Genomic DNA, 115009 nt, shown 5'->3' with positions numbered 1-115009 from the left:
TACTCCTCGCTATTTGCGTCATTATTAATGTCTTGGGAATCGAGAGCCTTTTAAGCCCTGTTTTATTCTTGCAAGCTTTTCGCGAACTTCCGAGCCGCGCTTTAAGGTGTAGCCAGCGATAATCGCATCAATAAGTACCAGATGTGCGATACGTGATGCCATGGGCATATATTGATCGGTATCCTCAGGGACATTGGAGCTAACCACGTCGTTGCAGAATTCGGCCAAAGGACTATTGACTGTGGTTATGCCGATCACCGTTGCACCATTTTGCTGAGCAATCTCGGCGATTTCGCACAGAGCTTTAGTACGACCGGTATGGCTGATCGCAAACAATACGTCGTCCGGCTTACTATTAATCGCCCACATTCGCTGCATCAAAAGGTCGTCGGAAAACACGGAAGGGGTGTCAAAGCGGGCAAATTTGTTTTGAGCATCGTGTGCTACGGAGGCTGACGCGCCAAACCCAAAAAACGCAATCTTAGGTGCCTTGAGCAATGCGTCAATTGCCGCTTCTATTGGCTTACTGTCTAACTGCTGGCGGGCAATATTTAGTGCCGCCAGCGTCGAATCAAATATCTTATTAGTCAGTTCATCAACACTGTCATTTTCTTCCACGTGGCGGTTTAAAAAAGGCGTGCCTTTAGCCAGACTCTGTGCCAGCTTTAATTTAAAATCCGGGAATCCTTTGCAGTCTAACCTGCGACAAAAGCGATTGACTGTGGGTTCGCTAACATCTGCAATAGCTGCCATATTAGCAATACTGGTGTGGATTACAGACTCAGGGTTGCCGGTGGCAATGTCAGCCACTTTGCGTTCTGATTTGCTAAACTGACTTAGGTTTTCGGTGATGCGCTGTAGCAGGTCCATAGGTTTCGTTACTTTTGTAGTTTTATTACGTAAATGTTGGAATTTTTGCTAAACTATTGCTAGCATCCTAACTTAAATGTTGTAAAGTTACATAATCTTTTATCAATTACATTTATGAAATGTCAATGAGGACACCATGGAAAACCGCCAGCAAAGCTGTGATTTAATCTTATTTGGTGTAAAAGGCGACTTGGCTAGACGCAAATTGCTGCCTGCTATTTATCAACTTGATAAAGCGGGGCTGTTAGCTGCCGGCACGCGCGTTATTGGGGTGGCTCGTGAGTCTGCAAGCGACAGTGAATTCTGCGCTTCGGTAGAACAGACACTAAAGCAGTTTGTAGCTGTTGAGGAAATTGACAAAACAACATTTGAGCGTTTTTGTAAGCGCTTACAATATGTTTCTTTAGACTTCTCTAGTGATCAGTATCAGGCGTTGGCTGATAAGTTATCGGGATTTGACAATACGCCAGTTTATTACTTAGCAACACCGCCTTCGCTATACGCAGCAATCTGTAAGGGGCTAGAGCAAAGAGCGCTAAATTTAGAACCTGCAAGGGTTATTCTGGAAAAGCCAATTGGCCACGACTTAGCGTCATCAAAAGAAATTAACCAACAGGTTGGTCAGTATTTTAAAGAATCTCAGATTTACAGGATCGATCATTACTTAGGTAAAGAGACCGTTCTAAATCTGTTGGCGCTGCGCTTTGCAAATTCGTTGTTTTCATCGAACTGGGATCATAATGCGATTGACCATATTCAAATAACTGCAGCTGAACAGGTCGGTGTTGAAGGTCGCTGGAGCTACTATGATGATGCCGGTCAGCTGCGTGACATGGTGCAAAACCATCTGTTGCAAGTACTGGCGTTGATTGCCATGGAACCCCCGTCACGGCTAGATGCTGATAGTATCCGAGAAGAAAAGCTAAAAGTGCTTAAAGCGCTGCGGCCTATTGATGAAAGCAACAGTCACATTACCACGGTGCGCGGACAATACAGTGCTGGTTTTGTCGGCAGCAAACAAGTGCCTGCTTATTTGGGCGAGGAAGGGGCGCAAGCTGATAGTGACACAGAAACCTTTGTTGCTTTGAAAGCTCAACTGGATAACTGGCGTTGGTCCGGAGTGCCTTTCTATTTGCGCACTGGTAAAAGAATGCCGGAAAAACGCAGTGAGGTGGTGATCACCTTTAAAGAGCAGCCACACAATATTTTTCATGAAACCACCAGTAAATTGCCCGCCAATAAATTAATTATTCGACTGCAACCCGACGAGGGCGTGGAAGTGCAAATGCTCAATAAAATTCCAGGGTTGGGGAAGAATATGCAATTAAAGGCGACAACGCTCGACCTTAGCTTCGACGAAACCTTCGAGAAAAAGCGGATTGCAGACGCCTATGAGCGCCTATTATTAGAAGCAATTAACGGCAATCAATACTTATTTGTGCACCGTGATGAAGTCGAACATGCCTGGCGCTGGGTGGACGGCATCCTGGACGCATGGCAAACCACCGAAGAGAAGCCGAAGAGCTATCAAGCTGGCACCTGGGGGCCAGTAGCCGCTATATCTTTGTTAGCTCATGATGGTCGCCAGTGGGACGAATAAACGATTTAGAACAAGAAATAAAAAAGGAACAGAAGTTGGATACTTTTACCAATAATGAACAACTTAGTGAAACATTAAGCGTCGAAATTGCCGCCATTCTTGCGCAGGCGATTGAACAGCGAGGTCATGCTTATCTTGCGGTATCCGGTGGACGCACACCGCGAGCTCTGTTTGAAAAATTGTCGCGGCAAGATATTGACTGGCATAGGGTAACTATTACCTTAGCTGATGAGCGCTGGGTTTGGCCAGACTCTGACGATAGTAATGATAAGTTAGTCAAGACAACCTTGCTGAAAAACAAAGCTGCTCAGGCACAATTTATCAGCCTGTTGACTAACCATACAACAGCTCGAAGCGCCGAGGCTGCTGTTGCTGAAAAGTTGGCAGGGTTACCGACTTTTGATGCGGTGATTTTAGGAATGGGTGATGACGGTCACACTGCTTCATTGTTTCCTTGTAGCCAGCAATTTAGCGAGGGGCTAGATACCAGTGCGGCGGCCATAGCTGTAATGCCTGAGACAGCACCTTACGAACGCATCAGCCTAACAGCTTCCAGGTTGCTTAATAGCAGTAAGATTTTCTTTCATATAAACGGTGAAAGTAAGCTGCCAGTTCTACAGTCAGCGCTGGCTCAGGCACAACCTGGTAAACTTCCGATTAGTGCTTTTTTACACCAAACCGAAGTGCCGGTTAGCGTTTATTACGCGGCCGCCTAAGAGGTCATTATGAATCCTGTAATACAAAGAGTCACCGACCGTATAGAGCAACGCAGCCAAGCTACGCGCAAAGACTATCTTGCACGTATTGCACAGGCCCGTAAAAACGGTCCTCATAGAGGCGCGCTATCGTGCGGTAATTTGGCACACGGCTTTGCTGCCTGCGACAAGGGTGATAAAGGTGAATTGCGAAGCCTTACTAAAGCCAATATTGGTATCGTTACTGCTTACAATGACATGCTCTCTGCGCATCAGCCGTATCATGACTATCCAGAAAAGTTAAAGCAAGCAATTCGAGAAGTCGGTAGTGTTGCCCAAGTAGCTGGCGGCGTGCCTGCTATGTGTGATGGTGTCACCCAGGGACAGCCTGGTATGGAACTGAGTTTATTGAGCCGTGACGTGATTGCTATGGCAACAGCAGTGAGTCTCTCGCATAACATGTTTGACGGTGGCTTAATGCTTGGTATTTGCGACAAGATCGTACCAGGTTTGTTGATTGCTGCGTTGAGTTTTGGCCACTTGCCATTTGTGTTTGTACCTGCGGGACCCATGCCATCAGGTATCTCCAACAAAGAAAAAGCTCGGGTGCGAGAGCTGTATGCTGAGGGCAAAGTTGATAAAGAACAATTATTAGAAGCGGAGGCGGCCTCCTATCATACCGCAGGCACTTGTACCTTTTATGGCACCGCTAATTCCAATCAGTTAGTGGTTGAAATTATGGGGCTGCATTTGCCGGGAGCATCCTTCGTTAATCCGGGTAGCGAACTGCGCGAGCAGTTGACTCGAGTCGCCGCTCAACAAGCTACCCGAATAACCGATCTAGGTACCGACTATCGGCCGATAAGCCAGATAGTCACAGCAAAAAGTATCGTCAACGGTATTGTCGGTCTACTAGCGACTGGCGGCTCGACCAACCACACTATGCATCTGGTTGCTGTTGCGCGGGCTGCCGGTTACCACATCGACTGGGATGATTTTGCTGAGCTGTCCAGCGTAACGCCATTGCTTACCCGTATTTATCCGAATGGACAAGCAGATATTAATCACTTTCAGCGCGCAGGTGGTATGGCATTTCTGATTCGTGAGTTACTGAGCGCCGGCTTATTACACGAAGATGTGGAGACCATTGCAGGGCAAGGGTTAAGCCGTTATACCAAACGTCCGACGCTAGATGACAATGGCAAATTAACCTGGGTTGATATTGTTGATGAGTCTTTGGATACCGATGTATTGCGTAAGGCCACAAATCCTTTCAGTGATCACGGCGGCTTAGAGGTGTTATCAGGCAATCTTGGGCGTGCTGTCATCAAAACGTCGTCTTTACCCGAAGGTGCAAAATCGGTATCAGCACCGGCCGTGGTCTTTACCAGTCAGCATGAGTTAGATGCCGCTTTTAAGGCCGGTGACCTTAACAAAGATTGTGTTGTGGTTGTCCGTTTTCAGGGGCCCAAGGCAATCGGAATGCCCGAACTACACAAATTAACGCCGCCGCTTGGGGTACTACAAAAGCGTGGCTATAAGGTGGCATTGGTCACCGATGGGCGAATGTCTGGCGCATCGGGTAAGGTTCCTGCCGCTATTCACCTGACACCTGAGGCTGTTGACGGTGGGCTGATCGCCAAAATCAATGACGGGGACCTCGTCAATGTTGACTTCGAAAAAGGCAAGCTGGAATTGTTGGTGGATGAAGCCGAGCTAGCGCAACGTTCAGCTGCCCAAGTCGATTTAACGGACAGTCATTTCGGCATGGGGCGTGAGTTATTTGCGGGGATGCGTAATAACTTTAGCGGTGCCGAGTCAGGTGCTTGTGTGTTGTTCAAGGACGACGATAACCATGGTTAATGATGCAACAATAAAAACCGATGCGGATTATGCAGTAGTAGCCGACATTGGCGGAACTAATGCCCGCTTTGGCCGGATTAATCTCAAAACGTTTGAACTGGATAGAATTCAGGTTTTCCCCTGTGCCGACTATTTAAACTTGACGGATGCGATGATTGCTTATCGCGAGCAACAGCAGGTCGAGTTGATTCATGTGGCTATCGCAATTGCTTGTCCGGCTGAGAGCGATTCTATTCAAATGACCAATCATCACTGGCAGTTTTCAGTTAAAGGTACCCGAGAAGCGCTTAAGTTACAGAGTTTTATTGTGTTGAATGACTTTGCTGCAGCGGCAATGAGCCTGGTTACTCTGAATAAAAAAGAAGTGACTAAAATTGGCGGTGGTGCAGCTATTGATAGTGCTCCTAGAGCTGTTCTGGGCGCTGGCACAGGGCTAGGAGTAGGGCATCTAATCAAGTTGCCGAATGGTGATGCTATGCCGCTACCTGGAGAGGGTGGTCATGCGGACTGGGCCCCAATAAATGAAAAAGAATGGGCGATCCACGAATTTATGGCGCAACGCTTTGATGGCCGTGTATCAGCAGAGCGATTGTTGTCAGGCCCGGGACTAGAAACCCTCTATCAGGCGATAGCGCATTATCATGATCAGCCGGCTCCGCCAATGAGAGCAGCCACTATAGGTGCCCGCGCATTGAGTAATTGCGACGCGCTGGCTACTGAGACTGTTAACCAATTTTTTGCCAGTTTAGGGAGCTTTGCCGGTAATCTGGCGCTTACTCTAAATACCCGCGGAGGGGTTTACATAGCGGGTGGTGTGGTACCTAAGTTGTTGCCACTGATGGCCGCTTCAGAGTTTCGCACACGATTTGAACATAAAGGCCGTTTCTGCAACCTAGCGGAGGCGATTCCCTGCTACGTGATAACCGCAGAACACGCTGGTATGCGTGGGGTGGCCCAATATTTAAAACAGACATTAAAAAAGGACTAAAGCGATGGCCCTCTCGGCAAACGACATTTTTAACTCAGCGACGGTTATTCCGGTTATGGTGATTAACGACATTGAACAAGCCATGCCGTTAGCAGAGGTTCTGTACGAACAGGGGATGCGCGTACTTGAGATTACCCTGCGCACCGAATATGGGCTAGAAGCGATCAGCCTGTTACGCGAAAAAATGCCAGCCGACGCTATTATCGGGGCTGGTACAGTGACGACTGAGTCTCAGCTTCAGCAAGTGTCAGCAGCGGGGGCTCAATTTGCTATTAGCCCGGGTGCGACGCCGGGCTTGTTGCGTACCGCTTTACAATATGACCTACCATTAATTCCAGGTGTTGCTACCGTGTCAGAGGTTATGCAGGGGGTTGAACTGGGTTATCAAAACTTTAAACTGTTTCCGGCCGCGGCAGTTGGTGGTATTGCTTTACTAAAGGCAATTGCTGGTCCATTTCCGGATGTTCGATTTTGTCCGACAGGCGGTATCAACAGTAGTAACTATCAAGACTACCTGGCACTTGATAACGTAGCTTGTGTCGGTGGCTCGTGGGTTATTCCAGACTAAGTTGCGTTAGCTTGTGAGACATATTGGTAACCGTTACGTAGTCATAGATATTAACTGTCTGTTTATAGGTTTCTTATGTCGCAACCACAACTTATTATTTTTTACGATGGTGGCTGCCCATTGTGCATCAAGGAAATGCGTCATTTAAAAAAGCTCGATGCCGGTCAAAAAATCCAGTTTGAGAATATCAATGAGGATGATTTCAACCGACGTTTCCCCGAAGTTAATATTGAGAAAGCAAATGCGTATTTGCACGGGCGTTTAGATAGCGGGGAAATGGTCTACGGCCTGGACGTGACGCATGCAGCCTGGTCCCAGGTCGGCAAGGGTTGGTGTATTGCTCCGTTAAGGTGGCCGGTCATTGGTTGGTTTGCGGACAAGGCTTACTTGTTTTTTGCCAGGCACAGGAACCGTATTTCCAAGCTCCTTACCGGTGAGGCACGCTGCTCGCAATGCTCGATTGACTGACGTCACAGCGACTACAACTTAGCTTTTGTAGCGCTGTGAATAGATCCCTAACCCGGTAACGGTAATCAAAATAATAACCATCCCCAGTATTTGAGAGGAGACTAGTGTCTCACTTAAAATAGCGACCCCAAATACGGCTGCCGTCACGGGTTCCAGAGTTCCGGCGATTGAGGCTAGCGCTGGTGGTGTCTGCCGTAAGCCAATGATATAAAGAATAAAAGAGGCGCCAGCACCAAGTACCCCAAGAATCAGGAATAAAGGCCAGTCGACCGAACCGGGTACTCTTTTAATCTCCGTAAGATCAATAGTTGAGCCTAGTACAATGACCAGAGTGGTAAAGGCAATGGACAGGATGGCCTGAGGGCTGCCCTGCATGGCTGCGTATTTAAATGCAAAAATGAACAACGCCAGTGATAAACCGGACAGTAAACCAGTAATGACCGCAAACAGGCTTAGCGCACTGCCGTCAACCTGATAAATGCGGGTTAGCATGACCACGCCAACTAACACTAAAAAAATTGATGCCCACTTAACGGCACTAGGTCTCTCTAATCTCAACGCAAAAGAAATCAAATAAACAAATACTGGGGCGCAATACATTAGTGTCGCAGCAACGGCGACACTGCCTTTTTCGATGCTTAAGAAATAGAATGCGAAGTTACCTGCGACGCCTAGTCCGGCGAGGATGGACCAAAACCATAAGCGCAGGTAGACAAGACCACTGTTGCGTGACCTAACTGCTAACCATAACAACACAAATAGCAAACCGATTGCGCCTCGAATAAAGGACACAAGCAGAGGATCCCAACCGTTGTTTATTAAAACTCCGGCGATGCCGCCCGCCAGCCCCCAAAAAAGTGCCGCAAACGTCACCAGTATTACGCCTGAATTAGACATTCTAGGGTCAACTTCTAAGTGGAAAATTTAGTGCGGTTAATACTTTAAAGTTAGAAGACATGATGGGGATAATCAAATGGTGCGTCCGAGTAGACTCGAACTACCGACCTCTGCCATGTCAAGGCAGCGCTCTAACCAACTGAGCTACGGACGCACTTTATAGAGGATGTCGTTGAAGACGGGCGCTATATTATTCATTTAGGCGGGGTGACGCAAGTGTTTTTTGCTGACTATTGCACGACTGATTAGTTTTCGGACAATTCGCTAAAGCAGGAATAAAACTCCAATTCCACTCAGTGACAGCAGCGCCCCAAGAAGTGAGCGACGGGTCAGTTTTTGACGCTTTAGCAAAGCAATGGGAATTAAGAATAAAGGCGCCGTTGAGAGTAATGTTTGGGTTAAGCCCGGGTTGATATGAGCGATGGAAACTTGCTGTAACCAAATCGCTAAAAAAGTGCCAAATAGGATAGCTCCCAGCAAAGGCATTGGGTTAACGGCAGTAAGTTGACGGGCGATAGTTCGATAAGCGCCGCGTCGCGATAGACCAACTATAATAACCAGTAGTAACGAGCCTGCGGCCAACCTTACTAAAGCTGCGTCCACGGCGCTCATGTCCGAACTCATCAGTACCGCGAACGCCATGGTTAACCCGGTCGCCTGGCATAACGCAGCAGCGCAGCCAAACAACACACCGGACATCGATAAGCTAGGTGTGTGGTCGGGAGCCCGCTCGGTAACGACAAATAGTACACCACTGAGTGTTATTAAAGCGCCAGTAACTTCAATGACTGATAACCGGTCATTTAAAAATATCCACGCCATAAAAGCAGCAAGGGGAGGTGCCAGATACTCAAGCAGCATTGCATGCCATGGGCCTAAACGTCGTAGTGCGGAAAAATGGCAACTGTCGCCAATAGTTATACCGATAATACCGCTTAATGCTAATAGCCAGCCCCCTGAACTTGAAAGCAAAGAATTGCCAAATAATAGACTAACTATCAGCAACAACGGTGTTGCAACGACACCTTTCAGCAGGTTCATTTGTAGGGGTGAGAAATGGCTTCCGGCACGGTGGTATAAAAGCGTCGCCACAGCCCAAAAGCTGGCGGCTAGTAACGCGGCTAATTGACCGATAACTTCTGGTGACAAGAGGAATCCTACAGCGACGGTGTTGCGCGATTGATAATACCTGAGACATTCACGTTTTTGGGCAAGCCGCCATAATTCATAGGGTTACGCGCTTCTAGCCGTCCGGCAGAAAAAGCCTCAGCAACATAATCAGGAGCATGTTGCAGTAATAACGCTGCTTGGAGTGCTAATGCCATTCGATCCGCGAATTGGCGCGCATGATATTGCCACTGATCTTGGGGAGTCTGTTTAAAGTCACGCTGTAGCGCCTGGCAAAAGCTATCAAAGCGTTTATCCCTGCCTCGTGCTTTGCCAAGTTCAGCAAAAAAAACTTCAAGTACCTTAGGCTCTTTTTGTATTGCTCGCAGAATATCCAGACACTGTACGTTACCGCTGCCTTCCCAAATTGCGTTAATGGGCGATTCCCTTAATAAGCGGGGCATGATGGTGGTTTCCATAACGCCCATACCGCCAATGACTTCCATTGCTTCATAGGCATGATTCGGCGTGCGTTTACAGATCCAGTATTTGCCAATTGGTGTGGCAATGCGGGTTAGTAGCCGTTCGTGCTCATCATCCTGGTTATCGAAAGCCCTTGCCATACGAAATGCAAGCGTCATGGCAGCTTCGCTTTCCAGCGCTAAATCCGCCAGCAAGTTTTGCATTAGCGGTTGCTCGCTGAGCCGAGCTCCAAAGGCTGATCGGTAATGACAGTGATGTAGCGCTTGCACGGTTGCCTGGCGGATACCTGACGAAGAGCCAATCATGCAGTCATAGCGAGTCATTGCAACCATCTCAATAATAGTGCGAACACCGCGGCCCTCTTCACCAACCATCCAGCCCAGCGCTCCGCGCAGTTCGCATTCACTTGACGCATTAGCAACGTTGCCCATTTTGTCTTTTAACTGCTGTATCTGAAGTGGGTTTTTAGTACCGTCGGGCTGCCAGCGGGGCATTAAGAAGCAAGATAATCCGCCCGGTGCTTGCGCTAATACTAAAAATAAGTCACACATCGGTGCAGATACGAACCATTTGTGACCGACTAATTCGTAAGCCTCACCTGGCCCGTGTTGGCTGACGGGGTACGCTTTCGTTGTGTTGGTGCGAACGTCTGACCCTCCTTGTTTTTCGGTCATCGCCATGCCGACCGTTAATCCATGCTTTTGGCTATCGGGTACGTTTCGCGGGTCATAATGCGGTGCTAAAATCTTTTCACCGTATTGTTTAAATAGCTGGGGCTGATGTTTTAGTGCCGGGATGGCGGCAAAGCTCATTGTAATTGGACAACCGTGGGCCGCTTCTACCTGCGTGTGCAGATAATATTTGGCAGCACGGGCGACTTGAGCTCCGGCTTTCGGAGCAGACCAGGGACTACCGTGTAACCCTTCTGTCTTGGCAATATCCATCAATTGGTGATAACTAGGATGAAAGTCGATTTCGTCGATACGATGGCCAAAACGGTCGTGCGTTCTTAGCTGCGGTTTGTTGGCGTTGGCATCAAAACCCAATTTGATTCGTTCACTGAGTCCGCATTCAGCACCAAAACGGACCACATCTTGCTCGGCCCAGCTACCACCTTCGCGATTGAGTGCCTCTTGCAGGGCCTGATCTTCAGCGTATAGGTTATAGTTTTCCAGCACCGGCGGTTGATTTTCCACGTCGTGAGTAGAGGCGAGATAGCGATTGTCGTCCGTCATCGTATGGCTCCTGCGACAGAGTGCCGCTGTCTAGTTTCACGGATGTAGCACTTTCTTCATTCTATTGGCCAGGGGTAAATTCGCAAGCCTTAAATAGTTGTTGCCAGGGTTGTACAAAGCTTTTACTGCTGTCAGTCAGGAAATCTCCCTGTTTCGATAGCTGTTGTAGATATTGTCGCAGTTCAGGCTGTGGTAATCGCTGTTGCAGCTGCTCAAACACTGGCTGCAGTCGCTGATACTGTTGGGTGAGCTGGGCCAACGTAGGCTGCAGTTGTTCAATAAAAAAACTTAAAAACACATTTCTTAATACCGTAGCACGTTCCGGTACACCTTTCGTAGTGCAGCCAGCGGCTGCTGGTAAAGAGGGAAAGTGTTGTTCTAACTGAGTCAGGTAAAGGCGCATTTGCACCACGGAACGGTAGAGTTGTCCAAGATAATCGGACTGAGCTAATTGCTCACGCCAAACCGATAGCTCAGACGTTTCACTAGGTTGTGTTAGCCAATTCGCTAGCTGCTTTAATGCATTTAAATCGGTCGTAAATTGTTGTTCATTAACGTGTCGCAACGCATTGTTGCCATACGAGAGGGCATTACGTAAGGCATCGTCCGTAGCTACAGCAACGGCGAGATCGTAATCTTCCTGCCCAGCTTTAGCGTCGACCGCGGCTATTAACTCCTGTTTAATTTGAAGTGATTGTGGGTGTTCGGCACATTGATTAAGCGCAGCCAATAACCGAATGTCTTGTTGGTATCGCATTAAACCATCTTCTAGCCGTCCGAGTGAACTATTACGCTCAGCAATTAGTTGGCCAGCCTTACAGTGGCCTAGCCGCAGGCTGGTTAAAAAGTTCATACTGCTGACGTTGCCGCTCGGTTTAAGGGATCTAACCGGTGGCATTTGCTCAGGCCGTGGTTGATAGTCGAGTGAAGCTGGTTGGATACCGAGTGTATTCGAGATGCGCTCATTCAGTGAGTGTAATGGCGATAAAACCGAAGGCGCAGGAGAACAGCCCAATAGGGTCAGGCATAATAATGTAGCCGCTACGGTGTACTGGTAACTGCCGCGGATTCTCAGTAAACTGCTTTGCAACTTAATTACTCCCTTATTGTTCAGGTGCTGTTATGTTCACTGGTATTGTTCAAACACAAGCTCAGGTTCTCAATATTAAAGACTCTGGCGAATTTCGCCATTTGATCGTCCAGGTGTCGCCAGAATTTCTTAAGAAACTGGATATTGGCGCCAGTGTAGCGATAAACGGCTGTTGTTTGACAGTGGTTCACTATACCGAAAATACAGTAGAGTTTGATGTTATCGACGAGACCTTGCGGCTCACTAATCTCGGCGAGTTAAACAAGGGCAGCTCAGTAAATTTAGAGCGTTCATTGAAAGTCGGTGATGAAATTGGTGGTCACCATGTTTCAGGGCATATTCACTGCCAGGGCACTTTAGTGGAAGTGCAACAGAGCGATAACAACTGGGCCGGCTGGGTAGAAGTCCCTGAACAATACAGTGATTACTTATTTGCCAAGGGGTTTATCGCTGTTAACGGCGCCAGCTTAACCATCGGAGAGGTAACTGGTAATCGGTTTAGTTTACATTTAATACCGGAAACCCTTCGATTAACGAACTTGTCACACGCACAACCGGGCACTCAACTCAATATTGAGCTTGACCAACAGACCATTACTATCGTGGAAACGGTTGAACGCGTATTAAAGCAGCGCGGAACAACTTAGTAAAACTGCTCGTCGTTGCCGTCAATCTTTACTCGTGTTTTCTGTTGCAGTTCATCAACGGTGAGCTGCACGTGAAATAGTTCTCCGCAAGCGGAACACTCTTCCTGATAATCTTGATCCCCTTCAGATTGGTCGATTTCCAACGAGGTATTGTGGCCACAATGTGGGCAGCGCACCAGAATGCTTTTCAGGTCTTCTTCATGCATGTATAGACTCCTCCTATTTCTGCTTTAATTATAGAAACAAAAACGCAAGTTAGCCGACTATTTTTTGTCGCTAGAATCGCCGTATTAGGGTTGCTCAAAGAAAGGCCGTCGATTATAGTAACCGCTCGCGTTCGACTGTAACGAACGCAACAAATTTCGTATGGTTCTGAAGAATCAAATTAAGCGCATGTGGCACTTGGTAGGTGTCACCACTGTACAGAAAGGACGTTTCATGCCTGTAATCACTCTCCCTGACGGAAGTCAACGCGAATTTGCCCAACCCGTTTCTATTCTTGATGTCGCTGCAGATATCGGACCTGGCCTTGCTAAAGCGACCGTGGCCGGTCGTATTGACGGTGAACTGGTCGATGCTTGTGAAGTAATAGAACACGATGCTCGGGTCGAAATGGTCACTGCAAAGGACGATGACGGCGTTGATATCATTCGCCACTCTTGTGCTCATTTGTTGGGACACGCTGTTAAACAGTTATGGCCAGATGCAAAAATGGCCATTGGCCCAGTTATCGATAATGGCTTTTATTACGACATCGACGTTGATCACACCTTTACTCAAGATGATCTTGATAAACTCGAACAACGAATGAAAGAGTTGGCTAAAACTGAATATCGGGTAGAGAAAAACAAAGTGAGCTGGCAACAAGCTCGGGAAACTTTTGTTGATCGGCACGAACCCTATAAGGTGGAGATCCTCGACGAAAATATTCCGACGGATGCTCATCCTGCGTTATACCACCACCAAGAATATATTGATATGTGCCGGGGCCCGCATGTACCTAATATGAAGTTTTGCCAGCACTTTAAAGTCATGAAAATGGCCGGCGCCTATTGGCGTGGCGACTCTGACAACAAGATGTTGCAACGTATTTATGGTACTGCCTGGGCTGATAAAAAACAGCTAAAAGCATATTTGAAGCGCTTAGAAGAAGCGGAAAAACGCGATCATCGTAAAATTGGTAAAAATCAAGACTTATTCCACTGGCAGGAAGAAGCTCCGGGCATGGTGTTTTGGCACCATAATGGCTGGACTATTTTCCGTGAACTAGAAGAATATATTCGTGAAAAATTGCGCGAATATAACTACCAGGAAGTGAAGGGTCCGATGATGATGGACCGTGTACTTTGGGAAAAATCAGGTCATTGGGAGAAATTCTCTGAGTTGATGTTCACTACAGCCTCGGAAAACCGCGAGTATGCGGTAAAACCGATGAATTGCCCGGGTCATGTACAGATTTTTAATCAAGGCTTAAAGTCATACCGCGATTTGCCACTGCGTATGGCCGAATTTGGAAGCTGTCATCGGAATGAGCCATCCGGTGCATTACATGGCTTGATGCGAGTACGGGGTTTTACGCAGGATGACGCACACGTTTTCTGTACGGAAGATCAAGTACAGTCCGAAGTGGCCAGCTGTATTAAAATGGTTTACGAAACTTATCAAACATTCGGTTTTGATAAGGTCGATGTGAAATTATCGACTCGCCCGGAAAAACGTTTGGGTGATGATGCAACTTGGGATCGTAGCGAAAAAGCGCTGGCTGATGCGCTAAAAGCCCATGACATCGATTTTGAGTATTTACCAGGCGAGGGCGCTTTTTACGGTCCTAAAATTGAATTTACACTATTTGATTGCCTGGGCCGGGCATGGCAGTGCGGTACTATCCAGCTCGACTTTGCCTTGCCGGAACGATTGAATGCGACTTATGTCGGTGAGGATAACGAACGGCACACGCCAGTGATGATTCACCGTGCGATCTTAGGTTCGCTGGAACGTTTTATGGGAATTTTAATCGAAGAATATGCAGGTCATTTCCCAATTTGGTTAGCACCAACGCAGGTGGTATTAATGAATATCACTGATAATCAAAGCGATTATGTCAAAAATGTGGTAAAATCCCTGAATAAAAAGGGAATTCGTGCCACTGCCGACTTGAGAAATGAGAAGATTGGCTTTAAAATCCGTGAGCATACTCTTAAAAGAGTTCCCTATTTACTTGTAGTCGGCGATAAAGAAGTCGAAGCAGGTGAGGTTGCGGTTCGTACTCGTAGTGGTGAAGACTTGGGCAAATTCCCCTTGGAAGACTTCATTTCACGTATTGAAGACGAAGTACAGACACGCAAGATTTAATAAATTAAGTGGAGGAATAAACCATTAAAGGCGGAAAAAGAACTCAAAAAGCTGCAGATAAAAATCGTATCAACGAAGACATTACGGTTGATGAGGTTCGCTTAATCGGAACCGAAGGCGAACAGATTGGTGTTGTCAGTATAAAAGAAGCTCTTGACGCAGCAGCGGAAGCTGGCGTTGACTTGGTGGAAATGAGTCCGAACGCGGAACCACCGGTCTGCCGCTTAATGGATTACGGTAAATTCCTCTTCGAAAAGAGTAAAGAGCAGAAAGAACAGAAGAAGAAGCAAAAACAGATTCAGGTTAAGGAAGTTAAGTTCCGACCTGGAACTGACGAGGGCGATTACCAGGTAAAACTGCGCAACCTGCGTCGATTCCTCGAGGGAGGTGACAAAACTAAAGTCACTATTCGTTTCCGTGGCCGGGAAATGGCACACCAAGAGTTGGGTATTGAGTTATTAAATCGTATTAAAGACGATTTGGACGAAATCTCAACACTTGAGTCGTTCCCAAGACGTGCCGAAGGGCGCCAGATGATTATGGTCTTGGCACCCATCAAGAAGTGATCGTGGTCTACAAGTAGTCTGATTGTCAGGCTCACCCTTTCACACTTTTATCAACAATGCGGAGTTTTATTTCATGCCGAAAATGAAATCAAACAAAGGCGCTTCCAAGCGCTTTAAGAAGACTGCTTCTGGTGGTTTTAAGTGCAAGCAATCTCACTTGCGTCATATTCTGACAAAGAAGAGCCCTAAGCGTAAGCGTCAGCTTCGCGCGAAGAACATGGTCCATGAGGCCGACGTTCAATTAGTCGCTCGCATGTTACCGTACGCATAAGGGGAGATAGCAAATGGCACGAGTAAAACGTGGTGTAATCGCGAGAGCGCGTCACAAAAAAGTCCTGAAGCAGGCGAAAGGTTATTATGGTGCCCGTAGTCGCGTTTATCGCGTTGCGGTCCAGGCAGTCACTAAAGCAGGTCAATATGCATACCGTGACCGTCGCAACAAGAAACGTCAATTCCGTCAACTATGGATTGTTCGTATCAATGCTGCGGCTCGTCAAAACGGTTTGTCTTACAGCCGCTTTATCAATGGTCTGAAAAAAGCATCAATTGAAATCGATCGTAAAATCCTGGCCGACATCGCTGTTCACGATCAAAACGGCTTTGCCGCTTTGGTAGAGAAAGCGAAAGGTGCACTGTAACTGGTTAGATCATTCTGACGAATGAAATAATCTGAACAGATTTCAAAGGGAGCCAATAGGCTCCCTTTTTTGATCAAATTTCTGCTAGAATGAGCGCTTTCTAATTTCGCGTTTAAGCATTTGTGGGTGTTGAGGAAAACATGCAATTACAGGAAATCGTGGAACAAGCCGAAGCTGCTATTGCCAATGCGGACTCTCCGCAGGCATTGGACGAAGTTCGGGTCGAATATATGGGCAAGAAGGGCAAGCTAACCGAGCTTTTAAAGGGGTTAGGTAAGCTCGACCCCTCGGAACGCCGGGAAGCTGGCCAAAAGATAAATGAAGCTAAACAGCAGGTGCAGGCAAGTATTAACGCCCGTAAGGAACTGTTAAAAGCAGAAGAGTTAAAGGCCCAATTAGACGCGGAACGACTGGATGTAACACTACCCGGTCGAGCAACAACCGTAGGTGGTGTTCATCCGGTAACGCAAACGATTCGTCGAATTGAGCAATTCTTTGGTGACTTGGGCTTTAGTGTCAAAGAAGGCCCTGAAGTAGAAGACGGTTTCCATAACTTTGACGCTTTGAATATTCCTGCCAACCATCCGGCCAGGGCAGATCACGATACATTCTACTTTACGCCTTCAACAATGCTTAGAACTCAGACCTCCGGTGTGCAAATCCGTACGATGGAAGTTGAAGAGCCACCACTGCGTATTATATCGCCAGGTCGTGTCTACCGAAACGATTACGATCAGACACACACGCCGATGTTTCATCAGGTAGAAGGTCTGATGGTTGATACCGACGTATCATTTACTCAGCTAAAAGGTATTCTGGAAGATTTTCTTACGCATTTCTTTGAAGAGTCGTTGCAAGTTCGTTTTCGTCCTTCGTACTTTCCTTTTACAGAACCATCAGCTGAGGTTGATGTTATGGGCAAAGACGGCAAGTGGTTGGAAGTTTTAGGCTGCGGCATGGTACACCCAAATGTGCTTAAAGCGGTTGGAATTGACCCGGAGAAATATACCGGATTCGCCTTTGGTATGGGGGTAGAGCGTCTAACTATGCTGCGCTATGGCGTAACCGATCTGAGGGCGTTTTTTGAAAACGACCTGCGTTTCTTAAAGCAATTCAACTAATCAATGAAAGGGCAGTTGCAACGATGAAATTTAGTGAACAGTGGTTAAGAGAATGGGTTAACCCGTCGATTGACAGCAACGAATTGAGTGAACAGCTAAGTATGGCTGGCCTGGAAGTTGATGGTGTAGAGCCGGTAGCCGCCGATTTTCATACGGTGGTAGTTGGTGAAGTGGTTGAATGCGGTCCTCACCCAGATGCCGACAAGCTGCAAGTTACTAAGGTAAATACTAATGATGGTGAGCTGCTGGATATCGTTTGTGGCGCGCCAAACTGTCGTCAGGGGATAAAGGTTGTTGTGGCAAAAGTCGGAGCGGTATTACCGGGTGACTTTAAGATTAAGAAAGCCAAGCTACGCGGCCATCCGTCACACGGTATGCTCTGCTCATTTAAAGAGCTGGGATTGATTGACGATCATGACGGCATTATCGAGCTACCTACTGACGCGCCAATTGGCGAAGATTATCGCGCGTACCTGGGGCTGGATGATAGTAGTATCGATATCGATTTAACGCCTAACCGGGGGGACTGCTTAAGCATCCGTGGTATCGCTCGTGAAGTCGGCGTATTAAACGGGCTAGATGTCAAAGAGCCTGAGATCGTTGATACAGCATCGACCATTGAACAACAAAAAACGATACATTTAGACGCGCCAGAGTTATGCCCACGTTATTTAGGTCGGGTTATTGAGGGTATTGACGTTACTAAGCCAACGCCTATCTGGATGAGTGAAAAATTACGCCGCAGTGGTATTAGAAGCATTGATCCGGTGGTCGATATTACCAACTATGTGCTACTTGAACTGGGTCACCCAATGCACGCGTTTGATCTGGACAAAGTGAGTGGTGATATTCATGTGCGTCAGGCAGCTCACAAAGAGTCACTAACGTTGTTAGACGGCGAGTCGATTGAACTCGATGACGATGTGTTGGTTATTGCGGATGAACAAAAGGCGTTAGCAATTGCTGGAGTCTATGGCGGCAAAGAAAGTGGCGTCACTCTGCAAAGCAAAAATATCTTCTTAGAAAGTGCGTTCTTCTCGCCGGATGCTATTTTAGGTAAAGCGCGTCGCTATGGCCTACATACCGACGCATCGCATCGATACGAGCGAGGTGTTGATCCAGAGCTTCAGCGGACTGCTATTGAGCGGGCAACGCAGTTAATTATCGATATTTGCGGTGGCCAGGCTGGACCGGTTACCGAGGCTGTTGCTTCCGAGTATTTACCAAAACGCGGAACGGTCAACTTACGTGCGGCGCGGCTTGAGAAAATTTTAGGTGTGCATATCAAAGACGAGCAAGTGACAGAAATACTTAATCGTCTCGGTTTAAATGCCGCCTTTAATGATGGGGTATGGTCTGTAACGATCCCATCCCATCGATTTGATCTCGATATCGAAGAAGACTTAATCGAAGAGGTCGCCCGAATTTATGGCTATAATTCGATAACAGCGGCGGCGCCTGCCGCACAGCTTCGAATGACAGCGCATAAAGAGGCAGACGTTAGTAGACATCAATTGGTTAATGCACTGGTCGAGCGCGGTTATCAGGAAGCCATTACCTACAGCTTTGTTGATCCCAAACATCAGGCTCAGTTGTTTAACGAAGCAGCAGCGTTAACGCTGCCACATCCAATTTCTATCGATATGTCTTCGATGCGCGTTAGTTTATGGCCGGGACTTGCGGGAGCTGTTGCTCATAACCAGAAGCGGCAACAATCAGTATTAGCATTTGTTGAAACCGGTCTCCGCTTTATTCCGGATGAAACTGCCGAAAATGGTGTTCGTCAAGAAGCGATGCTGGCCGGTATTCGTGCGGGTAAAGCACAGTTGGAACATTGGTCAGACGGTGAGCGTGCTGTCGATTTTTATGACATTAAAGGCGATGTCGAGGCGTTGTTAGCAAAAACAGGTGAAGCACATTTATTCCGGTTTGTTGCGGATAGACATGACGCCTTACATCCGGGCCAGTCAGCAGCTATTTACAAGGGTGAGCAAAAAGTTGGCTTTGTCGGAGCGCTCCATCCACAACATCAGAAGGCGTTGGGGCTAAATCAGCGAGCGTTTGTTTTTGAAGTCGAACTTTCTGCAGTTGCTCAACGGCGATTGCCTCTGGCTCGACCGGTTTCACGTTTCCCCAGTATTCGACGCGACCTTGCGATTGTTTTAGATCAACATATTGCGGCCGGTGAGGTGCTGGCTGAGATGGAAAATGTTGGCGTAAAACAATTAGTTGGCCTAAACTTGTTTGATGTTTATGAAGGTGAAGGTGTACCGGAAGGAAAACGCAGTCTGGCACTAACATTAACGCTGCAAGACACCGACAAGACCTTGGAAGAAGCGGAAGTGAATGCTCTGATAGAGCAATTTGTCGAAAAGCTGAAAACCGAGTTTAATGCAACCTTGAGGGATTAAACCATGGCGCTGACGAAAGCAGAACTAGCCGAAGTACTCTTTGAAAAACACGGCATCAACAGGCAGGACGCGAAAACCTTAGTTGAAGATTTTTTTGAAGAAATTCGTTCTGCTTTGGAAAGCGGCGAGCAGGTTAAATTATCAGGTTTTGGTAACTTTGAACTGCGTAGTAAAAGTGAACGTCCAGGAAGAAATCCCAAAACTGGAGAGGACATCCCTATTTCGGCGCGGCGAGTGGTTACCTTTAAGCCAGGTCAGAAGTTTAAAAGTCGCGTAGAAAACACAAAACCCGAGGAGTAATTCCTCGGGTTTTATATTTTTTACAATGACACCGCGCTACTAAGTTCGAAAGAACAAGCTGCTAAACGGATTTAACAAACGGCTTATACCGGATGTGAAATGCAGTGGCGCATCTAGCGTCGCCAGAGTTAAGCAGTCATGATCCGTTGTTTGCGGTGTATGAGTGCGTTCACCATCCAACAAGATAAAATCACCGTTGTAATAAATATCTTTTTCATCATTGAACACACCATCAACCACTAATGTTGCTTCCTGGCCTTTATGGGTATGTTCCGGAACCTGAGTTCCAGGAGCCATATAAATAAGGTTGGTATGACCTTTAGGACCTACGTTAACCGGCGCTCGCCATAATTTACCGACCATGTTGGTCCAGTCACCAATACGGCTGCGGTTGTGTGCCAAGGTACGCGGCAAAATAAAGCGGCGTCCTTCCAGGCATATCAACTCTTCTGCTTTAACTGGAGGCTTCGCCTCGGAAGAAAATATTTCTTCCAGCATTTTGTCGCAGTGAGCTTTACTGATCCCCTCATGGTCAGAACTAGGGACGGTGAGAGTCTCGACGACAGTATCTAAGTGCTGACGGCACAAGTCCTCTTCTATCTCTCCTACAGTTTGCTGACAAACCGGGCACATATCTATGTGGGTGCCTACCACCAGGGTCATTGATGCACCTAAGTCGCCGGCGGCGTATTGATACAATATGGCTTCGCTAGGATGTGATTTAATCATGTTCTACTATTAACTCTTTCAGCTTCTTTAATGCCAGTCGGGTACGAGACTTCACAGTACCTAACGGGATCCCCAACGAATCCGATACTTCTTGCTGTGATTTGCCTTCGATATAAATTTTTTCTACGACAACGCGCTGAGCGTTAGGAAGTTGGCCATAGTAGTGGGCAATTTCTTGCATCAGGACATCGTTATCTAACGCGTAACCATCGTCAAGGCTATCATTTTTTTCAGCCAGGATAGGCCAAAGTTCATCGGCACTTATATCGTCTTTGCGTTTTTTATTCTTACGCAACAGATCAAAGCGGATATTCCGAGCAATGGTAAAAATCCAGGTGGATGGTGAGCCTCGATCGGGTTTAAATAGATGGGCTTTGTGCCAAACATTGGTCATCGTTTCCTGAACCAAGTCCATGGCGGTTTGTTCGTTACCAAACTGGCGAGTCCCATAGGCCTGCAGTTTGGGAGCGAAATGACTAAACAACTCACTAAACGCAGCTCTACTACGAGACTCTGCGACTTTCGCGAGAAGCTCAGCTGCCTTGTCGGCAGTGTCTTGCTGGGATGCTTTCATAACTCCCCGTTGCGAAGTTCTCTCTGACATCACTTGCATAATTAGACCTGCTTTTATTGCTTATTGTCTTACTATGAACGTGGTCCCGTAGTCAGTGGATCACCGAAATCAGAAAAAATGTTTAACTACGCAACCAATTGTAGCAGATATTCAGAAACTTTAAGCGAATTATCTTGCTTGATTAAATTTTGTTTTACGTGAACATCCAACGGCAAAATCTCTAACCAGCGCTGGCACAGCCAGCTGAGCTCATCAAACGCCTCTGCTTTATAGAGTGAGCCTAATTCTGGATATACCTGATAAATTTCTTTGAGTCTGTCTTTTAAAACGGTTTTATCGTCACTAACTGTGGCTGTCGGCCAGTCGTCTAAACGTTCGACGGAACCGATATGAAGTCCGTCGGCCTCTCGATGACGCTGCTTGATGCAAATCCGGCTCACTCCCTCTACGGTTATTCCAAGAAAACCATCATCAAGCATTTCAAAATCAATAATTTTTACGGCTGTTCCATAAGGCAAAATATAATTTTCTGAATCCTTGCCTTCGTTAGGGTCGAACATACATATTACGAAGTCAGATTGTTCTGACATGCAGCGTTTGACCAGACGGGTATAGCGCGGTTCAAAAATCCGCAAGCACAACTTGCCTTGCGGTAACACATGCGCTGTCAGTGGAAATAGCGGTAGTTCTTCGTACTGCGTCATAACACTTAACTGCCGTTTTAAAAGAAAGTTGCAGATGATTACGCAAGTAAATGGGTGTTGGATCTAAATAGTTTGGCTCGGATCAATCTTTTCTGACGCTATATACGTTATTAAAAAACAAAAGTTAATAGTAGTAGGAATTATGCAGCAACAAGCAAAATTAAAAGTAGGTATCAGCTCCTGTTTACTCGGCGATCAGGTGAGATTTGACGGCGGCCATAAGCGTTCCGCATTTTGTGATGATGAGCTGTCGCGACATGTCGAGTTTGTGCGGTTTTGCCCTGAAGTTGGTATCGGTTTGCCGATACCTCGTCCAACCATAAGGCTGGAAAAGCACGCCGAGCAGGTTCGAGCTGTGATTCCGAAAACCGGTGAAGATGTCAGCTTAAAATTGCGAGAGTTTGCTGATCGGATACAAATAAAGGCAGAACAACTTAGTGGTTATGTGCTGTGCGCAAAATCGCCGAGTTGTGGTATGGAAAGGGTAAAGCTTTACGACCCGGAAACTGGCCACGCTCGAAAAGAGGCGATGGGGTTATTTGCCGAACGTCTGCAGCAATTAAACCCAGCATTACCGCTCGAGGAAGACGGCCGGCTGAATGACCCTTATCTTCGCGAAAATTTTATCCTTCGTGTTTGGGTTTATGGTCATTGGCAAGCGCTGGAGCGGCCGCTTAAAAAGTCGACCCTGTTAGATTTTCACACGCGTTGTAAACTTTTGCTTTTGGCGCACAACCAAGCGCAGTACCGAGAACTCGGACGGCGGCTGGGTGAGCAGCAGCAAATAACAGAAAAGTTTGCAAAGGAGTATATCGAAAGCTTGATGAATGCTATTGGAGAGCCCGCCTCCAGACGAAATCACACCAACGTAATGCAACATATTCAAGGGTATTTCAAAGCAAAACTTAGTGCCGAGCAAAAAGCCGAGCTGAGTGACACTATTTTGCAGTATCACGATGGGGTATTGCCGTTGATAGCGCCATTGACGTTGATTCGCCACTACCTGCGCGAATTTCCTAATAGTTATTTGCAAAGCCAATGGTATATCCAGCCTTACCCAGATGATTTAAAACTGCGTTACGGACTTTAACATGACTGCAATTGTATGGTTTCGCCATGACTTAAGAGTACGAGATAACCCGGCTTTAGAAGCCGCGTGTGCCAACCACGATAACGTCGTCGGTGTCTATTTGGTGCCAAAGCACACCTTTGAAAAACATCTGTGGTCACCGCATAAAATGGATCTGCTGTGGCGCCATCTACAACAATTTAGGACTGAACTAGAGCAACTTGGTATATTACTAAAAGTTAAGGTGCATGACTCTTTTTCGCAATCAGGCTCTATTTTATCAAGTATTGCCGAGGAGTTTTTAGCAACTAACTTATACGCTAATGCTGAATATCCGTTGGATGAAGTGCGACGTGATCGGGCGGTTGCGGCGGCTTTAAAACAGCAGTCGATCGGCTGCTATTTCTCGCATGGTATGGTGCTAATACCACCAGCCCAAGTCAAAAATAAACAGGGTGAGTATTACAAGGTATTCACCCCCTTTAATAAAGCTTGGCGAAGTCGCGTCGCTGAGCTCAATGACTGGGCGCCATCACCCCCACCTTCAGTCGCTAAAAGCCTTGAAGGGCAGTCCGATGTGTTACCAGAATGTCCTTTACCCAGAGCCGATACATCGCATTGGCCGGTCGGCGAGCAGGCAGTGCTGAGTAAGTTTGGACAGTTTGTCGGCCATCAGGTCGAGGACTACCAGCAAAACAGGGATATTCCAGCCATTGATGGAACGTCAAAGTTGTCTGCTTACCTGGAGTTAGGTGTTATATCGCCGAAAACGGTAGCTCGCAGCCTACAGGCATTGTCCCCATCTTTCCCATATGGGCTTGAACCTGGCCCTGATACCTGGTTAACCGAGTTGGCCTGGCGAGAGTTTTATCAGCACTTGATGTATCACGAACCTCGTTTAAGTCGTGGCGAGAACTATCAACAGCAGACACAGAATATACCCTGGCGGGACGATAAGCAGCAGTTTAAGCGCTGGTGTGATGGGCAAACGGGATACCCGATTGTCGACGCAGGTATGCGTCAGCTCAATGCCACAGGCTGGATGCACAATCGGCTACGCATGATTACCGCTAATTTTCTGGTAAAAGATTTGCTTATCGACTGGCGTTGGGGTGAGCGCTATTTCATGAAAAAGCTAATAGACGGTAGTTTCCCCGCGAATAACGGTGGCTGGCAGTGGAGTGCATCGGTAGGAACCGATGCAGTGCCGTACTTTAGAGTATTCAATCCGATAAGGCAGAGCGAAAGATTTGATCCCGACGGTAGCTACATTCGTAATTGGGTTAAGGAACTGGAGGCTGTGCCTACAAAACACATTCATTGGCCGCATAGCTGGTTGAAACAGCAAGCTGAAAACTCATACCCACAGCCGATTGTTGATCATGGTGTGGCGCGAGAACGTTTTCTAACAACTTTCAAGCAGGTGAAAAATGGATAAACAAGAATTGGTCGATTCGCTCAAGTCGTTTTATGACGAGTTCAAAACAGAGAACCTGGACCAGCTCGATGAGATGTACCATGAAGAAGTAAGCTTCACGGATCCAATTCATCAACTGGTCGGTCTTGAAGACTTAAAGAAATACTTCGAACACTCGACGGAAAACGTTGATTATTGCCATTTTGCTTTTGATGATGAATTAGTCGGAGAGGATAAAGCCTTTTTAGCGTGGCAGATGCGATTTGCTCACCCCAAATTAGGTGATGGCATGGAGATTGTATTACCGGGAGTAAGCTACCTCAAATTCGAAGATGGCAAGATACGCGAACAACAGGATCATTATGACCTTGGAGCCATGCTCTACGAGCATGTCCCGCTGGTTGGTTATGTTATCGATAAAATTAAACAACGGTTGGTGGCAGAGTGAGAATATTAATTACCGGAGCAACGTCAGGTATCGGCTTTCAACTGGCAAAAGATTATGCGAAGCAAGGGCATCAAGTGATTGCTTGTGGTCGTCGGCAGCAGGCCTTGAACGAATTACAGCAACAGTTCCCGGAGCAAATACAAACACTTGCGTTCGATATTAGTGACCGTGCCCAGGCTGTCGATGTATTAAGTCAGCAAGCTGAAATTGATATTGCCATCCTCAGCGCAGGCGTCTGCGAGTACTTGGATGTCAGTAAATTTGACGCAGCAATGTTTGAACGTGTGTTTGGGGTCAACGTATTTGGCACCATGAATACCGTAGAAGGTTTACTGCCCGTGCTTAAGAAGGGGAGTAAGCTGGCTATTGTGGGCAGCTTAGCCCGCCTGTTACCGTTTACCAAAGCCGAGGCGTACGGTGGTTCCAAAGCAGCCATGCACTATATAACACGTGCCTTAGACGTTGATCTGGGTGAGCAATATGGCATTCAGGTTCTGGCCATCTCTCCGGGCTTTGTAAAAACGCCGATGACTGATGCCAATGACTTTGAAATGCCAATGCGTGTCTCCGTCGAATTTGCCTCCGAAACGATACGAAAAGGCATTGATAAAGGCAAAAGAGATATCTGCTTCCCACGTACTTTTAGTGCACTGTTAAAGTTAATGTCGCTGTTACCTCAAGGAGCTCAGGTAGCGTTATCTCGACGTATGGCAAGGAATCAGCAAGGATGAAAATAGCGGTAATCGGTAGTGGCATTTCCGGCTTAACAGCGGCCTACTATTTAAGCAAGAAACACACGGTGAGTGTGTTTGAAAAAAATGATTATATCGGCGGTCATACCAACACATCGGATGTAACCGTTAATAATAAGAGCTTTAGAGTAGATACTGGATTCATCGTCTTCAACGATCGCACCTACCCGAGGTTCAAACGGTTATTACGAGAGCTACAGGTTAACTGGCGTGACACAGAAATGAGTTTTAGCGTGACTGACCCAGTATCCGGACTTGAATACAACGGTCATACGCTAAATACCTTATTCGCGCAGAGAACGAACTTATTTAAGCCTTCGTTTTATAAATTATTGAACGGTATTTTATCGTTTAATAAAGCAGCAAAAAAAGCCATAGCCGACGGTGAGGATGTCGACCAGAAAACGTTAGGTGAGTTTCTTGGAGAACTGCAGATAAGTGATGATGTTGCAAAGCTGTATTTGTTGCCAATGATCTCGGCTATTTGGTCGTCCAGTATCGCCGAAGCCGAGCAATTTCCGCTGGGTTTTTTCTTGCGCTTTTTCGAACATCATGGGTTGCTCAATGTTGCGGATCGACCGCAGTGGCACACCATTAATGGGGGCTCAAAGTCTTATATTCCAGCCTTAATTAGACCGTTTCAGGAACGCGTAAGGCTTAATACAGAAATTACTCGCATTAATCGGCAGCAGGAACAAATTCAATTGCTATTTAGTAATGGCGAGAGTGAATATTTTGACGAGCTGATCATAGCAACGCATAGCGACCAGGCCTTGCACTTGCTAGGCGATGCGTCCGAGCAGGAACAGCAAGTTTTAGGCGCTATAGAGTACCAACCGAATGACGTTGTGTTGCATACCGACAAAAGCTTATTGCCGAACAATAAACGTGCCTGGGCTAGTTGGAATTACTTGCTGAGAACCGACGGTGATGCAGAATCTAAACCCAGTTCTGTCACCTATAACATGAACATTTTGCAAGGCATCGAGTGTGAAGAAACACTGTGTGTAACACTGAATAATACCGCGGCTATCGATCCAGCAAAGGTTCTACGCCGGTTTCGTTATGATCATCCGCAGTACTCTATTGCTTCTTTGCGCGCTCGTGAGCAGCGGCATACGATATGTGGACACAAGCATACTCACTACTGCGGTGCTTATTGGTATAACGGCTTCCATGAGGATGGTGTGCGTAGTGCAATCGATATCGTAAACCGTATTGATCCATTATTGGATATTGATAATGGCTCTGACAATGGATAGCGCGCTCTACTGGGGAAAAGTGTTTCACCGGCGCTTTCGACCCCGACAGCATGACTTTGATTATCAGTTTATGCAGTGGTTTTTGGCCCTGGATGAACTTGACCAGGCTAATAAGGTAAGCCGTTGGTTTTCAACCAAAGGTTTTGCCCCCCTATGGTTCAGGCGCAAAGATTACTTAAAGGGCGAAACGGGCGATTTACAGCACGCGGCCTTAACAAAGATGTCAGCATTAGCGGCGAAACCCTTGTCCGGTCGGGTTTTCTTTCTGGGTAATATCCGCACCTTCGGTATCTATTTTAGCCCAGTTAACTTTTACTATTTGCAGCAAGGTGGAGAATTTACCCACCTGCTGGCAGAGGTCAGCAATACACCATGGCTAGAACGCCATTATTATTTGATCGATTTGTCCGAGCAAAATCCCACCTCAAAAAAGGCGTTTCACGTATCGCCATTTAACCCACTGGAAATGACCTACCACTGGAAGTTAACTGATCCCGGCGAAAACCTTTTTATACAACTATCCGCAGCGACGGAAGAAAAGGATTTTGTGGCAGGAATGAATTTATCCCGTCACTCATTAAACCGTAGTGCGGTGAATCGCGTATTAAAGACATCACCAGTGATGGCTCTAAAAATTATTGGCGGCATTTATTGGCAAGCTTTGAAGCTGTTTATTAAACGCACGCCGTTTTACGGGCATCCTTAAAAAGTAGTTATACAAGAGGGTAAAAACCATGGCGAACGGTGAAAGCGCGCTAACCGCTCCATTTGAATTTAAGGGTTTAGATAAGGCGTTCCGGGTCGTTGCCTTGCGCTTGTTAAGTCATTTGAAACATGGCTGTTTAGTGGTCACCGAACAGGGTCATTTAGTTGGCCAGTTTGGTGATAAATACAGTGAGCTGCGGGCCGAGATTGACGTTAGAAAACCTAATTTCTATCGTACCCTGTTAATTGGTGGCAGCATCGGTGCTGCCGAGCTGTACATTGATAAGAGCTGGGAGACCAATGACTTAACCTCGGTGATTCAGGTGTTTGCACGTAACTTACCTGCTTTAGACCGATTGGAATCGAGGGTGGGTTGGCTAAGCTTTCCTTTTAATAAGGTGACTCACTGGGCAAACCGCAATCATAAGCAGCAGGCGCAGAAAAATATATCTGCACATTACGACTTAGGTAATGAGCTTTATTCGCGCTTTCTTGACCCTAATATGCAGTATTCTAGTGCTTTATTTGAGAGTTCTGACGACTCTCTAGAGCAAGCGCAGCTTAATAAAATGAACCGCCTATGTCAGCAATTGCAACTGCAACCGTCTGACCGGCTATTAGAGATAGGTACCGGCTGGGGCGGCCTGGCTATACATGCGGCAAAACATTTTGGTTGTCATGTTACTACTACCACTATTTCTGAAGAGCAGTATCGCTATACGCAACAACGAATAAAAGAAGAAGGTCTTGAGGATAGAATCGAATTACTGAAAGAGGACTATCGCGACCTGCGAGGGCAATACGATAAGTTAGTGTCGGTGGAAATGATTGAGGCTGTCGGTAAACAGTACCTACCAATCTTTTTCCGAACTTGTAATGAGCGGTTAAAGCCGGGCGGTAAGATGGCACTACAAGCCATAACGATTGCCGACCAGCGTTATAATAGCTACGCGCGGTCAGTCGACTTTATTCAAAAACACATATTCCCCGGTGGCTTTTTACCTTCACTGACACAAATGTCGAAGCTGTTTAAAGATCAGACCCAGATGGTGGTACGCGACGTGCATGATATGGGTAAAAGCTACGCCGAGACATTAAAGCGCTGGCAGTTAGATTTTAACGCCCGACGGGACGAATTAGAGCCGTTGGGTTATGACGAGCGCTTTACCCGACTCTGGAATTATTACTTTAGTTATTGTCAGGGTGGTTTTTTAGAGGAAACAGTGTCAGTCGTGCAGTTAACGGCAACTAAGGCGTGTTATGACTAATTCTATAAAGCATAAATTAATCAGTTTTGTTCTATTTAATATCCTTTGGTTGAGTGCTGTTGCAGGTCGGGACAGTTATATTCTGCTGACCGGTGCGCTGGTGTTAGCTCAGGTTGTATACAGCGTTTGGGTGGCAAGAGTTCGTCTGCGCTTGATTTTACAGCTATTTGCAGTTGGTTTGTTGTTAGAAGCGATAGCAACGGCTACGGGCGCTATTGACTTCAGTGGTGGATTATTCCCACTGTGGTTAGCTGTTTTATGGCTCGGATTCGCTTCGATGGCGCCCGTTGCTTTGGATTGGTTAGCGAAAACGCCATGGTTAGCGGCTTTATTGGGGGCGATTTCCGGGCCGTTCAGTTATTGGGTAGGACTGAATCTGGAAGCAGGGAATAGTGAATCGTTGCTACAAATGGTGATTACCTACGCATTAGTATGGTCGCTGTTTATGTTGTTCTTTTGTCGCGCGCTTAAGGCAAAAGCGGGAGAGAGGTTGGTTCTATGATCGGACGTATTAGCACGGTATTGGTGTCAGCGCTGGTTGCGACGAGTGCATGGGCGTCAACTTGTCAGCAGTCATTACCGGACAGTTTAAAAAAAGTAGGTGAAACGCGCTTGAGTGTCGTGTTTTGGGATGTATACGACGCACACCTCTATACAGACACCGGCAACTATGACTGGGAGCAACGAGATAAGCAGCAAAAAGCGTTATTGCTTAACTACCTGCGAGACATTAAAGCAGCAGATTTGGTTGAAACCACCGGAGAAGAATGGCAAGACCTGGGGTTAAAGCATGAGCAGCAGCAACAATGGTTAGAGCAACTGAATACTATCTGGCCAGACATTAAGGAAGGCGACTGTTTGTTGCTGCGCGAAAACGACCAGGGATATGCCGAATTTTATCAAGCCGATAAATTGCTGGGCACCATCGAAAACAAAACGTTCACGGACCAGTTTTTGGCAATCTGGCTGTCACCGGACTCACGTTTTAAGAGTGAACGCCAGGAATTGGTAGGAGAGAAACAATGAATATTTTATCTCGTTGGGCAGTTGTCGCCGTCACTAGCTTATTAGCATTAACGGCATGTTCCACTAGTATTGAGGAATATAAAGGACGCACTCCAGAGTTGAAGCTGGAAGAGTTCTTTAGCGGTGAATTGGTCGCTTACGGAACGGTGCAAGACTATTCCGATAATGTGATTCAGCGGTTTCGGGTGGAAATGGTCGGTACCTGGGAAGGCAATAAAGGTAAACTGGAAGAGCAGTTTTACTATGCTGACGGGAGCACTCAAGAGAGAATCTGGCATTTGACCAAAACCGGTCCTAATACCTATGAAGGCAGAGCCAGCGATGTAGATGGTGTAGCTGTTGGTACAACGGCGGGTAATGCACTTAACTGGCAGTATACACTGCAAGTCGAAATGGACGGTGACACGCTGGCACTAGCGCTTGACGACTGGATGTATCTGATCGATGAAAACAACATGATTAATCGAACTGAAATGTCTAAGTTTGGAGTGCCGGTCGGTGATATAACGCTATATATCGGTCGGCAATAATCCGACTTCGGGTTGTTAAGTAATCCTGTTAACTGCCGATAAAGTGCGTATAATTCCGCACTCTGCGTTCTGAGGATTAAGCAGTAATTATGAATGGACCGACGTTTGCTTATAACAACCCGAGAATTAACGGCCAGACTATCTTCGTTAAGCGCGGAGAGCATGCTGGCAAGTTAGGTATTGTTAAACAAGTATTAGAGAATGAAAAATTTCTCGTGTCGCAGGCAGATTTCGGCACCGAGCAGGTGGTATTAAAACGCGCGGAATTCTTGGTTTACCGCTATCGCAAAATTAGAGTTCCGATAGATAGAGTCGCTGGTAAAAATCCAGATGTACTTTAATAAAAAAGGCCGTCACGAATATCGTGACGGCCTTTTTAACGAATTGCCTAAGAACTCTAATTAGGAGCCTCTCGGTAGACGGCAGTCTGCGGCATCTTTTTCCAGTTTTTGTTTCCACAGCTCTTTTGCTGTTAGGCCTTTGCCCGAAGATACCGTCTTGGTTTTAGCTGCTTTAGCTTTACTGGCTGCAGGCTTTTTAGTGGCTGACTTCTTGGCCGGCGCTTTTTTCGGTGCCGCCTGTTTTGCTGCTGGTTTATCAGCTTTGCCAGAAGTCAGTTGTTCTGCTTCTTCCGCTAGCTGAGCTAAACGAACATTTTTGCCACCATCAACGCTGTACCAGCCGCTGCTGCTCTCAATTTTTGGCTCTTTACCGTGTGCTTTTTTATAAGCTTCGGTGAATTCCGCCAGTACTTTTTCTTTGTCCAGTTTGCTCATTCAATGATTCCTATTCGGTATCAGATTAAATAACATATTCGTACAAAAACTACGCTAACCCTGTGTTTATACCGTTTTTTCGGATTATTGTCTAATTTACGGTAGAATCTCGGGTATACACCGTAAAAATAGAGGAAAAAGCAATGGCAATCGCACGTAGCGAACTGGTTGACTACCTCAATAAACAGTTAAATGTTTCAGCAATTCGAGATTTCTGTCCTAACGGCTTACAAGTCGAAGGTGCTGATACCATACAACGGGTTATAACCGGCGTTACCGCCAGTCAGGCCTTGCTCGATAAAGCTGCGGAAAAAGGTGTTGATACGGTGCTGGTGCATCATGGTTATTTTTGGAAAAATGAGCCCGCCAATATCGTCGGTATGAAGCAGCGGCGAATAAAAACGTTACTGCAAAACAATATTAATCTATTGGCTTATCACTTGCCGTTGGACGTTCACCCAATCTGGGGCAACAACGCCCAGCTGGCGAACTTGATGGGCTGGCGTATTCAAGGTCCAGCTGATAGCAATGATGCTGGCTGTGCTTTAGTCATTGGTGATTGCGATGAAACTAATAGTGACGACTTGGCTGCTCAGCTCGAACACAAGCTGGAACGCCCGTTAACTTGCTACGTTAGCGCGAACAGAGCCATTAAAAAGCTTTCCTGGTGCACAGGGGGTGGACAGGGTTTTATCGATCAGGCAGCGGCATTAGGAGTTGATGCGTTTATTACCGGTGAAGTGTCTGAACAAACAGTACACAGCGCGCGTGAACAAGGCATGGCATTTTATGCGGCTGGGCATCATGCCACAGAACGGTATGGCGCAAAGGCACTTGGTGAACACCTGCAACAGCAGTTTCAACTCGACGTTGAATTTATTGATATCGACAATCCTGCATGAATAATCGGAACAAAACATCGCGCGGCGACTTTTCCGGAATCAGCAAAAAGTTTGCTGAAAACATCTATGGTAGCACCAAAGGGCGTCTCCGCATGGCCGTTTTAAAGCGCGATTTAGAGCCTTTTATTAACGGTGCTAAATGTTCGCTGTTAGATGTGGGAGCCGGACTCGGACAAGTTAACGAATGGTTTTTAGAGCGTGAACACCGGGTGGTACATACCGACATTTCAGAGCAGATGGTCGTGGAAGCGCAACAGCGTCATCAGCAGCTTGGGTTGGCACGTCATGCCCAATACTTGGTTGCCCCGCTGGATAAACTGACTGAACAACTTCCTGCACAGCAATTTTCTTTGGTGCTATGCCACGCTATGTTGGAATGGGTTGAAGATGGTGCTGCTGCAATAAGCCAGCTTAGTCAGTTGTTAAAGCCCGGTGCCACGCTGTCGTTAATGTTTTTTAACCGTAACGCCCAACTGATGGCCAACGCTGTTTATGGGAACTTTGATTATATTGCCCGGGACTTAAAGGTTAAAAAGACGGTCCGACTAAGCCCGCAAACGCCCCGTGATCCAGCACAGGTCGAAGATTGGTTGTTAGCTGAAGGGTTAACAATAAAGAGTAAGACAGGTGTCCGCTGTTTCCACGATTATCTGCGTGATATTGAGCATCAACGTCGGTTCGATGAGTTGCTGGAGTTAGAACTTCAATACAATCAGGTGTCTCCTTTTCGCGACCTTGGTCGTTATCAACATTGGTTAATCGAGAAGCCTAATGAATAGGGTGTGGCTGCAATGACAATATTGTTAATTGAACACACAGCAAGTCGTCGCTCTAAATACTGGAGCAGACGTTATTGTAAATGGTTTGAACAATGTCGCCAGCCGGTTCTTCGGTTGATTATAAGTCCAGAGAAAGACATTGATATTTTACAGTTGCACAGATATTTGGAACGGGCGAACGAAGTTGTGTTACTGGCGGGGGACGGCAGTTTACATTGGTTGGTTAATCAGCTGACTGAGGAACAAGCGCAGCGGTTAATCATTTCAGTGATTCCTTGTGGAACGGGTAATGATTTCGCGCGCGATTGCGGGTTAAATAAGCTTGACTGGCGTATGCGTGACGAGACCGAGCTTAGTCATCGACAGCTTGATATTGGCGAGGTTAACGGCATTCGGTTTGTTAACGCTGTTAGTGTTGGTTTGCCGGCTGACTTGGTGCAGAGCCAGTCGTTGCAGCAAAAAAAGTGGTTTGGTCGGTTGAGTTACTTAGTCGGTGTGCTCGGTTGGTGGTGTCGTTATCGGCCGGTTAAAAGCAACGCGCCAGTATTGCAATCAGTACTAGTGGGGCGATACTTAGGCGGTGGCATAAAGTTAGCGCCAATGGCTGCCCGTCAGGATGGTAATTTGACCCGTGTCAGCGTTGCGCCTGCTCCTAAATTAAAACTCTTAGGGGTGCTGTGGGCGGTACTTAGCGGTAAACACGAGAAACATCCGTTAGTGACCATAGAGCAAGCTGATAACTTCATTATAAAACCGGCGGCCTTAGAGATTGACGGTGAACTCTATCAGGATGTCGGTACTGAGGCAGTCGCTTGTGTATCCAGAGTGCGCTGTCGTGTTAGGACACAAAAATCAGAATAAAGGAGAAAAACACCATGAAATGTACATTTATTGGTTTGGGCGTTATGGGCTACCCCATGGCCCGTCATTTGCAACATGCTGGATTTGATGTGTGTGTTTATAACCGCACAGAAACCAAAGCAGAACAGTGGGTGAGTGAATATCAGGGACGCTCTGCAGAAACACCCGCAGCGGCTGCTAAAGACAGTGATTTTGTGATGGTCTGCGTTGGTAACGATGACGATGTACGAAGTGTCTTTTATGGTAATGACGGGCTGTTAAACAATCTTAAGCAAGGCGCGATTGTTATCGACCACACCACCGCGTCAGCGGAACTTGCCAAAGAGCTGGACCTGGCAGTGCGAGAAAAGGGTGGCGAGTTTTTGGATGCTCCGGTTTCTGGTGGCCAGGCTGGCGCCGAAAATGGTGTTATGACGACTATGGTCGGTGGTGAGCAAGAGACCTTTGATAAAGCGGAAAAGGTGCTTAAATGCTATGCTAAGACTCGTGTTTTAATGGGCCCTGCAGGTAGCGGACAACTGGCTAAAATGGTTAATCAGATTTGTATCGCTAATGTGGTGCAAGGGGTTTCTGAGGGGTTACACCTTGCACGCAAGGTTGGACTCGACCCGGATAGATTAGTTGAAGCAGTGAACGCAGGTTCTGCTGGCTCATGGCAATTGGCTAACCGCTATCGGACCATGTGGGATCAGGAATACGAGCATGGTTTTGCTGTTAACTGGATGCGCAAGGATTTAGGCATTGCATTAAAAGAAGCAGAAAGGCGCGGGGCAGCGTTACCAGTCACTGCACTGCTGGATCAATTTTATGGCGAAGTGCAGGCCATGGGAGGAGGTCGCTGGGATACTTCAAGCTTACTCGCACGGTTAGACAAGTTGGCTGGCGACTGGAAAGACTAACACCATATTGTCCTTCCCTGGACAGAAAAAAGGCCTCGAATGAGGCCTTTTTTGGTTTGTTTAACAGGGTATCAACCGAATCTTAACGGATACCAGCGCGACGTAATGCGTTGGTGCTGAAGTCTTCGCGCTCAGGCTCGATATCCCAAATCATGTATTCACTCTCTTCGTTGGCTAAGCCTAACGAGATGTAACGACCTGAACTTAAGTCATACAACGCTTCGGCAGCCATCCACGGCACGTTTACATTGTAAAACTGGGTGTTAATCGCCTCACCTACGCGCCATAGTTCGCCACGACCGTCGTAGTGGTCAACAATAGATGCGGTCCAGGTGTCTTCATCAAGATACATCGTGCGTTTTGAATAGATGTGACGCTCGCCGTCTTTCAGCGTACCTTCAACTTCCCAAACACGGTGCTTCTCATAACGGATAAGATCCTGATTCATGTGGCCTTCCTGGATAATATCGTCATAATCCAGCTCAGGGTTCATGATCTCGTAGTTGTTGTAAGGGATATAGACTTCTTTTTTACCCTTTAACTCCCAGTTGTACTTATCCGGCGCGCCATTGTACATATCCAGGTTATCAGATGTACGTAAGCCGTCAGAGGCAGTACCTGGTCCATCATAGGCTACGTTAGGTGCGCGGCGAACACGACGCTGACCGGCGTTATAAATCCACGCGCGACGGCCTTCTTTAACCTGGTTGATGGTTTCGTGTACTAATAGTACTGTTCCTGTCAGACGTGCAGGGGCTTCTACTTCCTGCAAGAAGTAAAACAGTACGTTGTCGTCAGCTTCTTCGCGACCCGTTGCCAGGTACTCAGGAAATACCAGAGTTTCTTTCAGTTCAACTGGCACGAAGTCGCCGTTAGACAACACTGGGAACTGCGCAACGTGACGTGTCACAGCACCGCCGCGGAAGCGAGTAATATGGTTCCATACAGCTTCTACGCCAGATTCTGGAATTGGGAAGGGGATAGTGGTTGTCTCGTAGTCTTGAATACCATTACCGCCAGCAACCAGCTCTGCGTTTTCAGCATTTTTTTGAATTTTTGGCCATAACTCGTCAGGGTAAGTCGCAGTACGACGAGTCTGATAAACATTCATTTTATAGTCAGGATACTTCTCGAACATAGCGATTTGGCCTGGTGTCAGGTTATCGCGATATTCGTTTAAGTTTGAGCTAGTGATGGTAAACAGAATTTTATCATCGGCAAATGGGTTAGTCCCACGTACCTGATCAACACTACTGTCTGAATATCCGCCACTCCATGCCGGGATAGAGCCGTCTGCGTTAGCTGCCTTTTCTGCACCAATTGGCGTTAGGTCTTGGCCTAAGCGTGCTGCTTCATCGGGACTCACTTTTGCGGCAACGCTAGCGGAAATGACCGATAGGGCAAAAACACCAGCTTTGAGCATCAGTTTGTTCATTGTATTTTTTCCTTGTTGTTCTACTTTCGTTCTCCACTTTGCCAGAGGTTTGACCTGTCAGGCAATAGTTTAATGAAAAAAAGCGAGAAATTGGACAAAAAAGGTTTTCAAATATTCTTAACCTTATACAATCCTATGACATCTTAGGTAAGCAGGAGGTTCCATGCGTTTGTCCCCAACCCATGTCGGGTTGTTGCTCACAGGACTGCTGAGCATGAATGCAATCGCACAGGAAGGCAGTACTGATACAGGTTCTGCCGCCGAGTACGACGTGATTGAAGCACCGGCAATTACAGCAAAAGTAGAAAAAATAAAACAATCAGCACTTATTGAAATTGCAGCTGCAGGCGACAAACTTGTCGCTGTTGGCGCCCACGGTAATATTATCCATCGTGAAAGTGATGGTAACACATGGCAACAGGCGTCTGTTCCGACCAGTGTTCTCCTAACCAGTGTTCAGTTTTTCAATGAGCAAATCGGTTGGGCAACGGGTCATCACGGGGTGCTGCTAAAAACCAAAGACGGCGGTAAAAGTTGGCAGCGGGTACTCGACGGGTTTCGGCTATTGGATTTAGAAATCGCTTTTTATAAGCAGCAAGTTTCTGAACTGGAGCAGCAACTAGAAACAGCAGAAGATGCCGAAGTCGGCGATTTAGAGTGGGATCTGGATACCGCTAAGTTTCAGTTAGAGACAGTACAACAAGCCAAGCAAGAAAGCGGGCCAACTAAGCCATTTTTGGATATCGTCGCCATTAATAAACAAACCGCGATTGCCGTTGGTGCTTACAACACGATTGTCAGAACCGATGACGGCGGGCAAAACTGGCAGTTGCTGAATGACCGACTGGATAATCCCAATGGCTTTCACCTTAACGCTATTACCGCTAGTCAGCAGCAGCTGTATATCGCCGGAGAAGCCGGAACGGCTTATCGCAGTAAAGACTCAGGTAATAGTTGGGAAGCAGTGGCGCCACCTTATCAGGGCTCGTTTTTTGGTGCTCACTTTGATAATCAGGACCGGCTCTGGGTCTATGGCTTGAGAGGAAACTTATTTTACTCCAACGACTTAGGCGACAGCTACCAACAAGTAGACTCTGCAGTTGACGTTAATTTATCAGCTGGTTTCAGTGATAGAGATGGACATCAGTGGCTGGTAGGGAACTCAGGTGTGATTGTAGAATTGGATACTGAGCTAAATGCAACTGAGCACAGGCACCCAAGTAGCTCAGTGTTAACCGATATTATTCCGTTACAAAATGAGAAAATTGTCATTGGCCGCAGTGGTTTAATGTATTGGCCCGCACGAATGAGCAAAGAAGAAGCAGTGATTACTGCTCAGGGAGCGCAATAACGTGGATAATAAAATAATAGAAAAAAAGCCCTCTTTGGTAGAAAGGGTTCTGTTTAAATTTCGTTTGCCCTGGCTACTTGTTTTTGCACTAATTACAGCTGTTTTGGGCTATAACGCGGCGCAGGTGCGTCCCGATGCGTCCTTTACCAAAATGATCCCTACGGAACATCCTTTCATTCAAAACTACTTTGAATATCAACGTGATTTATCCAGCCTGGGTAATGTGGTGCGGGTCGCTGTGGAACATACCGAAGGCGATATTTTCGATGCGGAGTTTCAGGAAACCGTTAAAAATATTACCGACGAAATCTTTTTCATCCCAGGCGTTAACCGTTCGGGGTTACGCAGCTTGTGGACACCTAACGTGCGTTGGATGGAGGTCACCGAGGAAGGTTTTGTCGGCGGACCGGTAATACCTGACTCCTATGATGGCTCTGAAGAGTCCATTGACAAGCTAAGAACTAACGTTTTGCGTTCCGGTGAAGTCGGTAACTTAGTCGCCAATAATTTTGAATCGACGATTATTTACGTGCCGCTCGATGAAGTAAATCCGGAAACGGGTGAAAAACTCGATTATGCAGATTTTTCACAAAAGCTGGAGAATCTGGTTCGGGATAAATATCAGTCGGACTCCGTAAAAATTCACATCACGGGTTTTGCTAAGTTAATCGGTGATCTTATTGATGGTGCTTACCAGGTTGGCTTGTTCTTTTTACTGGCCATCGCTATTACCTTGGTGATGCTGTTTATCTACAGTCGCTGCTGGCGTAGCACCTTCACCGTACTTAGCTGTTCGATAATTGCAGTGATTTGGCAACTGGGAATTATTCACTTAATTGGCAGCGGCATTAATCCTTATTCAATGCTGGTTCCGTTTTTGGTGTTTGCGATTGGGGTCTCGCACGGCGTTCAGATCATAAATGCGATCAGTTTTAACCGAACCCAGGGGCACGACAAACTTAAGTCTTCACGACTGGCGTTCCGCAGCTTGTATATAGCGGGTCTAACGGCTCTGGTCAGTGATGCGATTGGCTTTACCACCTTAATGGTCATTGATATCGAGGTGATAAAAGAGCTGGCCATCGCTGCCAGTATCGGTGTTGCGGTTGTCGTTCTAACCAATCTTGGTTTGTTGCCCATCTTGATGTCCTACTTCGGTGTCTCGGAGAAAGGTGTCAGCTATCAAAAAGCCGCACAGCAACAAAAGCATCCGATTGTTCACTTCTTCGAACAGTTTGCACGTCCTAAGTGGGCTTATACCGCTTTAGTAGTGGCGTTGGTGATGTTGAGTTGGGGCTTATATCAAAGCCAGAATCTGCAAATTGGCGATCTGGATAAGGGCGCTCCTGAATTACGACCTGACAGTCGCTACAATCAGGATAATGCGTTTATCGTCGATAATTACAGCTCCAGTACGGATATTTTTGTGGTAATGGCCGCTACCGAGCCACAGCAGTGTATTGCGTACCAGAATCTTGAGCTGATGGAGCGTTTTAGCTGGCATATGGAAAATACCGCCGGCGTACAGGACGTGAAATCAATCGTTTACGTGTCGAAAATGGGCATGTTTGCAATCAACGAGGGTAACCTTAAGTGGTTTAGTTTAAACCGCAATCAATACGTTACTAATGCGTCGTTAAGCCGAATTCCGGATGGACTGATTAATAACGATTGCTCAATGGCACCCATTATTATTTATCTGGATGACCATAAAGCAGAAACACTTAAAAACGTGGTAGCGTCCGTTGAACAGTTTAATGGTAAGCATCAGCAACCTGGTATTGAACTGTTAATGGCTGCTGGTAACTCAGGTATCGAGGCCGCGACTAACTCGGTTATTGAGGGTGCACAAATTAAGATGCTGTTATGGGTTTACGGCGTAGTGATAGCGCTTTGTCTGTTGACCTTCCGCAGTCTTCGCACCGTTGCCTGCATCGTACTGCCATTAATGCTGACCACAGTGATGAGTCAGGGGCTTATGGCGGTATTGGGAATAGGTATCAAAGTAGCAACATTACCGGTTATCGCACTGGGCGTCGGTATTGGTGTTGATTACGGTATTTATATTTACAGCAAGGTTAAAGAAGGCCTTGAGCAGGGTATGGACTTGCAGAATACTTACCATTACGCATTGGAAAACACCGGTAAAGCAGTTGCTTTCACAGGTATTACTTTAGCGATTGGTGTTGCCACCTGGATTTTCTCTCCGATTAAATTCCAGGCTGATATGGGTATTTTGCTGACCTTTATGTTCATCTGGAACATGCTCGGCGCACTTATCTTGATACCAGCACTGGCTCGCTTATTGCGAGTCGGCAATAAGGCGTAATTAGAAAAGTAATGAGACTAGGCGTCGGCTTTTATTAAGTCGGCGCCTTTTTCCGCAATCGCAATGGTCGGTGCATTGGTATTGCCGCTAATGACAGTCGGCATAATTGACGCATCAATCACTCGCAAGTTAGCTACACCATTAACCCTTAACGAGTCATCAACCACCGCAGCAGGGTCTGAGCCCATACGACAAGTTCCGACCGGGTGATAAATTAACCCGCATTGCTCACTGATCTGTTCAAGTAATTGCTGATCGGTGGCGTTTTTATCTGGAAACACAATACCGCCATTATGACCTGCTAAGCTGGGTTGGCCGAGTATGGCAATCGCTTTACGCAGTCCATTAATTAAGTCTTGTCGGTCATTAGCGTTGCTTAAAAAACCATAGCGAATATTCGGCGCCAACATGGGATCAACATGATTCAGGGAAACCTGACCGCGCGAGCGGGGACGGAGTAGGCAGACATGACAGGTAAAGCCATGTTTGAGGGTTGGCCACCAGCTATAACCGCTGTCATTGAACATTACGGGCAGTAAGTGACACTGAATATCGGGTTCAGCCACCGCCTCAGATGAACGATAAAAAGCCCCAACCTCGGCTAATGAGCGCGCTAATTGGCCTTTCTTAGTGGTGATATACTGCACCAACGCAGGAGCCAGTTTTAAAAGTCCCCAAGGGGTTAAGGTCATACCGTCTTTTTTGCGATTGCGGACGTGTATCGAAATATCGACATGCTCCTGCAAATTCTTACCGACTTCTGGATTATCAACCAGACACTCGATATTGTGCTTAGCTAAGTGCTGTCTATCGCCAATGCCGGAGCGCATCAATATCTGCGGCGAATTAAACGCGCCAGCCGCCACAATCACCTGCTTAGAAGCGCTTGCCACGTAACGATGACCGGCTCGACGGTAACAAACCCCCGTGGCCTTGTTGTTGGAAAATAGGACGCGTTCGGTTAAACACTCACTTAGCACCACTAAGTTTGTTCGCGTTAAGGCGGGCTTTAAGTAAGCATCGTAAGCACCAAAACGGCGTCCATTATGGATAGTAAATTGGTAAGCGCCATAACCTTCTAGCTTTGAACCATTAAAATCGGAATTATGCGGCAGGCCATAATCTTCGCAGGCGCTGAGGAATTGTCGTGAAACATTGTACCAAGGGGGAACATCGGAAACTTTAAGTGGACCACTGTCATTGTGGTGTTGGTCAGCACCGCGTCCGTTGCCTTCTGCCCGTCTAAAGTACGGTAATATGTCACTATAGCTCCAGCCGTGACAACCAAGAGCCGCCCAGTGGTCATAATCGGATGGTAGGCCGCGAGTGTAGATCATGGCATTGATGCCGCTGCTACCACCAAGCATCTTGCCTCTCGGTGTGTAGAGTCCTTGTCCCTGTCTCAGTTTAGGTTCGGGTTGACTGCGATAAAGCCAATTAAACTTGCGACTGTGCATAAAGCGGGCAAAGCCTGACGGCATTGATGAGAAGAATCCGCCGGTTCCGGGGCCTGCTTCAAGTAAAAGAACACGTTTACTGCTGTCTTCGGTTAGACGGTTGGCCAGCACACAGCCGGCAGAGCCAGCGCCGACAATAATATAATCATAGTGGTGCTGACTATAGGTTTTGGGCATAGTCGTACAACGATTTCAGCAAACTCATCTTGTGGGTTTTGTCGTGATGTTGTTCAGCTAGTTGCTCTAACCTCAGCATAAATGTCTCTGCTGATAACATGCCCGCTGGAGGTGACAGCATGCGTTGCTGACAAAAATGCCGCCAGCGATTTAATTCGCTATCGGACAAAGTAGCTGGAAAATTACGGGCACGATAGCGAAATAATAGCTCTGGCAACCTGGGATCAGCAGTGTTCAATTCGAGACCCGCTAATTGTTCTGGCCGGGCATCGCGTATTATTTCCATGTTGTTGCGATCCTGATCGCTAAAAAAACCTTGATAGAGCTGTTGATCGACATCGTCGGCTGCGACAAATTCCTTGGGCTGCTCGTAAACGGCGACTAGTTTATCTCGACTGGCTGCCTGCTGCTGTAATGCTTGTACATATTGATTCACTTGTTCGAGATTAAGAGCTGCTGCAGTTGCCGCCGCTGGTGAAACCGTACTAATAGGAGCCAGGAAAGGGCAGCGGCTAAGGTTAATAAGTTGCAACCCCAGCTCGGGGATATCTTGTTGTTGGCGCTGCTGTTTGCTGGCAAAGGCATATTCAGCTATTTGTTCAACCGTCAGTTCAGCCAGTATTGCCGGATCGTAACGCAGATCCCAGGCGACGATGGCATTGTTTTGGTGGGGGTGAAAACCAATCGGCAAAATAGCGCTTAGGTAGCGTTTATCGCTGCCGTAAAAGCCGCTGACATGCGCCAGTGGTTGCTGCTGCTGCCAGTTAAATAAATCCATGAGTGCAGCTTTGCGCCTAATCTTATAAGCCCATTGCCATAATTTTGGCTGTTTCTCTGCAATAAGCTTGGCCAAACCAATAGTCGCGTAGACATCTGACATCGCATCGTGAGCTTGTCCGTGCTCGATATTATTAGCGACGGTTAAGTGCTCCAGGCGCAAACTAACACGGCCATCTTCGTTATTGGGCCATTCGATACCATCAGGCCGAAGCGCGTAACAGGCACGAGTTACATCAATCAGATCCCAACGTGAATTGCCGTTCTGCCAAGCATACTGATAGGGGTCATAGAAGTTGCGATAGAATAGAGTACGGGTGACTTCATCGTCAAAACGAATATTGTTATACCCGATCACCGTTGTATTGGGCTGCGCAAACTCGGCATGAATCGCGCGCGCAAAGTCAGCTTCGTTAACCCCCTGATTAAGTGCTAATTGTGGCGTGATTCCCGTCACCAGAACAGCCTCGGGATTGGGCAAAAAGTCGGGAGTAGGCTGGGCATAGAGCTTTAGTGGCCGGCCAATAACATTAAACTGATTATCCGTGCGAACACCGGCAAATTGCGCGGCGCGATCAATATGTGGGTTGACCCCCCATGTCTCATAATCGTGAAAGTAGAAAGTTGGCTGATCATTTTGTTGTTTTGGGTAAGAAGAGCCCTGCATCCGTTATCCTACGCTCAGTTGTTATTAAATTATTATGACGACGGTAAAATAATCGACAATTGTTCACTATACCATGAGCCCGGATTATTACACCCGTTGATAGTCAGTGATAATCAAGTCGTAGGCTTTCTCTAGTTTTTCGGCAACATTACGACCATCGTCGTGGCGAATAGCCAACTCGGCGTGGGGTAATATGCGATCCGCAAGCCGTTTAGCAATTGCGTCTTCTAGTTGCTGCTTTGAGGCTGACGCAGAATCCGTTGGAATCTCCAGTGTCATTTCGTCGTTTGAGCCAATATGCTGGTAGTTAACTCGATAAGTTGGCATAAACCCTCCATCAGTCGCATTGCGATTTGTTGCGTTATCCCCTCTAATAAGACTAGTTGTAAAAAAACAAAATAACGAACAGGGGATTTTATGAAAAAACATTTGCTTACCTCATTACTGGCTGTCGCTGTATTTGGATCGACAGCTACAATGGCCGATGACCATAGTAACGATATTGCTATCGCTATTCATGGTGGCGCCGGCACTATCACTAAGGCCAACTTAACCGAACAGCAGGAACAAGCCTATCGCGACAAGTTAAATGAAGCGTTACAAGCCGGTTATGATTTGCTTGATAGAGGAGCCAGCAGCACCGATGCAGTAATTGCAGCAATTCAGGTGATGGAAGCCTCGCCGTTGTTTAACTCAGGCATTGGTGCGGTGTACACTTGGGACGGTGAACATGAATTAGATGCATCATTGATGGAAGGTCAAAATGGCAATGCAGGAGCCGTTGCCGGGGTAAAAACAGTGAAGAGTCCGATTGAGCTGGCGCGAGAAGTGATGGAGCAGTCGGTTCATGTGATGCTAAGCGGTGAAGGCGCAGCCCAGTTTGCGCAACAGCAGGGCTTAGAGATGGTCGATAACAGTTATTTTAATACCGATCGTCGCTATCAACAGTTGTTGCGTGCAAAACAGCAAATAAAACAAAGCGAGCAACCAGAGCAGCAAGCCTGGGAGTATCTTGATTTAGATTATAAATATGGCACCGTCGGCGCCGTTGCTGTGGATAAAGACGGTTTATTAAGCGCAGGAACCTCGACCGGCGGCATGACCGCCAAACGTTATGGTAGAATTGGTGATTCGCCAATTATAGGTGCCGGCACCTGGGCCGATAACGAAAGTTGTGCGGTATCTGCTACTGGCCATGGCGAGTATTTTATTCGCTATCACGTGGCCGCAGATATTTGCTCGCGAGTAAAATACAAAGGCTTATCGGTTGCCGAAGCAGGCGATGAAGTCATTCATGGTGTACTCGAGCAAGCGGGCGGTACTGGCGGTGTCATTATTATCGATGCCGAAGGTAACGTTGCCATGCCATTTAATACCGAGGGCATGTATCGCGGTTACATAAAAGGTGACGGCAGCCGCGAAATCTCTATCTATAACGATAAAAACTAAGTCGGGAGTTTATGGATCCACAAGCGCTGATTCAGCAGTATCAGGCCGAGCTTGAACAATGTACGTTACAACAGGCCGCGCAATTGCGCGGTCGTTTACGTGGGCTACGGAAAGTTAAAAAAGCTGAGCGACAACAACAAATTCTGCAGCGAATAAAGCAGGACCTGGAGGACGCTCAAATCAGCTACCTCGCCAGAGCGGAGCAGCGCTTCGTTATTGAGTATCCTGATCAGCTTCCGGTGGCGCAGCAACGAGAGCAAATAAAGCAGGCTATAGAACAGCACCAGGTAGTGGTGGTGGCCGGCGAAACAGGCTCCGGTAAAACCACTCAGTTGCCTAAGATGTTGTTAGAAATGGGTTACGGGCGGCGCGGAACCGTTGGCCATACTCAGCCAAGACGGCTAGCCGCGCGCAGTGTGGCGGCAAGGATTGCGGAAGAACTTAAGGACAGTCAACAACGACAAGTCGGCTATAAAATTCGCTTTCAGGATAAAACCGCCGAAACCACAGCTATTAAGCTCATGACCGACGGTATGTTGCTGTCGGAGCTACAGAATGACCCCTTATTATTGCAGTACGATGCAATTATTATCGATGAGGCGCACGAACGCAGTTTAAACATCGACTTTTTATTAGGTGTGCTGCATAAGTTATTACCAAAGCGCCGCGATTTAAAAATCATTATCACCTCAGCAACAATCGAAACCGAACGCTTTTCCAGTCATTTTAATGATGCACCGGTACTGACAGTCAGTGGCCGAACCTATCCAGTCGATGTGCGCTATCGACCGCCCACTGACGGTAAAGCCTCGGAGACAGATGTATTGCAGGGTTTGCTAGACGCTGTGCAGGAATTGCAGGCAGAAGGTCCCGGCGATATTCTAGTTTTTGCCAGTGGTGAACGCGAGATAAGAGATTACGCGGAAGCCATTAATGAATTGCAGCTGCGAGATACGGAAGTATTGCCGTTATACGCCCGGCTGTCGTCGCATGAACAAAACAGAGTGTTTCAGACACATTCCAATCGGCGTGTCGTTATCGCAACCAATGTGGCGGAAACCTCGCTGACGGTGCCCGGTATTCGTTATGTGGTCGATCCGGGAACGGTTCGTATTAGCCGCTACTCATATCGAACTAAAGTTCAGCGCTTACCGATTGAAGCGATTTCACAAGCTAGCGCTAATCAACGGAAAGGCCGTTGTGGCCGTATTGGTCCGGGTATTTGTATTCGCTTATACAGCGAAGAAGATTTTATCTCGCGTCCAGAATATACAGACCCCGAAATTTTAAGAACCAATCTGGCTGCCGTTATTTTACAAATGTCAGCGCTAAAATTAGGCGATATCCGTGAATTCCCGTTTGTACAAAAGCCCGATGAGCGGTTCGTTAAAGATGGACTTAATTTACTGGAAGAAATACACGCGATTGAAGCCGGTCGTAAACAGCATCAACCCAAATTGACAGAAATAGGCAGACAGCTGTCAAAGTTACCGCTGGATCCTCGGTTAGCCCGGATGGTTCTGGCCGGGCAGCAATACGGCTGTGTTCGTGAAATGTTGGTTATCACTGCAGCTTTAAGTATTCAGGACCCACGTGAACGTCCGCACGAAGCGAAACAAAAAGCAGACCAATGGCACCAGCGCTTTGAAGATAAAACGTCGGATTTTAATGCCTATCTGAACCTCTGGAACTATCTAACGGAGAAGCAAAAATCCCTGACCGGTAATCAGTTCCGGAAACAATTAGCGCGTGAGTTTCTGCATTTTATGCGTATTCGTGAATGGCAGGATATTTACACTCAAAGTCGGCAGGCCATCCGCGAAATGGGGCTACGAATTAATGAAGAGCCGGCAACTTTTGAACAAATTCACCGGGCTGTGATCAGTGGTTTGATTTCGCAGGTTGGTATAAAAGATCAAAAACATGAATATCAGGGAACTCGGCAGACCCGGTTTCATATTTTTCCAGGGTCTCATCTGTTTGGTAAACCACCCAAGTGGGTCGTCAGCGCTGAATTGGTTGAGACTTCCAAATTATTCGCACGAGTAAATGCAGCAGTGGAGCCCGAATGGATTGAGCAAGCTGCAAGCCACCTGGTAAAACATCAGTACTTAGAGCCGCATTATGAAGCCAAACAAGGTAGTGTTGTTGCCGATCAGCAAGTCACGCTATTGGGGCTTATTCTAGTCGGCAGGCGACGGGTACAGTATGGTCCGGTAGCACCAGTAAAAGCGCGTGAGCTCTTTATCCGTGAGGCATTAGTGCAGGGCCAAATAAAACGTCAGCTGCCGTTTATTAAGCATAACCTACAGTTAATCGAGAGTGTGCAGGAGCTTGAAGCTAAATCGCGGCGGCGCGACATTCTTGTGGACGAACAAGAGTTATTTGATGCCTACGACCGCTCAATTCCACAAGGTATTTTTACCGAGAAGTTGTTAGCGGGCTGGTGGCATAAAGCCAGCAAGCAGCAGCCAAAATTGTTATTTTTTGAGCGTGACGATTTAATTGGTGGAGATACCTCGCATATTACCGAACAGGAATACCCTGAATTCTGGCGTCAGGGGAACCTGCGCTTACCGCTCACCTATAACTTTGAGCCTAATGCCGAGGACGATGGTGTTAGCGTTAATATTCAGTTAGCTATCCTTAATCAGGTCAGCGAAGACGGATTTGACTGGCATATTCCCGCTTTACGCGAGGAGCGTATCGCTGCGCTAATAAAGTCGCTACCTAAGCCAATACGGCGTAACTTTGTCCCGGCACCAAACTACGCTGGCGCGGTAGTAGCTGATATCGAGCCAATGGAGGGTAGCCTGAAGGAAGCGATGAGTGACAAGCTACGCCGTATGAGCGGTGTCAGGGTCGAACCTGAGCACTGGAATGAAGAGGCTGTTCCGCTTCATCTACGAATGAATTTTAAGATTTTCGATGGAAAGAAATTGATCCGTGAGGGGCGCGACTTGCCACTACTAAAAGATCAGCTTGCCGGCCGGGTGCAAAAACGTCTGGATAAGTCAGCCGGCGAAGACGTTAAACGTAGCGATGTCGAAGACTGGGACTTTGAGCAATTACCCAAGGTTGTTAGTGAAAAGCAGCATGGTTTTGAAATAAAAGCATATCCGGCATTAACACCTGCTGAGGGTAAATTGTCGATACAAATGTACGACAGTCCTGAGGAGGCGCAACAGCAACATCAGCTGGGTGTGCGCGAGTTGTTGCTTAAACAGGTACCTTCACCGGTTAAATACTTACAGCAGTCACTTTCTAATAAAGCAAAGCTGTCGATGTATTTTAATCCGTGGGGGAAGGTTGATGTATTAATAAAAGACTGTATCGCAGCAGCCGTTGATGAAATTATTCAGGAAAATATTCAGCAAGGGCGAGATATTCGTGATCAACAGAGCTTTCTTCAAGTCAAAGAGCAGGTTAGAGCCGAGTTAAACCCGCGGGTTGAAAAGATCGCCAGCTTAGTTGAACGCTGTTTACTGCTAAATCAAAAGATTCGCAAACAGTTAAAGGGAAAAATCCCACTCGATCAAATTCAGTCTCGGGGAGACGTTCAGAAACAACTGGATGAATTAGTCTTTAAAGGTTTTGTTAGTCAGTTAGGGGCATCGCGGCTGACTGATGTGGAACGCTATTTAATGGCGCTGCTAAAACGGCTGGAGAAATTACCGGTGGATCCGAATAAGGACCGGTTACTGACAATTAGCCTGGATAGTCTGGAGCAAGATTACAAAAAGCTACAGAGAAAATATCCGAAAGTAGTACCAGAAGAGGTCAAAGAAGTTTACTGGATGTTACAGGAGCTACGCGTATCGTTCTTCGCGCAAACGCTTGGCACTAAATACCCGGTTTCCGAAAAACGTGTCCGCAATGCGATGGCGGAACTTTAAACCAAAAAGCCGAGGACTATTACGATGTTAGACAAATCGAGAGTGGTCCTCGGCTTCACTGCTTGAACGGTATCAATTACGCCGCGTACAAGCCTAAATGTTCTTTTGCGTAGGCTTCAAATTCTGTAAAGCCACCAACATGAGTTTCGTCGACGAAGATTTGAGGTACGGTGTGAACCGGGGCGCCGACTGTTTTTTCTAAGTCTGCTTTAGTAATCCCTTCGGCCTGGATATCCACATAACGGTAGTCAAAGTCATCGCGATCAGCTTTTAACTGATCAGCTACATCTTTGGCGCGGACACAAAATGGACAGCCTGGACGGCCAAAAATCACGGTAAACATAGTAAATCCTCTTTACTGCTAAATATAATTGAATGAAATCTCTAAAACTGACGAGCATTATCCATTTTTTTGACCCCATTAACAATGAATCGAAACGATAGGGGTTATCGATATTGTGAATACAGTTTTTTGGGCATTAATGATCAATTTCAAGATCTGATTCTGGAACACAACAGCATGGCAATATGTCGCCTTTACGAATATACGCCAGAGGATCGGTTAGGTAGCGTACACTACCGCTTTTTAAGGTTGACCGGCATGCACCGCAAAAACCGCTTTTGCAGTGATAGTTAACCTCTAATTTATGGGCTTCGAGTGCTTCTAATAGAGTACCTTCAGAAGCGTCAACGGCAAGCTCGTGCTCGCCGTTGACTATCACCTTAAATACCGACTGGGTCATTTGCGTTACAGGTCAAAGTCGCCTAAATCTGACGCATCGACGCTACTGTCGATTTGGCCAACTAAGTAGGAGCTAATTTCTGCTTCCTGCGGAGCAACCTGAACGTTATCGGAAACAAGATATTTGTTCATCCATGGCAGTGGGTTGGAACGCTGCTCAGGGAAGGGGGCGTCAAAGCCAATGGCTTGCATTCTTAAGTTGGCAATGTACTCGACGTATTGGCAGAGCATGCTTTCATTCAGACCAATCATCGAGCCATCTTTAAATAAGTAATGCGCCCACTGTTTTTCCTGCTTGACCGCAGTCATGAAGATCTCATAAGCATCGTCGCGAAGCTCTTCAGCAATTTCCTTCATTTCTGGGTCATCTTCGCCATATTGCCATAAGTTAATCATGTGCTGAGTCGACGTCAGGTGAACGTTTTCGTCGCGGGCGATTAAGCGAATGATTTTTGCATTACCTTCCATTAATTCACGTTCGGCGAATGCGAAAGTGCAGGCAAAGCTGACATAAAACCGAATTGCTTCTAACGCATTAACCGAGTTAATGCATAAAAACAGCTTCTTCTTGAGCTCGCGCATGGTGACATTGTAGATTTCACCGTCGACTTCAACCTCGCCTTCGCCATGGGTTTGCCATAGCTGGGTATAGAAGATCAGATTGTCATAGTATTGCGAGATGTCGTTGGCTCGCATTTTTATCTGTTCGTTAATGACAATGTCTTCAAACACTTCACTCGGGTCGCTAAATAAATTGCGCAGAATGTGAGTGTAAGAACGAGAGTGAATAGTTTCGAAAAATGACCAAGTCTCAATCCAGGTTTCTAACTCTGGCAGGGAGACTATTGGCAGGAGCGCGATATTCGGGCTACGCCCCTGGATCGAGTCAAGCAATGTTTGGTATTTCAAATTAGAGATAAAAACATGCTTTTCACTGGTCGTTAACTTATTAAAGTCGACACGATCACGACTGACGTCCACTTCTTCAGGGCGCCAGAAGAAACTGATTTGTTTTTCGATCAGTTTTTCAAAAATACTGTGTTTTTGCTGATCATAGCGCGCCACGTTAACTGAGTTACCAAAGTACATTGGTTCATTCAGCGGGTTTATTTGCGCTTGATTAAAGGTTGAATAAGACACTCGGTAAACTCCCTTATTAAATCTTGCAGGCACCACCAGCGCAGTCATCATCGTCTTCGATAACAACTTCAGCCGGGCTTTGTGCTTGTGGCTTATTCGCTTGACGCCGGTTTTCACCGATGTCCGCCTGATTATCTGCTGCACCATCACGGGTGTTATGGTAATACAGTGTTTTTACACCCATCTTATAGGCAGTCAGCAAGTCCTGAAGCAATTGCTTCATAGGAACTTTGCCGCCTTCAAATTTAGCGGGGTCGTAGTTGGTATTGGCTGAAATTGTCTGGTCGACAAATTTTTGCATGATACCTACCAGCTGCAGATAACCCTTATTATCCGGGATTTGCCACAGCAACTCGTACTTATCTTTAAGGTTCTCGTAGTCTGGGACCACTTGCTTGGTGACACCGTCTTTTGATGCTTTCACACTAACAAAGCCGCGTGGCGGCTCAATGCCGTTAGTGGCGTTAGATATTTGCGACGAGGTTTCTGACGGCATTAGTGCTGACAGTGTAGAGTTGCGCATGCCATATTGTTGGATATCTTTGCGCAACTGCTCCCAATCAAGGTGCAATGGCTCGCTACAAAATGCGTCCAGATCTTTCTTATAAGTATCTGTTGGCATAATGCCCTGCGAGTAGGTTGTTTCGTTGAACTTAGGACACTGACCTTTTTCTTTGGCCAGGTTCATCGAGGCTTTCATTAAATAGAACTGTATTGCCTCGAATGTCTTATGCACCAAGGAGTTGGCAGAGCCATCCGAATATTTAACACCGTGCTTAGCCAGATAATAAGCAAAGTTAATCACCCCAATTCCCAGGGTACGACGATTCATGGTTGCGTTATAAGCCGCTGGAACCGGGTACTCCTGATAATCAAGCAAACTGTCCAATGCTCGCACGGCTAGATCGGCCAGCTCTTCAAAATCTTCCAGTTTCTCGATTTGTCCCAAATTAAAGGCAGACAGAGTACATAACGCTATCTCGCCTTCCTCGTCATTCACATGACTGAGTGGCTTGGTGGGTAGAGCTATTTCTAAACAAAGGTTGCTTTGCCGGATAGGAGCAACCTTAGAATCGAACGGACTGTGGGTGTTGCAGTGGTCGACGTTTTGTACGTAAATACGGCCAGTGCTGGCACGTTCTTGCATAAACAGACCAAACAGCTCAATCGCCTTAATGCGTTTTTTGCGGATGCTTTCGTCTTGCTCATACTGCACGTATAAACGCTCGAATTCATCCTGGTCTTCAAAGAACGCGTCATATAGGCCAGGTACGTCCGATGGACTAAACAGAGTGATGTAACCGTCTTTAATCAGACGCTGATACATGGTCCGGTTAAATTGCACGCCATAGTCGAGGTGACGAACACGGTTTTCTTCGACCCCACGATTATTTTTCAATACCAATAGATTTTCGACTTCTAAGTGCCAAAGCGGGTAGAAGAGGGTGGCTGCACCACCGCGCACACCGCCTTGAGAGCAGCTTTTAACCGCTGTTTGAAAGTACTTATAAAACGGAATACAGCCGGTATGGAAGGCTTCACCATTGCGAATTGGGCTACCCAGTGCTCTGATGCGACCTGCATTAATACCGATACCAGCACGCTGTGATACATATTTTACAATGGCGCTGGCGGTGGCGTTAATCGAATCTAAACTATCACCTGTTTCTATTAGAACGCACGAAGAAAACTGACGTGTCGGAGTGCGGACACCTGACATAATTGGCGTAGGCAGCGATAACTTAAAAGTAGACACAGCGTCGTAAAAACGCTTGATGTAATCCATCCGCGTGGCTTTAGGGTAATTGCCGAATAAGCACGCAGCGACCAGCATGTATAAGAACTGAGCGCTTTCATAAATATCACCGGTCACTCTGTTTTGCACTAAGTACTTATTTTCTAACTGCTTGACCGCTGCATAAGAAAAATCCATGTCACGCCAGTGGTCGATAATCTCATCCATTTGATCAAACTCTTGCTCACTAAAGTCGTCTAGCAAGTGCTCATCATAACGGTGTTCCGCCACCATCTTTTTAACATGGTCGTACAAGCGGGGGGGCTCAAACTTCCCATAAGCGCGCTTGCGCAAATGGAAAATAGCCAGCCGTGCAGCCATATATTGATAATCCGGAGCTTCTTCGGATATCAAATCTGCTGCTGCTTTAATAATAGTTTCATGAATATCTTCGGTTTTAATACCGTCATAAAACTGAATATGGGATTTAATTTCGACCTGCGAGGCAGAAACATTATTTAGGCCTTCGGCAGCCCACATAATAACCCGGTGAATTTTATCAAGGTTGAGAGGTTCACGTTGACCACTGCGTTTCGTAACGAATAATTGATCGTTCATTTTAGCGCCGACTCTTATCTATTTGTTATATTGGTGTGGCCACAAGATATTGTGTAAAAAACCTTCTAATTAGAAAATCAACACAATATCTAGGGGTCTTTGATTTACCAGTATGCTAGAAGTAACGCCGTCAGTGATCAAGTCAAATTAGATGAAAAATCTAAGAAATAGCGGTTGCAAATTTGCCGGATTTGACGCAACGCTTTAGCGGCTTGCGTTTGCGATTAACTAACCGGCATATAATATTTTTGTCTTTTATTTTTTATTTTTAGTATTACTCATTCTATAGCGCTGGAGTCGCGGCCTAAATCATCAATTGAGAGTATCTTTAATAACTCCAGGGGTGTTTCAATCGTGTAGTCTGCACCCCAACGTTGGGGCTGGTCCTGATCACTGATGTAACCGTAACCGGCAAGCACGGTTACCATGCCGGCATTCCTGCCGGCTTCTATGTCACGTTCGGCGTCGCCCACATAAACACAACAGTCAGCAGCAACGCCTAATTGCTGTGCCGCATGCAGTAGCGGTTCAGGGTGAGGCTTAGAAACGTCCAGGGTATCACCTGATACAACCACGCTAATGGCATGCAAGTCTCTAAAATAAGGCAATAGCCTGGTAGTAAGTAGCTCCGGCTTATTAGTCACAATGGCGACTTCAACGGTGGCTTCTTTTAGCGCTTGCAGCAACTCGGCAACACCTTTAAAAGGCTGAGTAGCATGCGCGATATTGTCGTTATAGTAGCTGAGAAATTGTTCTCTTAGGTGTTTGGCTTGAGCGCCATCGGCAACTGCCATTTGCTCAGCAAAGGCCAGGTTCAGCAAACCGCGGGAACCGTGAGAAGCAATTGGTGTATAGGTTTCGGCGCTGATTTCAGGCTGTTGATACTGACGGCAGAGATAATTAAGCGCCGCGCCTAAATCGGGGGCCGTATCCAATAGGGTTCCATCAAGATCAAACAGCACTGCCTTAACCGGTTTATTGTCGATAGCGTTCATACAAAGGTGACCTTAATATTTTTTCAGGCTAACAATATAATTAACATCAACATCATGTGGGTGCAGATGGAAGCCTTTAAGCGGGTGATAAACAATGCCATTCATTGTTTCTGCTTGTAATCCTGCGTTATCGGCCATTGACAGTAGTTCTGACGGCTTAATAAATCGTTGGTGGTCATGAGTTCCTTTGGGTACCCAGCGCAAGACATGCTCTGCGGCAACAATGCCGAGCAACCAGGACTTGGTATTTCTATTTAACGTAGAAAAGAAAACCTGTCCGCCCGGGCGCACCATTTTCGCACAAGCGCGCACAATCGACTCCGGGTCTGGTACATGCTCGAGCATTTCCAGACAAGTCACCACATCAAATTGGCCACTATGTTGCTCGGCGAAATTCTCTGCAGCGATGCACTCGTAATCAATATTAAGCTGGCTCTCCAGTGCATGTAACCGCGCAACTTCTAATGACTGCTCGGCTAAATCGATACCTTTTACTTTAGCGCCTCGCTCAGCCAGACCCTCCGTTAACAAACCGCCGCCGCAGCCGACGTCAACCACCTGCTTACCGAATAAGCCTGCCACTTGTTGCTCGATAAAGTCCAGCCGCAGCGGGTTAATCTTATGCAGCGGTTTGAACTCGCCCTCGGGATCCCACCAGCGCGACGCTAACGCCGAAAACTTCTCTATTTCAGAGGGATCAACATTGTCATTGTTCGAAAATTGTTCGTTTTTGCTCATAGCTTGTACTCAAAAGAGGTTAGCGCCTTAGCGGCAACTTAAGGCTGATAATGGCCGATAGCATACCGCAGCCAGCGATTGTTAAAAAGAGGGTGCGAGATGGTGTTGGTATGGGTACAATGTCTAGATCATTATAAAAACGAACTAGCGGATCTTTTAGGGACAGAAATATGAGCGATCTTGCCAGAGAAGTGTCACCCGTCAACATTGAGGATGAACTGAAAAGTTCTTACCTTGATTACGCTATGAGCGTTATCGTTGGCCGGGCATTACCTGATGTACGCGACGGCTTAAAACCGGTTCATCGGCGCGTATTATTTGCGATGAACGAATTACGGAACGACTTTAACAAGCCTTACAAAAAATCGGCTCGTGTAGTCGGTGATGTTATTGGTAAGTATCACCCTCACGGTGATTCAGCAGTTTACGACACAATTGTACGGATGGCGCAGCCATTTTCCTTGCGCTACACCTTGGTCGATGGTCAGGGTAACTTCGGTTCGGTCGATGGTGATTCCGCAGCAGCTATGCGTTACACCGAAATCCGGATGGAAAAAATAGCCCATCAACTGTTAGCCGATCTCGACAAAGAAACCGTCGACTTCGTCGATAACTACGACGGCACAGAACGTATCCCCGATGTATTACCAACGCGGATTCCAAACCTGTTGGTTAACGGTTCTTCCGGTATTGCCGTTGGTATGGCGACCAATATTCCACCTCACAACTTAGTTGAAGTGGTTGATGGTACGCTGGCACTGATTGAAAATCCGGACATTACCATTGATGAATTGATGGAATACATTCCGGGTCCTGACTTTCCAACCGCAGCTAGTATATCCGGTCGTTCCGGCATTGTTGAAGCCTATAAAACTGGCCGTGGCCGTATCCATTTGCGCGCAACTGCAGAAATCGAAGTGGATGAAAAAAGCGGACGCGAAAGTATTATCGTTACGGAGATCCCGTATCAGGTTAACAAAGCCCGCCTTATCGAAAAAATCGCTGAACTGGTTAAGGAAAAACGACTAGAAGGCATCAGCGGACTGCGTGATGAGTCTGATAAAGACGGCATGCGGATTGTGATTGAAATCCGCCGCGGTGATGTGGCTGAAGTGGTGTTGAACCACCTTTATGCGAACACTCAAATGCAGGTTGTGTTCGGTATAAACATGGTAGCTCTGGATAAGGGCCAGCCTCGCTTATTTAACCTGTACGATATGTTGAACGCGTTTGTACGTCACCGTCGTGAAGTGGTTACCCGGCGGTCCGTGTATGAGTTACGCAAAGCTCGTGAACGTGCGCATACCTTAGAAGGCTTAGCAATTGCGCTGGCCAATATTGATGAAGTGATCGAGCTGATTCGGCGCTCGCCAACGCCAGCAGAGGCAAAAGCAGGATTAACTTCACGCAGTTGGAAATTGGGTGGCGTAAGCGCGATGCTAGAAGCCACCGGTGTTGATGCAGCGCGACCTGATCACTTGCCAGAAGAATACGGCATTCGCGATGGCCATTATTACCTGACCGAAGAACAGGCGCAGGCGATTCTCGATCTTCGTCTACATAAGTTAACAGGCCTTGAGCACGAAAAAATCCTGGAAGAATACAAAGGCATCTTGGATCAGATTGCTGAACTACTGAAAATCTTGCGTTCAACAGAACGTTTGATGGAAGTTATTCATGATGAACTGGTTGAAGTACGCGATAACTTTGGTGACCAGCGCCGCACAGAAATTACCGCCGCTGCGCACGACATCAGCATGGAAGATTTAATTAACGAAGAAGATGTCGTGTTAACCCTGTCACACGAAGGCTACGTTAAATATCAGCCATTAACTGAATACGAAGCGCAAAAACGGGGTGGTAAGGGAAAAGCTGCGACTAAGATGAAAGATGAAGATTTCGTCGAGCGCTTGTGGGTGGCAAACACACACGACACGATTCTTTGCTTCTCAACCCATGGCCGTATCTACTGGATGAAAGTATATCAGTTACCGCTGGCTAGCAGGGCGTCGCGTGGTAAACCGATTGTTAATTTATTGCCGCTGGAATCGAATGAACGGATCACGGCAATATTGCCAACGCGTGATTACCCCGATGATAAATTTGTCATTATGGCCACCAAAAACGGTACGGTGAAAAAGACTCCATTGGCAGATTACTCACGCCCACGTAATGGCGGCATCATTGCTCTTAATTTAAATGAAGGTGACGAGTTAATTGGTGTTGATATCACGGACGGCAACCAAGAAATTATGTTGTTCTCAGATGCCGGTAAAGTCGTGCGCTTTAAAGAGGATCAGGTTCGTTCTATGGGACGTACCGCGACCGGTGTACGCGGTATTCGCATGGAGCCGGGTCAACAGATGGTCTCGTTAATTGTGCCGCGTGAATACGAAGAACAGGAAGCGGCAATACTAACCGTGACTGAAAACGGCTTTGGTAAGCGTACGCCAGTGGGTGAGTATCCAACTAAGAGCCGTGCAACTAAAGGTGTTGTCTCAATTAAAGTCAGCGAACGTAATGGCCCTGTAGTTGGCGCGATGGAAGTTATCGATGGTAACGAAATCATGCTGATCAGTAACAAAGGTACGTTGGTTCGAACTCGTGTCCATGAAGTTTCTGTAGTCGGTCGAAACACGCAGGGCGTTCGCCTTATTAGAACGGCCGATGACGAGAAAGTAGTTGGTTTGCAGCGTATCGATGAGATGGAAGAAGAAGATGAAGTGATCGACGCAGAAGCAACGGAAACAACTGACACTGAAGAAAAGGCTGAAGGCAATAACGATGAGTGATCTGTTCAACTTTTCTGCCGGCCCGGCGATGCTTCCTAAGGAAGTCATGCAGCAGGCGCGGGAAGAACTTTTGAATTGGAATAATACCGGTGTCTCGGTGATGGAATTTTCGCATCGAGATCCGGCATACGTGAAAATGGCGCGTCAGGCCGAGCAAGACTTACGTGACTTATTGAATATCACGGACGATTACGAGGTCTTGTTTCTGCAAGGTGGTGGCCGTGGCCAGTTTTCTGCGGTACCACAAAATATCGCTGCAAAGAGCGCTACGGTTGACTACCTGGACACTGGTATCTGGTCGGGTTATGCCATTCGTGAAGCGGCGAAGTACGTTAGCAAGGTAAATGTAGCTGGCGGTTGCCTGGAAACAGGTAAGGGCAAGGCGATTGCGCCACAAGAGCAGTGGCAGTTGTCTGACAATGCGGCCTACTTTCACTATTGTACCAACGAAACGGTTGATGGTATTGCCTTGCATACACCACCCGCGGGAATTGAGGCTCCTTTAGTTGCAGATATGTCTTCCAATATACTGTCGGAGCCTTTAGATGTAAGCAAGTTTGGTATTATTTACGCGGGTGCGCAGAAAAATATTGGTCCGTCGGGGTTTGCGATTGCGATCGTAAAAAAGGATCTGTTAGGTGAGCCGCAGCCAGAGCTGAGTTCAATTATGGATTATCAGCTGCAGGCAAAAGATGGTTCTATGTACAACACGCCGAATACCTTTGCCTGGTATTTGTCAGGTCTGGTGTTCCAATGGTTAAAACGTCAGGGTGGGCTTGCAGGAATCGGTCAGCTTAATCAGCAAAAGGCCCAGCTGCTTTACGATTACGTCGATCAATCAGAGTTCTATCGCAATGAAGTACATCCTGATTATCGGTCGATAATGAATGTTCCATTCCAATTAGCAGACGATAGTTTAGACCAAAAGTTCTTACAGGAAGCAGCAGCGGCTGGCCTGATTGGCTTAAAAGGCCACCGGTTTGTCGGTGGTATGCGAGCCAGTCTCTACAACGCTATGCCAATAGCGGGCGTTCAAACCCTGATAGACTTTATGGATCAATTTCAGCGCAAACTATAAAAGACAAAACCCATATAAAAACAACAAGAATAGGTAGTGACTATGGCAGCTTTTGATGCAACAGCGGCGGCAAACTCTGGGGTTAAAAAATTACAACCCTATCAAGCCGGTAAACCAATGGATGAATTGCAACGGGAACTGGGATTATCCCATGTAGTTAAGCTTGCTTCTAATGAAAACCCTTTAGGTTTGAGTGAGAAGGTGCGTACTGCGTTACAGGCAGAACTCAGTAATTTAATTCGGTATCCCGATGCCAACGGTTTTTATCTAAAAAGTAAGCTGGCTGAACTGCACCGGGTTGAACCACAGCAGATTACCCTGGGCAACGGCTCTAACGATGTATTAGAGATTCTCGCTCGTACTTTTGTGAGTGCCGAAGAAGAGGTTATATTCTCCCAGCACGCCTTTGTTGTTTACCCATTAGTTACTCAGGCAATTGGGGCCAAAGGGGTGGCAGTTCCGGCAAAAGATTATGGTCACGACTTAGAGGCAATGGCCGCAGCCGTTACTGATAAAACTAAAATGATTTTTGTGGCTAACCCCAATAATCCAACCGGCACTTTTTTGACCACTGAACAGATAAAAGATTTCTTAGATAAAGTACCTCCGCATGTGATTGTCGTGCTTGATGAGGCTTATTACGAATATGTACCCGAGCCAGAACGCGCACCGTCTATTGACTGGCTGCAGCATTATCCTAATTTGGTGGTTTCACGCACCTTTTCTAAAGCCTACGGTTTAGCAGGACTTCGTGCTGGGTATGCAGTCAGTAGTACAGAAATAGCTGACCTTATGAATCGCATTCGTCAGCCGTTTAACGTCAATGCTTTATCGCTGAAGGCAGCAGAGGTGGTATTAGACGACCATGACTATCTGCAGCAGGCGGTTCAGGTCAATCAACAGGGTATGAAACAATTGGTCGAGTTTTGCCAGCAGCAGGGCTACGATTATATCCCATCGTACGGTAATTTCCTAACCATAGAGTTTGGTCCGAAGGCGATGGATATTTATGAAAAACTGTTGCACGAAGGGATTATTGTGCGGCCTGTCGGTGGTTACCAATTACCCAATCATTTACGCGTTAGTATTGGCTTAAAAGAAGAAAACCAGGCCTTTATTGATGCCATGTTAAAAATTGGGTAGCAGAGAGAAGATTAGTGAGTCGCCGTACAGAAAGTATTACTCTGAATTCTCGTCCGTCCTGTATTGGTGATGTCACCTTACCGGGTTCTAAAAGTATAGCTAATAGAGCTCTGTTGCTTGCGGCAATCAGCCCACGTCCAGTCATTTTACACAACCTGCTGCGCAGTGATGATACTGCGCGCATGTTGGAGGCGTTAGCCGCGTTGGGTGTTAAGGTTATCGAAGAGGACACTACGACGCTGCAAGTGTTTGGCTGCGGTGGTAGCTGGGAATCCATTCCTGAACGACTGTCACTGGGCAATGCAGGAACGGCAATGCGCCCTTTAATAGCCGTTCTTTCCGCAACATTGACTGAGCACTCAATCATTTTAGATGGTGACCAACGGATGCGAGAGCGTCCGGTAAAACACCTGGTCGACAGTCTGCAACAACAGCAAGCTAACATCCATTATCGTGAGCAACCGGGTTATCCGCCGTTGAGTATTGGGCCTGGTTTGCAAGCTGGAGACTTCGCTATTGATGGCAGTGTTTCCAGCCAGTTTATTAGTGCATTGCTAATGGCTTTACCGTTATTGAAGCGCGACTCTACGCTGAACTTAACCGGCGACATCGTCTCAAGGCCTTATATTGATTTAACGCTGGCGATGCTTGCTGAATTTGGAATTAGCATAGAGCCACTATCGGCCAGCAAATTTACTATTCCCGGTAACCAACAACTGCAACCGCCGCAAGACTACTATGTGGAAGGCGATGCCAGCGGTGCCAGCTACTGGATGGCCGCTGCCGCTATAACTGGCGGACCCATTACCATTCATGGTGTCGGTGAAGACTCGATCCAGGGCGATGTAGCTTTTGCCGAGGTGATCAAGGCGATGGGAGCTACGGTAGAGTTTCAGCAAAACGCTATTAAGGTGATGTCTGATGGTCCGTTAAAAGGCATCGACTTTGATGGTAATCAAATTCCTGACGCTGCTATGACTCTAGCGCCACTGGCCTTGTTTGCTAAGGGCCGTACTATCATTCGGAACGTGGCTAATTGGCGAGTTAAAGAGACCGATCGATTGCGTGCATTAGCTACGGAGTTACGCAAAACCGGAGCCAAGGTAGAAGAGGGTGAGGACTTTCTTGTTATTGAGCCGCCAGCGCAATGGCAGCATGCAATAGTGGATACCTATGATGACCACCGGATTGCCATGTGTATGGCACTAGCTGCTTTTTCTCCAGTTGGTGTAACCATAAATGATCCCCAATGTTGCGCAAAAACTTACCCGCAATTTTTTACCGAGTTTGCTCGGCTTTGTAATTGTTGATAAAGGTTTCTTGGTAAAGGGTGCAAAAAAATACCAAATGCGTATAATTGCGCCGCTAATAACTGCGATAGGCAGGGCAAATAGAGGATTTTATGGCAACGCAAATACCGGTTATCACGATCGATGGCCCGAGTGGCTCAGGAAAAGGAACCGTTAGCCGCCTTTTAGCAGAAAAGCTAGACTGGCACTTGCTTGATAGCGGTGCGATTTATCGAGTTTTAGCATTAGCGGCATTGCACCATGACTTCACCGTCGACGATGAACAGAGTCTGGCAGCGCTGGCCTCCGATCTGGATGTGAAGTTCGAAGCCGATAAGGAAGAGGCATTAACCCATATCATCCTTGAAGGCGAAGACGTCACTCTTACTATCCGTACTGAGAAAGTCGGTAATATGGCCTCAAAAATAGCCGCGCTGCCGCGGGTACGCGAAGCACTTCTAAGACGGCAACGTGCCTTTAAAGAGTTACCCGGATTGGTAGCTGATGGCCGTGACATGGGCACGGTAGTATTTACCGATGCGGATGCCAAGGTGTTTTTAACCGCATCTGCAGAGGAAAGGGCAGAGCGTCGCTACAAGCAATTGCTAGAGAAAGGCTTTGATGCTAATATTGACCAATTAATAACCGAAATTAAAGAGCGCGACGATCGCGATACTAATCGCCCTGTAGCGCCGTTAAAACCTGCTGACGATGCATTATATTTAGACTCAACCGAGTTAAGCGTAGAGCAGGTACTGGAACAGATTCTGACGTTTGCGCATAGCAAATTGTCTCAAGACTAGCTAACTCACAAGCAATTAGGCTTGTTGAGTTATTTAGGTGTCTGCCGTAAGGAAACACGCAGACTTTATTCATAACCCCGCTGTACAGGAAGTTCAGTGGACGTCATCTAAAAGCGAAGTTATTTAATATGTCAGAAAATTTTGCACAGCTGTTTGAAGAAAGCCTGAAAGAAGTCGAAACTCGCCCGGGCTCCATCGTTAAAGGTACTATCGTTGCCATCGAGAAAGATCTGGTATTGGTAGACGCAGGCCTTAAATCTGAAAGTGCTATCCCAGCCGAACAATTCCGTAATGCTGAAGGTGAGCTAGAAATCAGTGTTGGCGATCAAGTCGACGTTGCACTAGATGCAGTAGAAGATGGTTTCGGTGAAACGATTCTTTCACGCGAAAAAGCGAAGCGCTACGAAGCTTGGCTGCAGCTGGAAAAAGCATACGAAGACAACGCAACTGTTACCGGTATTATTTCTGGTAAAGTTAAAGGTGGCTTTACCGTTGATCTTGGCGGCGTTCGCGCATTCTTGCCAGGTTCATTGGTTGACGTACGTCCAGTACGTGAAACTGCTCACCTGGAAAACAAAGATCTTGAATTTAAAGTTATCAAGCTTGATCAGAAGCGCAACAACGTTGTGGTTTCTCGCCGTGCTGTTATCGAAAAAGAGAACAGTGCAGAGCGTGAAGAGCTGCTTGAAAACTTGCAAGAAGGTCAGGAAGTACAAGGTATCGTTAAGAACCTTACTGACTATGGTGCATTCGTTGATCTTGGTGGTGTTGACGGTTTGTTGCACATCACTGATATGGCTTGGAAACGCGTTAAGCACCCAAGTGAAATCGTTAACGTTGGCGATGAAATTACTGTCAAAGTACTTAAGTTCGACCGTGAGCGCACGCGCGTATCACTGGGTCTTAAGCAATTGGGTGAAGATCCATGGGCAGATATCGCTAATCGTTATCCTGAAGGCACCCGCCTGACCGGTCGTGTTACGAACCTGACTGATTACGGCTGCTTCGTAGAAATCGAAGAAGGTGTTGAAGGCTTAGTACACGTGTCTGAGATGGACTGGACAAACAAAAACGTTCACCCATCTAAAGTGGTTAACCTGGATGACTCTGTTGAGGTTATGGTACTTGAAATTGACGAAGAACGTCGTCGTATTTCACTTGGCCTGAAACAGTGCAAGCCTAACCCTTGGGAAGAGTTCGCTAAGAACCACAACAAGGGCGAGCAAGTTAGCGGTAAGATTAAGTCAATCACTGACTTCGGTATCTTCATCGGTCTAGATGGCGGTATTGACGGTTTGGTTCACTTGTCAGACATCAGCTGGAACGCAACTGGCGAAGAAGCTGTACGTGATTACAAGAAAGGCGAAGAAGTAACTGCCGTAGTCATGCAAGTTGACGCTGAGCGTGAGCGTATCTCTTTGGGCATTAAACAGCTTGAAGAAGACCCGTTCAACAACTACTTAGCAGCTAACAAAAAAGGTTCTCTTGTAACAGGTACTGTCAGCGAAGTTGACGCTAAAGGTGCTAAAGTAGAACTGGCTGACAGTGTTGAAGGTTATGTACGCGCAGCAGATATTTCTCGTGACCGCGTAGAAGACGCTTCAACTGTACTGAGTGTTGGCGATACCATTGAAGCTCGCTTCATGGGCGTTGACCGCAAAAACCGTACTCTGAGCTTGTCTATCCGTGCGAAAGACGAAGTGGAAGAGAAAGAAGCGGTTGAGCAGGTTAACAAGCAGCAGGACAGCTCAGGCATGAACAGCGCAATGGCTGAAGCCTTTAAAGCAGCGAAAAACGACGACTAATTTGGTGTAAACACCCAACGACCGGGAGGAGTAGGAATGACGAAATCGGAGTTAATTGAACGATTAGCACTGAGGTATCAAGACTTATCTCCTGCGGTCGTTGAGTCTGCTGTTAAAGATATCCTTGAGCAAATGGTCCAAAACCTTGCCCATGGTAAACGGATTGAGATTCGTGGCTTTGGCAGCTTTTCTCTGCACTATCGAGCACCTCGCGTTGGACGAAATCCAAAGACCGGTGAGAGGGTGGAGCTGAATGGTAAGTATGTTCCTCACTTTAAAGCTGGTAAAGAGTTAAGAGAACGAGTAGATAATTTAACGTGATCTTTGCGCTCGATTGATAAAAACGGCATGCTATAATGGCATGCCGTTTTTTTATGGCTGCACCAATACTCGATAAGCGCAGGTAAGGACACGCATGTTAAAAAAACTACTGTTTATCATTCCGGTTTTATTGATATTTTTTATCGCGCTCGCTTTTGGTGCGCAAAACGCAACCTTGGTTACCGTTAACTTTCTGATTTTAGAAAGTGAGCTGTCGGTAGCAGCCGTCGCCGGCATATTCTTAGGCCTTGGATTTATAATCGCACTCGCGTTTTATATCCTATCGCTGCTTAAATGGAAGCTGCGTTATCGCCGCTTGCTTAAAAAGTTCCATGCAAGCCGGTCAGCATCGAATACTATAGAGCATCATCAGGATCAACGTTAAATGCTTGAGCTGCTGTTTTTATTACTGCCTGTTGCCGCCGCCTATGGATGGTTCATGGGCAGAAACAGCGTGCGCAGTGAAGAACGTAAAGAACAACAACGTTTCTCTAAACAGTATGCGACGGGTTTAAACCTACTTCTCTCTGATCAACCTGATAAAGCGGTAGATTTATTTGTTGAGTTGTTAGACGTGGACAGCGATACGTTGGAAACTCATTGGACTCTAGGCAAGTTATTTCGTCGTCGTGGTGAAGTTGAGCGGGCCATAAAAATTCATCAAAATCTTACTTCGCGTCCCAATATTGCGGAAAATGACCGTTTGACTGCGATGTATGAATTGGGCAAAGATTATCTCGCCGCTGGTATTTATGACCGTGCTGAACAAATGTTTTCAGGACTCCAGCAGCATAAGGTGTTTCGCGAGAAAAGTCGCAAAAATTTACTTGAGCTATTTCAGGCTACCCATGAATGGGATAAAGCGATAAAAGTTGCTCTTAGGCTAACTAAGGACGATCGCAGTGTTGAAGCTGTTGTAGCGCAGCTGTTCTGCGAGCTAGCAGATAACGAACAGCACGTTGAATCGGCGATTAAACATTACAAAAAAGCACTCAAGCATGACCCACGCTGTGTCAGAGCCAGTATCTCGCTGGGTCAGTTATATTCCCGCCAGGGACAGCGTAGAGTAGCGAATAATTACTACGAAAAAGTCCTACAACAGGATAAAAGCTTTGTCTGTGAAGTATTGAAGCCGCTTGAGCAGTGTTATAGAGAGCAGGGCGATATGTTGCCCTATATTGAGTTTTTGCAGCACTGTGTAGAACAAGATGCAGGTACCAGCGCCACGATTGCGTTATCGGAGTATATTTTTCAAACGCAGGGCGGCGAGGCGGCAGAGCGATTTATCCGGACCAGTATGGAAACACACCCGACGATGCGCGGCTTTCATCAGTTAATGGACTTTCATATTAGAGCCGCGGATGTTGGCAATGCCCGGGAAAGTTTAAAAGTTTTGCAAACAATGGTCGCTGAACATATCAGTCAACGACCTAAATACAGTTGTCGGCACTGCGGCTTTGCGGGGCATACGCTGTACTGGCAATGTCCAAGTTGTAAGAGCTGGAGCACAACAAAACCTATCATAGGACTAGATGGTGAATAGCGTTATGAAACTTCCCCGAATTTATGTGGCACTTGATTATCATAATAGAATTCAGGCAGACGCCATGGTATCGCAGCTTGATCCGCAGCGAGTCGGCTTAAAAGTTGGCAAAGAGTTGTTTACCACAGAAGGGCCCGACTGGGTTGCTGAACAGGTGGAGCGCGGTTTCTCAGTATTTCTTGATTTAAAGTTCCATGACATACCGAATACGGTGGCTAAAGCAGTAGCTGCTGCCGCACGATTGAACGTAGATATTATTAATGTGCATGCCAGTGGCGGCTTAAAAATGATGCAGGCAGCCAAACAAGCATTAGCGGATGTTGAAAAGCCACCGCTATTAATAGCGGTTACTGTATTAACCTCTATGGATGAAACAGATCTTCAGGGTATTGGTATTGATCGTTCCGTTGAGCAGCAAGTTTTAAAGCTTGCGCAACTGGCCGAACAAGCGGGTCTGGATGGCGTAGTTTGCTCAGCGCAGGAAGCAGAAATGCTGCATCAACGGTTTGGTAATGAGTTTAAGTTAGTAACACCAGGTATACGACCGGCAGATGCTCAGCGTGATGATCAGAAGCGTACCTTAACGCCGTCAGAAGCGGTCGACAGGGGAGTGGACTACATGGTTATTGGTCGCCCAATAACACAGTCAGACAATCCACATCAGACGGTTTTACAGTTATTAGCTGAACTGGACAACGATTAATTCTTATAAGCCAGTAATCAATCTCTGCTTTTGCGGTTTGTTGCTGGCACTTTCGTTCCCCTTCACTATAGTAGGTATGCTGCATTGTGCAGTGAGATAAAAGGATATCTACTATGTTACGGAAAACATTTCTTGCACTATCAACTGGTACACTGCTAGTTGGTGCTATGTCAGTGTCAGCGTCACCGTTAAACCTGAACAACTCAATGGCGGCTCCTTTACCTATTCTGCAGCAAGGCCAGACGACCGAGCAAGCGGCTCCACTGCTTAATATCAATACGGCTACGGCACAACAGCTGGCTGCTGTGATGATTGGAGTTGGTGGGAAACGGGCTGAACAAATTATAGCTTTGCGTGAGCAGTTAGGCGGATTTACTGAATTTGAACAGTTGCTTGATGTAAAAGGGATCGGCTTAAAAACATTAGAAAAAAACCAATCTTTAATTCGACTTGATTAATTGCCTTCCAATAAAAAAAGCCCCAACCATTAAATGGGTTGGGGCTTTAAAGTCGTTATTATCGACTATCAACTACGAACATTTTGCCATATCGGCATTTGCCTGCGAAGTTGAAGAGTTAATGGACGCTACACGTTCATCTTTAGTAAAGGCAATACGCGCAGTGGCAGTTGCTACCGGGAAGGGTGAAAACTCGCTTTGACGATCTACCGCTGTCGCTTTAGTCATCTCTGAAAAAGCTTTATGATGCGCGTTAGCAGGGTAGATAGGCTGACTATTATGAGCTAGTTTGCTGTTTTCCTGCTTATCACGCTTGCGCTTTTGACCTGCTGCTCGCAAGTGACGCGGTGACCGACGAGAACGATTACGCTCCTGCTTTGGTTCTGCCTCAGGCTCAGCTGAAGTTTCTGCAGCCGCTTCGGGCTTAGGCTTAGGCTCAGGTTCAGGTTCAGCACCAGCCTTAGTCGGCGCTTCTGCTACTGGCTCTGGCTCAGATTCAGCTGGGACTTCGGATGCTGCTTCTGTCTTAGTTTCAGGCTTCGGCGGTACCACTTCGCCAGACTCTGGCTTAGATTCTGGTTTAGGCTCTGGTTTAGGCTCTGGTTTAGGTTCTGGTTTAGGTTCTGGCGTTGGCTCAGGTGTTACCGCGGCCTCGGATTCCGATACCGACTCTTGTTGCTGTTCCGCTTGTACAATTTCGGCAGCAGCCTGAAGGCGAGGGTCGCGAACTTTTGACGCTAATTTTTGCTGGCTTGGCTGACGTTGAGTCTGCTCTTCCGATTGCTCAGTCTTTTGCGTTTGCTCTGGAGCCTTGGTTTCAGGCTTAGGCTGTTCATCGGTAGCGGCCGACGCGTCGGCCTTCACCCGCACTGAACGTTCCAGCGGCTTCTGCTGACGACGTTTCTTCGGTGCTTGCTGAGTGGTCTCTGCTGATTTCTCTTTAGTAACAGACTCGTTTTGTACATTATCTGTTGCTGTTTCAGTCTGGGCTGTTTGCTCAGTCTCTTGCTTCCGACCTTGTGAACGATTACGGCCCCGGCCCCGGCGATTATTACGACGGTTGTTGGACGAACGGTTATCTTGACGTTCATCTTGTCGTTTATTGTCAGCACCATCTTGTTGCTGAGCCGGAGCTTCGGTTTCCTCAGCTTTCGGTTTGCGATTATCGGTATTACGGTTGCGGTTGCGAGTATTACTGCCACGATTATTGCGCCCACGGCGTTGCTGATTATTACCTGAGCGACGGTTGTTAGCGCGTTGGCGCCGCTGCTGTTCAGCTGTAGATTCTTTTTCTTCACTATCGCTGGCAAACAGCTCAGAGAACCACTTGCCGAGTCGGCTAAGCAATGACGGTCCCGCTTTTTTAACAGTCGGAGCCGCTGTAGTTGCAGCCACTGCCGGTGGCGGTGTGGTTGGAGCTTGTAAACCTTTTAAGGCAGGCTCCTCGATTTGCTGGCGATCTTTGGTTAACGTAATAGCTACGCTTTCGTCTTTTTCTTGCTTTTGCACTAATTGGAAACTTGCCGCTTCAGGAACTTCATCATCACGGATACGGATAACTTCAAAATGTGGCGTGTCCAGGTGGTGATTTGGAATAATCACCGCTTTCACATTATGGCGTTCTTCGATTTTATTAACGGCTGAGCGTTTTTCATTAAGCAAATAGGTAGCTACCGGAACGGGCACCTGGGCCTGAACCTGAACCGTATTATCTTTAATAGCCTCTTCTTCGATTAAACGCATTATCGACAGAGCTAAAGACTCACTAGAGCGAATGGTTCCCTGACCGTCGCAACGAGGGCAAACACTGTTTGCTGACTCGCCAAGAGAGGGGCGTAAACGCTGGCGTGACATTTCCAGCAAACCAAACCGCGAAATACGAGCAACTTGTATACGCGCCCGATCATGCGCAAGGCTATCGCGTAAGCGGTTTTCTACGTCACGTTGGTGACGTGCCGGTGTCATATCGATAAAATCAATAACAACCAATCCACCAAGATCTCGTAAGCGAAGCTGACGGGCAATCTCTTCCGCCGCCTCAAGGTTGGTTTGCAGCGCCGTCTCTTCTATGTCGCCACCTTTGGTAGCGCGTGAAGAGTTAATATCGATAGAGGTCAGAGCTTCAGTCGGATCAATAACGATAGAACCGCCAGACGGGAGTCTAACTTCACGTTGGAAGGCTGACTCAATCTGACTTTCAATTTGGTAGTGGCTGAATAATGGAACGTCGCCATCGTACAACTTAACGCGATTTAGAAAGTCCGGGCGAATTTGCTGAATGTGCGTGCGTACCTGCTCATAGACTTTCTTACTATCGATTAACACTTCACCAATGTCGCGGCGCAAGTAGTCGCGTAGAGCGCGGAAAATAACGTTGCTTTCCTGATGAATCAGAAACGGAGCAGGGCGGCCACTGGCGGCTTCGCTGATAGCTGTCCAGTGATGTAATAGAACATTGAGGTCCCACTCTAACTCTTCTTTCGACTTACCTACACCGGCAGTACGGACTATAAGGCCCATCTCCTTCGGTACATTCAAGTCACTTAATGCTTCTTTTAGCGCAGAACGCTCATCCCCTTCGATGCGACGTGATATGCCGCCAGCGCGAGGGTTGTTTGGCATTAGCACCAGATAGCTGCCTGCTAATGAGATAAAGGTAGTTAGCGCAGCGCCTTTTTGACCGCGTTCTTCTTTATCTATTTGAACAATAACTTCCTGGCCTTCAGAAACCACGTCCTTGATATTAGGACGGCCTTTAAAGGTATAACCTTCGGGGAAATAAGTTTTCGCGATTTCTTTGAGAGGCAGGAATCCATGGCGGTCAGCGCCATAGTCAACAAAGGCAGCTTCTAAGCTGGGTTCAATTCGAGTGATTTTTCCTTTGTAAATATTTGCTTTTTTCTGTTCGTGTCCCGGGCTCTCTATGTCCAGGTCGTATAACCGCTGGCCGTCGACCAGAGCGACACGCAATTCTTCTAATTGCGTGGCATTAATTAGCATTCTTTTCATTACTGTGACTCAATTTTTATTAGGCCACAGCATGACACGCTGTTCAGCAGCGCTATTGCACTATCGTTAAATTGTTGTCTGCAGCCCGCGATTTTTACAATCAGCGTCTGCGTTACCCGTTATTGAACGTGTAACAAAAATTGGTTTGACTGTGCGTATAACAAAGCGGCTAGGCTAGTTGTTACGTGTCATACTGTCGCGATTAACCATAATCAGCAACTGAAAATAACATTTTGCTTTGGCTTACTAACTCCGTGCATTCGACATCTCGGTGGTCAAGTCGTTCATCGTTAAAAACAAACTCATACCGTATACCGACGTGGAGAGGGTGCAAAATGCTTTCAATTGCGCGAACATAAATTTTTTTCTGTCTCTGTTCCCGCTGGGCGGCTATCTATTTAGCACGCTTTATACCTTCATGTCCCAGACAGGATATATTTTGACACTTCATTATTTCATATTTTCACTAACTAATACAAGCAACAATTTCGCTGCATGTTGCCTGGCTTAGTGATAAAATGACGGCATGAAAATGATTCAAACAAAAGTGACATTGCATCAGGTAAGCGACGAAGAGCAGGGGCAAAGGATTGATAACTTCCTAATGGCCAGGCTTAAGGGCGTCCCCAAATCTTTGGTCTACCGTATTGTTCGGAAAGGTGAGGTTCGGGCAAATAAAAAACGGATTAAACCAGACTATAAATTAAAGCTTGGTGACGAAATTCGTATTCCTCCGGTTAAGATTTCCGAACGTCCGGAGTTACCGTCGGCCAAACTTGAACAGGTGCAGGCGTTAGAAGCGGCAATAATTTACGAAGATGATGCGTTACTTGTGGTGAATAAGCCCGCAGGACTGGCTGTGCATGGTGGTTCGGGGTTAAGGTTCGGTGTTATCGAGGCACTAAGATCGTTACGCCCGGACGAAAAAAACCTGGAGTTAGCGCATCGTTTAGACCGTGATACTAGTGGTCTATTAATGGTGGCAAAAAAACGTTCAGTGTTAAAAGCATTGCACCAGCAGTTGCGTGAAAAAACCATGACTAAACAATATCTAGCGTTAGTCCGTGGTCAGTGGCAGAAAACTTGCCGGAACATCGAGGCGCCGTTGTTGAAAAATACGCTACAGTCAGGCGAACGCATGGTAAAAGTCGACGCTGAAGGGAAACCATCACACACACGTTTTAGAATTCAGCAGCGCTACCAGCAAGCAACCTTAGTAGAAGCCTCGCCGGTAACCGGCCGGACCCATCAGATTAGGGTGCACGCGTTGCACGCGGGGCATCCAATTGCTGGGGATCTAAAATACGGCGACGAAGAGTTTGATCAACAACTCAAAAAGTTGGGCTTAGAGCGCCTGTTCTTGCACGCCTGGAAGCTTAAACTAATGCACCCAAAGACTGAACAGGAAGTCTTCTTTGAAGCGCCTTTAGAGGCGTCACTGGAAAAACTGCTAACTCACCTTAAGGCGATTTAATCGATGACCTCGCCGCAGCTTATTATTTTTGACTGGGATGGCACCCTGATGGACTCGATAGCTCGGATAGTGTCATCAATGCAGGCCACTGCCAGTTTTTTAAAGCTTAAAGTACCGAGCGATAACGCGGTTAAAGATATTATTGGTTTAAGTCTAGAGCCCGCAATAGAACAACTATTTGGTACCTTACCAGCTGCGCAACATCAGTTGTTTTTAGAACGGTATCGTGATGAGTATATCGAGCTTAATACCACACCAACGCCGTTGTTTAGGGACGCGTTAGTGACTATAGAAAAGTTACGAACAGAGCAGCATTACTTAGCGGTTGCAACGGGTAAAGCGCGACGCGGTCTGGATCGGGTATGGGCTGAATTGGAAATAGCCGATCTTTTTCACGGTTCTCGCTGTGCCGACGAAACGAAAGGAAAGCCCGATCCAGAAATGCTCTACCAACTAATGTCAGAATTAGACTTTAGTCCGCAGCAAACGCTGATGGTCGGCGATTCAGTTCATGATATGCGGATGGCGAAAGCTGCTGGCGTTAAGGCTATTGGTGTTACTTTTGGTGTTCATAACGAGCCTTTACTACGCCAGGCCGGTGCCGATCATGTTATTCGACAGTTACACCAGCTTCCGGATTTAATAAAAGGATTACTATGTCGCAAAGAAATCTCGTACTAGCTTCTTCATCGCCTTATCGCCGCGCTATTCTAGATACCTTAAACTTAACTTATAGCGTATGTAAGCCCGATATTGATGAAACGCAGTTAGCGCAAGAAAAAGCGACTGAGCTAGTGATGCGGCTTGCTGAAGAAAAAGCGAAAGCGGTAGCGAAACGAGAAAGCTCTTATCAAACGGCACTTATTATTGGATCGGACCAGGTCGCCGTTTGTGAAGAACAAATTTTGGGAAAGCCGCACACTCAGGAAAATGCCGTTTCTCAGTTACAGCAATTTGTTGGAAAAACAGTAACCTTTTATACAGGGCTTGCTTTATATGATGCTGAGGAAGAATCGGTCGACACCGTTTGTGTTCCATTTTATGTCACTTTTCGAGATGATTTGACTCGTGCTGAGCTAGAACGTTATGTAGAATTAGAACAACCGCTAGATTGTGCCGGTAGCTTTAAAAGTGAAGGACTGGGAATCAGCTTATTTAAATCGCTGCAGGGTGATGATCCCAATACGTTGATCGGATTGCCCAGTATTGAACTATTAAAGATGTTGCGAAAACACGGAATAAACCCGCTGGCAAGCGACATTTAGCTTGCTTACATACTATTGATAAGGTAGACTGCGCCCGCTATGCAAAAGGTAAGAATTCCGGTAACGGCGGATCCCGTTAAAAGTGCGAATAAAAAGCAAACATTTGATGGGGTAGTGCCGGCCAGTACATTAAGCCGTTTTCAAGGGTTCCTGGCAGAAGTCAGTGAGCAAGATCCTGAGGTCGATGTTGAATTTGGGATTGACGAGCAGGGTGTGAGTTACTTCTCAGGTGTTGCATCAACATCAGTTAAGTTAACATGTCAACGCTGTAACGAACCTTTTGCGGTTGATATCACTGCGCGTTTTGCGTATGCTCCTGTTTCTTCTCAGCAGGACGCAGAGGAATTGCCCGAGCGCTACGAAGCAATCGAGGCTAATGAATTTGGTGAAATTAACCTGCACGGATTAATCGAAGATGAATTAATTCTGGCGATGCCTTTGGTTGCTAGACACGAACCGAAAAACTGCCGGATTGATCGCGACAATATGAGCTGGGGTGAAATAGAAGAACCTTCGGAAGAGTCTTCTGACAACCCGTTTTCTGTGTTGCAAGAATTAAAGCGTAAATAACTAGGAGATAGCGTAAATGGCTGTTCAAAAAAGTAAGAAAAGTCGTTCAAGACGCGACATGCGTCGTTCACACGATGCAATAAGCGGCCCTACACTGTCGGTTGACTCTACCTCTGGTGAGACTCATCGTCGCCACCATGTAACAGCTGATGGTTACTACAAAGGTCGTAAGGTCGTTAACAGTTAATTATCAGGCTATGCCTGAAATTAAGTTAGCGATTGATGCAATGGGGGGCGATAACGGCCCCTCTATTGTTATTGAGGCAATCACAGAGTGCTTAAAACACCCTGACTCCCCCCAGTTTTTGGTCGTCGGCCAAGACGACATATTGCAACCGCTGTTGCAGCATTATCAAATTGATAAACATCCTCAAATTAAAGTAGTTCATGCCGAGCAAGTCGTGGAAATGACCGATAAACCAGGTCAGGCTCTACGTGCTAAACAAAATTCCTCCATGAGTGTTGCGCTGCAGTTGCTTGCTAAAGGCGAAGCTGATGCTGTGGTCAGTGGTGGTAATACCGGCGCCCTGATGGCGAAAGCCTACTTTCAGTTAAAAACATTACCAGGCGTGCTGCGTCCAGCACTAATGGCAGCTTTACCCAACCAACAGGGTGGCCGTTCGTATTTACTCGATCTTGGTGCTAATGCCAGCTGTGATTCAGAAACACTGTTTCAGTTTGGTGTTATGGGAAGTGTTGCAGCACAAACTGTCGAACATATTCGCAGCCCTCGGGTCGCTTTATTAAATATGGGCGAAGAAGAAATTAAAGGAAACGACGTTGTAAAAAATGCAGCTAGTCGTTTGAGCGAATCTGAGCACGTGAATTACACTGGTTTTGTAGAAGGTAATCACTTATTCAGCGGTAAGGCGGACGTGATTGTCTGCGATGGTTTTGTTGGCAATATTGCGTTAAAAAGCTGCGAAGGACTTGCTACACTCATTTTTGAACAACTTAAATCAGCCTTAATGTCACACTGGATGTATCGCTGGTTCTTTCGTTTTCTGCAAAAGCGTACTGAAAAGTCCTGGGATCGATTGAAGCCCGACCACTATAACGGTGCAAGTCTGATAGGATTGCGTGGTGTGGTTATTAAAAGTCATGGTAGCGCCAGTGCAAAAGCATTTGCCAGTGCTATTCGACAAGCGATAACCGAAGCACAAGAGCAGCTACCTGAACGGATTAAAGATCGGGTAGAGTCGGTCCTGTTAGAACAACAGTAAGCATTGCTATGAGCTATTCCAAAATCGTTGGAACCGGTCACTTCTTACCGGAACAACGACTTACAAATACTGAACTTTCCCAACGTGTCGATACGTCTGACGAGTGGATCACAGAACGTACCGGTATTAAAGAGCGGCGTATTGCTAATGACCAGCAAAGCGCAGCTACGTTAGGTTTCGAAGCAGCACGAGAAGCACTTAAAGCCGCCAATTTGTCCGCTTCGTCGGTGGATATGATTGTGGTCGCCACAACTTCAGCAGAACATGCTTTCCCAAGTGCCGCCTGCGAAATTCAAGAAATGTTAGGTGTCAGCTCGATTCCAGCGTTCGATGTCGGTGCTGCCTGTTCAGGCTTTATTTATGCCTTGAGCATTGCCGATCAATTTATCCGTAGTGGCCAGCATCAACGTATTTTGGTAATCGGTACCGATGTTCTGGCGCGCTTATGCGATCCGGATGATCGCAACACCATTGTACTATTTGGTGATGGAGCTGGTGCGGTGGTGATAGAAGCTACCGATCAGGCGGGTATTATATCGACTCACTTATACAGCGCGGGAGAATATGGGCACTTACTTGGGGCTAAGCAACCTATCCGCACAGCCCGTGGGTTGACGGCTGAAGGTACTCCCGAAAGTAGCTGGATGTATATGAAAGGTAATGAAGTATTCCGGGTTGCGGTAGCAAAATTGAGTGATCTGGTCACGAAAACTCTTGCCGCTAATAATATGAGTGCAGAGCAACTTGATTGGTTGATTCCACACCAGGCAAATCTACGCATCATTAAGGCAACAGCAAAAAAATTAAAAATGCCGATGGAACAAGTGGTTGTTACATTGGACCAAACAGGTAACACTTCCGCGGCTTCTGTACCCATAGCTCTTGACTGGGCGGTGAAAGATGGTCGGATAAAACGTGGACAAACACTATTGCTGGAGGCCTTTGGCGGCGGTTTTGCCTGGGGCTCGGCACTGGTTAAGTATTAAGAGGATAAAATGACACAAACTGCATTATTGTTTCCAGGACAAGGCTCACAATCTGTGGGGATGTTGGCAGATCTAGCAAAAGACTTTGCACAAATTGAAGAGACATTTGCAGAGGCTAGCTCGGTACTGGGGTATGATCTTTGGGCATTGGTACAAAACGGCCCTGAGTCAGAATTAAATGATACACGCAAGACTCAGCCGGCTCTACTCAGTGCAAGTGTTGCGCTGTATCGCGTAGCGCAAGCTAAAGGTCTACAGCAACCGGCAGCAATGGCGGGGCATAGCCTTGGTGAATACTCAGCGCTGGTTTGTGCCGGTTGTATTGAGTTTAGCGACGCGGTTAGACTGGTCGCATTACGTGCAGAGGCAATGCAGAACGCTGTTGCTCCAGGCGCAGGGGCTATGGCGGCGGTCATTGGGCTGGATGATGATAAAATAGCCGAAGTTTGTCAGCAACAAGCTGCAGGCGAAGTGGTAACTCCGGTTAACTATAACTCGCCTGGCCAAGTGGTCATCGCTGGACATAAAGAGGCCGTTGGTCGTGCTGCAGAGGCATTAAAAGAGGCTGGGGCGAAGCGAGTATTGCCGCTACCCGTGAGCGTACCCTCACATTGTGAATTAATGAAACCAGCCGCAGAACAATTAAAAGCGGCGCTGGGTTCGTTAACGTTTAAGTCACCAAATGTGGCAGTTGTAAATAATGTGGATGTCAGTGCCAACGATGCTCCAGAAGCTATTAAGGATGGTTTAGTAAGACAGCTATATTATCCTGTACGCTGGACTGAAACGATTGAAAAACTGGCTGAAATGGGCATTGAAAAAGCGTACGAAGTAGGTCCAGGGAAAGTTTTGACCGGACTCAATAAGCGGATTACTAAAAACTTCAGTTGCTCGGCCTTAAATAGTGTCGAGGCGTTTAACAGTTTATAAAAAGAGGAACCATTATGCAGTCACTAACCGATAAAGTTGCATTGGTCACAGGTGCAAGCCGTGGCATTGGCCGGGCTATAGCAGAAGCGCTTGTTGCTCAAGGAGCCTTTGTTGTTGGTACAGCTACCTCAGAGGAAGGCGCTCAATCAATTTCCGCCTATTTAGCCGATAAAGGGCAGGGTCTGGCACTTAATGTGAATGATAGCGAAGCCATGGCAGCGTCGTTGAAAGACCTTGAGAAAGCGCATGGCTCGATTGATATTCTGGTTAACAACGCTGGAATTACCCGCGATAACCTAATGATGCGTATGAAAGATGATGAATGGGACGCTGTTATAAATACTAATTTATCGGCGGTATTCCGGGTCTGTAAAACAGTGATACGTGGCATGATGAAACGCCGTCAGGGGCGCATTATTAATATTAGCTCGGTCGTTGGAACCACCGGCAACCCAGGACAGGTTAACTATTGCGCCGCAAAAGCTGGGTTAGTTGGTTTTAGTAAGTCGCTGGCCAAAGAAGTCGCTGGCCGTGGTATTACCGTTAACTGTGTTGCCCCCGGCTTTATTGATACAGATATGACTAAGTCGCTAACTGATGAACAAAAGCAGACGATTTTTAATGGTATTCCAGCGGAACGTCTTGGTAAGCCAGAAGAAGTGGCGGCTGCTGTTAGCTTTTTAGCGTCGCCCGGAGCTGCTTATATTACCGGCGAGACCATTCATGTAAACGGTGGAATGGCGATGGTTTAGGCCCATTCGGCGTATTTTTTAACGGGTTATTAAAAAGTCAGGGGTACGACCTCTTCACTTTTAACCAATTTTTACTTTATTATTGAGGCTGGGTTCACTACACTACAGCCAATTTTCACACTCGTGACGACTATTGAAGGATTTAACTATCATGAGCAACATCGAAGAACGCGTAAAAAAAATCATCGTTGAGCAGTTGGGCGTTAAAGAAGAAGAAGTGAAACCAGAAGCTTCTTTTGAAAACGACCTGGGTGCTGATTCACTGGACACCGTTGAATTAGTTATGGCGCTGGAAGAAGAGTTTGAAACTGAAATTCCAGACGAAGAAGCAGAGAAGATTAAAACAGTTCAATCGGCTATCGATTACGTTTCTTCGCACTCTGACGACTAATCGACGCTTTTCTCAAAACGAGAAACAGCAATTAAAAGGCGGTCCACTGGGCTGCCTTTTTTGTGTCAACGATATATGTCAACAAAGTACTGGGCAAACGGTGAGCAACAGGCGGACGGCCTAGATCGCGGTCTGCAATTTGGCGATGGCCATTTTACTACGGTCAGGGTTAACCAGGGTAAGCCACTATGGTGGGAATACCATATTCAGCGTCTAGCTCATGCCAATAAGCAACTGCTTTTGCCAACGTTCGATAGAGATCAAGTCGAGCAATATATTCAGCAGGCAGTGGTCGGCGACGAGAGTTGCGCTGTAAAAATTATCGTCACCCGTGGCACCGGCGGTCGGGGTTATACCGCTCCAGCCGCAGCTAACCCTTGTATTTATCTGGTTAAGTCGCCACTGCCGAAGATAGAAACGTCGCTGCAGAATGTTGTCACGGCAGAAATTCAACTTGGCCAACAACCGCGACTTGCTGGTTTAAAGACATTAAATAGATTAGAACAGGTACTGTTAGCCTCGGAACGACAACAACGAGAGGTTGATGACCTTTTGGTGCTCGATCAACAAAATAGCATTATCGAGGCCTGTCAGGGCAATCTGTTTTGGCAGACAAATAAAGGGTGGTTTACACCAAAACTTGAAAAGTGTGGCGTCGATGGTGTTGCACGACAAGTTATTTTAGCCAATCAATGGTTAGGGTCAGTTACGCAAAGTGAATTCACAATAGCCGATATCGAAGCCGCTGAAACTGTGTTTGTGTGTAATTCATTACGGGGAGCCGTGCCAATCAAACGATTAAATGGTAAGGTTTTAAACACCTCATTGCCGTTACAATTAAATGCCTTAATTGAATGAAAAAACTTGTTTCTTTATTCCTCATTCTGGTTGTTGCTGCCATTGTCGCTTATACATTAGCAATAAACTATTTGCAGTCGCCCTTAGCAGAGGGTGATGCCCAACTATCGTCTGCTGATTTCTTACTGGAAATTGAGCGCGGTGACAGCGCGCGCGGCATCGTAACTAAAATAAGTGAACAACTGCAGCGTCCATATCCGCAACTGGATTACCGACTGAGCCAGCTAATCATTGGAATAGACACAATAAAAGCCGGGGTTTACCAGATTGACCCTAAGCAGAATTGGTTTGAGTTTTGGCGAGTGCTGGCCAACGGTGATGAAAAATTGTTTTCTGTGACTCTGATAGAAGGTCAAACACTGCAACAATGGCTATTAAAGTTGCAGCAACAACCTTATTTAACCAATACACTTGAGCCCACAGCAGTGCATTCATTGTCTGATAAGCTTAATCTTGTTTCCGGCTACCCAAGTGCAGAAGGGCTTTTTTTACCAGAGACCTACAGTTATAGTGCGTATACTAGCGACGTCGAGTTGCTCTCCCGGGCGCATCAGGCGTTACAGCGCAAGTTGTCGGAAGTTTGGGAACAACGTAGCCCCGATTGTCCGGTATCAAGCCCCTACGAGTTGTTGATTCTTGCCTCAATTATTGAAAAAGAAACCGGTTTGGATGGAGAGCGGGACTTAGTCGCAAGTGTATTCGCTAATAGGCTTAATATCGGTATGCGTTTGCAATCAGACCCGACAACCATATACGGCATTAATAACTTTGATGGTAACCTGACGCGTGCTCATTTAAGAGAGAAAACGGCTTATAACACATACCGTATCGATGGCTTGCCGCCAACTCCTATTGCGATGGTGTCAGAAGCCTCTTTACGCGCTGCAGCACGTCCGGCTGACTCCGATTATTTTTATTTCGTGGCTGACAAAAAAGGCAGCCACGTATTTTCGAAGACATTGGACGAACACCGTAAAGCGGTTAGGAAATATCAGTTAAACCAATAAGTAATCAGTAGTTCAGGGAGCAGAATGAACGGTAAATTTGTTGTTATTGAGGGTCTTGAGGGGGCTGGCAAAAGCTCTGCCATTGCCAGCGTGGTAAGCCATCTGCAAGCCAAGGGGATACGAGCCGAAACGGTTCGCGAGCCTGGCGGAACGCCGTTAGCAGAAGCTTTGCGTGATTTGGTAAAACGACAATGGGACGAGCATTTAAGTGCACAAACGGAACTGCTGCTAATGTATGCTAGCCGGGTGCAGCTGGTCGATAACGTTATTAAGCCAACTTTGGCTAAAGGTCGCTGGGTGATTGGAGATCGTCATGATCTCTCATCACAGGCATACCAGGGAGCCGGACGACAGTTAGGGCAGCAAACCTTAGCCGACTTAAAAAAGATAACCCTCGGAACCTTTAATCCAGACTTAACACTGTATTTGGATATTGATGCGAGAGTTGGGTTAGAACGGGCAAAAGGTCGAGGTGAGCTGGATCGGATTGAGCAGGAGGATGTTGCCTTTTTTGAACGAACTCGGAAACGATACCTGGAAATAGCCGCCAGCGACCCCAGTATTGTGGTCATTGATGCGTCTCAGCCAATGCAAAGTGTGCATCAGGATATCCTCCGGGCTATAGAGGAGAACTTGTTCTAATGAGTTTCCCTTGGTTGCGCGAACCCTGGATGCGTATGGTAAATAGCGCTAAGCAGCGGGGGTTATCGCACGCTTATTACATGCGCCATGCACCTGACCGAGGCAGCGAACAGTTCTTGGTGACGCTGGCAAATTATTTACTGTGTTCAAAACCGACCAATAGTGCCTGTGGTCAATGTAAATCCTGCCTGTTATTTAAAGCCGGTAACCACCCGGATTACTGGCCGGTAGACGGCACTGATGCCAGTAGTATTGGTATTGATCAAATGCGACAGATCCAACAAAAACTCACCCAGACAGCGAACCAGGGTGGCGCTCGTGTCGTTGTGATTAGACCAGCAGAAAAATTAACCGAACAGGCGGCTAATGCAATCTTAAAAGTATTGGAAGAGCCACCGGAAGAAATGTTCTGGTTGTTAGCTGTTGAGCAACCGGAGCATCTACTGCCAACTTTACGCAGCCGCATGCAATGGATAAACCTTAATTTACCGGACGTAGCTAATAACTCCGAGCAAGATGAACAAGCAGCAAGCCTGTTGCGTACGCTAATGGGTGAGGCACTACCTCCTGTTATGAAAAAGAAAGAAGAAGGTCTCGAGTGGTTAAATATTAGCGAGAAACTGTTGCTGGATGTGGCAAAATCAAAACATCATATTGCTTCTCAAACATATAATTTTCCCGCTCTCGCTGAACAATATCGGCAATTGCACCAGCAACGTAGAGTGTCTGTGCAAATGCTCAATCAAGCTGTTGCGGATAGCCGACAGTTACGTCAGAAGTATCAGTATTCCAAAGGCCTAAACTTGTCGTTATTGTTAAGTTTTTATTGGCAACAATGGGCGATTCATGTCTTTGAAAGCAATCCAGACACTGGTTTTTAGCGACGCAAATGATCTTGCTGAAAGTGTTTTAAACCGTTTTGAACAACTGATTTTGGTTATTCCCTGGACAGGAGAAGCTGAAATACCAGCATTAGATAGTCGCTTATTATTGTCCATTTCACTTCCTGATCAACGTCTTGTGCAACTCACATCGATTAAAGTTCAGTGCGTTGTCAACCCAACAAGAAATCCTCAAGAAGCTTGGCTTGGGGTTAGTTTTATTGATGAACACCAGTGCGATATCGAACAGCGAATTAAGAGCCTGACTGACGATAAACAGCAACACTATGGTAGACTACTCAGTAAAATTGTCGCCTAATAATCCGGCTTAGGAGTTAGAATGTTTGTCGATTCTCATTGTCATCTGGATAAGATTGATCCCAAAAAAATTGGCATAGAATTGCCACAAATTGTGGAAAATGCGCGGGCCCGGCAGGTTCAGCACATGCTGTGTGTTTGTGTCACGCTCGAGGACTTTGAACCAATGCGCTCCGCCGTTGCCGACTTTAACGATGTATCGGTGTCCTGTGGTGTGCACCCACTATACGTTAATGATAGCCAGACACCCGTCGCAGATGTCGCTAGTAAGCTAAGACAGCTCGCCGCACAACGGCAAGTGGTGGCTATTGGTGAAACGGGCCTGGATTATTTTTATCAGCCGGAAACCAAGCGGCTGCAACAGGATAATTTTTCAGCGCATATTGAAGTGGCACAAGAGATCAATAAGCCCCTGATTATTCATACTCGTGACGCTAGATCCGACACCTTAGGGCTGCTGAAAGAAGGTCGTGCGGAGCAAGCGGGCGGGGTATTGCATTGCTTTACAGAGTCATTGGAAATGGCAAAGCGGGCAATTGACGAACTGGGTTTTTATATTTCAATTTCGGGCATTGCTTCTTTTAATAACGCCAAAGAATTGCGTGAGGTGATTAAGGCGTTGCCGCTTGAGCACTTGTTGATAGAAACTGATAGTCCCTGGCTGGCTCCGGTGCCCAACCGCGGCAAACAAAATCAGCCGGCATATGTCGTGGATGTTGCTAAATGTGTTGCTGACGTTAAAGGAGTGAGCCTGGAAGAGGTAGCTAGGATAACGACTGCCAACTTTTACAAGCTGTTCAAAACAGCTGCATAACTGCCGTATAAGCTGTGCATAACTTTTGTAGAGACAAAAAACTTCCCGTCTCTCAAATAATTAAAAAAATGAGAAAAAAATTTAGTATTTTTTCAAATCTTAGCTAGACTAAAAAATACACAACGAGTTAGCGCACGGCTCATCCCATGAGCCATTCCCCTAGACCCGGAACAATCTGGATTGGTTCCGGGTTTTTTTTATCTCTCCCGATCAAAAATAGCTGTAATTGCGTAGCTATGAGTAATTAAAACACCACCAGGAGGGTAGTTATGAGTACAACGGTTGAGCGTAACGAGCGTCCCGATTATGACCCGGAAATTCAAGCAATTGCCGATTATGTATTGGATTACACCGTTGATTCTGCAGAAGCTTGGGATACCGCAAGACATTGCCTAGTTGATACCATAGGTTGTGGGTTATTAGCACTGAGATTTCCTGAATGTACCAAACACCTTGGCTCGTTAGTGCCCGGTACCACGGTACCGAACGGGTCACGAGTTCCTGGTACTTCGAGCATACTGGATCCGGTAAAAGCGGCTTGGGATATAGGCTGTATTGTCCGCTGGTTAGATTTTAATGACACCTGGTTAGCTGCTGAGTGGGGACATCCGTCTGATAATCTGGGCGCGATTTTAGCGCTGACCGATTACATTTCACAGCAACGAGTTGCGAAAGGGCTAGAACCGTTGACGATGAACACTGTATTGGAAGCAATGGTTAAAGCCCATGAAATCCAGGGTAATCTAGCGATTAAAAATAGTTTTAATCGAGTAGGGCTGGATCATGTAGTACTGGTAAAAGTCGCGTCTACTGCAGTTGCCACGTGGCTTTGGGGTGGCAACAGAGAGCAAATTATGTCAGCTATATCGCACGCCTGGGTAGATGGTCAATCCCTACGTACCTACAGGCACGCACCCAATGCCGGCTCTCGTAAATCGTGGGCTGCAGGTGATGCAACCTCTAGAGCCGTTCGTTTAGCTGATATTGCGATACGCGGAGAAATGGGCATTCCAGGCGCACTGAGTGCTCCGCAATGGGGTTTTTATGATGTTCTATTCAGTAAGACGAATAAGGATCAAAAGATTAAGCCAGATGATCAGCGACAATTTAGTTTTGAACGAGATTATGGCAGCTATGTTATGGAAAACATCTTGTTTAAACTGTCATTTCCGGCGGAATTTCACGCACAAACTGCCTGTGAAGCGGCGGTTGAGTTACACCCGCAAGTAAAAGGTAAATTGGAGCAAATTGAACGGGTCGAAATAACCACTCATGAATCGGCAATTCGGATTATTTCCAAAGAAGGTAAGCTGGCAAATCCCGCTGACCGCGACCATTGTCTGCAGTATATGGTGGCAGTTCCTTTAATGTTGGGAGAGCTAACGGCTGATCATTATGAAGATGAGTTCCATCACAATCATCCAGAAATTGATCAGTTACGCGAGAAAATGGTCATATCTGAAGAGCCCCGCTACAGTGAAGAATATCATCAGGCGGACAAACGCTCGATTGCTAATGCGGTACAAGTGTTCTTTAAAGACGGAAGCCAAACTGACAAAGTCGAAGTGGAATATCCGATTGGCCATAGACGTCGCCGCGAAGAGGGTATTCAGGTGCTTGAGCAGAAGTTCAAACGCAACCTCGAAACTCGCTTCCCGGCACAGCAAGTTGGAAAAATCATGGCGCTTTATCAAGCTCCGGAACGTTTAAAGCAACTGCCTGTGCATGAGTTCATGAACCTATTTGTCATTTAAATGGCAGGGTTTATCCCTGCCATATCACTAAAACGATCAACACTGGGCAAACAAATTTCACATACCAGGGCCAAATTTTCCAGAACCACGAGTTCTGGATATTTGGCGAACCTTTTTGCAGTGCTTTTAATAGATGATTTTGCCGTAAAACCCAAGTCAGCATTAGCCCAAACACCAGCGCCATTATTGGCTGCATGTAAACAGTGCTTATCGTAATCACCAGCGAAAACAAGCTTTCAAAATTATAAATAATAATGGACGACAGGGCTGTTACCACAAACGCAATAATCCAAACGCCGACATTACGCTCGCAATTTGCTTCTTCACGCAGCGCATTAACCGGTGCTTCTAGCATCGATATAGACGATGTAATTGCCGCTATAACCATTAATAAGAAAAAGCCGATAGCAACAAAAGGACCAGCGCTTCCCAGTGTATCAAACATGGCTGGAAGTACGGCAAAAACTAACGTATCAGCAGATAATAAGGAGCCATCGGCGCCATAAATAGCCACGCCATTATTTTGCGCGACAAACATTGCCGGTAAAATTAGTAAGCCCGCTAAAAACGCTACCGATGTGTCAATTCCAGCGACCCAGGCTGCCGTTTTCGGAATGTTTTCTTTATCCGATAAATAGGCACCGTAGGTCATCATTACACAAACGCCTAGTGACAAGGAGAAGAACGCTTGTCCCATCGCACGAATGATAAGTGTTGGTTCAGTAATCGCTGAAAAATCCGGGATTAAGTACATTTTCAACCCCTGCAAAGCACCATCAAGGGTCAAAATGTAAAGTGCCATACCGATTAACAATACGAACAACAATGGCATTAGCCGGCGAGACCAGCGCTCAATACCATCATTAACACCCGACCGAACCACATAAACCGTGAGCAACATAAAAAACAACATAGTCGTCAAATTGCGCGCGGTCGAAAAAGTTAGTAACCAGTCAGCAGTTTGAACCTGGCCGAGAAGCTGCATAAGTGGTGCCAGCATATAAGCGATCAACCAGCCGGAAACAATCGCATAAAAACTAAGGATAAGACTTAAAACAACAAGACTGACGATACCGCTTAAAGCACCAAAACGACGCCAATAGGATCGCCTAGAGAGGTTGCGCAGAGCTTTTATGGGGTTTTGCCGGCGTAACTGTCCAATGGTTACTTCGGCGACCAGCATTGGATAAGCCAGCAGTGCAATCATAATTAGATAGACCAGCAAAAACGCGCCGCCGCCATTACTGGCAGCCTGTGTGGGAAAACCCCAAATATTACCGACGCCAACTGCTGAGCCTGCGGCGGCAAGAATAAACCCAAGTCGTGTTGCAAAAGCCGGAGATTTTTTATCCATATAATAGTCTTATTATTATTGTTGTGTAGTCGCCGGTTAGGCTTCTAGTGTTAACTCACCGCGGAGGTTATCGATAACCCGTTCGGCAATTACCTCCGCCGTTAAATTTTGTGAAAGCAAATAATGTAGCTTAGTTAAAGCGGCTTCAATCGTCATATCAGACCCTGAAACAATACCCAACTCAGCTAGAGCGTTTCCGGTTGCGTAGCCCTCCATATTAACTCGTCCACGGAAACACTGAGTGCAATTGACAATGGTTATGCCTTGCTCAATACCACGCTTAAAACTTGCTAGCAACTCTTTGTCCTGAGGTGCATTACCAACACCGTAGCTTTGAATAACCATGGCCTTTACCGGCTGCCTTAACATATTATCCACCAGTTGCGCAGAAATCCCGGGGTAAAGCATGACTACCCCGATTGGTTGCGGCGTCATTTCGATGACTTTAAGGCTATTATTTTTGACCTCTTTTAATTTTCCTGCATTGACCGATATTTGAATTCCAGCTTCCAACAGAGACGGGTAATTGGGTGAGGAAAACGCATTAAAACCGTTAGCATCTGCCTTGGTCGAGCGGTTACCGCGAAACAAGGTGTTATTAAAAAACAAGCCCACTTCGTGTATGGGATAGTTAGCAGCAATATACAATGCGTTTAACAGATTGGTCTGGCCATCGCTACGTAGGGCTGACAAAGGTATTTGCGAACCGGTTACGATAACTGGCTTAGCCAGGTTCTGTAACATGAATGACAGCGCTGAGGCGGTATAGGCCATAGTGTCAGTGCCATGCAGGATAACAAAGCCATCGAACTGGTGGTAATGGGACTCAATGTCTCTTGCTATGGTTACCCAGTCTGAAGGCGACATATCAGAAGAGTCCATGAGTGGTGAGTACTCTTTGATAACAAATTCCGGCATTTCTTCTCGGTAGAATTCCGGCATTTGTTCAACGCATCGACTCAGGTGCCCCGATACAGGAACATAACCCTGAGCCGATTTTTGCATACCAATAGTACCGCCCGTGTAGGCGACATATATACGCTTACGTTCTGTTGCCATGATTATTGCCGTTAACCGCTGTTTATTGTTGGCCTTAGTTTATCGCGGTTGAGGGCAGAGTGCACAGTACGAGTATATATTTTTTGGATCGTTAAAATTCTGTAGCGAGTGCGTTTGGCGCAATACATTATTAAAGCTGCTCATCAGCCAATGCTCAGGGTTGTTACTGCCAGCCCAACTGGCCACGCCACCTAACGCTGAATCGCCTAGCATTTCCGCAATAAATTGTTGGCGTGCATTCAAACTCTGCTGAATGGTTTCCACTTGGTAGTCTTCAATTTCCGCAGCTTTTGCTGCCGCTTCAATGGCATCATTATAATCACCAAGGTAGTCGACCAGACCGCGTTGTTGGGCTTGAGTGCCGGTCCAAATGCGACCTTGAGCGACTTCATTAACTTGCTCTTTAGTCATGCCACGGGCATTGCTAACTACCTCCAGGAAGTACTCATAAAAGCTTTCAGTCGAACGCTGCAAAATTTGTCGTTGCGCATCGGTGATACCTTCCAGAGCATTCAGTGAAGGCAGTTCTGTTGTGCTGTATGACTCACTGTTTATGCCAATTGCCTGCATGCTGTCTTCAGCGGTGATCAACAAGCCGAAGACACCAATAGATCCGGTAATTGTAGTGGGTGCCGCCCAAATTTGATCGGCATCCGCTGCTATCCAGTAACCCCCGGAAGCGGCCACAGTGCTCATTGATGCTATTACCGGAATATTTTGTTTTTTCGCTTCTAAAATTTCCTGACGAATAATTTCTGACGCAAAACCACTGCCACCGGGGCTGTCGATTCTGAGTACAATGGCTTTAGTATTTTCGTCTTCGCGCGCTTTGCGAATAAGTTCTGCGGTACTATCACCGCCAATCATACCGGCTTGGCGGCTACCGTTGACAATTTGTCCACGCGCTACAACAACCGATATTTGGTTGATCTCTTTGGTCGGCAGTGCCACTTGCCCGGACTGATCGCGTTCACGTAAATAATCAACAAAAGCCACATGTCTGTAAGTGTCTTTATCTTCGTCAAAGCCGGCAAGGTTAATAAGCTCATTACGAACTTCGGCGCGGGTTTTGAGTGCGTCAACGAGACCACCTTGCAAAGCCATTTCTGCCATATTTCCTTCAGCTTTATTAAAGGCCGCCAGATAAGGTTCTAGCTCGCCGCTGGCAAGGGCAGGGGTCAAGTCTCTTTGGTTAAGTACATCGCGCTTAAAGGTTTGCCACAGCTCGTCGTATAAAAAGGCATTAGCTTCGCGAGCTTGTTCAGACATGCTATCTCGAGTAAACGGTTCAACCGCAGACTTATATTGACCAACTTTGAACACATGCGGCTTTAATTTTAGTTTTTCGAGCAACCCTTTAAAGTACAACTGACCGTAATCGAAACCATCAAAAGCAACGGCTCCAAGTGGGTTCAAGTACACCGAGTCAGCATGGGCAGCGACATAGTACTGATGCTGCGAGTAGGCATCTGCTGCGGCGATAATAGGCTTGTTGGTCGTTTGAAAGTCGACCAGAGCTTTAGCGAAGGTTTTTAACTTATTAATACCGCTTGGATAAAGCCCGGATAAATCCAGATAGATAGCGCCGATTCGGTCGTCTGCCTTAGCTCTGTCGATAGCATCCACGACATCACTTAACAGCACTTCTGGAATTTGATCATCGGAGCCGAGTGCTTCGTTCAGAAACTTGTCGATAGGGTCGACATAAGTTTCTTCTTCAACCAATATGCCGGTTGGATTAAGTACCAACAGACCATTTTCTGGTATTTCTACGGGCTCTTCTTCTTGCAGTAAGACAGCAATAAAGCCTATCAACAGCACAAAAAAGATAATATTCAGTAGAATTAGTCGAATACCATTGATAAAACGCCATAAATACCGGAACATTGTGCCTACAAACCGCATAAAATCTCGCTTCTTCTCGTATATTATGCGTTAGCTTATACAATCCATTAATAAGAAACCATAGTAATTATGTAACTAAGCGTGACAAATTTGTATCTTCCAGAGGGGAAACATGGACGCTATTGAATTATTGACGAAACGTTCTTCAATGCCGAGATTAACTGAGCCGGCTCCAACCGTAGAACAATTGGATGTCATACGGCGGTCGGCAATTCGGGTACCCGATCATATGAATTTATCGCCTTATCGATTTATTGAGTTTATGGGCAACGATCGACAGTTATTAGCCGATGTATACCAACAGGCAGCTCGATTAAACGACTTTGGCAATGAACGTATAGAGCAAGCCGGGCAGATCCCGTTTCGGGCGCCGATGATCATTGCCAGTTGTCTGCGTTACGTCGATAACGAAAAGGTTCCCCGTCATGAACAGTTGGCTTCTGTTGCCTGCGCAACAATGGCAATGCAGCAAGCGTGTTTTGCGCAAGGCCTGGGAGCCATCTGGAGAACTGGCTGGTTGACTGAGGACGACTATGTGCGGGAGCAGTTAGGCTGTGGCAGTGAAGATGAAATTGTTGGTTTTTTATACATTGGAACACCAGCGGTGCCAACCCCCATAAAGCCGCAAAAAGAAACCGATAGCTTTTTTAATCAAGCCAAAGACGTGCTGCTATTTTAAAGCCTGTTGAGATTAAAAAAGCCGACAAAATGTCGGCTTTTTCGGGCTAATTAAAACTGAGCAGATTTTGGCGCTCGTGGGAATGGAATCACATCTCGAATATTTTGTACTCCGGTCACATAAGCAACCAGCCGTTCAAAACCAAGCCCGAAGCCGGCGTGAGGAACAGTGCCATAACGACGTAGATCGCGATAGAAACCATACTCTTCTGCGGGCAAGTTCATTTCCTCGATACGTTTGTCGAGAATATCCAATCGTTCTTCGCGCGCACTACCACCGATGATCTCGCCAATTCCCGGCGCTAATACGTCCATTGCTGCAACTGTTTTACCGTCCTCATTCTGGCGCATGTAAAACGCTTTAATGTCACGTGGATAGTTTTTAAGAATTACCGGCGCACCGACATGTTCTTCTGCTAGGTAGCGTTCGTGCTCGGACTGCAAATCAACTCCCCATTCGACGGCGTACTCGAACTTCTTACCGCAGTTCTGAAGAATTTCAATTGCATCAGTATAATCCATATGCACAAAGTCAGCATTGACCATCTTTTCCATACGCTCAATCGCATCGGGATTAATACGCTGTTGGAAGAATGCCATATCATCCGGGCGTTCCTCTAATACGGCCTTAAAAACATACTTGAGCATATCCTCGGCAAGGTATGCAACATCGTCTAAGCTCGCGAACGCAAGTTCTGGTTCAACCATCCAGAACTCTGATAAGTGGCGGCTGGTGTTCGAGTTTTCCGCCCGAAACGTTGGACCAAACGTATAAACCTTACTTAACGAGCAGGCATAAGATTCAACATTGAGCTGGCCGGATACTGTCAAGAACGCTTCTTTACCGAAAAAGTCCTGACTATAATCAACTTCGCCTTGCTCAGTCTTCGGCACGTTTAACATATCCAGCGTCGAGACGCGGAACATCTCACCAGCACCTTCACAGTCCGAGGTAGTAATAATCGGCGTGCTAACCCATAAATAACCGTTTTCGTGAAAGAAACGGTGGATCGCCTGCGACAGCGTGTTACGCACCCGCATTACTGCGCCTGTCACATTAGTGCGTGGGCGAAGGTGCGCGTATTCCCGCAAGTACTCCATACTATGGCGTTTAGGCGCCATCGGGTAAGTGTCGGGATCATCAACCCATCCGTAAACTTTGACCGCTGTCGCCTGCAACTCATAGGACTGGCCTTTACCCTGTGACTCAACAACCACACCGGTAACTGCCACGGAGCAGCCGGTTGTTAGTTTTAATACTTCTGACTGATAATTAGACAGCTCTGCTGGAACAACAGCCTGGATTGCATCAAAACACGAACCATCGTGTATATTAATAAATGAGATGCCAGCTTTTGAGTCACGGCGGGTTCGCACCCAGCCACGCACGGTCACGGTGTCATCAACCGCTACTTTGCCTGCCAAAACATCAACTACAGAAGCGTACGACATGAGTTTCTGATCTCCGAAATGCAAATTTTGTGATAAAGGTTGCTATGTTACCTCGGTTTGGCGCAGACTCAAGAGTTAGAAACGTTTTAATGGGTTTTTAACATGAGAGTCGGATCTGTTCGGGAATTAAAGCAACTGTCTTTTTGGACTCGGGTACTGGGTTGGTTATCGATAGTAGGCTGGATTATCTTTATTGCAGCACTGGTCGTATACCATTATGCCAGACCCGAGCATGACACCTTATTAACAGAAATATTTGGTATCTCTGTGCGCGATTACTGGCATATAACGCTGGGCGAATTGTTTATCGTTTTGCTGATGTTTGGTTTGCTTATTAGCCTGATAGCTTTCACTATAAATTTGGTATTATTTAGCCAGAACCGGCAACACTTATGGCTGAATAACCTGATCTTAATTTTTACCTGTGTTGGCGGCCTGGCTTTATACTTTCTTACGACGGTTTGAGTGAGCTGACATAGTCTGCCATAGCTAATGTTAGTTGCTTTAACTGAGCAACCGAAATGGTATAGGGCGGCATTATATAGAGCAGCCGACCGAATGGCCGAATCCACACGCCATGCGCTATAAATTTTTTCTGCGCGGCGGCAACATCGATTGATTGCTCCATTTCCAAAACACCGATGGCGCCTAATACCCGAGCGTCTTTTACTGCCGGATGCTCTGCCAAAGATAACAGGTCATGTTGAAGCTGCTGTTCGATAGTAGCAACCTGCTGTCGCCAGTGACCTTCATTAATCATCGTTAATGATTCAGCCGCGACGGCGCAAGCTAAAGGGTTACCCATAAAGGTGGGACCATGCATTAATGCACCACCGCTATTTGCATGACTCACGGTCTCCGCCACATGCTGGTTGGTGATAGTTGCCGCCAACGTCATATAACCACTGGTCAGAGCTTTGCCAACACACATAATATCAGCAGTAATATCGGCATGTTCACAGGCGAACAATTTACCGGTACGGCCAAACCCTGTTGCTATTTCGTCGACAATTAATAACACCTCATACTGGTCACAGAGCAAGCGCAGCTGTTTAAGGTAGTTCGGATGGTACATGCGCATACCGCCAGCGCCTTGCACTATTGGCTCAACAACGACAGCCGCCAGCTGCTGATGATAGCGCTCAAACCAATGCCGTAATTCGCTCTCTTGCTCAGGTTGCCAGTCATCCCAAAAAGTTAACTTCGGTTTTTCCGCGAACAATTGATTACGTAAAGCATGCTTAAACAAATGGTGCATCCCATTAACCGGATCGCAGACTGACATTGCCGCAAAGGTATCCCCATGGTACCCGCCGCGAATCGTTAATAATTGATTTTTTTCGGGCCGCTGACGGGATACCCAATATTGCAGCGACATTTTAATCGCTACCTCGACACTTACCGAGCCAGAATCAGCGATAAACACTCGATCCATCCCCGCCGGGGTCAATTGGGTTAGCTGTTGCACCATATTTACCGCTGGCTGGTGGGTCAGTCCGCCAAACATGACATGTGACATGCGGTCGATTTGTTGATGAGCAGCCTGATTTAGACGTGAATGGTTGTAACCATGAATTGCCGCCCACCAGGATGACATCCCGTCAACCAACTGTTCACCACTGGATAATTTCAACTCACAGCCCGCTGCGGACTCGACATGATAGCAGGGCAGCGGGTCGATCATCGACGTGTAAGGGTGCCAAATGTGCTGTTGATCAAATTGCAGTTGTTGTTGCCAGTCGTCATTTACCATTGACTATATTTCAACCAGTTGTAAAGTTAATAAAGTGATTTTTGATTGACAGTGTAACGTTCACGAATACCCTAGTCGAGAATTAACCGCACAAACCAAGAGGCAATAGGCAGGCATGGCATCGATAAGAAACGATTGGACGGTAAACGAAGTCAGTGATTTACTGCAGCGTCCGCTAAACGATTTGATTTTTCAAGCACAGACCATTCATCGCCAATACTTTAACCCGAATCAAGTGCAGGTAAGCACGCTTTTATCTATAAAAACCGGAGCCTGCCCGGAAGATTGTAAATATTGTCCGCAGAGCGCGCATTATCATACAGGGCTTGATCGCGAGCGGTTAATGGAAGTGGAAAAAGTATTAGCCGAAGCCAATGCTGCGAAGCAGAAGGGCGCTAGTCGTTTTTGCATGGGAGCTGCCTGGCGTAACCCGAAAGATCGCGATATGCCATACCTCATCGAGATGATTAAAGGCGTCAAAGAGCTGGGCTTAGAAACTTGTATGACGCTCGGTATGCTCTCTGATACACAGGCTAAACTGTTACAGCAGTCCGGGCTGGATTACTACAATCACAACCTGGATACGTCACCTGAATTTTATGGCGACATCATTACCACTCGTACCTACGAAGACCGCTTGCAGACGCTTAAAAACGTGCGCGATGCGGGTATGAAAGTATGTGCAGGTGGTATTGTCGGAATGGGAGAGTCGATCGCTGATCGTGCATCACTATTGGTACAGCTGGCTAATTTGCCGAAACACCCGGAAAGCGTGCCGATTAATATGTTAGTTAAAGTCGCCGGCACACCGTTTGCAGATATTGAAGACATGGATCCGATTGAATTTGTGCGTACGGTAGCTGTAGCTCGTATTCTTATGCCGCAATCCCATGTACGGCTGTCGGCTGGACGCGAAGACATGAGTGATGAAATGCAATCGTTGTGTTTCTTAGCCGGAGCCAACTCTATTTTTTACGGTGAAAAACTACTAACTACCGCGAACCCTCAAGCGGATGCTGATTTACGGTTGTTCCAGCGGTTAGGGATTGAGCCTGAGCCACACCATGGCTACGACGATGATATTCATGAAGCCGTCATCAGTGACGCGGTGCAGGAGCAACACCAACCGGTACGCTACTACGATGCGTCTTGACGATTTGCGCCGTTCGTCGCGCTATCGTGTTCGTCAATCTCGCCAGCCAGCTGCAATTGAAAAACAGTTTGCTAGTAATGATTACTTATCTTTAAGCCAGCATCGGCGGCTCATTAAGGCCGCCACAGATGCGCTTGAGCAATGGGGCACAGGTAGTTCGGGTTCTCCCTTGTTGAGTGGCTACACCGAGCAACACCGATTGCTTGAAGAAGAGTTAGCAGACTGGCTGCAAGTTGATAGTGCGTTATTGTTCAGCAGTGGTTTCGCTGCCAATCATGGGGTAATAACTACACTGATAGAGCCCGCTAAAAAAATACACTGCGATCGGCTTTGTCATGCCTCTATTTTGGAGGGCGTTAAGCACAGTCAGCGAAGATTCAAGCGGTTTCCGCACAATCATCCCGAAACAATTAAGGCAACCGCCGATGATTGGTTAATTACTGAGGGAACCTTCAGTATGGATGGTGACTACGCGGTACAGCAGGCTGTAGCTCAGCAAGTGGAACAGCAACAGTTAAACTTAATGTTGGATGATGCGCACGGGCTAGGCGTCTGGGGAGAGCAGGGTCGAGCGAGCTATGATGAATTAAAGGGCCAGGTACGCGTGTTGACCGGAACCTTTGGCAAGGCATTTGGCGTTGGTGGTGCTTTTGTGGCTGGAACAACCGACGATATGGACGAGTTAATACAATTTTGTCGGGAATATATCTACTCAACTTCGTTTCCACCAGCTCAAGCCGCTTCGATTAGAGCCTCTTTGGCCATCATACGTTCCTCAGAAGGCGAGCAAAGGCGTCAGCAACTAGCTGGGAATATAGAGTTGTTCAAAACGCTGATTAGGGAACGTGGGTTAGACACGATCGAGTCTGATTCCCCCATTCAAGTCTGGGTTGTTAAAGATGACCAGAGCGCTTTAACTCTTAGCGAACAACTCAAAAAGCTGGGCTTTGTTGTTAGCGCAGTGCGTCCACCAACCGTTCCTGAAGGAACGTCAAGGCTGCGCTTTAGTCTTCAGGCAGATCACTCGCCGGAAGATATTAAACAACTTTTTTCGGCGATTGACCAATGTCAGGATATAACGATTAATGACTGAGTTAACTTATCACCAACAAGTGTCACGTCATTTTTCTCGTGCAGCGGCGCAATACCTGCAGCACCACGAAATTCAGCAATTTTTTGGTGAACAGCTATTGAAGCATAAACAACTCGGCTGTAAGCGCTTGCTTGATGTAGGGTGTGGTCCCGCAGCAATGTACCCAGTATTAGCACAGCAGTGCACCGATTATATTGGGCTCGATTTATCGCCGGCAATGCTGCAACAGGCTGCGCGAATAGCGCCCCATGGCAAATGGCTGCAAGGTGCTGCCGAGAACTTGCCACTAGCGCCACAGAGCATCGATTTCTATTTCGCAAACCTGTCATTGCAGTGGTCTGAATCGTTACAGCTGAGCCTGCAGGAAATGCAGCGCGTACTAAGTGATGATGGCGAAGCCGCGTTTAACCTACCAATTGCAGGGAGCTTTCATGAACTGCAGGAAAGTTTCCGGCAGTTAGATGAACAACCTCATACTCAATCATTTTTCAGCGTGCAACAGCTTAATAGTTTGATCGAGGCTAGTGGTTTACGAAGCTATCAATACCATATTAAAGAGCACCAGCAGTGGTTTCCCGATTTAAAGTCATTATTGGGCAGCATTAAAGGCGTGGGGGCTAACTATGTAAAACGCAAAGAGGGGGGAGGCTTGCTATCGCCCCGTCGCTTTAATCAGGTCATTGACGCTTATGAGTGCTACAGGACTGAAAAAGGACTACCTTTGACCTGGCGTGTGGCCTCCTTTCATTTTCTTAAGCAGGTTAACCTATAGTTTATTGGGAATAATTTTAAGTAATCATGAAACAGTATTTTATAACCGGAACAGACACCGATAGCGGGAAAACTGTCGCAGCAAAGGCTGTCCTCGACAGGCTTAAAAACGTTGGCTACAAAACACTGGCGATGAAGCCCGTCGCCTCAGGCTGCCACCAACACCAACATCAATTGCAAAACGTCGACGCAGAAACATTGCGTGAGGCGATGACGCTAGACTGCGACTACTCATTGACCAATCCGTATGCGTTTGAACCGGCTATTGCTCCTCACATAGCAGCCGCTGAAGCAGGTGTTAAGATCAGCGCTGAGGTGCTTAAGCGAACCCACCAACAGTTGCTGACTATGGATCCAGATGCGCTAGTTATAGAAGGTGCCGGGGGCTGGAAGTTACCGCTCTCCGAAACACTGATGATGCCGGAATTTGTCGCCGCCATAGATGCTGAGGTTATTTTGGTCGTTGGCCTTAAGCTCGGATGTTTAAATCATGCACTGTTATCGGCACAGGCTATTTTGGCCGACGGACTCTCTATAGCTGGCTGGATAGCGGTTAATACGCAGCCACAACCAATGCCTTATGTAGAGCAAAACCTAGAAACTTTAAGGCGTTGTTTGCCTGCGCCGTGTATCGGCGAGCTGCCATACCTGGCTGATTGGCAGCAACAAGATTTGAGCCGCTACATAAAAATATAAACGGCACTTGGAAAGGTTGTTACCAGACCCAATATAAGCGACAACAACGATATTTTGTAAAACGAGGCCAGTATGCAACGTATTGCTTTATTCTTAGCCACCAACCTAGCCATTTTGCTGGTTGTCAGCTTTGTTTATAACATCATCAGCAGTGCCACCGGTTACAGTCTAGGCAATACTGGCGGTTTACTTTTATTCTGTGCTTTATTCGGTTTTGGTGGCGCCTTTGTATCGCTGTGGATATCGCGTTGGATGGCCTTAAGAGCGACTGGCGCAAAGGTCATAGAAAGACCGACTAATGCCAGCGAAAAGTGGTTATTAGAGACGGTTAAGCGGCAGGCTCAACAAGCGGGCTTGCCAATGCCTCAAGTTGCTATCTATTCGTCTGCGGCACCCAACGCGTTTGCAACAGGGCGCAGCAAGAACAAATCATTAGTTGCGGTTAGCACAGGGTTAATGAACACGTTGAATGAAACGGAGGTTGAGGCCGTTCTTGCCCATGAAGTTAGTCATATCGCCAACGGGGATATGGTAACGATGACATTGATTCAGGGCATCGTGAATACCTTTGTGATGTTCTTCGCCCGATTGATCGCCTCGGCTATCAACAACGCCACGCGCGGTAATAATCAGCAGGGTGGACTAGGCACGTTTGCTTATTTTGGCATTGTCATGGCGTTAGAAGTGGTGTTTGGCCTGTTCGCCAGTATTATTGTTATGTGGTTCTCGCGTCAGCGCGAATTTCGGGCGGACGCTGGCTCTGCCGGTTTAGTGGGGGCGGATAAAATGATTGCTGCACTAGAACGGTTAAAACGTGGTCAGGAGTCAAAATTAGAGGGTTCGATGTTAGCTTTTGGGATTAATGGCAAACGCAGTGGTTTGAGCAAGTTATTTATGAGCCATCCACCATTGGATGAGCGAATTCATGCACTACAAAATCGATTTAAACGATAACTGATAAAATTCGCTGGGATAGCGTTGCTTTTAGGCGTTATCCCCGTTAGATTTGATGATTCCTAATCACCCTAGACTGGATACGCAGTTATGAGCCAGTGGAACGCCCACAGTTGGCGTGAAAAGCCAATAAAACAACAACCTAACTACGCCGATAAAAAGCAACTTAAACAGGTTGAACAAGAACTGAGTCAATTTCCGCCGCTGGTGTTTGCGGAAGAAATCCGCGCATTGCGCTCGCAGTTAACCGACGTCTGTCAGGGTAACGGTTTCCTACTTCAAGGTGGCGATTGTGCTGAGTCGTTCAGTGACTTTAATGCCCCTAAAATTCGCGACACCTTTAAAGTAATATTGCAAATGGCCATTGTTATGACCTTTGCCGGCTCTTGTCCCGTAACCAAGGTTGCACGTATGGCGGGGCAGTATGCGAAACCACGTTCCAGCGATTTAGAAACTATTGATGGTGTTAACTTACCTAGCTACCGTGGTGACATTATCAATGGTATGGCATTTACTGAGACTGACCGGCAACCCGACCCGCAGCGGATGCTTAAGGCTTATCATCACTCAGCAGCAACGTTAAATTTATTGCGCGCATTTGCACAAGGTGGTTTGGCGAACTTGCACAAAGTGCATAAGTGGAACCTTGGTTTTCTGGCTGCCAATCCATTAAAAGAGCGTTATCAACAAATGGCTGAACAAATTCAGTCAGCCCTGCAGTTTATGGAAGTTTTAGGTATCAATGCAGATAATAATGCAACGTTGCATGAAACTCAGTTGTTTACTTCTCATGAAGCTCTGCTGTTACCCTATGAACAGGCGTTAACCCGCACCGATACCCTGACCGGGCTTCCTTACGACTGCTCTGCCCATATGATTTGGATTGGCGAACGAACTCGTCAGCTGGACCATGCTCATGTGGAATTTATGCGCGGGATTCATAACCCGATAGGGGTCAAAGTAGGGCCAACAATGCCTGCTGATGAACTTATTCAGTTATTGGATGTTTTGAACCCGGATAATGAGGCAGGCAGAATTACTCTAATCACTCGCATGGGAGCTGATAATTTGGCCGGGAAGCTACCAGAGCTTGCCCGTCGGGTTAAAGCAGAAGGCCGACATGTGGTTTGGTCCAGTGATCCTATGCACGGCAATACGACCAAAGCTGATAATGGCCTGAAAACTCGTAACTTTGATGCCATCCATAAGGAACTGCGTCAATTCTTTGCAGTGCATCAGGCAGAAGGCACGTACGCTGGCGGCATACACCTGGAAATGACTGGAGAGGATGTTACTGAATGCACCGGCGGAGCTTACCAAATTAGTGAGTCTGATTTATCCAGTCGGTATAGGACGCAGTGCGATCCAAGACTTAACGCTGATCAGGTGTTAGAATTAGCGTTTTTGGTGGCCGAGTCATTGCGCGCAGCTCGCAATGGTCACGGCTAGATGTCACTTATAAGTATTAAAAGGATTCAGTTTTCATGTCTTTGCAAGTAGAGAAGTTGTTTGAACGGTTGTGGCAGGACTATATTTCACGTACTCCGTCCGCCCCTAAAGTACATCAAGTACTTGGCAAAGGGCACGAAATTGTTAATGACCATGTCGCGTTTCGTACCTTCGACATAGCTCCTGTAAGGTTAGAGGCTCTGGCACAACACTTTTTAGCACTAGGCTATAAAGAAGGTGGTGATTATCACTTCGAAGCAAAAAAGCTTCGCGCAAAGCACTTTGAACATGAAGATCCCAGCTTACCTAAAGTGTTCATTAGTGAGTTGATGACCGAGGAATTTAGTGACTCTTTACAACAAAAAGTGAAGGCAATGGTCGAGCAAGTTGACCCTGCGATTGTTGATAAAGACGAATTTTTATACTCAGGTACCCACTGGTCGGTTAGCCATGCAGATTATCTGGAATTGCTGGAAGAAAGCGAGTATGCAGCCTGGATGTCAGCTTTTGGTTTCTGCGCCAATCATTTCACTGTCAGCGTCAATCAATTACCCGGTTACGATTCACTAGAACAGGTTAATGAAACTCTGAAGCAAGAAGGCTTTAGACTAAATACTTCGGGTGGCGAAATTAAAGGTTCTCCGGAGGTATGCCTGGAACAATCTTCCACGATGGCAGACCGTCATCCGGTTGCTTTTAGCGATCAGACTGTTGAAATTCCATCTTGTTTTTATGAGTTCGCGAAACGTTATAAAACTGAAGAAGGTAAGCTTTACAGTGGCTTCGTTGCAGCTTCTGCGGACAAAATTTTTGAAAGCACCAACGCTAGCTAATAACCTCTTGTCATTAAGTTAATTAAGTCGCCTGCGGTGGACGTCAGTAACGACGTCGCTGCAGGTTCGTTTTAGCGAGTATTTTGGCCGCGATCTCTTCCACGGAAAAATGCGTCGAATTAATAAACGGCACTGCCTCTTTTCGATAAAGCTTTTCAACCTCTCGTAATTCAAACTGACACTGTTGCATCGAAGCATATTGGCTACCTTGACGGCGCTGACTGCGAATCTCGTGCAATCGCTGTGGGTCCAGGGTTAGACCAAACAATTTATGACGTTGCAGCTTTAACTCTTTGGGCAAGTCTAAATGCTCAAAATCATCATCGTCGGTGATTGGGTAATTGGCAGCTTTAATACCATATTGTAAAGCCAAATAGAGACTGGTTGGAGTTTTCCCGGTTCGCGATACACCCACTAAAATAATATCGGCTTGGTCAAGTTGATTTAGTTTTTTTCCATCGTCGTTATCTAATGCGTAATTAATTGCATCAACCCGGAAATTATAATTCTTATGAACGCCATGGGTACGGTGGGTTTTCGGTTCGGCTTGTACGCCAATTTGTTGTGCGACTGAGCCAACAAATTGATCCAGAAAATCGTAGGAAATGCCGCCGCAGTTAACCACTTTTTGTTTTAGCGTTTCATTGACAAAGGTATGAAATATTAAGGGTGGCTCACCATCTTTTTCAAATGCCTGGTTAATTTGTCGGCAAACTTTATCTGCTTTAGCTTCACTATCGATAAATGGCAGGGTCGTGTGCTGGAATTCAACCGGAAACATGGACAAGAGGGCATGGCCAAAAGCTTCGGCGGTGAGGGCTGTTCCGTCGGAAACATAAAACGCTGTACGCATAATTTACGCTTTTAATTTTTTTAATCTGTAGACAGATATTAACTTGTTCGACTGCAAAGTGTAAAATATCCAGCACTTTCACCTCCATCGACAAAATTTTGAGGACAGTGACGTGCAAGAATACGTATTGTGGTATCAACAGCTTGGCATGAATGACGTGAACCGGGTAGGCGGAAAAAACGCCTCTCTGGGCGAAATGATCAGTAACCTGGCTGGAGCTGGCGTAGAAGTGCCTGGTGGTTTTGCCACTACCGCTGATGCGTACAATCAGTTTCTTGAGCAAAGTGGGTTAAACGACCGTATTCATGACTTGCTCGACCAGCTGGATGTCGACGATGTTAGAGCTTTGACTGCTGCAGGCCAAAAGATACGCCAGTGGATCATCGATACGCCTTTCCAACCAGAGTTTGAGCAAGCGATTAAATCTGCGTTTTCGCAACTCAGCGAAGACAATGACGAATTCAGTTTTGCGGTGCGTAGTTCAGCGACAGCGGAGGATATGCCGGATGCTTCATTCGCTGGACAACAAGAGACCTTTCTAAACGTGCGCGGTCTGGATGCCGTAATGGAAGCTATTAAGCACGTATTTGCCTCACTATTTAACGATCGCGCTATTTCCTACCGGGTACACCAGGGCTACGACCATCGCGGTGTTGCGTTGTCGGCCGGGGTACAACGAATGGTGCGCAGTGACATCGCTTCTTCTGGTGTTATGTTCACCATTGATACTGAGTCAGGATTTGATGACGTCGTGTTTGTTACATCATCGTTTGGGCTTGGCGAAATGGTCGTACAAGGGGCAGTAAACCCAGATGAATTTTATGTTCATAAGCCAACTCTCGCTGCCAAACGACCGGCGGTTTTACGCCGTAACTTAGGTAGCAAACAAATACAGATGATTTTCTCTGAAGATCGGGCCCATGGGAAACAAACCCTGATAGAAGATGTTAATGCCTCAAAGTCTCTGTCGTTTTCCGTAACTGATCAGGAAGTTGAAGAGCTGGCCAAGCAGGCCGTAATTATCGAACAGCACTACGGCCGTCCAATGGATATCGAGTGGGCCAAAGATGGTATTGATGGTAAGTTATATATCGTTCAGGCTCGTCCGGAGACCGTACGTTCAAATCAAAAAGGCCAAGCGATAGAGCGCTTTGCATTAAAAGATAAGAGCGAAGTGGTGTGTGAAGGACGAGCAATTGGTCAGCGTATCGGTGCGGGTGTCGCTAAGGTACTTAACGACATCAGCGAAATGGACAAAGTGCAGCCTGGCGATGTGTTAGTGACCGATATGACCGACCCAGACTGGGAACCGGTAATGAAACGCGCTGCAGCGATCGTCACTAATCGTGGGGGCAGAACTTGTCACGCCGCTATCATTGCACGTGAATTAGGTATCCCTGCAGTCGTTGGCTGTGGTAATGCCGACCAATTAATCAGCAATGGGCGTAAGGTCACCGTGTCGTGTGCCGAGGGTGACACCGGCTATATTTACGATGGCGAACTCGAGTTTGATGTCACTTCTACCGCCGTTGATAAAATGCCTGACTTACCCATGAAAGTTATGATGAACGTAGGCAACCCGGATCGAGCGTTTGATTTTGCCAGCCTGCCACATGCCGGTATTGGCTTGGCACGGCTTGAGTTTATTATAAACCGCATGATTGGTGTTCATCCCAAGGCGCTATTGAACTTCGATGAGCAGAGTGACGAATTACAGGCGACTATCCGTGGCATGATGGCGGGCTATTCCAGTCCACGCGAATACTACGTGACCAAGCTCACCGAGGGCATCGCCACGTTGGGAGCTGCTTTTTCGCCCGAGCGCGTTATCGTGCGAATGTCAGATTTTAAATCAAACGAATACGCCAACTTAATTGGCGGTAGTCAGTACGAACCCGGCGAAGAAAACCCGATGCTTGGCTTCCGCGGTGCATCTCGCTACATTTCTGAGGAATTCAGAGATTGCTTCGCACTTGAGTGTGAGGCTATTAAACGGGTACGCAACGACATGGGACTGACCAATGTCGAAATTATGATCCCCTTCGTACGGACCCTGGAAGAAGGCCGTAAAGTGATTGAGTTGCTGGCAGAGCAGGGCCTCAAGCAGGGTGAAAACGGACTCCGTGTCATTATGATGTGTGAACTACCGTCAAATGCGCTGTTGGCTGATGAGTTTCTTGATATATTCGACGGCTTCTCAATTGGTTCCAACGACTTGACCCAGCTAACACTAGGATTGGATCGCGACTCTGGCGTTATCGCTCATTTATTTGATGAACGTAACGAGGCCGTTAAGAAAATGCTGGCGATGGCGATTAGTACGGCAAAAAAACGCGGTAAGTATGTTGGTATTTGCGGTCAGGGTCCCTCCGACCACCCAGACTTTGCGGCCTGGCTGGTTGAACACGGTATTGATTCAGTATCGTTAAATCCAGACACAGTCGTCGAAACCTGGATGTATTTATCAAAAAACCTATAACAGCATTGCATAACGACGGAAAAAGGGCAGCGAAAACGATATGACACATCTCCCGAAACTAGTTGCTGAAAGCGGTCTTCCTGCGGAATACCGTCAATTCTTAAAAGAGTTATCAAGCACAAGCTTTTCGGGAGATGTTGATGTTACTTACGGCGGTCGTTTGATTGCCGCAACTGACAACAGCGTCTATCAACAGCTTCCTCAAGGAGTTATCTACCCACGTACGACCAATGATTTAAAGCAGCTGCTGAAGTTGGCGGCCGAACCTGCCTATCAAACTATTCAGTTCTCTCCAAGGGGCGGTGGTACTGGTACAAATGGCCAGTCGCTAACACCCGGGTTAGTAGTCGACATGAGTCGCCACATGAACCGTGTGTTAGAAGTGAATGTTGAACAAGGCTGGGTAAGAGTGCAGGGAGGCGTGGTTAAAGATCAGCTAAACGATGCTTTAAGGCCTCATGGCTACTTCTTCTCACCCGACTTATCCACCAGCAACCGGGCCACTCTGGGCGGCATGATCAACACTGATGCGTCAGGCCAGGGGTCGCTGGTATACGGCAAAACCAGTGATCATATTTTAGCTTTATCAACTGTGTTAGTTGGTGGCGAGACTATGGATAGCCGGCCGGTTTCGTTGCAGCAAGCCCAGGAAACTAGCCAGAAAGAGGGTGCTGTAGGGCGCTTATACCGACAAGCACTGAATAGTTGTATTGGTTACCGAGAGCAAGTCGAAGAAAAATTTCCTGACCTTAATCGGTTTCTTACCGGTTACGACCTTAAAAACGCTTATGATCCCGAAAATAATACGCTAGATGTTTCACGTTTAATCGCTGGCTCAGAAGGCACGTTAGGGTTTGTTGCTGAAGCCCGGCTGAATATCACGCCGATCCCTAAATACCGCACGCTGGTTAACGTAAAATACAGTGATTTTCAGGCGGCTCTGAATAACGCACCTTTTTTAGTGGAAGCACAAGCCACATCTGTTGAAACCATCGACAGCAAGGTTTTGAATTTAGCCCGTCAGGACATTATCTGGCACTCAGTTGAACCGTTAATGACCGACGTCGAAGGGCAGACAATGAATGGCATTAACATGGTTGAATTCGCCAGCATTGACGCCGATGAAAATACTCAAAAAGTTAAGCAGCTATGTCAACGTTTGGATAAGCTGATTAAAAGCAAAAACAACCAAGGTGTGATCGGTTATCAAATTTGTGACGACTTAGAGAGTATTCAAAAAATTTACGCGATGCGTAAAAAGTCTGTGGGATTGCTTGGTGCAACCAAAGGCCGCCGCAAACCTGTCGCCTTTGCTGAGGATACCGCAGTTCCGCCCCACAAACTGGCTGAGTTCATTATAGAGTTCAGGCAGTTACTGGATGATGCCGGTCTCGACTATGGAATGTTTGGCCATGCCGATGCGGGGGTTTTGCATGTGCGTCCAGCGCTCGACTTAACCGAACCTAACGACGAATTATTATTGCGGGAAGTTAGCGATAAAGTAGCTGCTTTAACCGCGAAGTACGGTGGCTTGATGTGGGGGGAGCACGGAAAAGGATACCGCTCTGAGTACGCTCCCGAGTTTTTTGGAGAGGAGCTGTTTACTGAGTTACGCAAGATTAAGACGGCTGTTGATCCATTTAATCAATTAAATCCCGGCAAAATATGCACACCGATTGACGGAGACCATCAGTTAGTCTCTGTCGATGCGACTAAACGGGGTTTTTATGATCGCCAGATTCCCATTGAAACCCGTGATAGTTATCGCAACGCAATGGACTGTAATGGCAACGGTTTGTGTTTTAACTACGATACCAAAGCAGTAATGTGCCCAAGTTTTAAGGTAAGCGGTGATCGTCGATTTTCACCGAAAGGGCGTTCTTCGCTTATGCGTGAATGGTTAAGGCTTAATTCAAACGCAGGCTTTGATGCGCAGCACTCAGCAACTCAGCGTGCCTCCATGTTGCGGCGTTGGGTAAACCAATGGCGCGGCAAAAATGACTTTAGTCACGAAGTAAAACACTCAATGGATAAGTGCCTTGCGTGCAAAGCCTGCACCAACCAATGTCCGGTCAGTGTCGATGTTCCAATCTTCCGGGCAAGATTTCTAGAGCACTATTACAGCCGTTATTCACGCCCCCTTAAAGACTGGCTGGTTAAGAATATAGAAACCTCGGCAGCCCTAGGAGCCAAGTTACCGCGGTTAACCAATTTAGTCACCAATAACCGGCTATCGCAAACTTTTCTAAGTAATGTGGTTGGGTATGTCGACACGCCTCAGTTCTCAACGCCGAACCTGGATTCGCGGTGGCGCCGTCGAGGTTTCGATATATTAAATACCGAGCAAATACTGGCAACCGACCCGAAGCAGCGTGAATATTGGGTCGTTATAGTACAGGACCCATTTACCAGTTTTTACGAAGCTGAAGTGGTTGAAGCTTTTGCCGCCTTGGTTAAACGGCTTGGGTATACGCCGGTTTTATTACCCTTTAAAGGTCACGGAAAAGCGCAACACGTAAAAGGTTACTTAGCCGATTTTCAGCAAACAGCGGAACGAGTTGCCGACCAATTATTGCCGTTGTGTGAAAATGGGATTGACTTGGTGGGCGTAGACACATCAACTGCGCTAGTTTTCCGTGATGAATATCAACAGGCGCTTGGCAATAAAGCAGACGCTCTTTCAGTAAAAACTGTGGCTGAATGGTTTGAAGGTAAGCCACTCTCACCGATGGCAGAGACGTCGAGTCGTAGTTATGGCTTGTTGATGCATTGCACAGAGCAGAGCTTTATTCCTGAGTCGGCTAGACACTGGCAACAGCTGTTTGCTTCTTTTGGGTTACAGCTGGATGTTGTTAATGTTGGATGCTGCGGCATGGCAGGGACTTTCGGCCATGAACGCGACAACCAGCAAGAGAGCCGGGCGCTTTACCAGATGGGTTGGAAACAGGCAATTGATGCCTATGGCAGTAGCGGCATTGTGGCGACAGGATTTTCATGCCGTTCGCAAATCAAACGGTTGGAAGAAAAGCGGGTGAGGCACCCGCTTGAAGTCATTTTAAGTTGTTTTGACTAAGTCTTATTTGGCGTTAGCGATAATTTCGCGCGCCATTTGGTCCGCCAATTCACCCGTTGGGCGATCTTCATCCTTGGCTCGGGCAAACAACTTATCTAATGTATTATAGATATCACGCACGCGTTTCTCAGTCTCTTCCAACGACATGTTGGTTGCCTCTGAGCACACGTGAATAACGCCGCCAGCATTGATGACATAGTCCGGGGCATACAAAATACCCATGTCCTTAACTACTTTATCGTGTTCAGGCGTTGCCAGCTGGTTGTTCGCGCTACCCGCAATGATCTTGCACTTCAGCTGCTTTAAAGTGTCATCGTTAATCGTTGCACCCAAAGCACATGGCGCATAAACATCGGCATCGACAGAGTAGATTTCGTCCAGGCCGACAACGGTTGCACCGAATTCGTTTTTAGCACGCTCTAAAGCTTCTTCGTTAATGTCACTGACAATCAGCTCAGCGCCATCGTCATGGCAATACTTGGCAAAACCATAACCGACAGAGCCCAAGCCCTGAACTGCAATTTTAACGCCGTTAAGGTCATCACTGCCTAAGCGGTGCTTGGCCGCAGCTTTAAGACCCAAGTAGGTTCCCAGTGCGGTATGTGGTGACGGGTCGCCGGCTTTATCAGCAGTACCTGCAACGTGCTGAGTCTCCTGTGCGACAACATCAATATCGCTGGTCCGAATATTAACGTCTTCTGCAGTAATGTATTTGCCACCGAGAGAGTTAATAAAACGACCGTAAGCACGGAACAACTTGTCACTCTTAATGGTTTTTGCATCACCAATAATAACCGCTTTACCGCCGCCCAATGGCAAGCCGGCCATAGCACTTTTATAGGTCATGCCACGGGATAAACGCAGTACATCCGTTAGTGCCTCGGCTGATGAGCCATAATTCCAAAGCCGAGTACCACCTAAGCTTGGACCCAGAGTCGTATCGTGTACAGCAATAATGGCTTTCAAGCCAGATTCTTCGTCATGACAGAAGACCACTTCGTCATGATGATCAAATTCAGGATGCTCAAATAGAGACATGAATTTCCTTCCTCATTGGTTCTAGAAATTGCGCGCACATTACCATTATGGCAGGGGCTGCGCCACTTTGAGAATTAAATAAAACTACCGATTCAAACAGCTGTTTAGCAACTCTAGTTTACAGTTAACGTAAACTGCTAATCACTCTCCAAGAAAAGCTGAAATGTGCCTTGATTAAGTAACTCAGCCATCAGCTCGCGAGTTTTATCCGAATTAACGTAAGCTTGCAGCTCTTCGCCCGGGATTTCTTGCTGGATTGCAGCCAGCGCATGCGCAAGAGACTGGGTCTGTTCGCTAATCGGGTAGCATTCTCCGTTAGCATAAAAGGCATTATGCGGCTTACTATAAAGCCAGCGAGCACCTGGTGTCCTGCCAACTAACGCATTGGGTTGTAACAGCAAATCATTCACCTGCTCTGGCGCATAAGGCAACTCCGGCTCTACTAACGAGCGTTTACTCTGCGACATGACCCGCAATAAAATATCATCGATCGCTGAACTATCGAGTGCTTCGGCTAATAGTCGCTTGCACTGAGTTAACTCGGTATCAGTAACTTGATAGCTTGCTGGCTGCTGGTTTAAATCCGGATCCTGATAACGTGTTGTTAGTTGTTCCGTTTGTAGTGCTTGATCAGCGACTTGCATTAGCCACTCAGCTTGCGAGGGAGCCCGAAAACCAACTGAATAGTTTAGCGACGGTTCGAGAGCAATACCGTCATGTGGACAGCCGGCAGGGATATAGAGTACATCGCCAGGCTCTAGAACTTCGTCAATAACAGCTTCGAAAGGTTCTTTAACCAAGGTCAGGTCATCGCACGGCTGATAATTAGTCATTTGTTGACGTGAGCCTACTTTCCAGCGACGGCGCCCGGCTCCCTGAATAATAAATACGTCGTATTGGTCCAGGTGCGGGCCAACACCTCCACCTTCACACGAAAAACTGACCATGACGTCGTCAATCCGCCATTCGGGAAGAAAGTCAAAGGCTGTAAGTAACTCGCCAACCTGGGGCAGCCATTCATTCACCGACTGAACCAACAAAGTCCAGTCGGCTTCACCAAACTGCTCGTAATCTGCGAACGGCCCATGTTGTACTGACCAGCCCTCGGTCTGGTTACTACTGGCAGAGTGCTGAACGATACGCGCATCAACGCCTTCCTCCATAGCCAGTCCGGCCAGGACCTCTGGTTCAATCAGATCATCAAATTGGGCAAATCCCTGACGGATTAAGCAGGGCTGTTGTTGCCATTGCTCTTGCAGAAATTGTCGAGATTTAAGTACGTCGGTATTAAATTTCACGATAGCTCGTCCACAAATGCTTCAGCTCGGCCGATATAGGTTGCCGGCGACAATGCTTTCATCTCATCTTTGGCAGCCTGTGGTACTTCCAGATTATCAATAAAGTGTGCCAGATCCTCCGGAGTAATACGCTTACCACGGGTCAGTTCTTTTAATTTTTCATAGGGCTTTTCAACCCCATAGCGGCGCATAACTGTCTGTACCGGTTCAGCCAGTAATTCCCAGTTTGAATCCAGCTCCTTAGCTAATACCGACTCGTTGACCTCCAACTTGCTTAAGCCTTTGAGGCTGGCATGGTAGGCGATAACTGCATGCGCAACACCGACGCCTAAGTTACGCAATACCGTAGAGTCAGTTAAGTCACGCTGCCAACGTGAAATTGGTAACTTTTGCGCCAAATGTGTCATTACCGCATTAGCAATACCCAGGTTACCTTCGGAATTCTCAAAATCTATCGGGTTTACTTTGTGCGGCATAGTGGAAGAACCGACTTCGCCAGCAACAGTTTTCTGCTTAAAGTGGTTTAGTGCAATATAGCCCCAAACATCACGATCAAAATCCGTCAGTACCGTGTTGAATCGTGCCACAGCATCAAAGAACTCAGCAATATAATCGTGTGGTTCAATCTGTGTGGTATAGGCATTCCATTCTAAACCTAAACCGCTGACAAAATCCTCTGATAGGCCATGCCAGTCAACATTAGGGTAAGCCGCTAAGTGAGCATTGTAGTTGCCTACGGCACCATTAATTTTGCCCATGACACGAACCGCTTTTAGCTGATCCAATTGACGCTGTAACCGCACCGCCACGTTTGCGAATTCTTTACCCATCGTAGTAGGAGTAGCCGGTTGCCCGTGAGTCCGAGCCATCATAGCGACTGACTTATATTCTTTTGCCTTGCTCTTAACCAGATCGACTAATTGCTGCATGACTGGCACTAACACCTGATCGCGGGCAGTCGTTATCATTAATCCATGCGACAGGTTGTTAATATCTTCCGACGTGCAAGCAAAATGAATAAATTCAGACACTTTTGCCAGCTCAGGGTGATCAGCGACTTTTTCTTTCAATAGATACTCAACGGCTTTCACATCGTGATTGGTGGTACTTTCAATGTGTTTCACTCGTTCAGCATCGGCAACACCGAAGTTATCTACAATATCATCAAGTATCGCGTTAGCTTCCTGGCTTAAGCTGGGAACCTCCTGAATGGACTGTTCTTGTGCGAGTCGCTGTAACCAACGAACTTCAACAATGACGCGAAACTTTATTAGGCCATACTCACTAAAGATTGGGCGTAACGCCTCGACTTTATTGGCATAACGCCCGTCGACCGGCGACAGGGCAGTGAGGGTTGAAAATGGCAGCATAATGTCGTTCTCCAGGTAAAAAGCTTAACGTTTAAGATTAAATTAAGTGTAATTTTTAAAGCACTAAACAGCGCGAGATAACTGTTGGGCAGTTTCCAGCATGCGTTTACGCGACAGCAAAAAATGCCTGCGCTTACCGCCCACTTGTTGCCAAAGCACTGCACTGCGCACCCCCGCCAGCAACAAAGCACGAATGTGGTATTGATTGGCATCTGTTTTTAAATAAGTCGGGTTGCCATTAATACGAATAGGTTGTCCAAGAGGGCTGATCAGTTCGCGGTAGATACCAGCCAAACTTTGTAATATGCGATAGCGCTCAAAACCAAACTCGTTGTATTGCCGGTTAACTTGCTCAAGCCGCTTAGCAAGTTGGTTCATGCTCTCATCTTTGGCAAGCAGACGGCGAGACAAGTGGATCATGCCAACCATATAACGGGTTAGCTCCAAATCTTTTTGCTGACTATTTCCCATTTGCTGGATTAGCGTTTTTAAGCCGGGTCGAATGGCCTCCACCGACCCATAGACATCCAAAGTAGAGTCAGGTTGCAAATTTAGCACACTGTTGACCAGCGTATCGGTAACGGTGTCATGCAGCACTTGTCCTGAACGAGCAATTTGTTGTACCGCTGCTGCACTAAGTGCCATACCTGACAGCGCGAGTACTCTTTGCTGCCAGTCGTTCATAGCTTAACCTCATAATCAGTCAGTCGGCGTTCGATAATACCGCCCCCCAGACACACCTCGTCCAGATAGAATACTGCTGACTGGCCCGGAGTTACTGCCGCAACGGGTTCGTCGAAAAGAACCTTTACCTGACCGTCGGCTAAGGGCTCGAGCTGGCATGCAATATCTTGTTGCCGGTAACGCGTTTTTACCACGCATTTAAAGGAGGTTAACGGCTGTTTGCGATCAACCCAATGCAGCTGACCTGCAATTAGCCCATTTGCGTATAGGCGGGGGTGATCTTTGCCTTGGGCTACGAGCAAAACATTACGCTCAACATCCTTATCCACCACATACCAGGGATCGTCCGAAGCTTCTGCCAAGCCGCCTATATGCAGCCCCTTGCGTTGACCAATGGTGTGATACATCAAACCTTCATGTTGCCCCAGCACTTCGCCATCGACAGATTCAATATCTCCGGGTTGGGCCGGTAAATATTGCTGTAAAAAGTCTTTAAATTTACGTTCGCCAATAAAGCAAATGCCGGTTGAATCTTTTTTACCCGCTGTCACCAGGCCTTGTTGCTCGGCTATCCGGCGCACTTCTGGTTTTTCCAGTTCACCGACCGGGAACAGCGTTTGAGCAATATGCTCGTGGCTCAGTGTGTACAGAAAATAGCTTTGGTCTTTATTGGTATCGATACCACGTAGTAACTGCCACTGCTGACCGTTATAGGCACGCCGAACGTAGTGGCCGGTGGCAATATAATCGGCTCCCAGGGCTTCCGCAGCAAACTCCAAAAAGGCTTTAAATTTGATTTCTTTGTTGCACATGATATCGGGGTTTGGAGTACGGCCAGCTTTGTATTCTTGTAAAAAATGCTCGAACACGTTGTCCCAATATTCAGCGGCAAAGTTAACCGTATGCAGTTCTATTCCCAGTGTCTCACACACCTTCTCGGCGTCCGCTAAATCTTCTGCGGCCGCACAATATTCGTCAGAATCGTCCTCTTCCCAGTTCTTCATGAACAAACCTTCGACGATATATCCCTGTTGTTTTAACAGATACGCCGAAACGGACGAATCGACACCGCCGGACATACCGACAATGACTTTTTTGTTGGCTGGGCTAGGAACACTGTCTGTCATCGGTTACTTGCTACCTTTATCATCAACCTATTAATTGGCGCGTATTCTACCACAATGGCGGCTCTTCACGCCATTCTCCGGGTTGCAAAGTGGCTAATTTATAAGGACCGACCTGGGCCCGAATTAGTCGTAGCGTCGGTAGTCCAACATGCGCCGTCATACGGCGTACCTGACGGTTTTTACCTTCCCGAATACGAATACACAACCAGCTATCAGGAACTGACTGACGCTCTCGTACCGGCGGATTACGTGGCCAAAGGTTATTAGGCTCTGGCATGGAAAAAACTTCCGCCGGTCGAGTCATGCCGTCTTTGAGTTCAACGCCACTGCATAACTGTTTAAGCTGGTCTTCGCTAGGTTCACCTTCCACTTGAACCCAATACGTCTTCCATACTTTGTACTTAGGGTTCGCCAACCGGGCTTGATAGACGCCATCGTTAGTCAACAGCATTAAACCCTCACTGTCTTTATCAAGGCGTCCTGCCGGGTAGACTTCATTGTGCGGGATCCAGTTTTTTAAGGTAGCATCGCCAGGTTCTCCGGAAAATTGAGAAAGCACCCCGTAAGGTTTATTAAACACCACCAGTTTGGGGTTGGCAGGGCGCGGTCGTGAAGCGCGTTTTTTTATCGGCCGTTTCATCAATTGTTCCTTTTCATTGTTATCAAGGGCTAAGATCCTCTACTATATAGCGCGAGTGTTTCAAGCCTAACAGGTATTCATGCAAGCAAATAACGAAAATCAAGAAACAGTGGTCATTGGTGGTAACTTAAATGATGCAGTTAATGGCCAATACACGCTTAGTCTGAGTGATGCGTTTAAGCAGACGTTCGAGCTGACGAAAAAACATTGGGTTCCTATTTTTTTGGGCTTTTTAGCCTTTATGGGAATACTCATTATTGTATCTTTTATTACAGTAAGTTTCTTACCAGAAGCTTGGCTGGAAGAGTTCTCTACCCCAGATAAACCTTTATCAAAGCAGGCTTTACTGGCGCTTTCGCTCTTTGGCGCCGCCGTTGGCGCGCCATTTTGGGGTGGGTTGTTACTAATGGGAATACGGCACAGCGTCGATATTCCGACTAAGGCTGCTGATATCTTTAATGGCTTTAGTAAAGCCGGGCCGCTAATTCTGACATTGGTCATCACCAGCTTGATTACTCAGTCAAGTATTATGCTGCTGACCGAATTGCATTGGGCCACTGGCATTTTAGCGCAGGTGTACTTAACCACAGTGTTTGCTTTTTCTTTACCGCTGGTGGTCGAACGAGGCATTACACCGCTGAACGCTATCTTCTACTCTGTTCGAATTATTAACTACAAATTACCCGCGTTTGTAACTTTAATGCTTATCGTCACTGGGCTGATTATACTGAGCTTACTGATGTTTGGTATTCCACTGATCTATATCGTACCGCTGATCTTTAATTTAGTCGGTGTCGTTTATAAGGAGGTAGTCGGGGTAACCGTTAACCTTGATCAGGAACAACCCAAAGACGACAACAAGCCCTGGACGGCTTAGGAGATTCCAATAATGCGTGTGTTATTTATTGTATTTTTTATTGCGGTTAGTCTCGCATTCCTTATCGTGCCGTTTACGGTGGATTTTAAACCCGCTGAGCCCGCTGTAGTAGAGGTTGAAGGCTTGCCACCGGTACCCAAAGTAGGGGTGTATGATGAACTGCCTGACTTTTCAGAAATTACCAATGTTCGGGAAAAGAAGGCAGAATTTTTTGCCTATTTGCTACCGCTGATAGAGGCTGAGAATCTTCGTTTACTGCATACCCGGGCAAAAGTTTTAGAAATTGAAGAAAGAGCCGGACAAAACATGCTTAATGATGCCGATCGGCAACAACTGGCGCAGCTGATTGACTACTATGAAGTCGATCCGAGCCTGGGTGATGAGCAGATATTCGAGTTCTTAAAGCGTCGCATCGATATTGTTCCGGAAATGATGGTACTGGTTCAGGCGGCAAATGAATCAGCTTGGGGAACATCCCGGTTCGCACGAAAAGGTTTGAACCTATTCGGCCAATGGTGTTTCCGTGAAGGTTGCGGTATTGTTCCCGGTCAGCGGCCAGAAGGGCAAATTTACGAAGTGGCAAAGTTTGACTCAGTCAACCAGTCGGTTCGTAGCTACATGCGCAACATCAACACCCACCCGCCATATGCAGACCTGCGTTTGCTGCGTGAACAAAAGCGTTTGCGTGACCAGGAACTCAAGGCCGTAGAGTTGGTAGAAGGGCTTGGTAGCTATTCCGAGCGCGGTGATGAGTACATTGAAGAGTTACAAGCAATGATTCGGGTTAACCGCCCGATAGTTCAGGCGGTTAAAGAGCAATTGGACGAATCGCAAACAGCAAACTAAGCAATCTGAGTAATTTTAATCGCTTTATCAGGGTCGCTAGTCGGCCCTTTTTTTGTGTCTGCGGCAGGTAACGGAGGAGCATCAAAGGCCCAATCACCATCGTCATCTGCTTCGCCGGTAGCAATCACTGATTTAAAGTCGAATAAGCTGGCATCAACCAGATGTGACGGCGTTACATTCTGCATGGCCGTAAAGATGCTTTCGATGCGCCCTGGAGATTGTTTATCCCATTGGTTGAGCATCGCTTTTATTTGCTTACGTTGCAGATTTTCCTGCGAACCACATAAATTGCAGGGAATTATTGGGAACTGCTGAGCCTCTGAGTAACGGGCAATATCTTTTTCCCGACAAAAAGCCAATGGACGAATCACCACGTGCTCGCCATTGTCACTGACTAGTTTGGGAGGCATTGATTTTAACTTACCGCCGTGAAACAGGTTCAGGAACATGGTTTCGATCATATCATCGCGATGATGACCCAATGCGATTTTAGTGGCGCCCAGACGCTTAGCTGTCTTATATAAAATGCCGCGGCGCAGTCGTGAACATAGTGAACAGGTAGTTTTTCCCTCAGGAATCTTATCTTTAACAATGCTGTAGGTGTCCTCTTCAACAATTTGGTAATCCACACCAAGCTGCTGTAAATATTCGGGTAACACATGCTCGGGGAAGCCCGGCTGTTTTTGATCCAGATTGACCGCAATCAGTTCAAACTTAATCGGCGCTACCCGCTGCAAGTAGAGCAGGGTATCTAGCAGCGTGTAACTGTCTTTACCGCCCGACAGACACACCATTATTTTGTCGCCGCTTTCGATCATGCCAAATTGTTGAATGGCCTTACCGGTGTCGCGGCGGATACGCTTTTGTAGCTTATTAAAACTATAATCTTTTTCTGCTGTTACTGCCGTCATAGCATTATACCCATTAACTCAACATAGCCACATTTGTGTAGCCGGCGATTATACCCGAGTCGTCGCAGTGGGCAAAACGCGATTTTTTCCCGATTCAATTAGGCCAGGGGACTAACAAAACCCTCTGGTTTTAGCGCTAACACATCGCAATTCAACCGTTCGAGAACGTGTTCCGCAGTGTTACCCAGCAACGCAGCGGTCAGGCCGGTGCGACCAATAGTGCCAATAACGACCAGTTCAGCATCCAGTTTTTCAGAAAAATCGGGAATAACCTGCTCAGGTAAGCCCTGTGCAACATGCTGCTGATTTTCCGGAATATCGAAACGACGACCCAATTCCTGCATTTTATGTTGGTGGTGCTTTTCTAGCTCTTCAGTGTATTGGGTGACATCAAACTCAGGAATCTCAACGGCTACATTGACCGGTGCTCCGGGATACGCATTGACCAAATGGACACTGGCTTTCAGCACCTTACTCATGGTTTCCGCATGTTCAATAATACGAACATTAAGCTTGTCGTGATGGGCTTCATCCGAGCCACTGTGCACCGCTGCTATGATCTGGCCGTGCTCTGGCCATGCGTGCTCTTTAACTAACAACACGGCACAGGGGGCTTTCCTCAACAAATGCCAATCCGTTGGCGTGAATAACAAGTTCTGAATGCTGGAGGTAACCTGTGTGCCCTTAATAATTAAATCGTGCTGATGTTTTATCGCCGTTTCGATAATCGCCTCAAATGGACGGTTATGCCAGACCACTTCCAGGTCTATTCTTACATCAACGGTGTCATAATCAGCCAATAAGTCCGTTAACCAAGCCTTACGATCTGCAATTAAGTTAGCTCGCATGGTGTCACGCTCATCACTGGAAAGCATGGTGGTCATTTCGTAAGAGAAATCATAGATAGATAAGAAGAGTGTTAATCGAGCATCGCTTAAACGAGCCATGTGCAATGCTCTGTTAATGGCTTTATGTTGTTCGTCGGCGGGATCAACAACGACTAAAACGTGTCGGAAAGCGTCCATATATATACCCTGTGTCTTTGCCCTTAGTCCTGATGTAAGGTTAGCTCAGTTAAGCGCGAGTGCCTAATTAAAATAAGGGCGAACTAAGGTCAATGCAGTCCACAGGCTGTAAATGATTAATAACAAGCCAATAGCGGTTCTGAAGCCCTGAGCTTGCAGAATGGCGCGCATAGCATGGCTAAAATAACCGGCGCCAATCATTGCTGGAAATGTGCCGATAGCAAAGGCCGCCATAATTAAACCGCCACCGGTAGCGCTGCCACTAATTGCCGCGTAACTTAAGGCACTATAGACCAACCCGCAGGGTAACCAACCCCAGACTGCTCCGGCAAACAGAACCGCTACTCGGTTGGCTCCTGTTGAACTCTGCTGCGGTTTAGGAGCAAGTCGTTTAATCTGTTGCCAAACAGGCTTAGCTGCCTGCTCAAGTTTAGTCAAAACTGGCCACCAGCCGGTAAAGTAAAGCCCGAGAGCCAGCAGAAAAATCACCGCTAACCAGCGTAATAGCTTTGTTGTGTGCGGGGAGTCTGGTGCGATCAGAGCTACAGCACCACCAACAATGGCGCCTAAAAGAATGTAAGACAGCATCCGGCCAAAATTGTAGAGCACAATATTAGAGAGCCGGTTTTGCACTCCTATTGCACTGGCGATTCCACCACACATGGCTAAGCAGTGGCCGGCTCCGGCCAAGCCCATAATAAATGCAGTGAGAACATCGGCGTT

111 protein-coding genes and 1 tRNA gene (2 of these 112 cut by a window edge) are annotated in these 115009 nt (G+C 46.8%); 74 read left to right on the top strand and 38 right to left on the bottom strand.

The window, feature by feature from the left end; all coding sequences use genetic code 11:
- Window positions 1–24 precede the first annotated feature (24 nt).
- Window positions 25–870 carry a transcriptional regulator HexR gene (gene hexR, locus CWI81_RS04175; protein WP_126783956.1) on the bottom strand — a complete coding sequence of 282 codons (846 nt, stop codon included), beginning with the start codon at window positions 868–870 and terminating at the stop codon, window positions 25–27.
- Window positions 871–1006: 136 nt separating this feature from the next.
- Here hexR and zwf point away from each other — a divergent pair, with 136 nt between their 5' ends.
- The 6 genes from zwf to CWI81_RS04145 all read left to right on the top strand — a co-directional run bounded on the left by zwf (window position 1007) and on the right by CWI81_RS04145 (window position 7052).
- On the top strand, window positions 1007–2470 hold the full coding sequence (gene zwf, locus CWI81_RS04170; RefSeq protein ID WP_126783955.1) for a glucose-6-phosphate dehydrogenase: 1464 nt from the start codon (window positions 1007–1009) through the stop codon (window positions 2468–2470).
- Window positions 2458–3186 (top strand): 6-phosphogluconolactonase, encoded by a 729-nt coding sequence (gene pgl / locus CWI81_RS04165; protein ID WP_241970338.1) that lies wholly within the window; start codon window positions 2458–2460, stop codon window positions 3184–3186. Before zwf ends, pgl begins: the two co-directional genes overlap by 13 nt.
- 9 nt (window positions 3187–3195) lie before the next feature.
- Window positions 3196–5028: a phosphogluconate dehydratase gene (gene edd / locus CWI81_RS04160; protein WP_126783954.1), complete on the top strand. Its 1833-nt coding sequence runs from the start codon at window positions 3196–3198 to the stop codon at window positions 5026–5028.
- Window positions 5021–6016, top strand: coding sequence for a glucokinase (glk, locus tag CWI81_RS04155; protein ID WP_126783953.1), 996 nt, complete (start codon window positions 5021–5023; stop codon window positions 6014–6016). The genes edd and glk overlap by 8 nt, the downstream gene beginning before the upstream one ends.
- Before the next feature lie 4 nt (window positions 6017–6020).
- Window positions 6021–6584 (top strand): bifunctional 4-hydroxy-2-oxoglutarate aldolase/2-dehydro-3-deoxy-phosphogluconate aldolase, encoded by a 564-nt coding sequence (locus CWI81_RS04150; RefSeq protein ID WP_126783952.1) that lies wholly within the window; start codon window positions 6021–6023, stop codon window positions 6582–6584.
- 75 nt (window positions 6585–6659) lie between these two features.
- Entirely contained in the window at window positions 6660–7052 is a 393-nt protein-coding gene (locus CWI81_RS04145; RefSeq protein ID WP_126783951.1) for a thiol-disulfide oxidoreductase DCC family protein, read from the top strand.
- Window positions 7053–7070: 18 nt separating this feature from the next.
- On the opposite strand, the gene CWI81_RS04140 is transcribed toward CWI81_RS04145, so the two are convergent.
- The 5 genes from CWI81_RS04140 to CWI81_RS04120 form a co-directional block, all read right to left on the bottom strand.
- On the bottom strand, window positions 7071–7949 hold the full coding sequence (locus CWI81_RS04140) for a DMT family transporter (protein WP_126783950.1): 879 nt from the start codon (window positions 7947–7949) through the stop codon (window positions 7071–7073).
- Between the two features lie 77 nt (window positions 7950–8026).
- Window positions 8027–8103, bottom strand: a tRNA-Val gene (locus CWI81_RS04135).
- A gap of 110 nt (window positions 8104–8213) precedes the next feature.
- Window positions 8214–9098, bottom strand: coding sequence for a DMT family transporter (locus CWI81_RS04130; RefSeq protein WP_126783949.1), 885 nt, complete (start codon window positions 9096–9098; stop codon window positions 8214–8216).
- An 8-nt stretch (window positions 9099–9106) separates the two neighbouring features.
- Window positions 9107–10774: an isovaleryl-CoA dehydrogenase gene (locus CWI81_RS04125; protein WP_126783948.1), complete on the bottom strand. Its 1668-nt coding sequence runs from the start codon at window positions 10772–10774 to the stop codon at window positions 9107–9109.
- 61 nt (window positions 10775–10835) lie between these two features.
- On the bottom strand, window positions 10836–11864 hold the full coding sequence (locus CWI81_RS04120) for a DUF3080 family protein (RefSeq protein ID WP_157983291.1): 1029 nt from the start codon (window positions 11862–11864) through the stop codon (window positions 10836–10838).
- Between the two features lie 32 nt (window positions 11865–11896).
- Here CWI81_RS04120 and CWI81_RS04115 point away from each other — a divergent pair, with 32 nt between their 5' ends.
- Window positions 11897–12511 carry a riboflavin synthase subunit alpha gene (locus tag CWI81_RS04115; RefSeq protein ID WP_126783946.1) on the top strand — a complete coding sequence of 205 codons (615 nt, stop codon included), beginning with the start codon at window positions 11897–11899 and terminating at the stop codon, window positions 12509–12511.
- On the opposite strand, the gene CWI81_RS04110 is transcribed toward CWI81_RS04115, so the two are convergent.
- Window positions 12508–12717, bottom strand: a complete 210-nt coding sequence (locus CWI81_RS04110; RefSeq protein WP_126783945.1) for a CPXCG motif-containing cysteine-rich protein — start codon at window positions 12715–12717, stop codon at window positions 12508–12510. The two genes, CWI81_RS04115 and CWI81_RS04110, sit on opposite strands and share 4 nt — an antisense overlap.
- A gap of 232 nt (window positions 12718–12949) precedes the next feature.
- Between CWI81_RS04110 and thrS the strand changes: the two genes are divergently transcribed.
- The 7 genes from thrS (at window position 12950) to CWI81_RS04075 (ending at window position 19899) form a co-directional block, all read left to right on the top strand.
- The gene (gene thrS / locus CWI81_RS04105; protein WP_126783944.1) at window positions 12950–14863 is read left to right on the top strand and encodes a threonine--tRNA ligase; all 1914 of its coding nucleotides are present in this window, start codon (window positions 12950–12952) and stop codon (window positions 14861–14863) included.
- Between the two features lie 23 nt (window positions 14864–14886).
- On the top strand, window positions 14887–15429 hold the full coding sequence (infC, locus tag CWI81_RS04100) for a translation initiation factor IF-3 (RefSeq protein ID WP_126783943.1): 543 nt from the start codon (window positions 14887–14889) through the stop codon (window positions 15427–15429).
- A 73-nt stretch (window positions 15430–15502) separates the two neighbouring features.
- A complete protein-coding gene (rpmI, locus tag CWI81_RS04095; protein WP_054487561.1) occupies window positions 15503–15700 on the top strand; it encodes a 50S ribosomal protein L35 in 198 nt (65 codons plus the stop codon).
- 13 nt (window positions 15701–15713) lie between these two features.
- The gene (rplT, locus tag CWI81_RS04090; RefSeq protein ID WP_011234642.1) at window positions 15714–16067 is read left to right on the top strand and encodes a 50S ribosomal protein L20; all 354 of its coding nucleotides are present in this window, start codon (window positions 15714–15716) and stop codon (window positions 16065–16067) included.
- 140 nt (window positions 16068–16207) lie between these two features.
- Entirely contained in the window at window positions 16208–17188 is a 981-nt protein-coding gene (gene pheS, locus CWI81_RS04085) for a phenylalanine--tRNA ligase subunit alpha (RefSeq protein ID WP_126783942.1), read from the top strand.
- 23 nt (window positions 17189–17211) lie between these two features.
- A complete protein-coding gene (gene pheT / locus CWI81_RS04080) occupies window positions 17212–19599 on the top strand; it encodes a phenylalanine--tRNA ligase subunit beta (protein WP_126783941.1) in 2388 nt (795 codons plus the stop codon).
- A 3-nt stretch (window positions 19600–19602) separates the two neighbouring features.
- Entirely contained in the window at window positions 19603–19899 is a 297-nt protein-coding gene (locus CWI81_RS04075; RefSeq protein WP_126783940.1) for an integration host factor subunit alpha, read from the top strand.
- 39 nt (window positions 19900–19938) lie between these two features.
- Here the strand turns inward: CWI81_RS04075 and CWI81_RS04070 are convergent, their stop codons facing one another.
- The 3 genes from CWI81_RS04070 to CWI81_RS04060 form a co-directional block, all read right to left on the bottom strand.
- A complete protein-coding gene (locus CWI81_RS04070) occupies window positions 19939–20628 on the bottom strand; it encodes a ChrR family anti-sigma-E factor (protein WP_126783939.1) in 690 nt (229 codons plus the stop codon).
- Window positions 20621–21202: a sigma-70 family RNA polymerase sigma factor gene (locus CWI81_RS04065; protein ID WP_241970337.1), complete on the bottom strand. Its 582-nt coding sequence runs from the start codon at window positions 21200–21202 to the stop codon at window positions 20621–20623. The genes CWI81_RS04070 and CWI81_RS04065 overlap by 8 nt, the downstream gene beginning before the upstream one ends.
- A gap of 125 nt (window positions 21203–21327) precedes the next feature.
- Window positions 21328–21906, bottom strand: a complete 579-nt coding sequence (locus CWI81_RS04060) for an LON peptidase substrate-binding domain-containing protein (protein ID WP_126783937.1) — start codon at window positions 21904–21906, stop codon at window positions 21328–21330.
- Between the two features lie 142 nt (window positions 21907–22048).
- Here CWI81_RS04060 and CWI81_RS04055 point away from each other — a divergent pair, with 142 nt between their 5' ends.
- From CWI81_RS04055 to CWI81_RS04005, 11 genes are all read left to right on the top strand, one after another.
- On the top strand, window positions 22049–22996 hold the full coding sequence (locus tag CWI81_RS04055) for a YbgA family protein (RefSeq protein WP_126783936.1): 948 nt from the start codon (window positions 22049–22051) through the stop codon (window positions 22994–22996).
- Between the two features lies 1 nt (window position 22997).
- Window positions 22998–24413 (top strand): deoxyribodipyrimidine photo-lyase, encoded by a 1416-nt coding sequence (gene phrB / locus CWI81_RS04050; protein ID WP_126783935.1) that lies wholly within the window; start codon window positions 22998–23000, stop codon window positions 24411–24413.
- Window positions 24406–24840 carry a nuclear transport factor 2 family protein gene (locus CWI81_RS04045; protein ID WP_126783934.1) on the top strand — a complete coding sequence of 145 codons (435 nt, stop codon included), beginning with the start codon at window positions 24406–24408 and terminating at the stop codon, window positions 24838–24840. Before phrB ends, CWI81_RS04045 begins: the two co-directional genes overlap by 8 nt.
- Window positions 24837–25571, top strand: coding sequence for an SDR family NAD(P)-dependent oxidoreductase (locus CWI81_RS04040; protein ID WP_126783933.1), 735 nt, complete (start codon window positions 24837–24839; stop codon window positions 25569–25571). Before CWI81_RS04045 ends, CWI81_RS04040 begins: the two co-directional genes overlap by 4 nt.
- The gene (locus CWI81_RS04035) at window positions 25568–26854 is read left to right on the top strand and encodes an NAD(P)/FAD-dependent oxidoreductase (protein WP_126783932.1); all 1287 of its coding nucleotides are present in this window, start codon (window positions 25568–25570) and stop codon (window positions 26852–26854) included. Before CWI81_RS04040 ends, CWI81_RS04035 begins: the two co-directional genes overlap by 4 nt.
- On the top strand, window positions 26847–27560 hold the full coding sequence (locus CWI81_RS04030) for a DUF1365 domain-containing protein (protein ID WP_126784461.1): 714 nt from the start codon (window positions 26847–26849) through the stop codon (window positions 27558–27560). The genes CWI81_RS04035 and CWI81_RS04030 overlap by 8 nt, the downstream gene beginning before the upstream one ends.
- Before the next feature lie 28 nt (window positions 27561–27588).
- Entirely contained in the window at window positions 27589–28827 is a 1239-nt protein-coding gene (locus CWI81_RS04025; RefSeq protein ID WP_126783931.1) for an SAM-dependent methyltransferase, read from the top strand.
- Window positions 28820–29329 (top strand): DUF2878 domain-containing protein, encoded by a 510-nt coding sequence (locus CWI81_RS04020; protein WP_126783930.1) that lies wholly within the window; start codon window positions 28820–28822, stop codon window positions 29327–29329. The genes CWI81_RS04025 and CWI81_RS04020 overlap by 8 nt, the downstream gene beginning before the upstream one ends.
- A complete protein-coding gene (locus tag CWI81_RS04015) occupies window positions 29326–29853 on the top strand; it encodes a chalcone isomerase family protein (RefSeq protein WP_126783929.1) in 528 nt (175 codons plus the stop codon). Before CWI81_RS04020 ends, CWI81_RS04015 begins: the two co-directional genes overlap by 4 nt.
- Entirely contained in the window at window positions 29850–30383 is a 534-nt protein-coding gene (locus CWI81_RS04010; RefSeq protein ID WP_126783928.1) for a DUF3833 domain-containing protein, read from the top strand. Before CWI81_RS04015 ends, CWI81_RS04010 begins: the two co-directional genes overlap by 4 nt.
- An 89-nt stretch (window positions 30384–30472) precedes the next feature.
- Window positions 30473–30724 (top strand): DUF3912 family protein, encoded by a 252-nt coding sequence (locus CWI81_RS04005; RefSeq protein WP_126783927.1) that lies wholly within the window; start codon window positions 30473–30475, stop codon window positions 30722–30724.
- Window positions 30725–30784: 60 nt separating this feature from the next.
- On the opposite strand, the gene CWI81_RS04000 is transcribed toward CWI81_RS04005, so the two are convergent.
- On the bottom strand, window positions 30785–31159 hold the full coding sequence (locus CWI81_RS04000; RefSeq protein ID WP_126783926.1) for a hypothetical protein: 375 nt from the start codon (window positions 31157–31159) through the stop codon (window positions 30785–30787).
- 143 nt (window positions 31160–31302) lie between these two features.
- Here CWI81_RS04000 and CWI81_RS03995 point away from each other — a divergent pair, with 143 nt between their 5' ends.
- The 4 genes from CWI81_RS03995 to CWI81_RS03980 are packed head-to-tail and all read left to right on the top strand — an operon-like array spanning window position 31303 to window position 34600.
- On the top strand, window positions 31303–32061 hold the full coding sequence (locus CWI81_RS03995) for a Nif3-like dinuclear metal center hexameric protein (protein ID WP_126783925.1): 759 nt from the start codon (window positions 31303–31305) through the stop codon (window positions 32059–32061).
- Complete coding sequence (locus tag CWI81_RS03990) at window positions 32058–32840, top strand: methyltransferase domain-containing protein (protein ID WP_126783924.1); 783 nt, start codon at window positions 32058–32060, stop codon at window positions 32838–32840. Before CWI81_RS03995 ends, CWI81_RS03990 begins: the two co-directional genes overlap by 4 nt.
- Before the next feature lie 12 nt (window positions 32841–32852).
- Window positions 32853–33701, top strand: a complete 849-nt coding sequence (locus CWI81_RS03985) for a diacylglycerol/lipid kinase family protein (protein ID WP_126783923.1) — start codon at window positions 32853–32855, stop codon at window positions 33699–33701.
- A gap of 14 nt (window positions 33702–33715) precedes the next feature.
- Complete coding sequence (locus CWI81_RS03980) at window positions 33716–34600, top strand: NAD(P)-dependent oxidoreductase (RefSeq protein ID WP_126783922.1); 885 nt, start codon at window positions 33716–33718, stop codon at window positions 34598–34600.
- An 82-nt stretch (window positions 34601–34682) separates the two neighbouring features.
- On the opposite strand, the gene CWI81_RS03975 is transcribed toward CWI81_RS03980, so the two are convergent.
- Entirely contained in the window at window positions 34683–36035 is a 1353-nt protein-coding gene (locus tag CWI81_RS03975) for a DUF1329 domain-containing protein (protein WP_126783921.1), read from the bottom strand.
- Window positions 36036–36198: 163 nt separating this feature from the next.
- Between CWI81_RS03975 and CWI81_RS03970 the strand changes: the two genes are divergently transcribed.
- Together CWI81_RS03970 and CWI81_RS03965 are read left to right on the top strand one after the other, a co-directional pair.
- Window positions 36199–37386: a WD40/YVTN/BNR-like repeat-containing protein gene (locus tag CWI81_RS03970; RefSeq protein ID WP_126783920.1), complete on the top strand. Its 1188-nt coding sequence runs from the start codon at window positions 36199–36201 to the stop codon at window positions 37384–37386.
- Window position 37387: 1 nt separating this feature from the next.
- A complete protein-coding gene (locus CWI81_RS03965; protein ID WP_126783919.1) occupies window positions 37388–39715 on the top strand; it encodes an efflux RND transporter permease subunit in 2328 nt (775 codons plus the stop codon).
- A gap of 17 nt (window positions 39716–39732) precedes the next feature.
- Here CWI81_RS03965 and CWI81_RS03960 read toward each other — a convergent pair whose 3' ends face one another.
- From CWI81_RS03960 to CWI81_RS03950, 3 genes are all read right to left on the bottom strand, one after another.
- The gene (locus CWI81_RS03960; protein WP_126783918.1) at window positions 39733–41349 is read right to left on the bottom strand and encodes a GMC family oxidoreductase; all 1617 of its coding nucleotides are present in this window, start codon (window positions 41347–41349) and stop codon (window positions 39733–39735) included.
- Window positions 41333–42793 (bottom strand): exodeoxyribonuclease I, encoded by a 1461-nt coding sequence (sbcB, locus tag CWI81_RS03955; RefSeq protein WP_126783917.1) that lies wholly within the window; start codon window positions 42791–42793, stop codon window positions 41333–41335. The genes CWI81_RS03960 and sbcB overlap by 17 nt, the downstream gene beginning before the upstream one ends.
- An 87-nt stretch (window positions 42794–42880) precedes the next feature.
- A complete protein-coding gene (locus CWI81_RS03950; protein ID WP_126783916.1) occupies window positions 42881–43120 on the bottom strand; it encodes a hypothetical protein in 240 nt (79 codons plus the stop codon).
- 90 nt (window positions 43121–43210) lie between these two features.
- On the opposite strand from CWI81_RS03950, the gene CWI81_RS03945 reads away from it, so the two are divergent.
- Window positions 43211–44242 carry an isoaspartyl peptidase/L-asparaginase family protein gene (locus CWI81_RS03945; protein ID WP_126783915.1) on the top strand — a complete coding sequence of 344 codons (1032 nt, stop codon included), beginning with the start codon at window positions 43211–43213 and terminating at the stop codon, window positions 44240–44242.
- 11 nt (window positions 44243–44253) lie between these two features.
- A complete protein-coding gene (gene hrpA / locus CWI81_RS03940) occupies window positions 44254–48138 on the top strand; it encodes an ATP-dependent RNA helicase HrpA (RefSeq protein WP_126783914.1) in 3885 nt (1294 codons plus the stop codon).
- A 76-nt stretch (window positions 48139–48214) separates the two neighbouring features.
- Here the strand turns inward: hrpA and CWI81_RS03935 are convergent, their stop codons facing one another.
- The 6 genes from CWI81_RS03935 to ubiG form a co-directional block, all read right to left on the bottom strand.
- Complete coding sequence (locus CWI81_RS03935) at window positions 48215–48481, bottom strand: GrxA family glutaredoxin (protein WP_126783913.1); 267 nt, start codon at window positions 48479–48481, stop codon at window positions 48215–48217.
- Window positions 48482–48617: 136 nt separating this feature from the next.
- The gene (gene yfaE / locus CWI81_RS03930; protein ID WP_126783912.1) at window positions 48618–48881 is read right to left on the bottom strand and encodes a class I ribonucleotide reductase maintenance protein YfaE; all 264 of its coding nucleotides are present in this window, start codon (window positions 48879–48881) and stop codon (window positions 48618–48620) included.
- Window positions 48882–48886: 5 nt separating this feature from the next.
- Window positions 48887–50020, bottom strand: a complete 1134-nt coding sequence (gene nrdB / locus CWI81_RS03925; protein WP_126783911.1) for a class Ia ribonucleoside-diphosphate reductase subunit beta — start codon at window positions 50018–50020, stop codon at window positions 48887–48889.
- Window positions 50021–50036: 16 nt separating this feature from the next.
- Window positions 50037–52373: a class 1a ribonucleoside-diphosphate reductase subunit alpha gene (gene nrdA / locus CWI81_RS03920; protein WP_126783910.1), complete on the bottom strand. Its 2337-nt coding sequence runs from the start codon at window positions 52371–52373 to the stop codon at window positions 50037–50039.
- Window positions 52374–52651: 278 nt separating this feature from the next.
- Window positions 52652–53368, bottom strand: coding sequence for an HAD family hydrolase (locus CWI81_RS03915; protein WP_126783909.1), 717 nt, complete (start codon window positions 53366–53368; stop codon window positions 52652–52654).
- A gap of 12 nt (window positions 53369–53380) precedes the next feature.
- A complete protein-coding gene (ubiG, locus tag CWI81_RS03910) occupies window positions 53381–54106 on the bottom strand; it encodes a bifunctional 2-polyprenyl-6-hydroxyphenol methylase/3-demethylubiquinol 3-O-methyltransferase UbiG (RefSeq protein ID WP_126783908.1) in 726 nt (241 codons plus the stop codon).
- 170 nt (window positions 54107–54276) lie between these two features.
- On the opposite strand from ubiG, the gene gyrA reads away from it, so the two are divergent.
- The 11 genes from gyrA (at window position 54277) to CWI81_RS03855 (ending at window position 66041) form a co-directional block, all read left to right on the top strand.
- Window positions 54277–56898 (top strand): DNA gyrase subunit A, encoded by a 2622-nt coding sequence (gyrA, locus tag CWI81_RS03905; RefSeq protein WP_126783907.1) that lies wholly within the window; start codon window positions 54277–54279, stop codon window positions 56896–56898.
- Entirely contained in the window at window positions 56891–57976 is a 1086-nt protein-coding gene (gene serC / locus CWI81_RS03900) for a 3-phosphoserine/phosphohydroxythreonine transaminase (protein ID WP_126783906.1), read from the top strand. Before gyrA ends, serC begins: the two co-directional genes overlap by 8 nt.
- A 42-nt stretch (window positions 57977–58018) precedes the next feature.
- Window positions 58019–59119: a histidinol-phosphate transaminase gene (gene hisC, locus CWI81_RS03895; protein WP_126783905.1), complete on the top strand. Its 1101-nt coding sequence runs from the start codon at window positions 58019–58021 to the stop codon at window positions 59117–59119.
- A 14-nt stretch (window positions 59120–59133) separates the two neighbouring features.
- Window positions 59134–60429, top strand: coding sequence for a 3-phosphoshikimate 1-carboxyvinyltransferase (gene aroA, locus CWI81_RS03890; protein WP_241970336.1), 1296 nt, complete (start codon window positions 59134–59136; stop codon window positions 60427–60429).
- Between the two features lie 92 nt (window positions 60430–60521).
- Window positions 60522–61211 (top strand): (d)CMP kinase, encoded by a 690-nt coding sequence (cmk, locus tag CWI81_RS03885; RefSeq protein ID WP_126783904.1) that lies wholly within the window; start codon window positions 60522–60524, stop codon window positions 61209–61211.
- Window positions 61212–61339: 128 nt separating this feature from the next.
- Window positions 61340–63016, top strand: a complete 1677-nt coding sequence (gene rpsA, locus CWI81_RS03880; protein WP_126783903.1) for a 30S ribosomal protein S1 — start codon at window positions 61340–61342, stop codon at window positions 63014–63016.
- Between the two features lie 36 nt (window positions 63017–63052).
- Window positions 63053–63337 carry an integration host factor subunit beta gene (locus tag CWI81_RS03875; RefSeq protein ID WP_126783902.1) on the top strand — a complete coding sequence of 95 codons (285 nt, stop codon included), beginning with the start codon at window positions 63053–63055 and terminating at the stop codon, window positions 63335–63337.
- Between the two features lie 94 nt (window positions 63338–63431).
- On the top strand, window positions 63432–63722 hold the full coding sequence (locus CWI81_RS03870) for a lipopolysaccharide assembly protein LapA domain-containing protein (protein ID WP_126783901.1): 291 nt from the start codon (window positions 63432–63434) through the stop codon (window positions 63720–63722).
- Window positions 63723–64880: a lipopolysaccharide assembly protein LapB gene (gene lapB / locus CWI81_RS03865; protein ID WP_126783900.1), complete on the top strand. Its 1158-nt coding sequence runs from the start codon at window positions 63723–63725 to the stop codon at window positions 64878–64880.
- 4 nt (window positions 64881–64884) lie between these two features.
- Complete coding sequence (gene pyrF / locus CWI81_RS03860) at window positions 64885–65583, top strand: orotidine-5'-phosphate decarboxylase (protein WP_126783899.1); 699 nt, start codon at window positions 64885–64887, stop codon at window positions 65581–65583.
- A 113-nt stretch (window positions 65584–65696) separates the two neighbouring features.
- Window positions 65697–66041: a ComEA family DNA-binding protein gene (locus CWI81_RS03855; protein WP_241970335.1), complete on the top strand. Its 345-nt coding sequence runs from the start codon at window positions 65697–65699 to the stop codon at window positions 66039–66041.
- Between the two features lie 72 nt (window positions 66042–66113).
- Here the strand turns inward: CWI81_RS03855 and rne are convergent, their stop codons facing one another.
- Window positions 66114–69050, bottom strand: coding sequence for a ribonuclease E (gene rne / locus CWI81_RS03850; RefSeq protein WP_126783898.1), 2937 nt, complete (start codon window positions 69048–69050; stop codon window positions 66114–66116).
- Window positions 69051–69576: 526 nt separating this feature from the next.
- Here rne and rluC point away from each other — a divergent pair.
- The 17 genes from rluC to CWI81_RS03765 all read left to right on the top strand — a co-directional run bounded on the left by rluC (window position 69577) and on the right by CWI81_RS03765 (window position 82915).
- On the top strand, window positions 69577–70524 hold the full coding sequence (rluC, locus tag CWI81_RS03845) for a 23S rRNA pseudouridine(955/2504/2580) synthase RluC (RefSeq protein ID WP_126783897.1): 948 nt from the start codon (window positions 69577–69579) through the stop codon (window positions 70522–70524).
- A gap of 3 nt (window positions 70525–70527) precedes the next feature.
- Window positions 70528–71205 (top strand): HAD-IA family hydrolase, encoded by a 678-nt coding sequence (locus CWI81_RS03840; protein WP_126783896.1) that lies wholly within the window; start codon window positions 70528–70530, stop codon window positions 71203–71205.
- On the top strand, window positions 71181–71789 hold the full coding sequence (locus CWI81_RS03835) for a Maf family protein (protein ID WP_126783895.1): 609 nt from the start codon (window positions 71181–71183) through the stop codon (window positions 71787–71789). Before CWI81_RS03840 ends, CWI81_RS03835 begins: the two co-directional genes overlap by 25 nt.
- Before the next feature lie 39 nt (window positions 71790–71828).
- Window positions 71829–72359 (top strand): 23S rRNA accumulation protein YceD, encoded by a 531-nt coding sequence (gene yceD, locus CWI81_RS03830; protein ID WP_126783894.1) that lies wholly within the window; start codon window positions 71829–71831, stop codon window positions 72357–72359.
- A 16-nt stretch (window positions 72360–72375) separates the two neighbouring features.
- Window positions 72376–72546, top strand: coding sequence for a 50S ribosomal protein L32 (rpmF, locus tag CWI81_RS03825; RefSeq protein WP_126783893.1), 171 nt, complete (start codon window positions 72376–72378; stop codon window positions 72544–72546).
- Between the two features lie 10 nt (window positions 72547–72556).
- Entirely contained in the window at window positions 72557–73582 is a 1026-nt protein-coding gene (gene plsX, locus CWI81_RS03820) for a phosphate acyltransferase PlsX (protein ID WP_126783892.1), read from the top strand.
- 8 nt (window positions 73583–73590) lie between these two features.
- Window positions 73591–74568, top strand: a complete 978-nt coding sequence (locus CWI81_RS03815) for a beta-ketoacyl-ACP synthase III (RefSeq protein WP_126783891.1) — start codon at window positions 73591–73593, stop codon at window positions 74566–74568.
- 9 nt (window positions 74569–74577) lie between these two features.
- Complete coding sequence (fabD, locus tag CWI81_RS03810; protein ID WP_126783890.1) at window positions 74578–75498, top strand: ACP S-malonyltransferase; 921 nt, start codon at window positions 74578–74580, stop codon at window positions 75496–75498.
- A 14-nt stretch (window positions 75499–75512) separates the two neighbouring features.
- Window positions 75513–76250, top strand: coding sequence for a 3-oxoacyl-ACP reductase FabG (fabG, locus tag CWI81_RS03805; protein ID WP_126783889.1), 738 nt, complete (start codon window positions 75513–75515; stop codon window positions 76248–76250).
- 151 nt (window positions 76251–76401) lie between these two features.
- Window positions 76402–76641 carry an acyl carrier protein gene (acpP, locus tag CWI81_RS03800; protein WP_126783888.1) on the top strand — a complete coding sequence of 80 codons (240 nt, stop codon included), beginning with the start codon at window positions 76402–76404 and terminating at the stop codon, window positions 76639–76641.
- A 75-nt stretch (window positions 76642–76716) separates the two neighbouring features.
- A complete protein-coding gene (pabC, locus tag CWI81_RS03795) occupies window positions 76717–77499 on the top strand; it encodes an aminodeoxychorismate lyase (RefSeq protein ID WP_126783887.1) in 783 nt (260 codons plus the stop codon).
- On the top strand, window positions 77496–78506 hold the full coding sequence (gene mltG / locus CWI81_RS03790; RefSeq protein ID WP_126783886.1) for an endolytic transglycosylase MltG: 1011 nt from the start codon (window positions 77496–77498) through the stop codon (window positions 78504–78506). Before pabC ends, mltG begins: the two co-directional genes overlap by 4 nt.
- A 24-nt stretch (window positions 78507–78530) precedes the next feature.
- Window positions 78531–79148 carry a dTMP kinase gene (gene tmk, locus CWI81_RS03785; protein ID WP_126783885.1) on the top strand — a complete coding sequence of 206 codons (618 nt, stop codon included), beginning with the start codon at window positions 78531–78533 and terminating at the stop codon, window positions 79146–79148.
- Window positions 79148–80029 (top strand): DNA polymerase III subunit delta', encoded by an 882-nt coding sequence (locus CWI81_RS03780; protein WP_126783884.1) that lies wholly within the window; start codon window positions 79148–79150, stop codon window positions 80027–80029. The genes tmk and CWI81_RS03780 overlap by 1 nt, the downstream gene beginning before the upstream one ends.
- The gene (locus tag CWI81_RS03775) at window positions 79995–80348 is read left to right on the top strand and encodes a hypothetical protein (RefSeq protein WP_126783883.1); all 354 of its coding nucleotides are present in this window, start codon (window positions 79995–79997) and stop codon (window positions 80346–80348) included. Before CWI81_RS03780 ends, CWI81_RS03775 begins: the two co-directional genes overlap by 35 nt.
- A 21-nt stretch (window positions 80349–80369) precedes the next feature.
- On the top strand, window positions 80370–81161 hold the full coding sequence (locus CWI81_RS03770) for a TatD family hydrolase (RefSeq protein WP_126783882.1): 792 nt from the start codon (window positions 80370–80372) through the stop codon (window positions 81159–81161).
- A gap of 269 nt (window positions 81162–81430) precedes the next feature.
- Complete coding sequence (locus tag CWI81_RS03765) at window positions 81431–82915, top strand: bifunctional 2-methylcitrate dehydratase/aconitate hydratase (protein WP_126783881.1); 1485 nt, start codon at window positions 81431–81433, stop codon at window positions 82913–82915.
- Between the two features lie 10 nt (window positions 82916–82925).
- On the opposite strand, the gene CWI81_RS03760 is transcribed toward CWI81_RS03765, so the two are convergent.
- From CWI81_RS03760 to sppA, 3 genes are read right to left on the bottom strand one after another with little or no spacing between them, the layout of a single operon-like run.
- A complete protein-coding gene (locus CWI81_RS03760) occupies window positions 82926–84269 on the bottom strand; it encodes a sodium-dependent transporter (RefSeq protein ID WP_126783880.1) in 1344 nt (447 codons plus the stop codon).
- 36 nt (window positions 84270–84305) lie between these two features.
- A complete protein-coding gene (gene ansA / locus CWI81_RS03755) occupies window positions 84306–85328 on the bottom strand; it encodes an asparaginase (protein WP_126783879.1) in 1023 nt (340 codons plus the stop codon).
- Between the two features lie 39 nt (window positions 85329–85367).
- Window positions 85368–87233: a signal peptide peptidase SppA gene (sppA, locus tag CWI81_RS03750; RefSeq protein WP_126783878.1), complete on the bottom strand. Its 1866-nt coding sequence runs from the start codon at window positions 87231–87233 to the stop codon at window positions 85368–85370.
- A 112-nt stretch (window positions 87234–87345) separates the two neighbouring features.
- On the opposite strand from sppA, the gene CWI81_RS03745 reads away from it, so the two are divergent.
- The gene (locus CWI81_RS03745) at window positions 87346–87912 is read left to right on the top strand and encodes an NAD(P)H nitroreductase (protein ID WP_126783877.1); all 567 of its coding nucleotides are present in this window, start codon (window positions 87346–87348) and stop codon (window positions 87910–87912) included.
- Between the two features lie 50 nt (window positions 87913–87962).
- On the opposite strand, the gene asnS is transcribed toward CWI81_RS03745, so the two are convergent.
- Window positions 87963–89363 carry an asparagine--tRNA ligase gene (gene asnS, locus CWI81_RS03740; protein ID WP_126783876.1) on the bottom strand — a complete coding sequence of 467 codons (1401 nt, stop codon included), beginning with the start codon at window positions 89361–89363 and terminating at the stop codon, window positions 87963–87965.
- A 102-nt stretch (window positions 89364–89465) separates the two neighbouring features.
- Between asnS and CWI81_RS03735 the strand changes: the two genes are divergently transcribed.
- The gene (locus CWI81_RS03735) at window positions 89466–89828 is read left to right on the top strand and encodes a hypothetical protein (protein WP_126783875.1); all 363 of its coding nucleotides are present in this window, start codon (window positions 89466–89468) and stop codon (window positions 89826–89828) included.
- On the opposite strand, the gene bioA is transcribed toward CWI81_RS03735, so the two are convergent.
- Complete coding sequence (gene bioA / locus CWI81_RS03730; RefSeq protein WP_126783874.1) at window positions 89815–91116, bottom strand: adenosylmethionine--8-amino-7-oxononanoate transaminase; 1302 nt, start codon at window positions 91114–91116, stop codon at window positions 89815–89817. The two genes, CWI81_RS03735 and bioA, sit on opposite strands and share 14 nt — an antisense overlap.
- 115 nt (window positions 91117–91231) lie before the next feature.
- Between bioA and bioB the strand changes: the two genes are divergently transcribed.
- The 7 genes from bioB (at window position 91232) to CWI81_RS03695 (ending at window position 98065) form a co-directional block, all read left to right on the top strand.
- Window positions 91232–92269 carry a biotin synthase BioB gene (gene bioB, locus CWI81_RS03725; RefSeq protein ID WP_126783873.1) on the top strand — a complete coding sequence of 346 codons (1038 nt, stop codon included), beginning with the start codon at window positions 91232–91234 and terminating at the stop codon, window positions 92267–92269.
- Window positions 92259–93362 carry an aminotransferase class I/II-fold pyridoxal phosphate-dependent enzyme gene (locus CWI81_RS03720; protein WP_126783872.1) on the top strand — a complete coding sequence of 368 codons (1104 nt, stop codon included), beginning with the start codon at window positions 92259–92261 and terminating at the stop codon, window positions 93360–93362. Before bioB ends, CWI81_RS03720 begins: the two co-directional genes overlap by 11 nt.
- Window positions 93355–94134: a methyltransferase domain-containing protein gene (locus tag CWI81_RS03715; protein WP_126783871.1), complete on the top strand. Its 780-nt coding sequence runs from the start codon at window positions 93355–93357 to the stop codon at window positions 94132–94134. The genes CWI81_RS03720 and CWI81_RS03715 overlap by 8 nt, the downstream gene beginning before the upstream one ends.
- Window positions 94135–94160: 26 nt before the next feature.
- Window positions 94161–94829, top strand: a complete 669-nt coding sequence (gene bioD, locus CWI81_RS03710) for a dethiobiotin synthase (protein ID WP_126783870.1) — start codon at window positions 94161–94163, stop codon at window positions 94827–94829.
- Between the two features lie 72 nt (window positions 94830–94901).
- Window positions 94902–95783: a protease HtpX gene (htpX, locus tag CWI81_RS03705; protein WP_126783869.1), complete on the top strand. Its 882-nt coding sequence runs from the start codon at window positions 94902–94904 to the stop codon at window positions 95781–95783.
- A gap of 90 nt (window positions 95784–95873) precedes the next feature.
- Entirely contained in the window at window positions 95874–97232 is a 1359-nt protein-coding gene (locus tag CWI81_RS03700; RefSeq protein WP_126783868.1) for a class II 3-deoxy-7-phosphoheptulonate synthase, read from the top strand.
- 35 nt (window positions 97233–97267) lie between these two features.
- A complete protein-coding gene (locus CWI81_RS03695; RefSeq protein WP_126783867.1) occupies window positions 97268–98065 on the top strand; it encodes a DUF1338 domain-containing protein in 798 nt (265 codons plus the stop codon).
- A gap of 43 nt (window positions 98066–98108) precedes the next feature.
- On the opposite strand, the gene ppsR is transcribed toward CWI81_RS03695, so the two are convergent.
- Window positions 98109–98918: a posphoenolpyruvate synthetase regulatory kinase/phosphorylase PpsR gene (gene ppsR / locus CWI81_RS03690; RefSeq protein WP_126783866.1), complete on the bottom strand. Its 810-nt coding sequence runs from the start codon at window positions 98916–98918 to the stop codon at window positions 98109–98111.
- Window positions 98919–99030: 112 nt separating this feature from the next.
- Between ppsR and ppsA the strand changes: the two genes are divergently transcribed.
- A complete protein-coding gene (gene ppsA, locus CWI81_RS03685) occupies window positions 99031–101397 on the top strand; it encodes a phosphoenolpyruvate synthase (protein ID WP_126783865.1) in 2367 nt (788 codons plus the stop codon).
- Between the two features lie 40 nt (window positions 101398–101437).
- On the top strand, window positions 101438–104470 hold the full coding sequence (gene ydiJ / locus CWI81_RS03680) for a D-2-hydroxyglutarate dehydrogenase YdiJ (RefSeq protein WP_126783864.1): 3033 nt from the start codon (window positions 101438–101440) through the stop codon (window positions 104468–104470).
- Between the two features lie 3 nt (window positions 104471–104473).
- On the opposite strand, the gene CWI81_RS03675 is transcribed toward ydiJ, so the two are convergent.
- From CWI81_RS03675 to CWI81_RS03650, 6 genes are all read right to left on the bottom strand, one after another.
- A complete protein-coding gene (locus tag CWI81_RS03675; protein WP_126783863.1) occupies window positions 104474–105508 on the bottom strand; it encodes a Glu/Leu/Phe/Val family dehydrogenase in 1035 nt (344 codons plus the stop codon).
- Between the two features lie 137 nt (window positions 105509–105645).
- Complete coding sequence (locus tag CWI81_RS03670) at window positions 105646–106806, bottom strand: cupin domain-containing protein (protein WP_198678638.1); 1161 nt, start codon at window positions 106804–106806, stop codon at window positions 105646–105648.
- Window positions 106803–108173, bottom strand: a complete 1371-nt coding sequence (purB, locus tag CWI81_RS03665) for an adenylosuccinate lyase (protein WP_126784457.1) — start codon at window positions 108171–108173, stop codon at window positions 106803–106805. Before purB ends, CWI81_RS03670 begins: the two co-directional genes overlap by 4 nt.
- 66 nt (window positions 108174–108239) lie before the next feature.
- The gene (hflD, locus tag CWI81_RS03660; RefSeq protein ID WP_126783862.1) at window positions 108240–108860 is read right to left on the bottom strand and encodes a high frequency lysogenization protein HflD; all 621 of its coding nucleotides are present in this window, start codon (window positions 108858–108860) and stop codon (window positions 108240–108242) included.
- Window positions 108857–109987, bottom strand: a complete 1131-nt coding sequence (gene mnmA / locus CWI81_RS03655) for a tRNA 2-thiouridine(34) synthase MnmA (protein WP_126783861.1) — start codon at window positions 109985–109987, stop codon at window positions 108857–108859. The genes hflD and mnmA overlap by 4 nt, the downstream gene beginning before the upstream one ends.
- Before the next feature lie 46 nt (window positions 109988–110033).
- A complete protein-coding gene (locus CWI81_RS03650) occupies window positions 110034–110627 on the bottom strand; it encodes a pseudouridine synthase (protein ID WP_126783860.1) in 594 nt (197 codons plus the stop codon).
- 79 nt (window positions 110628–110706) lie between these two features.
- Here CWI81_RS03650 and CWI81_RS03645 point away from each other — a divergent pair, with 79 nt between their 5' ends.
- Window positions 110707–111504 (top strand): DUF2189 domain-containing protein, encoded by a 798-nt coding sequence (locus CWI81_RS03645; RefSeq protein ID WP_126783859.1) that lies wholly within the window; start codon window positions 110707–110709, stop codon window positions 111502–111504.
- Between the two features lie 12 nt (window positions 111505–111516).
- The gene (locus CWI81_RS03640; RefSeq protein WP_126783858.1) at window positions 111517–112350 is read left to right on the top strand and encodes a glucosaminidase domain-containing protein; all 834 of its coding nucleotides are present in this window, start codon (window positions 111517–111519) and stop codon (window positions 112348–112350) included.
- Here the strand turns inward: CWI81_RS03640 and ttcA are convergent.
- Window positions 112347–113261, bottom strand: coding sequence for a tRNA 2-thiocytidine(32) synthetase TtcA (gene ttcA, locus CWI81_RS03635; protein ID WP_126783857.1), 915 nt, complete (start codon window positions 113259–113261; stop codon window positions 112347–112349). The two genes, CWI81_RS03640 and ttcA, sit on opposite strands and share 4 nt — an antisense overlap.
- Before the next feature lie 98 nt (window positions 113262–113359).
- Window positions 113360–114286, bottom strand: a complete 927-nt coding sequence (uspE, locus tag CWI81_RS03630) for a universal stress protein UspE (protein ID WP_126783856.1) — start codon at window positions 114284–114286, stop codon at window positions 113360–113362.
- A 63-nt stretch (window positions 114287–114349) separates the two neighbouring features.
- On the bottom strand, window positions 114350–115009 hold the 3' portion of the coding sequence (locus CWI81_RS03625; protein WP_241970334.1) for a sulfite exporter TauE/SafE family protein. 9 nt of this gene lie beyond the right edge of the window; 660 of the gene's 669 nt are visible here — the last part of the coding sequence; its start codon lies beyond the right edge, outside the window — the gene reads right to left on this strand; its stop codon occupies window positions 114350–114352.
- Window positions 115008–115009, bottom strand: a 2-nt sliver of a protein-coding gene (gene ccoS, locus CWI81_RS03620; RefSeq protein WP_126783855.1) for a cbb3-type cytochrome oxidase assembly protein CcoS. It continues 184 nt past the right edge of the window; just 2 of its 186 coding nucleotides fall inside the window; its start codon lies beyond the right edge, outside the window — the gene reads right to left on this strand; only part of the stop codon is in view: it crosses the right edge, with 2 bases visible at window positions 115008–115009. Before ccoS ends, CWI81_RS03625 begins: the two co-directional genes overlap by 11 nt.

This window comes from Idiomarina seosinensis (genome assembly GCF_003987275.1).
Lineage (GTDB): Bacteria > Pseudomonadota > Gammaproteobacteria > Enterobacterales > Alteromonadaceae > Idiomarina > Idiomarina seosinensis.
The sequence above is the reverse complement of the archived record's forward strand: the minus strand, read 5'-3'. Positions and strand labels throughout refer to the sequence as shown.

What these genes read in the sequence shown, in the direction of transcription:
- hexR (WP_126783956.1), bottom strand. Translation starts at nt 870, where the DNA reads ATGGACCTGCTACAGCGCATCACCGAAAACCTAAGTCAGTTTAGCAAA.
- zwf (WP_126783955.1), top strand. Translation starts at nt 1,007, where the DNA reads ATGGAAAACCGCCAGCAAAGCTGTGATTTAATCTTATTTGGTGTAAAA.
- edd (WP_126783954.1), top strand. Translation starts at nt 3,196, where the DNA reads ATGAATCCTGTAATACAAAGAGTCACCGACCGTATAGAGCAACGCAGC.
- glk (WP_126783953.1), top strand. Translation starts at nt 5,021, where the DNA reads ATGGTTAATGATGCAACAATAAAAACCGATGCGGATTATGCAGTAGTA.
- CWI81_RS04150 (WP_126783952.1), top strand. Translation starts at nt 6,021, where the DNA reads ATGGCCCTCTCGGCAAACGACATTTTTAACTCAGCGACGGTTATTCCG.
- CWI81_RS04145 (WP_126783951.1), top strand. Translation starts at nt 6,660, where the DNA reads ATGTCGCAACCACAACTTATTATTTTTTACGATGGTGGCTGCCCATTG.
- CWI81_RS04140 (WP_126783950.1), bottom strand. Translation starts at nt 7,949, where the DNA reads ATGTCTAATTCAGGCGTAATACTGGTGACGTTTGCGGCACTTTTTTGG.
- CWI81_RS04125 (WP_126783948.1), bottom strand. Translation starts at nt 10,774, where the DNA reads ATGACGGACGACAATCGCTATCTCGCCTCTACTCACGACGTGGAAAAT.
- CWI81_RS04115 (WP_126783946.1), top strand. Translation starts at nt 11,897, where the DNA reads ATGTTCACTGGTATTGTTCAAACACAAGCTCAGGTTCTCAATATTAAA.
- CWI81_RS04110 (WP_126783945.1), bottom strand. Translation starts at nt 12,717, where the DNA reads ATGCATGAAGAAGACCTGAAAAGCATTCTGGTGCGCTGCCCACATTGT.
- thrS (WP_126783944.1), top strand. Translation starts at nt 12,950, where the DNA reads ATGCCTGTAATCACTCTCCCTGACGGAAGTCAACGCGAATTTGCCCAA.
- rpmI (WP_054487561.1), top strand. Translation starts at nt 15,503, where the DNA reads ATGCCGAAAATGAAATCAAACAAAGGCGCTTCCAAGCGCTTTAAGAAG.
- rplT (WP_011234642.1), top strand. Translation starts at nt 15,714, where the DNA reads ATGGCACGAGTAAAACGTGGTGTAATCGCGAGAGCGCGTCACAAAAAA.
- pheS (WP_126783942.1), top strand. Translation starts at nt 16,208, where the DNA reads ATGCAATTACAGGAAATCGTGGAACAAGCCGAAGCTGCTATTGCCAAT.
- pheT (WP_126783941.1), top strand. Translation starts at nt 17,212, where the DNA reads ATGAAATTTAGTGAACAGTGGTTAAGAGAATGGGTTAACCCGTCGATT.
- CWI81_RS04075 (WP_126783940.1), top strand. Translation starts at nt 19,603, where the DNA reads ATGGCGCTGACGAAAGCAGAACTAGCCGAAGTACTCTTTGAAAAACAC.
- CWI81_RS04070 (WP_126783939.1), bottom strand. Translation starts at nt 20,628, where the DNA reads ATGATTAAATCACATCCTAGCGAAGCCATATTGTATCAATACGCCGCC.
- CWI81_RS04065 (WP_241970337.1), bottom strand. Translation starts at nt 21,202, where the DNA reads ATGAAAGCATCCCAGCAAGACACTGCCGACAAGGCAGCTGAGCTTCTC.
- CWI81_RS04060 (WP_126783937.1), bottom strand. Translation starts at nt 21,906, where the DNA reads ATGACGCAGTACGAAGAACTACCGCTATTTCCACTGACAGCGCATGTG.
- CWI81_RS04055 (WP_126783936.1), top strand. Translation starts at nt 22,049, where the DNA reads ATGCAGCAACAAGCAAAATTAAAAGTAGGTATCAGCTCCTGTTTACTC.
- phrB (WP_126783935.1), top strand. Translation starts at nt 22,998, where the DNA reads ATGACTGCAATTGTATGGTTTCGCCATGACTTAAGAGTACGAGATAAC.
- CWI81_RS04045 (WP_126783934.1), top strand. Translation starts at nt 24,406, where the DNA reads ATGGATAAACAAGAATTGGTCGATTCGCTCAAGTCGTTTTATGACGAG.
- CWI81_RS04035 (WP_126783932.1), top strand. Translation starts at nt 25,568, where the DNA reads ATGAAAATAGCGGTAATCGGTAGTGGCATTTCCGGCTTAACAGCGGCC.
- CWI81_RS04030 (WP_126784461.1), top strand. Translation starts at nt 26,847, where the DNA reads ATGGATAGCGCGCTCTACTGGGGAAAAGTGTTTCACCGGCGCTTTCGA.
- CWI81_RS04025 (WP_126783931.1), top strand. Translation starts at nt 27,589, where the DNA reads ATGGCGAACGGTGAAAGCGCGCTAACCGCTCCATTTGAATTTAAGGGT.
- CWI81_RS04020 (WP_126783930.1), top strand. Translation starts at nt 28,820, where the DNA reads ATGACTAATTCTATAAAGCATAAATTAATCAGTTTTGTTCTATTTAAT.
- CWI81_RS04015 (WP_126783929.1), top strand. Translation starts at nt 29,326, where the DNA reads ATGATCGGACGTATTAGCACGGTATTGGTGTCAGCGCTGGTTGCGACG.
- CWI81_RS04010 (WP_126783928.1), top strand. Translation starts at nt 29,850, where the DNA reads ATGAATATTTTATCTCGTTGGGCAGTTGTCGCCGTCACTAGCTTATTA.
- CWI81_RS04005 (WP_126783927.1), top strand. Translation starts at nt 30,473, where the DNA reads ATGAATGGACCGACGTTTGCTTATAACAACCCGAGAATTAACGGCCAG.
- CWI81_RS04000 (WP_126783926.1), bottom strand. Translation starts at nt 31,159, where the DNA reads ATGAGCAAACTGGACAAAGAAAAAGTACTGGCGGAATTCACCGAAGCT.
- CWI81_RS03995 (WP_126783925.1), top strand. Translation starts at nt 31,303, where the DNA reads ATGGCAATCGCACGTAGCGAACTGGTTGACTACCTCAATAAACAGTTA.
- CWI81_RS03990 (WP_126783924.1), top strand. Translation starts at nt 32,058, where the DNA reads ATGAATAATCGGAACAAAACATCGCGCGGCGACTTTTCCGGAATCAGC.
- CWI81_RS03985 (WP_126783923.1), top strand. Translation starts at nt 32,853, where the DNA reads ATGACAATATTGTTAATTGAACACACAGCAAGTCGTCGCTCTAAATAC.
- CWI81_RS03980 (WP_126783922.1), top strand. Translation starts at nt 33,716, where the DNA reads ATGAAATGTACATTTATTGGTTTGGGCGTTATGGGCTACCCCATGGCC.
- CWI81_RS03975 (WP_126783921.1), bottom strand. Translation starts at nt 36,035, where the DNA reads ATGAACAAACTGATGCTCAAAGCTGGTGTTTTTGCCCTATCGGTCATT.
- CWI81_RS03970 (WP_126783920.1), top strand. Translation starts at nt 36,199, where the DNA reads ATGCGTTTGTCCCCAACCCATGTCGGGTTGTTGCTCACAGGACTGCTG.
- CWI81_RS03960 (WP_126783918.1), bottom strand. Translation starts at nt 41,349, where the DNA reads ATGCCCAAAACCTATAGTCAGCACCACTATGATTATATTATTGTCGGC.
- sbcB (WP_126783917.1), bottom strand. Translation starts at nt 42,793, where the DNA reads ATGCAGGGCTCTTCTTACCCAAAACAACAAAATGATCAGCCAACTTTC.
- CWI81_RS03950 (WP_126783916.1), bottom strand. Translation starts at nt 43,120, where the DNA reads ATGCCAACTTATCGAGTTAACTACCAGCATATTGGCTCAAACGACGAA.
- CWI81_RS03945 (WP_126783915.1), top strand. Translation starts at nt 43,211, where the DNA reads ATGAAAAAACATTTGCTTACCTCATTACTGGCTGTCGCTGTATTTGGA.
- hrpA (WP_126783914.1), top strand. Translation starts at nt 44,254, where the DNA reads ATGGATCCACAAGCGCTGATTCAGCAGTATCAGGCCGAGCTTGAACAA.
- CWI81_RS03935 (WP_126783913.1), bottom strand. Translation starts at nt 48,481, where the DNA reads ATGTTTACCGTGATTTTTGGCCGTCCAGGCTGTCCATTTTGTGTCCGC.
- yfaE (WP_126783912.1), bottom strand. Translation starts at nt 48,881, where the DNA reads ATGACCCAGTCGGTATTTAAGGTGATAGTCAACGGCGAGCACGAGCTT.
- nrdA (WP_126783910.1), bottom strand. Translation starts at nt 52,373, where the DNA reads ATGAACGATCAATTATTCGTTACGAAACGCAGTGGTCAACGTGAACCT.
- CWI81_RS03915 (WP_126783909.1), bottom strand. Translation starts at nt 53,368, where the DNA reads ATGAACGCTATCGACAATAAACCGGTTAAGGCAGTGCTGTTTGATCTT.
- ubiG (WP_126783908.1), bottom strand. Translation starts at nt 54,106, where the DNA reads ATGAGCAAAAACGAACAATTTTCGAACAATGACAATGTTGATCCCTCT.
- gyrA (WP_126783907.1), top strand. Translation starts at nt 54,277, where the DNA reads ATGAGCGATCTTGCCAGAGAAGTGTCACCCGTCAACATTGAGGATGAA.
- serC (WP_126783906.1), top strand. Translation starts at nt 56,891, where the DNA reads ATGAGTGATCTGTTCAACTTTTCTGCCGGCCCGGCGATGCTTCCTAAG.
- hisC (WP_126783905.1), top strand. Translation starts at nt 58,019, where the DNA reads ATGGCAGCTTTTGATGCAACAGCGGCGGCAAACTCTGGGGTTAAAAAA.
- cmk (WP_126783904.1), top strand. Translation starts at nt 60,522, where the DNA reads ATGGCAACGCAAATACCGGTTATCACGATCGATGGCCCGAGTGGCTCA.
- rpsA (WP_126783903.1), top strand. Translation starts at nt 61,340, where the DNA reads ATGTCAGAAAATTTTGCACAGCTGTTTGAAGAAAGCCTGAAAGAAGTC.
- CWI81_RS03875 (WP_126783902.1), top strand. Translation starts at nt 63,053, where the DNA reads ATGACGAAATCGGAGTTAATTGAACGATTAGCACTGAGGTATCAAGAC.
- CWI81_RS03870 (WP_126783901.1), top strand. Translation starts at nt 63,432, where the DNA reads ATGTTAAAAAAACTACTGTTTATCATTCCGGTTTTATTGATATTTTTT.
- lapB (WP_126783900.1), top strand. Translation starts at nt 63,723, where the DNA reads ATGCTTGAGCTGCTGTTTTTATTACTGCCTGTTGCCGCCGCCTATGGA.
- pyrF (WP_126783899.1), top strand. Translation starts at nt 64,885, where the DNA reads ATGAAACTTCCCCGAATTTATGTGGCACTTGATTATCATAATAGAATT.
- CWI81_RS03855 (WP_241970335.1), top strand. Translation starts at nt 65,697, where the DNA reads ATGTTACGGAAAACATTTCTTGCACTATCAACTGGTACACTGCTAGTT.
- rne (WP_126783898.1), bottom strand. Translation starts at nt 69,050, where the DNA reads ATGAAAAGAATGCTAATTAATGCCACGCAATTAGAAGAATTGCGTGTC.
- rluC (WP_126783897.1), top strand. Translation starts at nt 69,577, where the DNA reads ATGAAAATGATTCAAACAAAAGTGACATTGCATCAGGTAAGCGACGAA.
- CWI81_RS03840 (WP_126783896.1), top strand. Translation starts at nt 70,528, where the DNA reads ATGACCTCGCCGCAGCTTATTATTTTTGACTGGGATGGCACCCTGATG.
- CWI81_RS03835 (WP_126783895.1), top strand. Translation starts at nt 71,181, where the DNA reads ATGTCGCAAAGAAATCTCGTACTAGCTTCTTCATCGCCTTATCGCCGC.
- yceD (WP_126783894.1), top strand. Translation starts at nt 71,829, where the DNA reads ATGCAAAAGGTAAGAATTCCGGTAACGGCGGATCCCGTTAAAAGTGCG.
- rpmF (WP_126783893.1), top strand. Translation starts at nt 72,376, where the DNA reads ATGGCTGTTCAAAAAAGTAAGAAAAGTCGTTCAAGACGCGACATGCGT.
- plsX (WP_126783892.1), top strand. Translation starts at nt 72,557, where the DNA reads ATGCCTGAAATTAAGTTAGCGATTGATGCAATGGGGGGCGATAACGGC.
- CWI81_RS03815 (WP_126783891.1), top strand. Translation starts at nt 73,591, where the DNA reads ATGAGCTATTCCAAAATCGTTGGAACCGGTCACTTCTTACCGGAACAA.
- fabD (WP_126783890.1), top strand. Translation starts at nt 74,578, where the DNA reads ATGACACAAACTGCATTATTGTTTCCAGGACAAGGCTCACAATCTGTG.
- fabG (WP_126783889.1), top strand. Translation starts at nt 75,513, where the DNA reads ATGCAGTCACTAACCGATAAAGTTGCATTGGTCACAGGTGCAAGCCGT.
- acpP (WP_126783888.1), top strand. Translation starts at nt 76,402, where the DNA reads ATGAGCAACATCGAAGAACGCGTAAAAAAAATCATCGTTGAGCAGTTG.
- pabC (WP_126783887.1), top strand. Translation starts at nt 76,717, where the DNA reads ATGTCAACAAAGTACTGGGCAAACGGTGAGCAACAGGCGGACGGCCTA.
- mltG (WP_126783886.1), top strand. Translation starts at nt 77,496, where the DNA reads ATGAAAAAACTTGTTTCTTTATTCCTCATTCTGGTTGTTGCTGCCATT.
- tmk (WP_126783885.1), top strand. Translation starts at nt 78,531, where the DNA reads ATGAACGGTAAATTTGTTGTTATTGAGGGTCTTGAGGGGGCTGGCAAA.
- CWI81_RS03780 (WP_126783884.1), top strand. Translation starts at nt 79,148, where the DNA reads ATGAGTTTCCCTTGGTTGCGCGAACCCTGGATGCGTATGGTAAATAGC.
- CWI81_RS03775 (WP_126783883.1), top strand. Translation starts at nt 79,995, where the DNA reads ATGTCTTTGAAAGCAATCCAGACACTGGTTTTTAGCGACGCAAATGAT.
- CWI81_RS03770 (WP_126783882.1), top strand. Translation starts at nt 80,370, where the DNA reads ATGTTTGTCGATTCTCATTGTCATCTGGATAAGATTGATCCCAAAAAA.
- CWI81_RS03765 (WP_126783881.1), top strand. Translation starts at nt 81,431, where the DNA reads ATGAGTACAACGGTTGAGCGTAACGAGCGTCCCGATTATGACCCGGAA.
- CWI81_RS03760 (WP_126783880.1), bottom strand. Translation starts at nt 84,269, where the DNA reads ATGGATAAAAAATCTCCGGCTTTTGCAACACGACTTGGGTTTATTCTT.
- ansA (WP_126783879.1), bottom strand. Translation starts at nt 85,328, where the DNA reads ATGGCAACAGAACGTAAGCGTATATATGTCGCCTACACGGGCGGTACT.
- sppA (WP_126783878.1), bottom strand. Translation starts at nt 87,233, where the DNA reads ATGCGGTTTGTAGGCACAATGTTCCGGTATTTATGGCGTTTTATCAAT.
- CWI81_RS03745 (WP_126783877.1), top strand. Translation starts at nt 87,346, where the DNA reads ATGGACGCTATTGAATTATTGACGAAACGTTCTTCAATGCCGAGATTA.
- asnS (WP_126783876.1), bottom strand. Translation starts at nt 89,363, where the DNA reads ATGTCGTACGCTTCTGTAGTTGATGTTTTGGCAGGCAAAGTAGCGGTT.
- CWI81_RS03735 (WP_126783875.1), top strand. Translation starts at nt 89,466, where the DNA reads ATGAGAGTCGGATCTGTTCGGGAATTAAAGCAACTGTCTTTTTGGACT.
- bioA (WP_126783874.1), bottom strand. Translation starts at nt 91,116, where the DNA reads ATGGTAAATGACGACTGGCAACAACAACTGCAATTTGATCAACAGCAC.
- bioB (WP_126783873.1), top strand. Translation starts at nt 91,232, where the DNA reads ATGGCATCGATAAGAAACGATTGGACGGTAAACGAAGTCAGTGATTTA.
- CWI81_RS03720 (WP_126783872.1), top strand. Translation starts at nt 92,259, where the DNA reads ATGCGTCTTGACGATTTGCGCCGTTCGTCGCGCTATCGTGTTCGTCAA.
- CWI81_RS03715 (WP_126783871.1), top strand. Translation starts at nt 93,355, where the DNA reads ATGACTGAGTTAACTTATCACCAACAAGTGTCACGTCATTTTTCTCGT.
- bioD (WP_126783870.1), top strand. Translation starts at nt 94,161, where the DNA reads ATGAAACAGTATTTTATAACCGGAACAGACACCGATAGCGGGAAAACT.
- htpX (WP_126783869.1), top strand. Translation starts at nt 94,902, where the DNA reads ATGCAACGTATTGCTTTATTCTTAGCCACCAACCTAGCCATTTTGCTG.
- CWI81_RS03700 (WP_126783868.1), top strand. Translation starts at nt 95,874, where the DNA reads ATGAGCCAGTGGAACGCCCACAGTTGGCGTGAAAAGCCAATAAAACAA.
- CWI81_RS03695 (WP_126783867.1), top strand. Translation starts at nt 97,268, where the DNA reads ATGTCTTTGCAAGTAGAGAAGTTGTTTGAACGGTTGTGGCAGGACTAT.
- ppsR (WP_126783866.1), bottom strand. Translation starts at nt 98,918, where the DNA reads ATGCGTACAGCGTTTTATGTTTCCGACGGAACAGCCCTCACCGCCGAA.
- ydiJ (WP_126783864.1), top strand. Translation starts at nt 101,438, where the DNA reads ATGACACATCTCCCGAAACTAGTTGCTGAAAGCGGTCTTCCTGCGGAA.
- CWI81_RS03675 (WP_126783863.1), bottom strand. Translation starts at nt 105,508, where the DNA reads ATGTCTCTATTTGAGCATCCTGAATTTGATCATCATGACGAAGTGGTC.
- hflD (WP_126783862.1), bottom strand. Translation starts at nt 108,860, where the DNA reads ATGAACGACTGGCAGCAAAGAGTACTCGCGCTGTCAGGTATGGCACTT.
- mnmA (WP_126783861.1), bottom strand. Translation starts at nt 109,987, where the DNA reads ATGACAGACAGTGTTCCTAGCCCAGCCAACAAAAAAGTCATTGTCGGT.
- CWI81_RS03650 (WP_126783860.1), bottom strand. Translation starts at nt 110,627, where the DNA reads ATGAAACGGCCGATAAAAAAACGCGCTTCACGACCGCGCCCTGCCAAC.
- CWI81_RS03645 (WP_126783859.1), top strand. Translation starts at nt 110,707, where the DNA reads ATGCAAGCAAATAACGAAAATCAAGAAACAGTGGTCATTGGTGGTAAC.
- CWI81_RS03640 (WP_126783858.1), top strand. Translation starts at nt 111,517, where the DNA reads ATGCGTGTGTTATTTATTGTATTTTTTATTGCGGTTAGTCTCGCATTC.
- ttcA (WP_126783857.1), bottom strand. Translation starts at nt 113,261, where the DNA reads ATGACGGCAGTAACAGCAGAAAAAGATTATAGTTTTAATAAGCTACAA.
- uspE (WP_126783856.1), bottom strand. Translation starts at nt 114,286, where the DNA reads ATGGACGCTTTCCGACACGTTTTAGTCGTTGTTGATCCCGCCGACGAA.